Source organism: Staphylococcus kloosii, assembly GCF_003019255.1.
GTDB classification, from domain to species: domain Bacteria; phylum Bacillota; class Bacilli; order Staphylococcales; family Staphylococcaceae; genus Staphylococcus; species Staphylococcus kloosii.
Window position 1 is genome coordinate 230687 of record NZ_CP027846.1, and the last position, 115343, is coordinate 346029.

General features: G+C 32.8%; 98 protein-coding genes, 2 tRNA genes, 8 pseudogenes, 1 riboswitch and 2 other annotated features (1 of these 111 cut by a window edge). Of the genes and pseudogenes, 59 read left to right on the plus strand and 49 right to left on the minus strand.

Features of this window, described 5'->3' with window-relative positions:
• Nucleotides 1–206 precede the first annotated feature (206 nt).
• Nucleotides 207–583, plus strand: a binding site (T-box leader).
• Between the two features lie 62 nt (nt 584–645).
• The 6 genes from C7J89_RS01235 (at nt 646) to C7J89_RS01260 (ending at nt 8190) form a co-directional block, all read left to right on the plus strand.
• On the plus strand, nt 646–1749 hold the full coding sequence (locus C7J89_RS01235) for a PLP-dependent transferase (RefSeq protein ID WP_103295229.1): 1104 nt from the start codon (nt 646–648) through the stop codon (nt 1747–1749).
• Nucleotides 1746–2924 (plus strand): cystathionine beta-lyase MetC, encoded by a 1179-nt coding sequence (gene metC / locus C7J89_RS01240; RefSeq protein ID WP_103295157.1) that lies wholly within the window; start codon nt 1746–1748, stop codon nt 2922–2924. The genes C7J89_RS01235 and metC overlap by 4 nt, the downstream gene beginning before the upstream one ends.
• Nucleotides 2875–4719 carry a bifunctional homocysteine S-methyltransferase/methylenetetrahydrofolate reductase gene (locus C7J89_RS01245; RefSeq protein ID WP_103295156.1) on the plus strand — a complete coding sequence of 615 codons (1845 nt, stop codon included), beginning with the start codon at nt 2875–2877 and terminating at the stop codon, nt 4717–4719. The genes metC and C7J89_RS01245 overlap by 50 nt, the downstream gene beginning before the upstream one ends.
• Nucleotides 4713–6956: a 5-methyltetrahydropteroyltriglutamate--homocysteine S-methyltransferase gene (gene metE, locus C7J89_RS01250; RefSeq protein WP_103295155.1), complete on the plus strand. Its 2244-nt coding sequence runs from the start codon at nt 4713–4715 to the stop codon at nt 6954–6956. Before C7J89_RS01245 ends, metE begins: the two co-directional genes overlap by 7 nt.
• Nucleotides 6957–6982: 26 nt before the next feature.
• A complete protein-coding gene (locus tag C7J89_RS01255) occupies nt 6983–7726 on the plus strand; it encodes a cyclase family protein (RefSeq protein ID WP_103295154.1) in 744 nt (247 codons plus the stop codon).
• Nucleotides 7727–7935: 209 nt separating this feature from the next.
• Nucleotides 7936–8190, plus strand: coding sequence for a TM2 domain-containing protein (locus C7J89_RS01260; protein WP_103295153.1), 255 nt, complete (start codon nt 7936–7938; stop codon nt 8188–8190).
• Between the two features lie 93 nt (nt 8191–8283).
• On the opposite strand, the gene C7J89_RS01265 is transcribed toward C7J89_RS01260, so the two are convergent.
• Together C7J89_RS01265 and C7J89_RS01270 are read right to left on the minus strand one after the other, a co-directional pair.
• Nucleotides 8284–9738 carry a carbon starvation CstA family protein gene (locus C7J89_RS01265; RefSeq protein WP_103295152.1) on the minus strand — a complete coding sequence of 485 codons (1455 nt, stop codon included), beginning with the start codon at nt 9736–9738 and terminating at the stop codon, nt 8284–8286.
• A 230-nt stretch (nt 9739–9968) separates the two neighbouring features.
• Nucleotides 9969–11156 carry a CynX/NimT family MFS transporter gene (locus C7J89_RS01270; protein WP_103295151.1) on the minus strand — a complete coding sequence of 396 codons (1188 nt, stop codon included), beginning with the start codon at nt 11154–11156 and terminating at the stop codon, nt 9969–9971.
• Between the two features lie 78 nt (nt 11157–11234).
• Here C7J89_RS01270 and C7J89_RS01275 point away from each other — a divergent pair, with 78 nt between their 5' ends.
• Nucleotides 11235–11780, plus strand: a complete 546-nt coding sequence (locus tag C7J89_RS01275; RefSeq protein ID WP_103295150.1) for a helix-turn-helix domain-containing protein — start codon at nt 11235–11237, stop codon at nt 11778–11780.
• 113 nt (nt 11781–11893) lie between these two features.
• Here the strand turns inward: C7J89_RS01275 and C7J89_RS01280 are convergent, their stop codons facing one another.
• Nucleotides 11894–12751 (minus strand): ABC transporter substrate-binding protein, encoded by an 858-nt coding sequence (locus C7J89_RS01280; RefSeq protein WP_103295149.1) that lies wholly within the window; start codon nt 12749–12751, stop codon nt 11894–11896.
• Nucleotides 12752–13104: 353 nt separating this feature from the next.
• Between C7J89_RS01280 and C7J89_RS01285 the strand changes: the two genes are divergently transcribed.
• Nucleotides 13105–13953: a patatin-like phospholipase family protein gene (locus tag C7J89_RS01285; protein WP_103295148.1), complete on the plus strand. Its 849-nt coding sequence runs from the start codon at nt 13105–13107 to the stop codon at nt 13951–13953.
• A 263-nt stretch (nt 13954–14216) separates the two neighbouring features.
• On the opposite strand, the gene C7J89_RS01290 is transcribed toward C7J89_RS01285, so the two are convergent.
• Nucleotides 14217–15101 (minus strand): LysR family transcriptional regulator, encoded by an 885-nt coding sequence (locus C7J89_RS01290; protein ID WP_103295147.1) that lies wholly within the window; start codon nt 15099–15101, stop codon nt 14217–14219.
• A 92-nt stretch (nt 15102–15193) separates the two neighbouring features.
• Here C7J89_RS01290 and C7J89_RS01295 point away from each other — a divergent pair, with 92 nt between their 5' ends.
• Together C7J89_RS01295 and C7J89_RS01300 are read left to right on the plus strand one after the other, a co-directional pair.
• Nucleotides 15194–15757, plus strand: a complete 564-nt coding sequence (locus tag C7J89_RS01295) for a LysE family translocator (RefSeq protein WP_103295146.1) — start codon at nt 15194–15196, stop codon at nt 15755–15757.
• 424 nt (nt 15758–16181) lie between these two features.
• On the plus strand, nt 16182–17126 hold the full coding sequence (locus C7J89_RS01300; RefSeq protein ID WP_103295145.1) for a CorA family divalent cation transporter: 945 nt from the start codon (nt 16182–16184) through the stop codon (nt 17124–17126).
• 44 nt (nt 17127–17170) lie between these two features.
• Here C7J89_RS01300 and C7J89_RS01305 read toward each other — a convergent pair whose 3' ends face one another.
• Together C7J89_RS01305 and C7J89_RS01310 are read right to left on the minus strand one after the other, a co-directional pair.
• A complete protein-coding gene (locus tag C7J89_RS01305) occupies nt 17171–17452 on the minus strand; it encodes a YrhK family protein (protein WP_103295144.1) in 282 nt (93 codons plus the stop codon).
• A 107-nt stretch (nt 17453–17559) separates the two neighbouring features.
• A pseudogene (locus C7J89_RS01310) lies at nt 17560–17832 on the minus strand (peptidoglycan bridge formation glycyltransferase FemA/FemB family protein); the annotation flags it as partial.
• 319 nt (nt 17833–18151) lie between these two features.
• Here C7J89_RS01310 and C7J89_RS01315 point away from each other — a divergent pair.
• A complete protein-coding gene (locus C7J89_RS01315; RefSeq protein WP_106884369.1) occupies nt 18152–19765 on the plus strand; it encodes an SNIPE associated domain-containing protein in 1614 nt (537 codons plus the stop codon).
• A gap of 60 nt (nt 19766–19825) precedes the next feature.
• On the opposite strand, the gene C7J89_RS01320 is transcribed toward C7J89_RS01315, so the two are convergent.
• Genes C7J89_RS01320 through C7J89_RS01335 form a run of 4 tightly spaced genes read right to left on the minus strand, consistent with a single transcriptional unit; the run spans nt 19826 to nt 24340 of the window.
• The gene (locus C7J89_RS01320) at nt 19826–20671 is read right to left on the minus strand and encodes a ketose-bisphosphate aldolase (RefSeq protein WP_103296121.1); all 846 of its coding nucleotides are present in this window, start codon (nt 20669–20671) and stop codon (nt 19826–19828) included.
• 29 nt (nt 20672–20700) lie between these two features.
• Nucleotides 20701–22062, minus strand: a complete 1362-nt coding sequence (locus C7J89_RS01325) for a gluconate:H+ symporter (RefSeq protein ID WP_103296120.1) — start codon at nt 22060–22062, stop codon at nt 20701–20703.
• 26 nt (nt 22063–22088) lie between these two features.
• Nucleotides 22089–23456 (minus strand): four-carbon acid sugar kinase family protein, encoded by a 1368-nt coding sequence (locus C7J89_RS01330; protein WP_103296119.1) that lies wholly within the window; start codon nt 23454–23456, stop codon nt 22089–22091.
• Nucleotides 23457–23464: 8 nt separating this feature from the next.
• Nucleotides 23465–24340 (minus strand): NAD(P)-binding domain-containing protein, encoded by an 876-nt coding sequence (locus C7J89_RS01335; RefSeq protein ID WP_103296118.1) that lies wholly within the window; start codon nt 24338–24340, stop codon nt 23465–23467.
• Nucleotides 24341–24454: 114 nt separating this feature from the next.
• Between C7J89_RS01335 and C7J89_RS01340 the strand changes: the two genes are divergently transcribed.
• Nucleotides 24455–25069: a GntR family transcriptional regulator gene (locus tag C7J89_RS01340; protein ID WP_103296073.1), complete on the plus strand. Its 615-nt coding sequence runs from the start codon at nt 24455–24457 to the stop codon at nt 25067–25069.
• An 81-nt stretch (nt 25070–25150) separates the two neighbouring features.
• Here C7J89_RS01340 and C7J89_RS01345 read toward each other — a convergent pair whose 3' ends face one another.
• Together C7J89_RS01345 and C7J89_RS01350 are read right to left on the minus strand one after the other, a co-directional pair.
• Nucleotides 25151–26320: an ArgE/DapE family deacylase gene (locus C7J89_RS01345; RefSeq protein WP_103296074.1), complete on the minus strand. Its 1170-nt coding sequence runs from the start codon at nt 26318–26320 to the stop codon at nt 25151–25153.
• A gap of 109 nt (nt 26321–26429) precedes the next feature.
• Nucleotides 26430–26939 (minus strand): DNA topology modulation protein, encoded by a 510-nt coding sequence (locus C7J89_RS01350; RefSeq protein ID WP_103296075.1) that lies wholly within the window; start codon nt 26937–26939, stop codon nt 26430–26432.
• A gap of 220 nt (nt 26940–27159) precedes the next feature.
• On the opposite strand from C7J89_RS01350, the gene C7J89_RS01355 reads away from it, so the two are divergent.
• Nucleotides 27160–28407, plus strand: coding sequence for an aminoacyltransferase (locus tag C7J89_RS01355; RefSeq protein WP_103296076.1), 1248 nt, complete (start codon nt 27160–27162; stop codon nt 28405–28407).
• Between the two features lie 624 nt (nt 28408–29031).
• On the opposite strand, the gene C7J89_RS01365 is transcribed toward C7J89_RS01355, so the two are convergent.
• The 5 genes and pseudogenes from C7J89_RS01365 to C7J89_RS01385 form a co-directional block, all read right to left on the minus strand.
• Nucleotides 29032–30228 (minus strand): ABC transporter permease, encoded by a 1197-nt coding sequence (locus C7J89_RS01365; RefSeq protein ID WP_103296078.1) that lies wholly within the window; start codon nt 30226–30228, stop codon nt 29032–29034.
• Nucleotides 30225–30905 (minus strand): ABC transporter ATP-binding protein, encoded by a 681-nt coding sequence (locus C7J89_RS01370; RefSeq protein WP_061854157.1) that lies wholly within the window; start codon nt 30903–30905, stop codon nt 30225–30227. The genes C7J89_RS01365 and C7J89_RS01370 overlap by 4 nt, the downstream gene beginning before the upstream one ends.
• A complete protein-coding gene (locus C7J89_RS01375; RefSeq protein WP_103296079.1) occupies nt 30902–32014 on the minus strand; it encodes an efflux RND transporter periplasmic adaptor subunit in 1113 nt (370 codons plus the stop codon). The genes C7J89_RS01370 and C7J89_RS01375 overlap by 4 nt, the downstream gene beginning before the upstream one ends.
• A 1087-nt stretch (nt 32015–33101) precedes the next feature.
• A pseudogene (locus C7J89_RS01380) lies at nt 33102–33440 on the minus strand (LysR family transcriptional regulator); the annotation flags it as partial.
• A gap of 70 nt (nt 33441–33510) precedes the next feature.
• A complete protein-coding gene (locus tag C7J89_RS01385) occupies nt 33511–34182 on the minus strand; it encodes a type 1 glutamine amidotransferase (RefSeq protein ID WP_103296116.1) in 672 nt (223 codons plus the stop codon).
• A 339-nt stretch (nt 34183–34521) separates the two neighbouring features.
• Here C7J89_RS01385 and C7J89_RS01390 point away from each other — a divergent pair.
• Together C7J89_RS01390 and C7J89_RS01395 are read left to right on the plus strand one after the other, a co-directional pair.
• Nucleotides 34522–34805, plus strand: a pseudogene (locus tag C7J89_RS01390) (DMT family transporter); the annotation flags it as partial.
• A gap of 249 nt (nt 34806–35054) precedes the next feature.
• Complete coding sequence (locus C7J89_RS01395) at nt 35055–36554, plus strand: SLC13 family permease (RefSeq protein ID WP_106884370.1); 1500 nt, start codon at nt 35055–35057, stop codon at nt 36552–36554.
• 109 nt (nt 36555–36663) lie between these two features.
• On the opposite strand, the gene C7J89_RS13545 is transcribed toward C7J89_RS01395, so the two are convergent.
• Nucleotides 36664–36870, minus strand: coding sequence for an Hsp20 family protein (locus tag C7J89_RS13545; protein WP_103296179.1), 207 nt, complete (start codon nt 36868–36870; stop codon nt 36664–36666).
• 75 nt (nt 36871–36945) lie between these two features.
• On the opposite strand from C7J89_RS13545, the gene C7J89_RS01405 reads away from it, so the two are divergent.
• On the plus strand, nt 36946–37128 hold the full coding sequence (locus C7J89_RS01405; protein ID WP_103296178.1) for a YozE family protein: 183 nt from the start codon (nt 36946–36948) through the stop codon (nt 37126–37128).
• Nucleotides 37129–37189: 61 nt separating this feature from the next.
• Here C7J89_RS01405 and C7J89_RS01410 read toward each other — a convergent pair whose 3' ends face one another.
• On the minus strand, nt 37190–37450 hold the full coding sequence (locus C7J89_RS01410) for a hypothetical protein (RefSeq protein ID WP_103296177.1): 261 nt from the start codon (nt 37448–37450) through the stop codon (nt 37190–37192).
• A 1439-nt stretch (nt 37451–38889) separates the two neighbouring features.
• On the opposite strand from C7J89_RS01410, the gene C7J89_RS01415 reads away from it, so the two are divergent.
• Together C7J89_RS01415 and C7J89_RS01420 are read left to right on the plus strand one after the other, a co-directional pair.
• Complete coding sequence (locus C7J89_RS01415) at nt 38890–39501, plus strand: YIP1 family protein (RefSeq protein WP_103294564.1); 612 nt, start codon at nt 38890–38892, stop codon at nt 39499–39501.
• 119 nt (nt 39502–39620) lie between these two features.
• Nucleotides 39621–40571 (plus strand): nucleoside hydrolase, encoded by a 951-nt coding sequence (locus C7J89_RS01420; protein ID WP_103294563.1) that lies wholly within the window; start codon nt 39621–39623, stop codon nt 40569–40571.
• A 42-nt stretch (nt 40572–40613) separates the two neighbouring features.
• Here C7J89_RS01420 and C7J89_RS01425 read toward each other — a convergent pair whose 3' ends face one another.
• The 9 genes from C7J89_RS01425 to rpmH form a co-directional block, all read right to left on the minus strand.
• Nucleotides 40614–41057, minus strand: a complete 444-nt coding sequence (locus tag C7J89_RS01425) for a DUF6841 family protein (protein ID WP_106884371.1) — start codon at nt 41055–41057, stop codon at nt 40614–40616.
• Between the two features lie 389 nt (nt 41058–41446).
• Nucleotides 41447–42142, minus strand: a complete 696-nt coding sequence (locus tag C7J89_RS01430; protein WP_233432437.1) for a WD40/YVTN/BNR-like repeat-containing protein — start codon at nt 42140–42142, stop codon at nt 41447–41449.
• A 118-nt stretch (nt 42143–42260) separates the two neighbouring features.
• Nucleotides 42261–42779 (minus strand): hypothetical protein, encoded by a 519-nt coding sequence (locus C7J89_RS01435; protein WP_103294561.1) that lies wholly within the window; start codon nt 42777–42779, stop codon nt 42261–42263.
• Between the two features lie 177 nt (nt 42780–42956).
• Nucleotides 42957–43793, minus strand: coding sequence for a nucleoid occlusion protein (noc, locus tag C7J89_RS01440; RefSeq protein WP_103294560.1), 837 nt, complete (start codon nt 43791–43793; stop codon nt 42957–42959).
• 37 nt (nt 43794–43830) lie between these two features.
• Nucleotides 43831–44547 (minus strand): 16S rRNA (guanine(527)-N(7))-methyltransferase RsmG, encoded by a 717-nt coding sequence (gene rsmG / locus C7J89_RS01445; RefSeq protein WP_103294559.1) that lies wholly within the window; start codon nt 44545–44547, stop codon nt 43831–43833.
• A 1-nt stretch (nt 44548) separates the two neighbouring features.
• Nucleotides 44549–46426: a tRNA uridine-5-carboxymethylaminomethyl(34) synthesis enzyme MnmG gene (mnmG, locus tag C7J89_RS01450; protein WP_061854147.1), complete on the minus strand. Its 1878-nt coding sequence runs from the start codon at nt 46424–46426 to the stop codon at nt 44549–44551.
• 16 nt (nt 46427–46442) lie between these two features.
• Nucleotides 46443–47822: a tRNA uridine-5-carboxymethylaminomethyl(34) synthesis GTPase MnmE gene (gene mnmE / locus C7J89_RS01455; protein WP_103294567.1), complete on the minus strand. Its 1380-nt coding sequence runs from the start codon at nt 47820–47822 to the stop codon at nt 46443–46445.
• Nucleotides 47823–47960: 138 nt separating this feature from the next.
• Nucleotides 47961–48308, minus strand: a complete 348-nt coding sequence (gene rnpA / locus C7J89_RS01460; protein WP_103294558.1) for a ribonuclease P protein component — start codon at nt 48306–48308, stop codon at nt 47961–47963.
• Between the two features lie 162 nt (nt 48309–48470).
• Nucleotides 48471–48608 carry a 50S ribosomal protein L34 gene (gene rpmH / locus C7J89_RS01465; RefSeq protein WP_000240855.1) on the minus strand — a complete coding sequence of 46 codons (138 nt, stop codon included), beginning with the start codon at nt 48606–48608 and terminating at the stop codon, nt 48471–48473.
• Nucleotides 48609–49294: 686 nt separating this feature from the next.
• Between rpmH and dnaA the strand changes: the two genes are divergently transcribed.
• The 7 genes from dnaA to gyrA all read left to right on the plus strand — a co-directional run bounded on the left by dnaA (nt 49295) and on the right by gyrA (nt 59006).
• Nucleotides 49295–50650 (plus strand): chromosomal replication initiator protein DnaA, encoded by a 1356-nt coding sequence (gene dnaA / locus C7J89_RS01470; RefSeq protein ID WP_103294557.1) that lies wholly within the window; start codon nt 49295–49297, stop codon nt 50648–50650.
• A 248-nt stretch (nt 50651–50898) separates the two neighbouring features.
• Entirely contained in the window at nt 50899–52029 is a 1131-nt protein-coding gene (gene dnaN, locus C7J89_RS01475; protein WP_103294556.1) for a DNA polymerase III subunit beta, read from the plus strand.
• A 153-nt stretch (nt 52030–52182) separates the two neighbouring features.
• Nucleotides 52183–52851, plus strand: coding sequence for a DsbA family protein (locus C7J89_RS01480; RefSeq protein ID WP_159031762.1), 669 nt, complete (start codon nt 52183–52185; stop codon nt 52849–52851).
• Nucleotides 52852–52996: 145 nt separating this feature from the next.
• Nucleotides 52997–53230, plus strand: a complete 234-nt coding sequence (gene yaaA / locus C7J89_RS01485; protein ID WP_172458996.1) for a S4 domain-containing protein YaaA — start codon at nt 52997–52999, stop codon at nt 53228–53230.
• Nucleotides 53227–54342, plus strand: coding sequence for a DNA replication/repair protein RecF (gene recF, locus C7J89_RS01490; RefSeq protein ID WP_103294554.1), 1116 nt, complete (start codon nt 53227–53229; stop codon nt 54340–54342). The genes yaaA and recF overlap by 4 nt, the downstream gene beginning before the upstream one ends.
• Before the next feature lie 12 nt (nt 54343–54354).
• Nucleotides 54355–56307 carry a DNA topoisomerase (ATP-hydrolyzing) subunit B gene (gyrB, locus tag C7J89_RS01495; protein ID WP_371860694.1) on the plus strand — a complete coding sequence of 651 codons (1953 nt, stop codon included), beginning with the start codon at nt 54355–54357 and terminating at the stop codon, nt 56305–56307.
• A 35-nt stretch (nt 56308–56342) separates the two neighbouring features.
• Nucleotides 56343–59006: a DNA gyrase subunit A gene (gene gyrA, locus C7J89_RS01500; RefSeq protein ID WP_103294553.1), complete on the plus strand. Its 2664-nt coding sequence runs from the start codon at nt 56343–56345 to the stop codon at nt 59004–59006.
• A 159-nt stretch (nt 59007–59165) separates the two neighbouring features.
• Here gyrA and C7J89_RS01505 read toward each other — a convergent pair whose 3' ends face one another.
• A complete protein-coding gene (locus C7J89_RS01505; protein ID WP_061854138.1) occupies nt 59166–59978 on the minus strand; it encodes an NAD(P)H-hydrate dehydratase in 813 nt (270 codons plus the stop codon).
• A 293-nt stretch (nt 59979–60271) separates the two neighbouring features.
• On the opposite strand from C7J89_RS01505, the gene hutH reads away from it, so the two are divergent.
• The 10 genes from hutH to C7J89_RS01555 all read left to right on the plus strand — a co-directional run bounded on the left by hutH (nt 60272) and on the right by C7J89_RS01555 (nt 72368).
• Complete coding sequence (gene hutH / locus C7J89_RS01510; protein WP_103294552.1) at nt 60272–61774, plus strand: histidine ammonia-lyase; 1503 nt, start codon at nt 60272–60274, stop codon at nt 61772–61774.
• 61 nt (nt 61775–61835) lie between these two features.
• Nucleotides 61836–62028, plus strand: a binding site (T-box leader).
• 58 nt (nt 62029–62086) lie between these two features.
• Complete coding sequence (gene serS, locus C7J89_RS01515; protein WP_061854136.1) at nt 62087–63373, plus strand: serine--tRNA ligase; 1287 nt, start codon at nt 62087–62089, stop codon at nt 63371–63373.
• A 198-nt stretch (nt 63374–63571) separates the two neighbouring features.
• Complete coding sequence (locus tag C7J89_RS01520; RefSeq protein ID WP_061854135.1) at nt 63572–64267, plus strand: AzlC family ABC transporter permease; 696 nt, start codon at nt 63572–63574, stop codon at nt 64265–64267.
• Nucleotides 64264–64593, plus strand: a complete 330-nt coding sequence (locus tag C7J89_RS01525; RefSeq protein ID WP_103294551.1) for an AzlD domain-containing protein — start codon at nt 64264–64266, stop codon at nt 64591–64593. The genes C7J89_RS01520 and C7J89_RS01525 overlap by 4 nt, the downstream gene beginning before the upstream one ends.
• Before the next feature lie 108 nt (nt 64594–64701).
• Nucleotides 64702–64801: riboswitch (SAM riboswitch) on the plus strand.
• Between the two features lie 60 nt (nt 64802–64861).
• Complete coding sequence (metX, locus tag C7J89_RS01530; RefSeq protein ID WP_061854133.1) at nt 64862–65830, plus strand: homoserine O-acetyltransferase MetX; 969 nt, start codon at nt 64862–64864, stop codon at nt 65828–65830.
• Nucleotides 65831–66023: 193 nt separating this feature from the next.
• Nucleotides 66024–66935 (plus strand): DUF2232 domain-containing protein, encoded by a 912-nt coding sequence (locus C7J89_RS01535; RefSeq protein WP_061854132.1) that lies wholly within the window; start codon nt 66024–66026, stop codon nt 66933–66935.
• A gap of 15 nt (nt 66936–66950) precedes the next feature.
• Nucleotides 66951–68915, plus strand: coding sequence for a DHH family phosphoesterase (locus tag C7J89_RS01540; protein WP_061854131.1), 1965 nt, complete (start codon nt 66951–66953; stop codon nt 68913–68915).
• A complete protein-coding gene (rplI, locus tag C7J89_RS01545; RefSeq protein WP_048794391.1) occupies nt 68915–69361 on the plus strand; it encodes a 50S ribosomal protein L9 in 447 nt (148 codons plus the stop codon). The genes C7J89_RS01540 and rplI overlap by 1 nt, the downstream gene beginning before the upstream one ends.
• 30 nt (nt 69362–69391) lie before the next feature.
• Nucleotides 69392–70792, plus strand: coding sequence for a replicative DNA helicase (dnaB, locus tag C7J89_RS01550; protein WP_103294550.1), 1401 nt, complete (start codon nt 69392–69394; stop codon nt 70790–70792).
• Between the two features lie 286 nt (nt 70793–71078).
• Nucleotides 71079–72368 (plus strand): adenylosuccinate synthase, encoded by a 1290-nt coding sequence (locus C7J89_RS01555; RefSeq protein WP_103294549.1) that lies wholly within the window; start codon nt 71079–71081, stop codon nt 72366–72368.
• Nucleotides 72369–72433: 65 nt separating this feature from the next.
• Here C7J89_RS01555 and C7J89_RS01560 read toward each other — a convergent pair whose 3' ends face one another.
• Together C7J89_RS01560 and C7J89_RS01565 are read right to left on the minus strand one after the other, a co-directional pair.
• Nucleotides 72434–73642, minus strand: a complete 1209-nt coding sequence (locus tag C7J89_RS01560) for a macrolide family glycosyltransferase (protein WP_103294548.1) — start codon at nt 73640–73642, stop codon at nt 72434–72436.
• Nucleotides 73643–73814: 172 nt separating this feature from the next.
• Complete coding sequence (locus C7J89_RS01565; protein ID WP_103294547.1) at nt 73815–74159, minus strand: VOC family protein; 345 nt, start codon at nt 74157–74159, stop codon at nt 73815–73817.
• 259 nt (nt 74160–74418) lie between these two features.
• On the opposite strand from C7J89_RS01565, the gene isaB reads away from it, so the two are divergent.
• The 14 genes and pseudogenes from isaB (at nt 74419) to C7J89_RS01630 (ending at nt 88554) form a co-directional block, all read left to right on the plus strand.
• Nucleotides 74419–74937, plus strand: a complete 519-nt coding sequence (gene isaB, locus C7J89_RS01570) for an immunodominant staphylococcal antigen IsaB family protein (RefSeq protein WP_103294546.1) — start codon at nt 74419–74421, stop codon at nt 74935–74937.
• Nucleotides 74938–75170: 233 nt separating this feature from the next.
• Nucleotides 75171–75245 (plus strand) — tRNA-Glu (locus C7J89_RS01575).
• A 6-nt stretch (nt 75246–75251) separates the two neighbouring features.
• Nucleotides 75252–75324: transfer RNA gene (locus tag C7J89_RS01580), tRNA-Asp, on the plus strand.
• 275 nt (nt 75325–75599) lie between these two features.
• Complete coding sequence (gene yycF / locus C7J89_RS01585) at nt 75600–76301, plus strand: response regulator YycF (protein WP_061854124.1); 702 nt, start codon at nt 75600–75602, stop codon at nt 76299–76301.
• Nucleotides 76302–76314: 13 nt separating this feature from the next.
• Nucleotides 76315–78144 carry a cell wall metabolism sensor histidine kinase WalK gene (walK, locus tag C7J89_RS01590; RefSeq protein WP_061854123.1) on the plus strand — a complete coding sequence of 610 codons (1830 nt, stop codon included), beginning with the start codon at nt 76315–76317 and terminating at the stop codon, nt 78142–78144.
• Nucleotides 78134–79474 (plus strand): YycH family regulatory protein, encoded by a 1341-nt coding sequence (locus C7J89_RS01595; protein ID WP_103294545.1) that lies wholly within the window; start codon nt 78134–78136, stop codon nt 79472–79474. The genes walK and C7J89_RS01595 overlap by 11 nt, the downstream gene beginning before the upstream one ends.
• On the plus strand, nt 79475–80263 hold the full coding sequence (locus C7J89_RS01600; RefSeq protein ID WP_103294544.1) for a two-component system regulatory protein YycI: 789 nt from the start codon (nt 79475–79477) through the stop codon (nt 80261–80263). It abuts the gene before it with no gap.
• A gap of 63 nt (nt 80264–80326) precedes the next feature.
• Complete coding sequence (locus tag C7J89_RS13185) at nt 80327–80494, plus strand: hypothetical protein (RefSeq protein WP_159031763.1); 168 nt, start codon at nt 80327–80329, stop codon at nt 80492–80494.
• A gap of 15 nt (nt 80495–80509) precedes the next feature.
• Nucleotides 80510–82000, plus strand: a pseudogene (xylB, locus tag C7J89_RS01605) (xylulokinase).
• A 12-nt stretch (nt 82001–82012) separates the two neighbouring features.
• Nucleotides 82013–83086: an NAD(P)-dependent alcohol dehydrogenase gene (locus C7J89_RS01610; protein ID WP_061854118.1), complete on the plus strand. Its 1074-nt coding sequence runs from the start codon at nt 82013–82015 to the stop codon at nt 83084–83086.
• A 555-nt stretch (nt 83087–83641) separates the two neighbouring features.
• Nucleotides 83642–84424 (plus strand): MBL fold metallo-hydrolase, encoded by a 783-nt coding sequence (locus C7J89_RS01615; protein WP_103294566.1) that lies wholly within the window; start codon nt 83642–83644, stop codon nt 84422–84424.
• 509 nt (nt 84425–84933) lie between these two features.
• On the plus strand, nt 84934–85413 hold the full coding sequence (gene rlmH, locus C7J89_RS01620; protein ID WP_103294543.1) for a 23S rRNA (pseudouridine(1915)-N(3))-methyltransferase RlmH: 480 nt from the start codon (nt 84934–84936) through the stop codon (nt 85411–85413).
• 514 nt (nt 85414–85927) lie between these two features.
• The gene (locus tag C7J89_RS01625) at nt 85928–87991 is read left to right on the plus strand and encodes a heavy metal translocating P-type ATPase (RefSeq protein WP_170066436.1); all 2064 of its coding nucleotides are present in this window, start codon (nt 85928–85930) and stop codon (nt 87989–87991) included.
• Between the two features lie 17 nt (nt 87992–88008).
• Nucleotides 88009–88554 carry a YdhK family protein gene (locus C7J89_RS01630; protein ID WP_000592150.1) on the plus strand — a complete coding sequence of 182 codons (546 nt, stop codon included), beginning with the start codon at nt 88009–88011 and terminating at the stop codon, nt 88552–88554.
• A gap of 555 nt (nt 88555–89109) precedes the next feature.
• On the opposite strand, the gene C7J89_RS01635 is transcribed toward C7J89_RS01630, so the two are convergent.
• Both C7J89_RS01635 and cstR read right to left on the minus strand, forming a co-directional pair.
• Nucleotides 89110–89865, minus strand: coding sequence for a sulfite exporter TauE/SafE family protein (locus tag C7J89_RS01635; RefSeq protein ID WP_103294542.1), 756 nt, complete (start codon nt 89863–89865; stop codon nt 89110–89112).
• Nucleotides 89865–90125 (minus strand): persulfide-sensing transcriptional repressor CstR, encoded by a 261-nt coding sequence (cstR, locus tag C7J89_RS01640; protein ID WP_031869238.1) that lies wholly within the window; start codon nt 90123–90125, stop codon nt 89865–89867. Before cstR ends, C7J89_RS01635 begins: the two co-directional genes overlap by 1 nt.
• A 137-nt stretch (nt 90126–90262) precedes the next feature.
• On the opposite strand from cstR, the gene cstA reads away from it, so the two are divergent.
• Nucleotides 90263–91330, plus strand: a complete 1068-nt coding sequence (gene cstA / locus C7J89_RS01645) for a persulfide response sulfurtransferase CstA (RefSeq protein ID WP_103294541.1) — start codon at nt 90263–90265, stop codon at nt 91328–91330.
• Between the two features lie 28 nt (nt 91331–91358).
• Nucleotides 91359–92693 (plus strand): persulfide dioxygenase-sulfurtransferase CstB, encoded by a 1335-nt coding sequence (gene cstB, locus C7J89_RS01650; RefSeq protein ID WP_103294540.1) that lies wholly within the window; start codon nt 91359–91361, stop codon nt 92691–92693.
• 356 nt (nt 92694–93049) lie between these two features.
• Here cstB and chrA read toward each other — a convergent pair.
• From chrA to C7J89_RS01685, 7 genes and pseudogenes are all read right to left on the minus strand, one after another.
• A pseudogene (gene chrA, locus C7J89_RS01655) lies at nt 93050–94212 on the minus strand (chromate efflux transporter).
• A gap of 10 nt (nt 94213–94222) precedes the next feature.
• The gene (locus C7J89_RS01660; protein ID WP_058626057.1) at nt 94223–94525 is read right to left on the minus strand and encodes a PadR family transcriptional regulator; all 303 of its coding nucleotides are present in this window, start codon (nt 94523–94525) and stop codon (nt 94223–94225) included.
• A 125-nt stretch (nt 94526–94650) separates the two neighbouring features.
• Nucleotides 94651–95052, minus strand: coding sequence for an arsenate reductase (thioredoxin) (gene arsC / locus C7J89_RS01665; protein WP_106884372.1), 402 nt, complete (start codon nt 95050–95052; stop codon nt 94651–94653).
• A 17-nt stretch (nt 95053–95069) separates the two neighbouring features.
• Nucleotides 95070–96362: an arsenite efflux transporter membrane subunit ArsB gene (arsB, locus tag C7J89_RS01670; RefSeq protein WP_170066451.1), complete on the minus strand. Its 1293-nt coding sequence runs from the start codon at nt 96360–96362 to the stop codon at nt 95070–95072.
• Nucleotides 96362–96676 (minus strand): ArsR/SmtB family transcription factor, encoded by a 315-nt coding sequence (locus tag C7J89_RS01675; protein WP_013730040.1) that lies wholly within the window; start codon nt 96674–96676, stop codon nt 96362–96364. Before C7J89_RS01675 ends, arsB (C7J89_RS01670) begins: the two co-directional genes overlap by 1 nt.
• Entirely contained in the window at nt 96673–98337 is a 1665-nt protein-coding gene (locus C7J89_RS01680) for an FAD-dependent oxidoreductase (RefSeq protein WP_103296173.1), read from the minus strand. Before C7J89_RS01680 ends, C7J89_RS01675 begins: the two co-directional genes overlap by 4 nt.
• Nucleotides 98337–98864: pseudogene (locus C7J89_RS01685) on the minus strand (ArsA-related P-loop ATPase); the annotation flags it as partial. The pseudogene C7J89_RS01685 and the gene C7J89_RS01680, both read right to left, overlap by 1 nt.
• Nucleotides 98865–98907: 43 nt before the next feature.
• Here C7J89_RS01685 and arsR point away from each other — a divergent pair.
• Genes arsR through arsC (C7J89_RS01700) form a run of 3 tightly spaced genes read left to right on the plus strand, consistent with a single transcriptional unit; the run spans nt 98908 to nt 100930 of the window.
• On the plus strand, nt 98908–99222 hold the full coding sequence (gene arsR, locus C7J89_RS01690; protein ID WP_040030669.1) for an As(III)-sensing metalloregulatory transcriptional repressor ArsR: 315 nt from the start codon (nt 98908–98910) through the stop codon (nt 99220–99222).
• The gene (arsB, locus tag C7J89_RS01695) at nt 99219–100511 is read left to right on the plus strand and encodes an arsenite efflux transporter membrane subunit ArsB (protein ID WP_170066452.1); all 1293 of its coding nucleotides are present in this window, start codon (nt 99219–99221) and stop codon (nt 100509–100511) included. The genes arsR and arsB (C7J89_RS01695) overlap by 4 nt, the downstream gene beginning before the upstream one ends.
• Before the next feature lie 17 nt (nt 100512–100528).
• A complete protein-coding gene (gene arsC, locus C7J89_RS01700; RefSeq protein WP_106884375.1) occupies nt 100529–100930 on the plus strand; it encodes an arsenate reductase (thioredoxin) in 402 nt (133 codons plus the stop codon).
• Between the two features lie 19 nt (nt 100931–100949).
• On the opposite strand, the gene C7J89_RS01705 is transcribed toward arsC (C7J89_RS01700), so the two are convergent.
• The 4 genes and pseudogenes from C7J89_RS01705 to C7J89_RS01720 form a co-directional block, all read right to left on the minus strand.
• Entirely contained in the window at nt 100950–101291 is a 342-nt protein-coding gene (locus C7J89_RS01705; protein ID WP_025907459.1) for an ArsR/SmtB family transcription factor, read from the minus strand.
• Between the two features lie 18 nt (nt 101292–101309).
• On the minus strand, nt 101310–101927 hold the full coding sequence (locus tag C7J89_RS01710) for a CadD family cadmium resistance transporter (protein WP_103296022.1): 618 nt from the start codon (nt 101925–101927) through the stop codon (nt 101310–101312).
• 463 nt (nt 101928–102390) lie between these two features.
• Nucleotides 102391–102888, minus strand: coding sequence for a phage tail protein (locus C7J89_RS01715; RefSeq protein WP_103296109.1), 498 nt, complete (start codon nt 102886–102888; stop codon nt 102391–102393).
• Nucleotide 102889: 1 nt separating this feature from the next.
• A pseudogene (locus C7J89_RS01720) lies at nt 102890–103055 on the minus strand (toxin C-terminal domain-containing protein); the annotation flags it as partial.
• Nucleotides 103056–103197: 142 nt separating this feature from the next.
• Between C7J89_RS01720 and C7J89_RS13365 the strand changes: the two are divergent.
• From C7J89_RS13365 to C7J89_RS01740, 5 genes and pseudogenes are all read left to right on the plus strand, one after another.
• Nucleotides 103198–103416, plus strand: coding sequence for a helix-turn-helix domain-containing protein (locus C7J89_RS13365; protein ID WP_233432438.1), 219 nt, complete (start codon nt 103198–103200; stop codon nt 103414–103416).
• On the plus strand, nt 103380–104240 hold the full coding sequence (locus C7J89_RS01725) for an IS30 family transposase (RefSeq protein ID WP_233432448.1): 861 nt from the start codon (nt 103380–103382) through the stop codon (nt 104238–104240). The genes C7J89_RS13365 and C7J89_RS01725 overlap by 37 nt, the downstream gene beginning before the upstream one ends.
• 44 nt (nt 104241–104284) lie before the next feature.
• On the plus strand, nt 104285–106918 hold the full coding sequence (locus C7J89_RS01730) for a fibrinogen-binding adhesin SdrG C-terminal domain-containing protein (protein WP_103296110.1): 2634 nt from the start codon (nt 104285–104287) through the stop codon (nt 106916–106918).
• A 72-nt stretch (nt 106919–106990) separates the two neighbouring features.
• Nucleotides 106991–108610 carry a poly(glycerol-phosphate) alpha-glucosyltransferase gene (locus C7J89_RS01735; RefSeq protein ID WP_103296111.1) on the plus strand — a complete coding sequence of 540 codons (1620 nt, stop codon included), beginning with the start codon at nt 106991–106993 and terminating at the stop codon, nt 108608–108610.
• Nucleotides 108611–108861: 251 nt separating this feature from the next.
• Nucleotides 108862–108990, plus strand: a pseudogene (locus tag C7J89_RS01740) (transposase); the annotation flags it as partial.
• A gap of 490 nt (nt 108991–109480) precedes the next feature.
• Here the strand turns inward: C7J89_RS01740 and C7J89_RS01745 are convergent.
• From C7J89_RS01745 to C7J89_RS13380, 5 genes are all read right to left on the minus strand, one after another.
• Nucleotides 109481–110566 (minus strand): acyltransferase, encoded by a 1086-nt coding sequence (locus C7J89_RS01745; protein ID WP_211295549.1) that lies wholly within the window; start codon nt 110564–110566, stop codon nt 109481–109483.
• A 453-nt stretch (nt 110567–111019) separates the two neighbouring features.
• Nucleotides 111020–111718 (minus strand): M15 family metallopeptidase, encoded by a 699-nt coding sequence (locus C7J89_RS01750; protein WP_103296114.1) that lies wholly within the window; start codon nt 111716–111718, stop codon nt 111020–111022.
• Between the two features lie 460 nt (nt 111719–112178).
• The gene (locus tag C7J89_RS01755; protein WP_211295550.1) at nt 112179–112967 is read right to left on the minus strand and encodes an EcsC family protein; all 789 of its coding nucleotides are present in this window, start codon (nt 112965–112967) and stop codon (nt 112179–112181) included.
• Between the two features lie 1168 nt (nt 112968–114135).
• Nucleotides 114136–114963: a VanW family protein gene (locus tag C7J89_RS13375; protein WP_103296180.1), complete on the minus strand. Its 828-nt coding sequence runs from the start codon at nt 114961–114963 to the stop codon at nt 114136–114138.
• Nucleotides 114956–115343: the 3' portion of a YqeG family HAD IIIA-type phosphatase gene (locus C7J89_RS13380; RefSeq protein ID WP_106884376.1), read on the minus strand. Its footprint extends 161 nt past the window's final position; only the last 388 of its 549 coding nucleotides appear in the window; its start codon lies beyond the right edge, outside the window; the stop codon is at nt 114956–114958. Before C7J89_RS13380 ends, C7J89_RS13375 begins: the two co-directional genes overlap by 8 nt.

Consider the following 115343-nt stretch of genomic DNA (forward strand, 5'->3'; position numbering starts at 1 on the left):
TCATCACCTACTTTATAAAATGTCTTCATTTTATTTTAAGTAAATTATAACTGTAGAACAAGTAATATAAGTATCGCCAATAAAGAGTTCTCTCACGTTTTAATATAGTTAGATTATTTTGTTTAATCATAATTTTCAGAAAAGTTATTGACAAAGCTTTTTATTATGTGTAACCTATGAAATATCAATTAAGAAATTCATACGAAACAAACACAGTAATAAGGAAAGTAGAACTTACACTGCTGACACAGAGAGTCTTCAGATGCTGAAAGAAGACACAGAAAGAAAGTTTGAAAATGGCCTTTGAGTGTTGATGCCAATATGAGGTGTCACCGGGCGCGCCCGTTATAGCGCTACAGTATTAACATTTGTTAAATGCCGTACTGGAATCATTCGATACGTCGTCAATTTCGTTAATACTCATTTTATATATTATAAGGTGAGCTTTTTTTATACGATTTTTGCTTGTCGCAGGCATTCCAATTCAAATTTTCTATTTAACAGATCGCGTACTGGATAAGGTTATTTTAGCAATAAAATAACAAATTAAGGTGGTACCACGAAGCAAGCTTTCGTCCTTTACATCCGATTTATTCGGGTTTAAAGGACGGAAGCTTTTTTATTTTTACAAGGAGGTTATCGATGATGAAAAATACAGAACTTGCTCAAATCGCATTAACGGAAGATCACACTGGCGCGTTAGCTAATCCTATCTATTTAGCGACGGCTTATCAACATCCACACTTAGGACAATCAACAGGCTATGATTACACACGTACTAAAAACCCAACACGTTCAGCCTTTGAAGAATCATTTGCCAAATTAGAAAGAGGTCTTGCTTCATTTGCTACATCAAGTGGCATGGCGGCCATTCAACTCGTTTGTAATATTTTCAAACCAGGCGATGAGGTTTTAGTGTCATTCGATTTATACGGTGGCACATTCAGATTGTTTGATTTTTATGAACAACAATATGGCATTCGCTTTAAATACGTTGATTTTCTAAATTATGAAGAAGTAGTTAAAAACATTAACGACAAGACACGCGCCCTATTTATTGAACCTATATCTAACCCGCTAATGATTGAAGTTGATGTCGAACCTTACTACGTATTAAGTAAAAAGCATGATTTGTTAACAATAATCGATAATACTTTCTTAACACCTTATTTATCTACACCATTAGTAGATGGAGCTGACATCGTTTTACATTCTGGAACTAAATATATTGGTGGTCATAACGATGTACTCGGCGGCGTGGTAACTGTTAAAGACGAAGGCTTGGCTGAAGAATTAGCCGCATTGCATAACATGACTGGCGCAACATTATCACCAATCGATAGTTATTTATTACAACGTGGCTTAAAGACATTGCATTTACGTCTTGATCGTTCCGAATATAATGCTAAATTACTCGCTGAACGATGTAGTAGCTTAGAGGCAATAGACGAAGTTTTATACAGTGGTCGCACAGGCATGTTGAGTTTAAGACTTAACAAAGCATTTAGCGTTGAAAAACTTTTAGAAAATATTAAAGTTTGTATCTTTGCCGAAAGTTTAGGCGGTACTGAAACATTAATCACTTTCCCATATACACAAACCCATGTTGATATGCCAGACGAAGAAAAAGATAAACGTGGTATTGATGCACATTTAATTAGATTATCAATAGGCGTTGAAGACTATGAAGATATTGAAGCAGACCTTATTCAAGCATTAGATAAAGCGAAAGTAGGAGTGATTTCATGAGTTTATCCAAAAATACAGAAGTGATTTTCGATTCACATAGAGGACACGATTACGATTCAGCAAACCCACCATTATACGATTCTTCAACGTTCCACCAAAAGGTTTTAGGTGGTGGCGCAGAATACGACTATGCAAGAAGTGGTAACCCCAACCGTAAATTATTAGAAGAAAAATTAGCCAAACTTGAAGGTGGGAGTTATGCATTTGCCTATGCATCAGGCATCGCAGCTATTTCAGCAGTGTTACTCACGCTTAACGCTGACGACCACGTCATTTTACCTGACGATGTTTACGGAGGTACTTTCCGATTAACAGAACAAATATTAACACGTTTTAATATTCGTTTTACAACTGTAGACACAACGGATATTTCACAAATCGAACAAGCTATCGAAGATAACACTAAATTAGTATATATAGAAACGCCATCCAATCCTTTGTTTAAAATCACAGATGTTCGTGCTGCTGCAAAAGTTGCACATGATCATGATTTACTTTTAGCCGTAGATAATACGTTTATGACGCCACTTGGTCAATCTCCATTAGAACTTGGCGCAGACGTCGTTGTACATAGCGCTACCAAATTTTTAGGTGGTCATAGCGATATTATTGCTGGCGCTGCAATTACTAACGATAAAACATTAGCCGATGCACTCTATCTATTACAAAACGGTACAGGTACTGCCCTTTCCGCTCAAGATAGTTGGACATTAGCAAAACATTTAAAAACATTACCAGTAAGATTTAAGCAATCTGTAGATAACGCACAAAAACTTGAAGCATTTTTACAACAACGTGATGAAATTGCTGAAGTTTATTACCCAGGAAATGACAAATTACATTTATCTCAAGCACAACATGGCGGCGCAGTTTTAGGCTTTCGCTTAAAAGATGAAACGAAAGCTCAAGCTTTCGTTGACGCCTTATCATTACCTTTAGTATCAGTAAGTCTTGGTGGCGTAGAAACGATTCTGTCACACCCAGCAACAATGTCACACGCCGCTGTACCTAAAGAAGTTCGAGATGAACGTAATATCACTTTTGGTCTATTTAGATTAAGTGTTGGTTTAGAAGATCCTGATGAACTGATTGCTGACTTGAATTATGCATTGAAGGAGGCTTTTAATGACTCAACAACTATTGGACAAACTGAAGAACAACATACTAGTCGCTGATGGTGCTATGGGCACGATACTCTACTCTGAAGGATTAGACACGTGTCCCGAGGCTTACAATCTAAGTCATCCAGAAAGAGTGGAACGTATTCATCGCACATATATTGAAGCTGGTGCAGACGTGATACAAACCAATACTTACGGCGCAAACTTCGAAAAGTTAAAAGCTTTTGGTTTAGAACATAAAGTTAAAGACATTCACCAAGCGGCAGTAAAAATTGCTAAAAAGGCCGCTTCACAAGATACGTATATCTTAGGTACTGTTGGGGGTTTCCGTGGTCTTAGACAAGAAGAATTAAGTCTATCGGCGATACTGTATCACACAGAAATTCAAGTAGACACTTTAATAGAAGAAGGCGTCGACGGCTTACTGTTCGAAACATATTACGACTTAGAAGAATTAACCAACATTATACAAGCAACACGTAACAAATATGATATCCCTATTATTGCCCAGTTAACGGCATCTAATACTAACTATTTACGTGATGGTTCGAAGATTAATGATGCTTTACAACAAGTTATCGACAGTGGCGCAGATGTCGTCGGACTGAATTGTCATCATGGTCCGCACCATATGCAACAAACATTTTCACATATTGAATTACCAGAACATGCATACCTTTCATGTTATCCAAATGCTAGCTTACTGGATTTAAACAACAGTGAGTTCAAGTATAGCGATAATGCCGAATACTTTGGAAAAGTTGCCGAAAAGTTAATAAACGAAGGCGTACGACTCATCGGAGGTTGTTGTGGCACAACCCCAGAACATATTCATTACATTAAATCTTCTATTAAAGATTTAACACCTATTCACAATAAAAAAGTCGTACCTATTACCAAACAAAGTACCGCAACAAAATCCACGTCTGCAAAAGAAAATTTAACAGCTAAAGTTAAACGTGACGCTACAATCATTGTTGAGTTAGATACACCAAAGCATTTAGATACCGACAAGTTTTTCGAGAATATCCAAAAGCTAGACAATGCCGAAATAGATGCAGTCACACTTGCCGATAATTCATTAGCTACTGTACGTATTAGTAATGTTGCTGCGGCAAGTATTATTAAACAAAACTATAATATCGAACCGCTCGTGCATATCACATGTCGAGATCGTAATTTAATCGGCTTGCAATCACATCTTTTGGGATTATCACTCATAGGCGTTAACGAAATTTTAACGATTACCGGTGACCCTTCAAAAGTAGGTAATCTACCAGGTGCCATGAACGTATTCGATGTAAATTCAAAAGGTTTAACAGAAATTGCTAAACGTTTTAACCAAGGTATCAACACTGATGGTGATGCGCTGAAGAAAAAGACAAACTTCAACATCGCAGGAGCATTTGATCCAAATGTAAGAAAGTTAGACGGTGCAATTAGACGTCTGGAAAAGAAAATAGACAGCGGAATGGATTATTTCATTACCCAGCCTGTTTATAGTAAAGAAAAAATTAAAACTGTTTATGAAGCAACCAAGCATTTAGGTGTCCCATTCTTTATTGGCATTATGCCGATTACTAGTTATAACAATGCATTATTTTTACACAACGAAGTACCTGGCATTAAGCTTTCCGAAGACATACTTACACGCTTCGAAGCAGTTAAAGACGATAGAGATAAAACAAGAGAGTTGAGCATTGAAATATGTAAAGAGCTTATCGATACGGTTCATGAATATTTTAACGGCTTGTACCTCATCACACCTTTCCAACGTGCAGACTTATCTCTGGAACTTGCAGCATACTCTAAATCGATCACTTCAAATTCACAGGAGGCAATATTATGACAATTAAAACATCAAATTTAGGTTTCCCAAGATTAGGTAGAAAAAGAGAATGGAAAAAAACAATCGAAAGTTACTGGTCAAATAAAATCAATGCTGATGAATTAAACCAACAGCTTACTGATTTACACAAAGAGAACTTATTACTACAAAAAAATTACAATTTAGACAGTATTCCAGTTGGTGATTTTTCTCTTTACGACCATATTCTTGATACATCATTATTATTCAATATCATTCCAGAACGATTCCAAGGTCGTGAAGTAAATAACGACTTATTATTTGATATCGCAAGAGGTAACAAAGAACACGTAGCTAGTGCGTTAATCAAATGGTTTAACACAAACTATCACTATATCGTTCCAGAATGGGATAATGCAGAACCAAAATTAAATCACAATGTTTTATTAGAGCGCTTTAACTATGCACAGTCATTAAATGTTAATGCTCATCCTGTAATTGTAGGACCGATTACTTTCGTTCAACTTTCTAAAGGTGGTAATCAAACTTTTGAAGAAAAAGTAGAAACGCTATTACCATTATATAAAGAAGTTTTACAATCGCTTGTAGACGCTGGTGCAGAATATATTCAAATCGATGAGCCCGTATTAGTTACTGATACAAGTGCAGACTTTGAAGATATTACACGTCAAGCTTACGATTACTTCGCACAAGCTGGCGTAGCTGACAAACTAGTCATCCAAACATACTTTGAACGTGTGAACTTAAAATTCTTAAACAGCTTACCTGTAAAAGGATTAGGTTTAGACTTTGTACACGATAACGGCTACAATTTATCACAAATTGAAGCAGGTGACTTAGATAAAGATAAAGTATTATATGCTGGTATTATTGATGGACGTAACGTTTGGGCAGCTGACATAGAAGCAAAACAATCATTAATCGAAAAACTTCAAGACTACGCTACTGAATTAGTGATCCAACCATCATCATCATTATTACATGTTCCAGTTTCACTAGATGATGAAACGTTAGACGAATCAATCGCAGAGGGGTTAAGCTTTGCGACAGAAAAATTAGATGAATTAGATGCCTTAAGACGTCTATTTAATGACAATGACAGTGCTAAATTTGATGATCTAAAAGCGCGTTATGAACGTTTCCAAAATCAATCATTCAAAAATCTTGAATATGACTTTGATAGCGTACGTTCTTCTCGTAAATCACCATTTGCTGAACGTCGTAAAGAACAAGATGCACAATTAAATTTACCTGATTTACCAACAACAACAATCGGTTCTTTCCCTCAATCACAAGAAGTACGTAAACAACGTGCTGCATGGAAAAACAACCGTATTACAGATGCTGAATACAATGAGTTCTTAGAAAGTGAAATCGCACGTTGGATTAAAATTCAAGAAGACATTGGTTTAGACGTACTTGTTCACGGTGAATTCGAACGTAACGACATGGTTGAATTCTTCGGCGAAAAATTACAAGGCTTCTTAGTGACTAAATTCGGTTGGGTTCAATCATACGGTTCTCGTGCCGTTAAGCCACCAATCATTTACGGAGACGTTAAATGGAACGAACCTTTAACAGTGAAAGAAACATTATATGCGCAAGGCTTAACTGACAAACCTGTAAAAGGTATGTTAACTGGCCCTGTTACAATCTTGAACTGGTCATTCGAACGCGTAGACTTACCTCGCGAAGAAGTTCAAAACCAAATCGCTTTAGCCATTAACGAAGAAGTATTAGCTTTGGAAGACGCTGGCATCAAAATTATCCAAGTAGACGAACCAGCATTACGAGAAGGTTTACCTTTACGTTCTGAATACCACGCTGATTACTTAGATAAAGCAGTACATTCATTCAAACTTGCTACGTCTTCAGTGGCAGATGCAACACAAATTCATACGCATATGTGTTATTCTCAATTTGGACAAATCATCCATGCTATCTATGATTTAGATGCTGATGTTATTTCAATCGAAACATCACGTAGTCATGGTGATTTAATTCAAGACTTTGAAGACATTACGTATGATTTAGGTATTGGACTTGGTGTCTATGATATCCATAGTCCACGTATCCCTACTGAAGAAGAAATTACGACTGCAATCGACCGTGCTTTACAACAAATCGATCGTTCATTATTCTGGGTTAACCCAGATTGCGGTTTAAAAACGCGTAAAGAAGACGAAGTTCGTGAAGCATTAACTGTATTAGTTAACTCAGTAGATAAATTACGTAAAACAAAGTCAGCTACTGTTTAAAAAATAAAATGTAGGTGATGTTATCAATGAGTTATCCATTATGGAACCAACTTGAACAACTAAAAAGTTCAGAATGGGTCGATCTTACACACAAGTTTGACGACACCATTCCATGCTTTAACGAAGACGAGCGTGCAAGCGTAAAACCATTAGCAACTGTAAAAGATGATGGTTACTATGTTCAACGTTGGAATCTCGTTACTCAATACGGTACACATCTTGATGCACCGAATCATTTTGTTAATCATGCCCGCAGTCTAAATGACTTTGAATTAACAGAATTTGCGTTACCGTTGATTGTTTTAGATTATTCGTCAGAAGTCGCACGAGATGCAGACTTTATAGTAACCAAAGAACATTTAACTCAATGGGAACGTATTAACGGTAAAATCGAGCCACACACATTTGTCGCGTTAAGAACAGATTGGTCTAAACGGTGGCCCGATACTACGCAATTTGAAAATAAAGATACGCATGGCCAACCTCATACCCCGGGTTGGAGCCGGGATGCATTACAGTTCTTAATCGAAGAACGCCAAGTAAAAGCAATCGGTCACGAAACTTTCGATACAGATGCTGCTATAGATGCAACACGTAACGAAGACTTCGTCAGCCAGCGTTATGTCCTTGAGCAAGACATTTTTCAAATTGAATTGCTGACTAATTTAGACCAATTACCAGCCCGTGGTGCTATTATTTTTACGATATGCCCAAAAGCAAATGACGCTCCTGGTTTTCCGGTACGCGCGTTTGCTATCAAGCCTAAATAGATTTACAAAAACAAGTGAGATGTACTCTAGCCATTATGTACATCAGTAATAATCTTGGTATTAAGCAATTTGAGCCCCTGCTTAATACCAAGCTCTCCTTTTCAGTTATGATATATTACAAACAAGTAGGTCGCCGCCTACTTGTTTTTTGATTTTAATTTAAGTTAAGATTACTGTAACGCATTAAATAGATACAAGGAGTGAATGCAATGCCTTCGAACGACTATGCACCACAGCAACGTAATATCGTCATCGCTTATGTTTTATGGTTCTTTTTAGGCCAACTCGGCATACACCGTTTCTATTGTGGTAAAACTGCTTCGGGTATTTTCCAAGTTATTCTAGCAGTTATTGGTTGGGCCACAGCAGCTATTTTTATTGGTTACCTATTCTTATTTATATTAGGTTTTTGGTTATTTATAGATATTTTCTTAATTCCTAGTATGTGTAAGCACCCAAATTAATACAATATAAGCTAATGTTTAACGTGAAACATTATACAAATCATAAAAAGAGACACCTTTGTCGAGGTGTCTCTTTTGCTATTACATATAGTCTTAAGTGAGTTGTTGTTTTCCAGTAATTGGATAATCAAGTTCGAATGATTTGGCTGAAACCATCTTTTTATATTGATATCCGAAATAAGCAATCCATAGTAACGTTAATACAAATCCAATATAATAGCTAAGCGTTAAGTCTAAACCTAAACCGATCTTCTGGCTTAATATATAAACAAAGATATTCCATGTCATAAAGACTGCCGGTATTGCAGCAACCCAGAAGTTCTTTTTAGCGATTAACAGATACATAGCTCCTACCCATAAGGCTACGACGGCGGTCGTTTGGTTAGCCCAAGAGAAGTAACGCCATAATACAGTGAAATCAACTTGAGTTAAACCAAAGCTAATCACAAATAATGGTGCTGCTACGATAATTCTTTTCATCATGCTACGTTGTTCAACGTTTAAATAATCGGCAATAATCATACGTGCACTTCTAAATGAAGTATCACCACTCGTAATTGGTAAAATGATTACACCTATAACGGCAATCGTACCAATTACTGAGCCTAATAATAAATTAGAAGCCTTACTTACTACTAATGCAGCTTCACCACGATTTAAAACATCTTGTAAACCACTATAACCGTGGAACAAACTCATACCAGCTGCCGCCCAAATCATAGCGATAATACCTTCAGCAATCATCATGCCATAGAAAATAAAGCGCGCATTTTTCTCTTTATTCGTAGTTCTAGAAATAATAGGCGTTTGCGTCGCATGGAACCCTGATAAGGCACCACATGTAATCGTAAAGAATAATAATGGGAATATTGGTGCACCAGCAGGATGCATGTTTTTAAGACTTAATTCAGGAATCGGCGCTCCTGTTTGAATTAATCTAAAACCGATACCTACCGCACTAACTAATAATAGCGCGCCAAAAATTGGGTAAACACGTCCAATTATTTTGTCTATTGGTAAGATCGTAGATAAAATATAGTACACAAAAATTACGAAAATAATTATACCTAATGCGATACGGCCATCCATTAAATTATATAGTAATAAAGCTGGACTTGTAACGAAGACCGTACCAGTAAGTAATAATAATAAGATAGAGAAAATATTAACGAAATGCTTCATCACATTACCTAAAAATTTTCCTGCTAATTCAGGTAAGTGTGCCCCTTTGTTACGAATTGAAATCATACCAGTTAAATAGTCATGAACTGCACCAGCAAAAATACAGCCGACAACGATCCATATAAATGCAACCGGGCCATATAATGCACCCATAATCGGACCAAAAATAGGTCCTACACCGGCGATATTTAACAACTGTATTAACGAGTTAGACGATGTCTTCATCGGCAGATAGTCTACGTTATCACGTTGATTGTATGCAGGCGTTGGTCGGTCCTCTTTAGGGCCAAACATTTTATCAATATATTTTCCATATGTAAAATAACCAACGACAAGTAAGATAATCGATACAATAAAAGTAATCATTTAACAAATCCCCCTAATGTCATGATAATGTAAGCGTTTTCTTAATTTAACCATAACTTTTTCTTTATCACAATATGCCTAAGCATATTTCATGCTATTTTATATAAAAAAACTGTATTTTTATTAGCTTGAACGTGATGATTACGTAAGGATAATGTATGAGAATTTCATTTAATAACAAAAAAGCTTATCTCACATGTCGTGAAATAAGCTACTTAAAATCGTCTATATTATTTTATATTTAACGTCTGTTCTATCGTTTTATTTTTACCTGCGCCAGCTCCAAATATCATAATAGCAACTGCAGTAATTAATAATATGCTTAATGAAAGTATCCAATTGCCTGAAATATCATGTAAGATACCGAAGAACAATGGCCCTATTGCCGCAAATAAATAGCCGACCGACTGAGACATGCCTGATAGCTTAGCAGCAGTCGTACCTTGCTCTGCTCTTAAACTGAAAAATGTATTCACGAGACCGAAGGCTAACCCACTAGCAACACCAATTAGAATTGCCGCTAATAACGCCCAAGTGGGTTCAAACATCATAATGATAACACCAATAACGAACAATGCGCCCGTGCCGAATGTTAATGCATATTGAGACTTCATTTTGGTAGCGATAATTGGCGTTATAAATGTTAGTGGTATAATGGCCAATTGTAAGATTGATAAATATAGACCTGCCTTATCAAGTGAGAATCCTTGGCTTTTTAAATATTCAGGTAACCAGTTAACTAACGAGTAGAATAATAATGATTGTCCACCCATAACGAGCGTAATTTGCCAAGATAAAGGTGATTTCCATACATTTACATCTGTTGAAGCAACTTGTGATGTTTCTTCTGGTTTATTTTTTAATTGAAATGCCCAAACAATCAATGCTATTAATGTAACTATGCTAATGAAGCCTATAGCTATATTATAGTGGAAATGCTTTACAAGGGGCGCAGTCGTATAAGTCGACGCACTTCCAAAAACGTTCATAACTACTGTATAATAACCCGTCATAATTCCGATACGTAATGGGAACTTAGCTTTAATAAAGGCCGGTGCCAAAACATTACCAAATGCGATACCAATGCCTAGCAATACCGTGCCGATATACAACCATGAAACATGCGTAATTGATCTAACAACGACGCCGATAAAGATTAGAATCAACGCGATGAATATCGTCTTCTCTAATCCTAAATGGCGACTCGTTTTAGCCGCAAATAATGAAATGACGGAAAACGCTAATAACGGTACAATAGTAATAAAGCTGACTGCCGTATTAGATAACATCAATTCATCTTTTATATGGGGTAATGCTATGCCTATTGACGTAATAGGCGCCCTTAAATTAGCTGCTACAAGTAATATACCTATAAATAACAACCAATTCATTTTAGTGTGAGTTGTGTCTTGTTTCATAAAAAATCCTCCTAGTAGTTCAAAAACAACACACTAAATGGTACAATATGTTCGATATAAAGTAAAGGAATGATTTTTATGAGTAATATACAAAACGTTATCGCATGTAATTTAATGACTTATCGCAAGAAGAATCAACTGAGTTTAGATAAAATGTCTAAGCTCACAAATGTGAGCAAAAACATGTTAAGTCAAATTGAAAGAGGCGAATCTAACCCAACCATTACAACTTTGTGGAAAATTGCTAACGGGTTGCATTTATCGTTGTCAGAATTAACAACACAACAACAAGATAATGTTAACTTTATTGATAGCACGGATATTTTGTCGATTAAAGATGATAATGTCGTAGTATATCCCTATTTTCCATATGATAAATCTAGACAGTTTGAAATGTTTAAAATGGAAATCCAACCCGGTTGCGAATCGTCTTCGGAAGGGCATCATCTAAACTCTGAAGAATTCATTATTGTAAACAAAGGCGTGTTAACAATTAACGTAAATGACGAAATTTATAATATTGATGAAACACAGGCGCTACGTTTTAATAGTGATATCGCCCATACTTATCAAAATAATACCGATGACTTAATCACCTTTACTGCAACAATTTATTATCAATAACTATAATAAGCACCCTTTCAACTATGAAATAGGTGCTTATTTGCTAGTCACATAAAAATGGTTGATTAGCATATTCTGCAACTAATCAACCACTTTATTGTTTATATTAAAAATTATTCTTTAAGGTTTGCTAATGTTTCAATAATATCTTCAGAAGCTACTAAACCACGTAATTTAGCCCATTCGTCTCTGTTTACAAAGTGAACTCTATTATTTTTCACAGCATCAATGTCGTCCCATTGATTACTATTTTGAAGTTTATTTAAGTCATCGTCATCACTATCTTCAACCATTACAATTAATCTTTCTGGATTAACTTCGGCTAATTGTTCGTATGACATTTCTAAATAGTCCGCTTCTCTATATGCAGGCAATTTATCTGCAATTTTTTCATTAAGTGCATTTTCAAAACCTAATTTGCCTAAAAATTCACCGACATACGTTTTTGCTGAATGCGCAGTTACACCTTGTTCAGATACTACGGCAGCTAACGTTTTTTTGTTCTTATCGATAGAAATTTGATTATTATAGTTATTAACTAAATCTTTATGGCTGTCTAAACGTTCTTTCGCTTCTTTAGATTTAGAAACAGCAGTACCTATACGTTGGAAGACTTCTAACGTTTCTTGATAACCTGCGTCAAAACTACTAAATAAAATCGTAGGTGCAATTTCACTTAATTCATCATATATATCTTTATGACGATCAGCATCTCCGATAATTACTTGTGGAGCTGCAGAACGAATTGATTCAAAGTCTGGATCGATACGTGTACCAACTGAAACATAGTCACCAACTTCTTCTTTGATTGGTGATATTAAGTTCGTACTGTCATTATCATCAGCAATACCTTTAACGTCTATATCTAAAGCAACTAATGCGTCAACGAATGAAAATTCTAAAGCGACTGCTGAATTAATATTCTCTGGTAATTCAGTAGTTCCTGCATCATGCTTAAATTCAAAAGTCATTGTATTACCTCCTTAGATTGCTTGCAATATTATTATTCCACGATGTGCGTAAATCAAACATAGGGGAAGGTTATAAAATACTGTTGAACTGCATGTTTTAACGTTTGTTATTCGTTAGCTTTTAGAAAAGTATAATTAAAACGTTACATAAACGTACAACACTTTCACATTAATATCTGAAACTATTGAAAATCTAGAACGTGAAAATATAAAAACTAAGGTCATTTTAATTTAAATAATTAAATTGAACATTACCTTTAATAGTGAAGTGTTTTATTAGTAATGTTATTATTACAAGACTTAAAGCAACACCAATATTGTTAAATTCACATTAACTAGATGGAGATGTTTAAATGATTAATGAAAAAGCCCTTGTATTAGGCGGAGGCGGTATTACAGGTATAGCGTGGGAATCTGGTGTTTTGGCTGGATTAATTGATTCTGGCATTCTAGTGAACCATGCAGATAAGATACTAGGAAGTTCAGCAGGATCTTACGTCGGTTCAATTTTAGCAAATGGACAAAATATGAAGACTTATTATGAACAACTCGCAAATAACCGTGATAATGCAGATAACGCACAACTGGATCCATCTTTATTTGAATTATGGCGTGAAGCGTTTGTGCAAGGGAAAACAGATGAACAAGTCATTGGTAAATACCTAGGAGATATTATTAATAAAAGTCCTTCAACAGTATCGTTTGAAGAGCGAGAGCGTTCAGTACGTAAAAGAATTGGCAATGTGGATTGGACACCTCAACTGGAAATTACAGCTATTAATTCTAAGACCGGCACGCTTGAATCCTTTAATGAAACGAGCGACATAAGCTTAATTGAAGCAGTTATGGCAAGTGGTGCAGTCCCAGGTATATGGCCACATGTTGATATGCTGGGCGCTTCATGGATAGACGGTGGCATGATTTCTTCCACCAATGCACGACTAATGGCAAATTATAAAGATATTATAATCTTGGCACCATTAGATCAAAAACAAGGTTTAGTTCCTTCAGTTTATGAAGATGTTGAAACCCTGAAGACAAATAGCAACGTAACATTAATAACACCTGATCAAGATAGTAGAAATATAATAGGAACAAATATTTATTCATCACAACATATAAAAGAAATTGGTGATGCTGGTTATCAACAAGGAAAATTAATAGGACGCGACGCTTTAGATGAATTAAAGCATTGGCAATAAAAATTTTAGATAGTGAATGATTATATAAGATTTGGAAAAAAGGCATTACTTCAGCTATAATTTTTCAAAATGGAACTTAATAAAGCACTATTTTCTAGGCTAAATATCTTCTAAACTCTATAGGGAATATTTAGCCTAGTTTTTGATGTTCAATTCTAAACACATACACTCCTAATACTTTTACCATAAAAATTTATCGAATTTAATATTATAGGTATCCAAAGTCAGATGCTGAAAATAAATAATCATAAGATAAATTTATTCTAAAAATCATGTATTTTCATAAACTTTTGAGCTTCCTCTACAAATAAATTAACTATATCATTTTGCCAATTTTTCTTTTTCGTTAAAGCAAAGGAATAAAATAAAGGGAAATCATTGCGCTTACTAATGACTTTCAATGTATTATCCCTAATTTCATCCTCAACTGTTCTGAGTGGTAATACACTGAATCCCATATTATCTGTAAGAAAAGTCTTTATTGCATTAATACTCCATAATTCAGTTTCTTTACCTACTCCAAGATTATTGTCGTTTAAAAATTCTTCAAACATTTTACGATAAGTACTATCTTTTTCATTAATTACTAAATGGTTATATGGCTTATTCTTTAATAAATCTTCTAATGAGTCGGGGGCTTTATTATGAGCTACAATAACTATTTCTTCACTACTTAATAGATGCTTCGTTATATGATTGTTTGAAATCGCACTATTAACAACAAAAGCTATATCTACTTCTCCATTAGTGAGTAAAGTTTGATTATAGCTACAAGTATTGTTAAATAAATCTATATCAATATTCGGGTATTTTTCTAGAAAATTTTTGATTAATTCACTGAGACCTGTTGTTACTAATGATTCAGGAGCTGCTATTTTTAATTTTCTATTATTTGATTTATTAGAGACATCCAGTATTTGATCATGCGTAGAAATATAATCATTTATTAAGGGTAAGATTTGCTTAAGAAACTCAGTTTGAGTTAATTGCTTATTAGAATAAATAAATAACTCATTTTGTAACTCAGCTTCTAAATGCTTAATTTGTTGCGAAATATTAGATTGAGTATAATTTAGTATTTCTGCAGTTTTTGTATAACTCTCTGTAGCTATAAGTGTTTTTAAAATCCTTAATTGTTTAATATCCATTTAATCACCTATTAATATAATTAATAAATACATAATAACATTAATTTTACTTATAGATTATAACAACATAGAATTTTATTGAGGTGATTAATATGTCAGCATTTTTAATTTATGTTTTTGTTACATCTATTACTCCAGGACCGAGCAACTTATTTATTCTTAGTGCTACTAAAGAATATGGATTATCTGGCGCTAAAAAATTTATTACTGGTGTCTTATCGGGGTTTTTACTTTTAGCAATAATCTCTATATTTTGTCTTTTCATATTAGAAGATTTCATTATTCAAATAGAAAATTTTTTAAAGATTTTTGGTTTTCTATACTTAATATATTTAGCATTTAAGACACTTACTTCAGGGAAATATAGCGCAAATAACAAAATACATTCTTCATTTAAGGCAGGTTTTTTACTACAAATATTAAATATGAAATCATTGCTATTCTTTATAACTTTAATCGGAGCTTTTATAATACCTAGTACAAACGTACAACCATTAATATACATTGTTATAACTGTTATCATTGGATGGGCTTGTTTGATTATTTGGGGGCTGTTAGGTTATTACTTAAAAGAATTTCTTAACAAATACAATTATATTTTTAAAATAACTATGTCATTATTACTATTGTATTCAGCACTTAGTATATTCATTTAACCTAGTTAACTAGCTAAAATAACGCCTGGGCATATTAGATACTATTTTCCAAGTCATTCAGAATTATTACAAGCTGTTATATCTATAGTAAAAATGCAAGTAAGAAGAAAAATTAAAGGCAGATTGAAGCAATATTTATATTCATAATTAGATCATAAACAAAACTTAATTCTTTCATTTTTCAATGCTATTGAAACCATAAAGATAAATAGTAGACTTATTAAAGAATGTTTTATAGTAAGAAAAATTATAGAATTAACTTGATTATAGGATTTTTTGTCCCGCTTCCTATTACTTATAATATCTATCAAACATTGTGTGCACACCCCCCTTACTACCTTGCTAATTTTTCAATTTATGATTAATGCTAATAAATTTCAGGTAAATAGGTATTAATATCCTATTATTATTGGAGGGCCTAACAATGCGTTTTATATTTAAAAACGACCAGCAACAAGTCGTAGTCACCGACAATAACGCTAGTGTGCCTACTGACGGACGTTTTATATGGTATGACACTAGTCATCCAACTAATGATGATAAAGATTTTCTCGCACATTATTTTAATCTAGATGCACATAAAATTGAGGAGTCTATTTATACCATTTCGCGACCTCAAATTGATGTCGATGCGCATCAAAAAAATAAATATTTTGTATTGCATACCATTACAAATAGCGACTTTTCAGCCAATCCTTTAAGTATTACAGCATTTGAAAATTCGATGGTGACTGTACACGAAAATAACATCTCTTTAGTTGATCAAGTTATAGATAAATTGAAAAATAATAAACTTGATTTTAATAATGAGCGTATTACATTGGACCTATTAGATGCTATCACGCAAAGTTATTTTGAGTATGTCAATGATGTTGAAGACACCGTGTTTTCCTTTGAATATAAGAACGTGAATGCGACCAAAAACAATAAATTAATGGATGATGTATTCGATATACGCTCTGAAATCATTAAATTAAAACGCGTCTTATTACCAATGCAACAAATGATAGACGACGTTACAGAGAATAATGTGCTTGCTTCAAGCCCTAAAAATCGCAGACTTATTAAACATATCCAAAATAGACTAAAAAGACAAAATGATACTTTAGCTGCCAGTGAAAGTATTACCGAGGAAATTAAAGATAATAACGAATCTTATCGTTCAAATAAAATTAACAACGTTATGAACGTCCTTACGATGATTACATCTATTTTCTTCCCTCTATCCTTATTAACTGGATGGTATGGTATGAACTTTTCATTTATGCCAGAGCTACAATGGAAGTATAGCTATTTCGTCTTTATTGCCATAATGGCCATAATTACAATTTGGTTAATCTTGTTATTTAAAAAGAAAAAATGGTTTTAAAAAACTCCCCAACTCATGATTAATTGGGGAGTTTATATATACTTTTATTTATTAAGCTTTTGTTGTTTTTGATAATAACGAGCAAGATGTACTTCGTGTAAAAAAGCGATTAGTGGTCTGATAGTCATTTGAATACTACCAATAACGAATAATACAGTGCCTGAAAAGACCGTATCACTGCCAAAAAATAGAAAACTGCCGATTAGAAATACCAAGCCTAATACTACATCATTTAGTTGGTATAACGCTTTATAATACATCGTTATGGGGTTTTCATGTCCACTTTTTTGAAAATTTAAGTCGACATGTTTGTTAGTCTTTTTCATGAATATTCCTCCTATAACTTAATTCATTTGTTATAGTCATTCCCATACCCATATAGAAAAAACCTGTACAACTAACATTAATTAAAATTTTTGCCTACAACAAATTGTTATTTATTTATACGTTGATAAATTTTATAAAACAATGGATGGATAGGTTTAATAAAATCTCCAATATACTCTTCAACATGCGCATTGAAACTTTTTTTAAGTTGTTTCACACTATAATCATGAGCCACTTCTACATCTCCTTTTAAACTACTACTAATATCTCTGATACCAATTTGATAAATATTAATAATATGAGCTATTTTAGAAAGTCTTCTAATAGAACTACCGTGACCATATCTTTGTCCAGAACGATGGTCTGACCAATCTAAGTGTAGAAAACTATCTACATTAAAATGAGCTCAATAGATCTTTAATTTATATTCAACTAAGAACATTATGAAAATCGAAAAATTAATTTTTAAGTATTTTAATTTTATTCAAAAAGTAATAGTAATTTTATAAATTCCTCCATGTTTATGCGAAATTTTACATTGTTCAACTGAAAAATAGTCTTTTTGTTATTAAAACAAATTTTTTTTATATTTATCAATTCATTATTATTTATTTTCATTAATGTGAAAAACTATATATAACTTTTCTCTTTAATCAGGTATACTTAAATAAATTACATAGTAAAGGGGCTAATATGCTATGAGTTATTACAAAAATGATTTCAATGTATTAACTACGAAATTAGGGGAAAATATAGAAATATTATTTTCATCAAAAGGTACTTTCAATTGTGATAGTAAAGACAGAAATGGTAGCTATTTTTTTAGCAAAACGCATTTGTACTTTATTCGTGGAAAAGATAATTTTGCATACAGAATACCATTTAATGATATTTTATCAATTGAGCGACATAAAAAAACTTTATCGGATTATTTATTAATAACATATGGCAAAAATAAAACAGCGAAAATAGTTATTTATAATTCTGAATCTCTAGAAATCATTAATTATTTAATAAATTTAGTTAACTCAGTAGAAAATCAGAAATCAGAAATCACTGAAGAAAAAAATAATATTAAACTCTTGCATAAACAAACAAAAGAAGAATTAGCATCATATAAAAATGCTACTTTAAATAAAATAGAAGAGCGTGCAAACACATTAAAAATTAATGTTAAAAATAAAGAATCCACAATTTGTGATTTAAATCAAACAATTAACGATAAAAAAATTGAACTCCAAGAATTATCAAACAAATTATATGATACAAAATTAGAAAATGATTTTAATGATATATTTGTTCGTCATTTTGAAGAGAATATTACATCTTCTGAAATTAACGATAAAATTAGCTTATTAAATTTAAAAGAAAAGCAATTCATTAAGGATAATTTGTCTGTTTTACATTATGGTTATGAAGATAAAAAGACTATTATTAATTCACAAATCAAACAAATACTAAGATCTTTTGATACTGAATGTAATTACTTTTACTCAAATTTAACTTTTAAAAATTATCAAAGTTACCACAATAAATTGGTAAAATCATTTGAAACTTTAAACAGAATATATAAAGTTGATAATGTTAAAATTACAACAGAATACTTACAACTCAAGCTAGAAAAACTAAATTTAATTTATGAAAAAGCGAAAAAAATTGAAGAGGAACGTGAAATTCAAAAAGAGATTAAAGAACAAATGAAAGAAGAAGAACGCGTAAGAAGAGAGCTTGAAAATGAACGTAAAAAATTAGAAAAAGAAGAAAGACAATTTAATAATGAAGTTAATAGTCTATTTAAACGTTTAGAAAAAGCGAATAATGACATTGAAAAAGAATTATACGCCGAAAAAATAAAGCAGCTAGAAGATAAAATAAATGAATTGCAAGAAGATAAAAAAGATGTAATCAATCGCGAAACAAATACTAGAGCTGGTTATGTGTACGTAATTTCCAATATTGGATCGTTTGGTGAAGATATTTTTAAAATTGGAATGACAAGAAGATTAGAGCCATATGACAGAATTAAAGAGTTAGGAGATGCTTCTGTTCCTTTTTCATTTGATGTTCATGCAATGATCTTTAGTGATGATGCACCTAAATTAGAAAACATCTTACATAAACATTTTAGAGATAGAGAAATTAATAAAGTAAATCATAGAAAAGAATTTTTTAGAGTTAGTATTGATGAAATAGAATCTGTTGTAAAAACAAACCATAATAATACTGTTGAATTCATTAAAATACCACAAGCAGAACAGTATTGGGAAAGTCAAAATTTAAGTAACAATGAAACGTTAATTGATTCTTTATAACTAATAAAGCTCTATTAAAATAATCCCTTAACAACGTATTATTGTTAAGGGATTATTCTACTAAGCGTGATTTGAAGCATTACATTTAATAATAAGTGATTTAACCGCTTCCTCGATAGCATCTTTACTAGGGCCGATAATCTTTTGAGGGTCGTATAACTGTTTATCATTTTCTAAAGTTTGTCTTAGCTGTTTAGCCCATGCAATTTTAACTTCAGTATTAAAGTTTATCTTCGCATGACCTAGTTCAATCGCTTTTAGTAGCTCTTCATCTGAAATTCCAGAAGCACCATGTAAGACTAACGGAATGTCTAACTGCGCTTCAATCTCTTCCATTTCTTTAAATCCAAGATTAGGTTCCCCTTTATATTCTCCGTGTACCGAACCTAATGCAGGTGCCAAACTATCCAAATTTGTTTGCGTAACTAATTGGTAACAATCGTCTAAACTAGCGTATTTTACATTACCGCTAATGCCATCTTCTGTCCCACCGACGCCACCAACTTCTCCTTCGACTAACACATCACCTTGATGCGCATAATCTACAACTTGTTTAGTGTAGGCAATATTGGAGTCAATTGGTAATTTTGAACCATCATACATAATCGAGTCGTAGCCAATGTCTATCGCATGGCGACAATTTTCTACTGATGTACTATGGTCTAAATGAATAATGACAGGGACTGTAATTTCCATAGCTTGTACCTTATTTTTTATCGTTTTATAAATAAATTCATATCCCCCTAATTCAGGGATTAAATTATCCGAAGTAGCTATTATAATTGGTGATTTCATAGACTCTGCTGCTTTTAATACTGGTTCTATCCAAATAAGTTCATTAATATTTATTTGTGGAATAGCAAATTTTTCATATTTTGCATGCTGTAAAATCTCTCTATTTTTCATACTTTAATCCTCACTTTATAGCATTTATTTTAAATAATTACATTTACGAGTAATATAAAACCTAACCCTAAAACAGATAATATGGATTCAAGTAACGTCCAAGTTAAAAATGTTTCTTTAATAGTCAGACCAAAATATTCTTTGAACATCCAAAATCCAGCATCATTTACGTGTGAACAAAAGATACTTCCTGCACCGATAGCTAACACTACAAGTGAAATATTTACATCTACTGATTGAATAAGTGGTAAAACAATACCCACAGATGATAATGCTGCTACTGTTGTAGAACCTAACGCTACTCGTAGAATAGCTGCAGCTAACCATGCTAAAATTATTGGTGACATTTCTGTACCGTGGAACATTTTAGAAATTGTATCTCCGACTCCACCATCAATAAGTATTTGCTTGAATACACCGCCGCCACCAATAATTAGTAGTAACATCGCAATTGGTGTAATCGCATCTGAAACCGTTTGCATAATTTGGTTCATTGAATGCTTTCTTCTAATACCCATCGTGTACATTGCAAATAATACAGCGATAAGCATTGCAGTCGTTGATGATCCTATAAAGTATATAAATCCTTCAAAACCAGTCGCCTTACCGTCTTCATGCCCTGTAATTAATTGAACTACAGTGGCTAATAGCATTAAAATAACTGGGCTTAATGCAGTTAATAAACTAATACCAAAACTAGGTAAAGTTTTATTTTCAATCTTTTGCGTATCTGCAATCGTTCCTTGATTACCTTCTCGTGTAAACGCAACTGGAGCAATTTTGTATGCTAATTTCGGGAATACCACTCCCACAATAATTGCCAATGGAATACCTATAATAAAACCATACATAAGTACGTGTCCGATATTAGCATGAAGCGCTTGTGAAATTGCTACAGGTCCAGGGTGCGGTGGTAAAAATCCATGCGTAATAGCTATAGAAGTAGCCATTGGTAGACCGACTTTAAGATTTGATATCTTCATTCTTTTAGCTAACGTGAATACTAATGGAATAAGTAAAACAAATGCAACTTCTAAAAATAGCGATATACCAATAATAAACGAAGCAACAATCATCGCTAAGGTTACATATTTTTCACCGAATTTCTCAATCAATTTATCCGCAATTTTTGTTGCGCCTCCACCTTCTGATAATAACTTACCTAAAATGGAACCCAGTCCAAAGATTATAGCGATACTACCTAACGTATCTCCCATACCTTTTTCTACAACCTCAACGATTTTATCTATTGGCATTCCTAAAATAATACCCGTAAACATCGATGTCACAATTAAAGCAATAAATGTATTCATTTTAAGTAACATAATTAATGCAAGTAACACTAATACCCCAATAACAACACTGATCAGTGGCCAAATTTCTCCAAACATTTCCATCCCTACTTTCTATAGACCTTTTAACTATTTAATTTGTATACTTCTGTTAAAGTTTCAACGTCACCAACATTACCCGGGAAAATCACATATGCCATTTTTGGATATTTCGCTTCACTGTCTGTTAACCAAACGGGTACACCTTTAGTTACTTGTCCAATAACATCTGCTTTATGAATGTTTAGCCCTTTTGTGGCCACATCACTTGAAGTAATGCCACCTTTGGCAATAATAAATTTAGGCTGTACTTGTAACCCTCTGATAATTTCAACTAAACTATTTGAAATATTTGTTGAAATACTTAAATTATTTGTTAAGTCTTCTGTTTTTATAACGTCGCGAGAAGTGTAAATAACAATATCTTCTCCGTCTTTAATAATTTGTTCTACTTGAGTAATTTGTTCTGCTATATATTCATTTAAATTAGACTCTGTTACTTTTTTAATGTCAAACTCACTTTGTTTAATATTTGTATTATTTAATAAATGCTGTAGTTGATCAGACGTTTTCTTCACATGAGAGCCTACTATGATAATGCCACCATTATTATTCTGCTTATAATTTTTTAAGTTAATAATTTCTCCAGGTGTTTGACACATTGCTTTTACAAATGAAGCAGCTGTTCTAAACATAAACTTCTTCTCATGATTGGCTAAAAATTCTGTTAAACATGCCACAAAGTAGTCCATATCTTCGTCATTCAAAGCGTCTACAACGACTGCATCAAAATTATTTATTGATTCGAAAGTCTTAAATATTGCTGTCTTATCACGATTTCTAATTTGTTCTAATGTAATATGATAAACTTCGTTAGATGTAATAGCGCCATGACTTTTTTCTTCAATAAAATCTGCCATTGTTTCAGAATTAAAACCAAATGTTGTATCATTAGAAAATTCACTTTCTGCAACAGGCATATACGTATCATTTTCTTTTAAATAATGAATGCCATTATAAGTAAAACGATTACCTTCAAAAAATTCCGGCACATAAAATACCGCATCAAAGCCCGAAGTGGAAGCATCATTTAGTACTTTGGGCTCTAAATAAAAGTGTCCTCTTAAAGTTGAATCGCCTCTGCTTATAATTAAATATGGATGGTTTAATCGTTGTGAAACCCTTTCAATATTACTGCTTATTTCTTTATGTAAAGCAGTAGTTTCTTCTTCATTTAGAGCGCGCGAATTAGTTAAAATATAGAACATGTTATTCGATTGCTTGAAACCATCTTCCAATAACTCTTCAGTCCATTGTGTATATACCGGTAAATCCTTAACTGTTTGAGTACCAGTAGGATCATCATCTAATACGATTATTTTATAATTGAAAGAACTTAAATTTTTATTAAATTCGTCATTTTTTTGTTCATTTATCAACTTTTCATTTAACATTTTGTCACCTACATATTATTTATATTTTCGAAATATTTAATAATTCCAGAATGATCATTTAGTCCATTGCCTTGCGCAACTTCTGATTTATATATTTCTTTAACTTGGTTTGAAACAGGTAATGTTAAGCCGACAGTATCAGCAGTAGAAGTAACATTTTTTAAATCTTTTAAATTAATATTTAAAGTACCGCCAGGTTGATAATCTTCAGCAATCATTTTAGGAAATTTCGCATCCATAACCGTAGATCCTGCTAGACCACCTTTGATAGCTTGATACATTGCTTCTAAATCAATATTAAATTTTTTAGCTAATACTACTGCTTCGGATAAAGCTGCAATATTCGTATTAACAATAATTTGATTTGCCAACTTAACGACACTGCCAGAACCAACTTCACCTACGCGTATAACTGATTGCGCTATTGGTTCGCATACTTTCTTAATGTCTTCATAATCATTTTCATTGCAACCTACCATGATTGATAATTCACCTGTAATTGCCAATGGCTCCCCACCACTTACCGGCGCATCAATATATGATACTGAGTTTTCTTCTAAAACCTTACTAATTTCTAAAGATTCATTTGGTGTTAGTGAGCTTGTATCTATTACACTTTTTACATTGACTTGAGGTTGATTCAATATCGACTCTTGACCGCTATATAAAACGGACTTCACAATTGCTCCGTTCGGTAATGATAAGAATAAATAATCAACTTCTTGGGCCATTTCAGTAATTGATACTGCTTGAGCACCTTCTTTAACCATTTCTAGTTCTGTATCTTTATTCACATCATTTACTAGCACTGTATTTTGTTCTTTTAGAAAATTTTTAACCATGGGTTTACCCATAATTCCTAAACCTATAAATCCAATTTTCATAATATTACCTCCGTTGAAAACGTTTACTTTTTATAATTGTATACCTTTTCATAATAAATGTATACATTTTAACTTATAATTTTTTGTAGTAATATAAAAGAAAGAGGTGAAATTATGCATAGCAATAATGAATTAACGCTATATCAAAAAATTCGAAATGATATTATTTCAGGAGAATTAAAGCAATCTGAAAAAATTACAGAGGTTAAATTAGCTAAAAAATATAACGTCAGTAGAACGCCTATCAGAGAGGTTATTAAACAGTTAGAATTAGAATATTTTATAAAAGATTCTTATATTTTCATTCCAACCACTGAGGAATATAGAAATATATTTGAAATGCGCATTTTATTTGAAACTTATGCGCTAGAAAAAGCTGGTGTTATTTTCACGGACTCTGATATAGCAGAATTAAGAAGTTATACCGAAATTGATATAAATAGTGAAGATGAAGATCATATTTTAGAAATTAATGATAAGTTTCACCAAAAAATAATGAGTGCTACGAATAATCCATTCATTCAAGAATCCTATCAAAAGCTAAAAAGCTTTATCTATTTGTTTAGTAAAACCGTTATTACAAAGCGTCGCCCGGGTTTAATAGAAGAGCATGCTGAAATTGTGGAAGCATTAAATAATAGAAACATTAAAGAAGCACTAGCTTTACTAGAATCACACCTCAAAAAAGACTTAGAATTTAGCCTTTACTATTTATCATTTAAAAATTAAATCTTTCTGTCTTATTTTAGATATAAAAAAAGAGATCTAAATACTTATTTAAAAGTATTTAGACCTCTTTATTTTTTAATATTAACTTTCTTGATTAAGATAATCAGTAAGTAAGTTAGTGTATAAATCGATAAAAGTTAAATAAACGTCTTTATAGACATATTCGTCTACTTGGTGTGCTTGTCCTGTTTCACCGGGACCATACATCACGAATGGAAAGGCGTCATCTTTACCTTTCATTAAAAATGAAGCATCGGTCGTAGCTGTAGATGCTGTTAATTCTAAGTCGCGATTAAAGTATTTGTCGCCATATTGTTTAGTTAATTTTAAAAATGAATTTTCTCCCGTAGTATATACCGGCTCACGGTTAACATAAGGATTAACTTCAAGCGAAGCATTAGATTCTTGCTCAACTTTATTTTTAATTTTTTCAAATAAATCTATAAATCTCTTATTATCAAATTCTGGAATTGTACGCATATTAAATAAAGAAGAAGCATACTCTGGTATTGAGTTAACTTGATCACCGCCCTGAATAACAGTTGAATTCATCGTTGGCGTACCAAGCAATTCACTAGAAGTATCCACCTTACTATATTCAGCATTTAAATAATGAATAAAGTCTGTTAGCGGATTAATAGCATTATAACCCAATTCTGGCATAGAACTGTGCGCAGACTTACCTTTAGATGTTACTTCAATATCCATCGTACCTTTATGTGTATAGACGATGCCGTCTTGGGAAGGTTCAGCAATAAGTAATGCATCTACATCATTCATATAACCTTCATCGTATAATTTAGCTGCACCTGAACTTGTAATTTCTTCTCCAGCTGTAGCCATAAATCGGATAGTACCTTTTTTCAACGTGCCTGCCTTCTTAATTTCAATAAGGCTTAATGCTAACGCAACGAGACCTGATTTCATATCGGCAGAGCCTCTACCATGCAAACGCCCTTGCTCGTCTTCCGTTAATTTGAATGGATCGTAGTTCCAATTATTGACATCACCCGTCGTAACAACATCCATATGGCCTGAAACGCCTAATATAGGTTTTCCTTCACCAATTTCCGCAACTAAATCAGCTCTCGTATCAGAGTCATCCAATTTAACAATATCGGATTTAATGTCGTACGAAGAAAATAACTTTTGTAAATATTGAGCAACTTCAAGTTCCTTATCATTTACAGATTGAATTTCTATAATGTCGGACAATATTTTAATACGTTCTTCTTGAGATAAAACTCCCATATAACCACTCCTTCATAGTGAAAAGTTATTATTACACTTTAATATCTACCACTTTCTCGCGAATTCATAACATGGGCTAAATTAAAGCTCTGCGTAAATACGGTTGGTTTTATGTAGTATGTTGTTGAATAAATGCATTTATATCTTGTCGTTTGTGTAAATGATAAATGTTTTTGTCATCTTTTAATTTAGAGAATTTATTTAATAAAAATGGTTTTTTATGTTTAGGATATTTCCAAATATACGTTAAGAAAGTAAATGATATACGTTCCTTACAGCCGCTTCCCATATCGATTCTCGTTTTCCCTAAATTTTTAAATAATCGCGTAAATACTCTGTAATAGCAAATTATTCTCGGTAAGTCTAAAAATATAACTGTGTCTGCACACTTTAATCTATCATCCAATATATCCGTGTAATTCCCATCTATAATCCACTTTTCTTGTTTTAGTATTGCTTCTTGAATGTCTATCTTTTCAGCTAGATTTCGCATATTCCAATTGGGTTTCCAAAATAATGCATCTAAATGATAAACAGGTATATTCATCGCTCTTGATAACTTTCTAGAAAACGTAGACTTACCAGAGCCTGACGAACCAATTAATATAATTTTTTGCATAAGTTATCCCTCTCAGTTTAACGAGTAGTATTAGGAAAATTTGAATAATGTAAATAACAATATATAACGTAAATGCCATCATACATTACAACATTTAAAATTGAATACTCAGTTATTTTAAATGTGATTATACAACAAAAGTTCTATTTTTCTAAATTATTTGAATTTTTATATAAATAGTGTAAAATATATTACAATTTTAGATTAGGTGGTGTGTTTTATGTTTTTTACTAGATTAACTGAAAAAGAATATGGAAATTTTATTCGTCATTATCCAGTTCATTTTACGCAATCAGTAGATCAATATAATTATAGGGAACAAAATAAAGGGGATGTACATTTAGTAGGTGTAAAAAACAATAATAATAATATTGTTGCAGCTTGTTTATTATCAGAAGCAAGAGCAATGAAATTTTTCAAATACTTCTATTCACATAAGGGACCTGTACTAGATTATCAAAATAAAGAAGTAGTTCAATGCTTTTTTAAGGGATTAACTAAATATTTAAAAAAACAAAAAACTTTGTTTGTTTCGGTAGACCCATACATAATTGAAAATATGAGAGATGCAGATGGGGAAGTATTAAAATCTCATGATAATACGAAATTAATTCATCAACTTCGAAAATTGGGTTTTAAACATCAAGGGTATACAGTAGGTTATTCTCAAAAAAGTCAAATTCGCTGGTTATCTGTATTAGATTTAAAAGATAAAAGTGAACAAGATTTAATGAAAAATATGGATTATCAAACTCGTCGAAATATTAAAAAGTCGATAGAAATGGGAGTAGAAACAACAACTTTAGATATATCTGAAACAGATCGCTTTTATAAGCTATTTAAAAAAGCAGAAGATAGACATAATTTTAAGTATAGAGAAAATCCTTATGAGTTTTTTATAGAAGCTCAAAAAATGTACGCTGATCACTCAATGTTAAAACTAGCTTACATAGATTTAAATAAATATATACAAAAATTAAATAAAAAAGGCGACCAATTAGATGAGCAATTACAACAAATACAAGAAAAACTCTCTGACAATCCAAATTCAAAAAAAAGTAAATCTAAAGTAGAACAACTACAACAACAAATAAAGAGTAACGATAAAAAATTAGTTGAAGCACAGCAATTACTTGAAGAAGAAGGAGAAATACTAGATTTAGCTGCCGCATTGTATATATACAATAAAGACGAAGTATATTATTTATCTAGTGGTTCAGACCCTAAATTTTATCAATTTAATGGTGCTTATTGTCTCCAATGGGATATGATTCAGTTTGCTAAAAATCAAAATATTCCACGTTATAATTTTTACGGTATTACAGGCGACTTTAGTGATAATGCTGAAGATTATGGAGTTCAACAATTTAAAAAAGGATTCAATGCACATGTCGAGGAATATATTGGTGATTTTGTTAAAGCAATTCATCCAATTTTTTATAAAATATATCAAATCATTAATAAATAACGTTACCTTGATTAATTAAATTTTTACTATATTATAGAACAAACCCCTTAACAATCTATTGCTAAGGGGTTTGTTAATTGTTCTTATATCATGAATGTACTAACTCAATTTAAGATGAACTTTAAGTACTTTGGACTTACTAGCAACTATATACAAAACTAATAAAATCGTATTATTTAAATAATAATGAAATATATCAATAAACAAAGACCGGTACTTGTAACTATGCTTAACACTATCGTAGTGATAATTTTTTCTAACCAAGAGACGTGTGATAAAGCTATAAATACATATACTCCAAAAAGAAATATGCTTAGTAACAAATACATAATGAATTGAATCCCGATAAATGCAAAAGGATGACGAATCAATTGTTCTAAAAACTCCATAAGCAAACCATTCCTTTTTTAAATAAATCTATAAGTGATGAGAGCAAGACAGAAATCTTCTTTGTTTAAAAAGTTTTGTAGTCCCGACCCAACAGGGATGACTAGCGTCGTAAAAAGCTTTATACAAACGCATTTTCAATTCAGCCATCTACTGTAATTATAAAAATAGAGTCTGGAGATAATATTTTGTTCCAGACTCTTAATAATAATTTTACGCAATCATAAAACATTTATACTACTTAATAATATCAATAAGCTCTTTCTTAGATGCTGCACGTGCCGGAATCCAGCCGAATATAATACCGATTAATGTAGAGACACCTACGGCTATAATTATTGAGCTTAGACTGACCGCACTCTTAATCATTTTCGGAGTTAATGCATCGACACATGTCGCAATCAAAATGCCTAAGATCAATCCGATAATACCACCTATGAGACATAGTACGACACTTTCCACTAGAAATTGTATTTCAATATCGCGCCCTTTGGCACCGAAGGCACGTCGAATAGCGATTTCCTCGGTACGTTCAGCGACTGAAATATACATAACATTCATAACACCAATTCCTGCGATAAATAAAGAGATACCTGCTACGGCAGCTACGAAGTATGTGATGGAATCAAATACAGTATTAATATTTTTCATCATGGATTCCATATCGGAATACATATAACTGCCATCACTCGTACCCGAACCTTTTTTATTAAGTTGCTTTTCAACTTTCTTGGCTACGTCTTTCTTGTTGGCATCTTTATCAAGATTCAACTGCAACGTAGGCACATCTTGTGAGAGGTTGCCCATGTATTGTGAGAAAGTTTTACTTGGCATTTTGACGCTATTATCATTTTGTAATGACATCATACTCTGACCACTACTATTAGCTATACCAACGACTTTAAAACCTTGTCCTTCAATATAAAGTGACTTACCTAATGCATGATTGTTGAAAACGTCTTTGGCAAGTTTATGGTCAATCACGACAACTTTTTCTTGGGTATCGTTGGCATCTTCATTAAAACCTTGTCCTTTATCGACAGATTCAGCACTTTTTACTTTTGAGATATTAACGTCACCTTGTTTTTGAGAGTTAGTTAGTTTAGCTGAATATGAACTATCTTCACTTTCTTTAATTTTAGCGCTATTCACGCCGTTCACTTGTTTGGCAATATCGATATCTTGACGACTAAAAGGATTTTTCTTCGGTGCCTTCATATCTTCTGTCTGATAGGTGATAGAAGCTTGATGTTTCCCGGCACCTGCATCGGAAAATTGATCGCTAGCTGTTTTCTTAAATCCATTTCCTAACGACATAATCGTTATAACGGCCGCGATACCGATAATAATACCTATCATCGTAAATATGTTACGACGCTTATTTTTCATAATTGAACGAAACGAAACGGCAATAACATTTGCTAAGTTGCTCATTCAATCACCTCTTCTCTTTGTACACGGCCATCGAGAATATGAATAACCCTATCTGCCTTTTCGGCAACTTGACGGTCATGCGTCACCATAATCATCGTCGTTTGCTTTTCTTTATTCAGTTTCACAAACAACTCCATAATATCTTGAGACGTCTTAGAATCAAGCGCTCCTGTAGGTTCGTCGGCAATAATAAACTTTGGATCATTGATAATCGAACGTGCTATCGCGACACGTTGTTGTTGTCCACCCGATAATTTATTTGGCAACAAATTTTCTTTGTCATATAAACCGACATCATGCAAAGTAGCTAACACTTTATCTTTACGTTCTTGTGACTTCATCCCATTATAAATGAGTGGCACACTGACATTTTCCAAAATGGTATTATTTTGAATCAATTTAAAGTTTTGGAACACAAAGCCGACGGTCTTATTTCGAATATCTGCAAGATTGTTGTCGGAGCTTTTCTTATAGTTGTGATTATTAAATAAATACTCGCCTTCATATCCTCTATCTATAAAGCCAAGTATATTAATAAGCGTACTTTTACCTGAACCTGAGGGTCCCATAATAGCGATAAATTCACCTTCATTGATATGAATATTAATGTCTTTTAAAATGTGATTCGTTTCATTCCCATTTTTAAAATGACGATTGATATTTTTTAAGTCTATCATGAAGACACCTCAACTTTAGCGCCATCATTTAAAGTTTTCTTCGGATGTTTAATCACTTTGTCTCCTGCTTTCAGACCTTCTTTGACGATAATTTGACCGTTATTACGTTCGATTTTAATGTTTCGTTTATGTGCTTTATGATAACTGTCTACGACAAACACTTTGTCATCTTTTGTTAGGACGCTGTCTGGTAATTTCATCGTGTTAAGTGGAATACTCGCATCCATAGATAGACCTGAACGTACAGGAATGTCTAAATCACCTATAATAACTGTGTATTTAGAAGTATCTCCTTCTTTACCTCCTGATGGATCGTTTTGAACAGGGTTTGATGCTTGGCTAGCCCCACTATCTTGGCTATCTTCGCCTTGTGTACTCCCGGCAGACTGACCGCTTGTACTATCGTCATAACTTGTTGGTAATTCATTAATTTTGTTAATTTTACCGTGCCCTTTTTTACCATTACTCGTTACCGAAACATTTACTTTATCTCCTGTGTGAATCTTGTCTAAATCATATTCGGAAACCGTTGATTTAATTTGTGGATCATTTGAAATCAATTGTAAGATAGGTTCGCCATCGCCGACTTCGCCATCATTTTTAATGTTTACTTTACCATCAAAAGAAGCATACATACTGTCGTTGAGTTGTTTATCGTGTTGAGAAAGTTGTTGTTGTGCTTCATTTAGACTACTTTGGTCTTGCGTTAATTTACTCTGCACGTCTCTATCATTAGGACGTTGATTTGCTTGTTCTTGGTCATCATTCACTTGATTTTGTGCTTGATCAACCTTATTTGCTAGCTCTTGGCGTTTACTGCTATTCGTATCATAATTAATTAATTTGTCGCCTTGTTTAACCTTTTGGCCATCTTTAACTAACGTATTTTGAAAATCACCAACTTGGCTATTGTTGTTATATGTTTTTACTGCATTAGGTGAAGCTTTACCTTCTATGTTTATCGGGTTTTCCTTTTTTACTTCATATGTATCGTAGCCTTTATCCTTTTTTGAAGAGCTGCTATTGACTTGTTTTAAAGTGAATGCAATCGCTACTAAAGCAATAATTGCAACGAGGCCAATAACAATCCATAACCATTTCTTTTTCAATTGCTGTGCACTCCTTATTTTCATAGTTAACACAAGCCTATCATAATTACACAACAAAAAATATATTACATAATAATTTTTTGTGATTAATAAGGATTAATGAACTTTTCTTTGTTTTATTTATTGTGTTTTAGTTTTATTTTAATTTAATACAAAATATTGTTAATTAAGTATTTTTTTATAAATTATCTTGTGTTATGCTTTGTTACGAAAAATAATACATATGGAGACGTTAGTGCTCTATTATTTATCTAGTATTATGCTTAATTTTTTAGTTCTTATTCTTCGAAGAAAACTATATTACTAAGCTTTTAAAACTTCTGATAATCATCGATTATGTAAATTATTTTCATATAACAGTCAAATAAAATTCAATTATTATAGATAACTATATAGTGGAAATATTCAACATATTTAAATAATCTTAATTTATCTGATAAAGTAGCCTCACTGTATTTTTTACAGCATAAAAAATTCATAGAAATGATTTCTAAAATTTTTGTGTAGATTATAGACAGTCCATTTATTTTTATTGGTTAATTTTTCAAAAATCATTTTCATTGCCTCTTTACCAGTTCCATTATTTGTTCATTTTGAAAAATGAACATTTTATATATGAACATTAAAAAACTCTTTATTTAAAAAAGCCTTTTAATGTTATTATTTACATACAATGATATATTTGAACAATTTAACATTATTAGCAAAAATTATGAGGGCCAAATTTATGGATATAGTGACAAAAGTAATTTCATCTATAACTAGTTTTATAGCTGTAATATCAACAATTTCTTACGGTGTTAGTCGTGTCGTAATTCACTTTAAAAATCATCCAGAAAGTAAGTTTAAAATTTTGATTAGAAGTATAGCTATTAGTATTTTAATGTTTATTTTTGTGAATTTTCCTGCATTAATGATATTTATGATAATTAATAACAAAAATAGTGTTTTCTATAAATACCAAAATATTATTGTACTAATAACAATGCTTGTATTATTTATTACTATCATTTTCACATTTGTATGTTTTTTTGTTAAAGAATGGCATAAAATCAAATATGCGTTTTTTATAGCAGCTGATTATAAAAAATTTAACAGCTGTAGGTGCTAAGAGATGGTCGATAACTGTTAAAATTGAACCAATTTTTAATTGTCCCCTTTTTAAATTTTGCAATTTATTAATTTCTAACCTTACCTTAGACAATTCACTAAATATATTATAGCTGTGCTCCAGTAATATTTGTCCCGTTTCTGTTAAAATATTTCTTTTCCCTGTGCGTTCAAACAATACTGCTCCTATCTCATGTATCAATAAATTTATTTGTTGACTAAGCGAAGGTTGAGCTATGTTCAATTTTTCCGCCGCACGAGCAAAGTGTATTTTCTCACACAAAGCGACAAAGTATTCTAATTGTTTCAATTCCATTTGATAGCCTCCTTAAATTAAATGCTTATAAGTAAAATTAAAAAACAAGGATTAGGAGATGAATAATCTCCTAATCCTTAGTTATGTAGTCTAATAATTTAAACATTACTTCTTTGTTTTCTTCTGGAACTTTATAATCAATGATTTCTTTGGGAGATTGATTTAATACAGAATCTACTGCGTAAGTAAAATCATTAGTAACAATTTCTTTAACATCAAAAGGTCCTGGCTCAAAATGGAATTGTAAACCAATAACATTATTATTTAGTAAAAAACCTTGGTTTGTTAAATACTCACTTGAAAACAATAATTCCGCATTTTTAGGTATTTGGAACATTTCTTCATGCCAATGTAATGCTATTAATTCTTTAGGCAAATCTGGAATAGTATTAGTTTCTAGATAAACCTGATCCCAACCCACTTCTTTTACTGGTGACTTACTTACTGTATAACCAATAGCTTTTGTTATTTGTTGAGCACCATAACAAGCCCCAAACATTGGTTTATTATCTTTCAACAGCTCTCTAATCAAATCTCTTTCTTTAAAAATCCAGTCATTTGAATCATTTGGGCTCATTGGACCACCTAAAATTATAAGCAAGTCTGTTTCTTCTGCAATTGGCAAAACCCCATTATAGAAATAGGGATGGTAAATGTATAAATCATGACCTCTTTCTTTAGCCCACTCTCCAATAGACCCGACACCTTCATTTGGTGTGTGTTGTAAAACATTAATTCTCATTCAGACCCTCCTATTTTATAATCATATAAATATAATTATTTGAAATATAATAAGTAAAGTTAATATTGAATATTATAATAACTTTTCTCATATAATCGTAATCAGTATATTACAACTTTTGTAAAAAGCAAGTTGCTTTTTTAATAATATTTTTATAGTTGATAAAATTAATCATACAAATTTAAGGAAGGTGAACATCATCAATAAACAGCGCTCGAATTATACAATTATAGAAAAAATTAAAAGATACATAATTGATACAAATTTAGAAATTGGCGATAAGCTATCAACAGAAAAAGGAACTCTGTAATATTTTGAATGTCAGTAGATCTACATTGATTACTTTGTTTATTTTTTGGTAAAGGGAAAATTTCATACGCAGTTGAGGCTCCTAAATGGAAATTACTTGGTGGAGTTTTATGAGTTGTCTATTTAACAGTTATTGTAATTAGCGTTCCATTTGTTGGTGTTGGTATAACAATGGTTTCTGTAATTATAGGTCAACTAATAATTAGTATGATTGTAGAGCATTTTGGTTGGCTTGGTAGTAAAAAATCTGAAATCAATAAGGAAAAATATTTGCAATTATTTCAATGGTAATTGCACTCATTTTAATCAACTAGGAGGACTAAAAATGGGAATAATTATTGTTTTTTTAACTTTATTGAGTGGTGTGGCATTGGGAATGCAATCAGCTATTAGTGCTACATTTTTATTTAAATGATTTAACTAACTTTATATAAAATAAAATAAATTAGAAAAAATTTTTTAAACGTTTTTGTAAGCGATTTCATTAAGTTTATATGTGTAGTATAATGCTCTATTAAATACATAAGTATTTAACCTTATTGACAAAGGAGCATTAAGAGAATATGAAAAAACAATCTTCTTACACAATGAGTCAAACTGTGGGTCTAATTTTAGGGCCTCTATTATTCGCTGTAGTTTTAATATTCTTTCAACCTGAACATTTATCAGGTAAAGGGCTATTTGTCCTAGCTCTTACATTGTGGATTGCGGTTTGGTGGATTACAGAAGCAATCCCTATCGCTGCTACAAGTTTAATACCTTTAATATTATTGCCTATGGGACACGTACTTAAACCCGAGGAAGTTTCTGCACAATATGGTAATGATATTATTTTCTTATTTCTAGGTGGCTTTATTCTAGCAACTGCTATGGAAAGATGGAATTTACATACACGCATAGCTTTAGTTATTATTAATTATTTAGGGACAAGTGTTGGAAAAATATTGCTAGGATTTATGATAGCTACAGGCATATTATCTATGTTCGTTTCAAACACAGCTGCTGTTATGATCATGATCCCCATTGGTTTAGCGATTATTAAAGAAGCTCGTGATCTCAAAAATCAAGACATAAAACTCGAAAGCATAAGTAAATTTGAACAATCCCTCGTATTAGCAATTGGTTATGCGGGGACTATAGGCGGCTTAGGCACTTTAATCGGAACACCACCGTTAATCATTTTGAAGGGCCAGTATCAGTCAGCATTTGGCGAAGAAATTAGTTTTGGCAAATGGATGATTATTGGCGTACCAACGGTTATTATTTTATTACTTTTGGTATGGGTATATATACGCTTTATAGCATTTAAACATGATATGAAAGACTTACCTGGCGGAAAAAAAATAATTCAAAAAAAATTAGCTGAATTAGGTACTATTAAATATGAAGAAAAAATGGTATTAATTATTTTCATACTGGCAAGTTTCCTATGGATAAGTAGAGAATTTTTATTAAAACATTGGCAAATCACCTCCGAATTCGAAGATGGGACCGTGGCCATGTTAATTTCAGTATTATTATTTTTAATTCCTGCAAAAGACAAGTCCCAGTATAAACGCATAATAGATTGGGACATTGCTAAAAACTTGCCATGGGGCGTTTTAATTCTATTTGGTGGTGGCCTAGCGTTAGCTAAAGGTATTTCTGAAAGTGGATTAGACCAATGGTTAGGTCAACAATTAAAATTAATTAATGGGGTCAGTCCACTCATCATTGTGATTGTTATAACTATATTTGTGTTATTTTTAACTGAGATTACATCAAATACGGCAACTGCGACTATGATTTTACCTATTTTAGCGACGTTATCAGTAGCAATTCATGTGCATCCGCTATTATTAATGGTTCCGGCTGCTATGGCAGCGAATTGTGCTTATATGTTACCTGTGGGTACACCTCCCAATGCTATCGTTTTTGGTACAGGAAAAATTACGATTAAGAAAATGGCTACTGTTGGTTTTTGGGTTAACATGGTCAGTGTCGTAATCATTGTGCTTGTGGTTTATTTCTTAGTTCCTCCTGTATTAGGTATTGATATAACACAGCCATTAAAATTAAAATAAGCCGAACTTTATTTTTTAGCATCTCTCATTTACTTGGAGAGGCTTTTAAATTTTAAAAGTTATTCAAAATACATTTTCATCATAATTGCATTCTATTGTTATAATATTTCTATATAGAATTAAGACAAGAAGATACTCGTTTCTTAAAACCATAAAAAAGAGAAGTGAAAATATTTTCACTTCTCTTTTTTATATCAATATATATTACTTTTCTTTGACTATTTTCTGTTTTTGGTAAATCTACAGATAAAATACCATCTTCAAATTTCGCCTCAATATTATCTTCATCATCTTTTTTTCTTACTTTAATAAAAATTTATCACAATAAACTTTCGTATGAATTAATGTAAATGCTACAATTAATTGTATACATTGAAATTGGAGTGCGATTATGACCTTCTATGATTTTATTCAAACATTTCGTGATGATAACACCCCTTTAGGAAAATTAGCTCATTGGATAGAAAAAGATGATTTTTTTCCTAAAGATGAAACTGCTGGCCATAATATATTAGAATACTTTCAAAGTTTGCATAACTTAGAACATGAAATAATACAGCTAAAAGGTCGATAGCAGTATTTGAACAATTTTTTTGACAATTAGAAATCTTCAATTAAAAAGTCATGGATTAAAATTAATCCACGACTTTATCATCATGTTTCATATTATTTTGGTTTAAAACATGATAAACAGTGAGTTTAAAAACATCTTTAGTATAAAAATGTCTTTTACCACCTTGTTCAGAAAATGGTTTTAATTGATTATTAGTTATCCACTCTTCTAATAATAAAGAGGGGTAACCAGCCTCCACTAATTCGTACTCATCAGTTATAAGCTGTCCCCAATCAACATTGATTTCTTCAGGATTAATAAAAAATTCATTTTCCACGTTCATCGTATCAAACTCCTTTTTAAGTATAGGGAGCTCAAATAGAGAACGCCTGCTTGAATACCATTTTCTATCGTTTTATTACCCTTATGTTAATAGAATAAACTAAATTTCCATACTAAATATCTAAGATTATATATATTTAAATTATTTTAATATCTACTTACTTTTGACTCTTTTTACTTATTTAAAAGTTGATAAATTTTATAATTGTGGAATTTTAACAAAACAATTCTATTGTAATTTTCAAACTATAGCTGAAAGTAATCATTCTAGAAATCCCCAAAAACTAGAATCTACAATTTGATTGAACTGATATATAATTTATGAACGTATAGCAATCACATTTTAGGTTACATAGGTTTATAACTTTGAAATTAGTGGTTAGCAATTTTCTTCATATATTTTTACTGCTATATAATCATTTTCGTTTTTCTATAAGCAAATATAAGCCAAATAAGAGGTTTTTATGAAAATAAACTTTGAATTTTTTCATTATTTGATAAAACATTCTTGGCACTTGCAGAACGATGTAACATGCCGAATGACCAAATCATTACAGAAGCTATTCAAATTATGAAAACAAACATATCTTCAATAATGATTTTTATTTTCCAGATCATCTAGAAATGAACTTTTAGTAAAGGTAGAAGTCATTTTTAGACATTGCTTAGTTAAACGCTATAATTTTCGCAGAGACAAAAAGAATTGAAACATTGGTATTTTGACTAACGTTCCAATTCTTTGAAATTAATTATCTTCTTGCTACTAATAAAAATATTATCCATAATTTTACTACGCATGTAGGTTGAATGCATTTCCTCTAATTCAGATAAAATGGTTTTCATTAAATAGCCTTGCAAAGAAGTAACCGTCTCATTTTGACACTTCATTTGCGTAATACCTTTTAAAACTTTTTAGAGATACGAGAATTTCACGATCAACTTGTTCAAGCATGTAAAAAGATTATTTATGATTTGAGTTAAAAGATTCTTTGGTTATTGGTTATTGAATTTTATTATTTCCATGTCTTTTAATCGAAATTCAATTAATAGATTTTCAATTCCTCTGAGAAATTTGTAAGTGAATACTTTTCATATCATCGTATGTGTTTAAAATAATATGATCGAAGGTTATTAGTAATCATCGCATTGTAAATATTATTCATATCATTATTATTTAATTCAGTATCTATTTCTTTTTCAACTATTGGACACTCCTTATTTTCATAGTTAACATAAGCCTGTCATAATTACACAACAAAAAATATATTACATAATAATTTTTTATGATTAATAAGTATTAATGAATTTTTCTTTGTTTTATTTATTGTGTTTTAGTTTTATTTTAAGTTAATACAAAATATTGTTATTTAAGTATTTTTTTATAAATTAACTTGTGTTATGCTTTGTTACGAAAAAATAATACATATGGAGGCGTTACTTATGGAAGAATCGAATTTGCTTTTCGCAAAACATTTTGCTTCATTAAGAAATAAGCCAAAATGGGGTTTAAAACTTATTTTAGCTATCGTGGTAGCAGTATTAACGGCAGTCATTTCTACATTTACAATGGATTATTCTAAAATTTCCCAAGGCACTGATATGTCTGGTGCTCAATCACAACAATTGGAGTCAATGACTAAAATTATTGGTCTTATTGGTGGTTCAATTGGTGCTGTTATTATGATTGGTGTTATGTTCTTAATTTTCTTAGTTATTGCTAAAATTATGAAATCTGATGCGTCTGCAAAATCAATTTTCTCTGCAACGTTAAGTTATACTTTAATTACTACTATTGTTGCTTTAGTCGTAATCTTAATACAATGGATTGCTGGATTATCAATTAACGATTATAGTCTGACAAGTTTAAATATTTTTGACAAAGGTAACCCATGGCTTGGCGTATTTGATTTACAAACTGTGCTAGGTGCATACGTTTTTGGCATCATGTTATATGCAACAAACCACTTCTCTAAAAAAGCATCATGGATATGGGCGATTGCTTATTTAGTTATATCTGTTGGTTTCGGTTTAATCGGGGCGTCAATGCAATAATTAAATTACTTTAAAAAGGAAACTCATGTGAGTTTCTTTTTTTATAACTACTAGATTGAATGTTTTTCTCTGCTAATCTAATAACCTTGATTTATAATATAAGAAAACGACTAAATCAGATGACAAAGGGGGAGGTCTCGTTGCGTAAAAAAATAATAATGGATTGTGATCCGGGACATGATGATGCTATAGCTATTATTTTAGCGGCAGTACAACCGCAACTTGAAATTTTAGGGATTAGCACAGTTTCAGGAAATGCTGAAATTGAAAAAACGACTGAAAATGCATTAAAAATCTATGATCTTGTGGGATTAAATAATATAGAAGTAGCTAAAGGCGCAAGTGAACCTTTAGTACGCTTGCGTGAAACTGCACCGTCAATACATGGCGAGTCGGGATTAGATGGACCTGAATTTCCTGAACCTTCTCGTTCATGGAGCGATAAACATGGTTCGGATATGATTATAAATAAGGTTAAACAAAGCGAGAAACCTGTAACTATTGTGGCTACAGGACCGTTAACGAATGTAGCTTTGGCACTCACTAAGAGACCTGAAATCAAAGAAAATATTGCAGAAATTGTCATTATGGGTGGCGGTACATTTGGTAATTGGACACCGATTGCTGAATTTAATATATGGGCAGATCCTGAAGCAGCTAAAAAGGTTTTGGATAGTGAATTACCTATTACTGTTATGGGTCTAGACATTACGCATCAGGCAATAGCTACACAAGAAGTTATAAAACAAATAGACAGCATCGACAATCCAGTAGCTAATATTGTTAGCGACTTATTGGCATTTTTTGCTCACACATATAAAGAAAGTTTTAATTTTAACGATGGACCACCGCTTCACGACGTATTAACTATTGCTTATTGTATTGCACCTGATTTATTTACATTGAAAGACGTTAATATATCTATAGAAACAAAAGGAGAATACACACTTGGCACTACTTGTGTAGATTTACTTGGTGTTACTAAAAAGCCGATTAATGCTAAGTTTGGTGTAGAACTAGATGTTGAAGGTTTTTGGAAATTAATGATAGAGGCTATATCAAAATATTAAAAATAAAAAAAGGAGGGAGTTCAAATGAGTTCCCCCTCTTTTTTATATAATGCCGTATTCTTGTAATAGTTGCTGTTCATCTCCAGTTATCCATCCAAATATAACTGGTTTATTTTGCCGTATTTGTAGTAAGTAATGTGCGTTAAATGGGATTGTTATTTCTTGATCATCTTTAAGATAAGTTGCCTGCCATGTCGTATGGGCTATAACGTGTAATTCATCTATTTTAGCCACCGAGACGTCTAAAAATTTCATTTCTTGTGTGCCTATCGCTCGATAATATTTATAGCCTTCATACATCATTTGTTGGAACGTTTCATTGTTGTCGCCAGTATTTACCCCATTAGGATTAGCAGCAATAAATGATTCTGCATAAAATTGACTTAAAGTTTCTCTGTCACTTTGTTGTTTTATTGCCCGATTAAACTGCCGTTCATATGCTTGAAAAAATGTAGTTACCTGTTTTTCACAAGTAAATTTATCGATAAATAATGACCACCTTTATCCTTCAAATTTTAAACTATCGGGATTATTTGATGTGCATGTTGGTTAGTAAATTCATGTGGCCAATTAACGTTTAGTTGTTGCCATTGTTGGCCACCATTTTCTGAATAAAAGATGCCTTTATTATTAGCTGCATAGAATACACCTTCATATTCAGTTAACGCTGAAATAATAGTTCCTTGTTGCTCAGGTAAGCCTTCCGTTGCCTCAATCCACTTATCATTTTGTCGATAATAAATAGTTGATTCAGTATCATCTGTATAGCTATGTGCCTGATATGGGAACTTTGCCGTTGCAATAACAAGTTGATTATCTTTATTTACTGCTAAACTATAGCCATATTTGTCTTCAATGCCCTCGTTTATATCTTGTCAAGTTGCACCATAATCATCACTTTCAATCACAGTGCCATGACCAGTATTTAAAAAGGCATCTCCACATACGCCATACAATTTATTAGGCAGATTTGGATGCGTACGTAGAACGTGAATATCTACAGGCGCATAACTAGCTTTATTTGACTGCCAACTTTGTCCATAATCTTCTGAATATAGCATGCCACCCGCTTCTATTGTGACAAATATATTTTGTGGTTGCTGTGGGTTACTGGCTTGCCATTTTACATGATGTGTATACGGTCTAGGTGGAAAGAACCACTTATCCTTCCCTTCAATGTGTGAAAAATCAGTTACTATTTCAAAACTTGCGCCTTGATCATAAGAAACGAATAGCGCACTTGGTTCAGTTCCAACGAGTAACATAGATGATGTTCCATCTTCATTTTTATATGCTTTCACTGAAGTGACACGCGTCATGTGTATATCTTCTTGTTTGAACGCATCATTATTTTTAAAACGTGTGCCTATCGGTATCCATGTTTCACCACTGTCGTCACTTTTCCATAATCCACGATCAAAAGTACCACAATAAATTATATTCGTATCAATCGGATCTTGTGTTACGGCAATTGGATTCGCACCTTTAAATTTAGATTCAATGCGATAACCATCATGCTCCTGTGTAAATAAAAGTAGTGCATTATCATAAGTTACTACGAATTGTTTCATACAAACATCACTCTACTCTCAATAATTTTGCAATCTATAAAGACTTTATTATAGTCCAAACATATTACTCTTTTTTATTGGAAGCAATGAAAGCAACTTGTTTCTTATAATCTTAATTTTAGAAGTATATAAAAGTTAAACTACTGAATACTATATTTACAAATAATAATACAGATAAAAGAATGTACATTTGTTTCTTAGCTATTAAATCAAAGCACAATAATAATATACAGTAAATTAACGCACTCGTTATACTCGTGATATAAGTAATCCAAATATTTGATTGATCAGTTATATTATTAAAAATCATAACCATAACGAACATCATAATAGTACCTGGTAAGACTGACAGCATGATTAAATATAGATTAACTCCTAAAGTGAACTTTCTCTTTTCACCAATTACTTTTACTATAAATTTATAAATCACTGCTTGGACTATTATGAAGACCGCGGCAATAATTATTACGATTATGGCTATAATATCAATAATTAGCTCAGTAGTTATGTCTTCTCCTAATAATTTATTAATTTCATCGGTTATCATCTTCTTAGTTATAAAATATGTAATTACTAAATCACTGATATACATAATAATAAAATATATCAATTGCTGCCTAGTAAGCCTAATTCTCATTTCAATCATCCCTCATTTTCTGTTCATTCAGTGCTGTTGTCAGTTTCTTAAATTAAATTTAATGGCTTACATATAACAAGTCAATAATAATAAAAAATTATTTTATACCATAACAAATATTTCTAAAATAAAAGAACTCTAATTCTCGCATACGGAAAATTAGAGCTCTTAAAATGCCTATTTATATAATTTAATTTTAATTTCATAATAATCATCGTATTCTTTGCCTTTATGTTCAACTTGAATACCTGATTTTTCTATTGCTTCTATACTTTTACCTACTTCGTCACGTGCCTGTGTTAAATCCTTAGAAAATTGAAATTTCTGTGCTTTAACTTTTTCAGGGCCAACCTTTTGTTTTACACGTGCCTCTGTTTGCTTAACGTTTAACTTTTGGCTTATTATTTGTTCTACCATCTCAGCTTGATCTTCTTCAGATAAGCTTAGTAACGCACGTGCATGTCGTTCTGTAATTTTATTTTCACGTAATCGCTCTATCACTTTAGGCGCAAGTTTTAATAATCTTAATTTGTTGGCGATAAAACTTTGACTCTTCCCAACACTTTTAGCCAACTCGTGTTGCGTAGTATCACCAATATCTAGTAATTTCTTGTACGCTTCCGCTTCTTCAATCACAGATAAATTTTCACGTTGTATATTTTCAATCAAAGCTACGACTGCAGTCTCTTCGTCATCTAGCGAACGAATAATCACATCGGCATGCGTATGTTGCAATGATTGTAACGCTCTAAAACGACGTTCACCAGCAATAATTTCAAACATATCTTCTTCAATTGGACGCACAACAATAGGTTGAAGTAAGCCATGTTCAGCTATTGATTCTGCAAGTTCTTTTATTTTATTTGGCTCAAATACTTGTCTTGGTTGATAACGGTTAGGGACGATGCGTTCAATGTGTATAGACTCAACATTATTATTGTACTCTTCTTCGATATAACCAACGATGTCATCTTTATTTTTTAAACCAAATAATTTAGAAAAAGGTTTTTTCATAATTAATGCGCTCCCTCTAAATTAGTTGTTATTGCTACTATTTTGTTAATGGTGATTTATTCGGCATACCTGGTTTTCTAGGATATTTTTTAGGTGTTAGACTTCGTTTTTCGAAAATCATCATTTGTCGTTCACCAGCATCTTCTGGTAATTCATACGAAATCATTTGTTCTAGCTTACCACCGAAAATGCCAATACCAAATTTAGCATCATCTAATTCTTCATCACCTTTGGTCGATTTTAATGCTATAAATCGACCGCCTTTTTTAACAAGTGGTAAACATAACTCGCTTAACACTGAAAGTCGTGCAACGGCCCTCGCTGTCACAATATCATAAGACTCCCTGCAGTCTCCTTTACCGAATGTTTCAGCACGATCATGCACAAAGCTTACCTGCTCTAATTCTAGTTCAGCTGCTAAATGATTTAAAAATTGAATACGCTTGTTTAAAGAATCAACAATTGTAACTTTCAACTCAGGGTAAACGATTTTTAATGGAATACTAGGAAAACCTGCACCAGCACCAACATCACAAACACTATAATCTTTATCCATATCAGTATAAAAACTCGGCGCTATTGAATCATAAAAATGTTTTAAATAAACGTCATGTTCGTCTGTGATACTCGTAAGATTCATTTTTTCATTCCATTCAACTAGCAGTTCATAATACTTTTGAAATTGCTGTTGCTGTTGTTCAGATAAAATTATATCTTGCTTTGCCAACTGGTCAGTTAACCATTGTATACTCATGTTAATTATCCACCTTTTGGATTTTTCCTTGTTCTAAATACACTAATAAAATAGAAATATCTGCAGGATTAACACCAGAAATACGTGATGCTTGGGCAATGTTTAATGGCTTAACTTCTTTAAGTTTTTCACGTGCTTCTGTCGCTAGGCTTTCTACTTTAGAATAATCGATGTTTTCAGGAATTTTCTTCTCTTCCATGCGTTTTACTTTTTCAACTTGTTGTAATGATTTGTTGATATAACCTTCGTATTTAGTTTGAATTTCAACTTGTTCCTCAACGTCTGCTGGTAACTTATGACTTTCTTCTAAAATATCTAAAATAATATCATAAGTCATTTCAGGACGACGTAATAATTCAATAGCTAAAATACCATCTTTTAGAATTGAACCACCGTGAGATTCAATTATTTCTTGTACGCGTTCATGTGGTTTAACACGGATTGACGCTAAACGATCTTGTTCGGCTTTAATTAAATCACGTTTTTCATTAAAACGTGCATAACGTTCTTCTGAAATCATGCCTAACTCATAACCTAAATCTGTTAAACGTAAATCTGCATTATCATGACGTAATAGTAAACGATATTCGGCACGAGAAGTTAATAGACGATAAGGTTCGTTCGTACCTTTAGTTACTAAGTCATCGATAAGTACACCGATATATGCATCAGAACGACTTAAGATTGTTTCTTCTTTACCAAGTACTCTGCCTGCTGCATTAATACCAGCCATAATACCTTGTCCAGCCGCTTCTTCATAACCAGACGTACCGTTAATTTGACCAGCAGTATATAAGTTTTTAATTTTCTTAGTTTCTAATGTAGGCCATAGTTGTGTTGGTACAATCGCATCGTATTCGATAGCGTAACCTACACGCATCATATCAGCACGTTCTAAACCAGGAATTGTAGCTAACATTTGTCTTTGTACATGTTCAGGTAAACTTGTAGATAGTCCTTGGACATATACTTCATTAGTTGAACGACCTTCTGGTTCTAAGAATAATTGGTGGCGTGGTTTATCATTGAAACGTACAAATTTATCTTCAATTGACGGACAGTATCTAGGACCCGTACCTTTAACCATGCCTGAATACATTGCTGAAAGATGTAAATTATCATCAATAACTTTATGCGTTTCTTCATTTGTGTAAGTTAACCAACATGGTAATTGATCTAATATATATTCAGTCGTCTCGAAACTAAACGCTCTACCTACATCATCACCTGGTTGAATTTCCGTTTTATCGTAATCGATTGTTTTAGCATTAACACGTGGTGGCGTACCCGTTTTAAATCTAACAACTTCAAAACCTAAACCTCTTAAATTATCAGCTAATGTTACTGAAGGTAATTGGTGGTTTGGACCACTTGAATATTTCATATTACCAAGAATAATTTCACCGCGTAAAAATGTACCTGTTGTTACGATAACTGCTTCTGCATAGTATTCTGAACCAATATTTGTGCGCACACCTTTGATTACTTCGTCTTCAATAATTAAATCGTCGACCATACCTTGCATTACTTCAAGATTATCTTCTTCTTCAATCACGCGTTTCATTTCTTGTTGATATAATACTTTATCCGCTTGTGCACGTAACGCACGTACTGCTGGACCTTTACCTGTGTTGAGCATACGCATTTGAATATGTGTACGGTCAATAGCTTTTGCCATTTGGCCACCTAATGCATCGATTTCACGAACAACAATACCTTTAGCCGGTCCACCAACTGATGGATTACAAGGCATAAACGCAATATTGTCTAAATTAATCGTTAACATTAACGTTTTTGCACCACGTCTAGCTGATGCTAAACCTGCTTCTATTCCAGCATGACCGGCTCCAATTACAATGACATCATATTTTTGAGCCATAAGTTATTTCCTCCTTTTATTTTCCTAAGCAGAACTGACTAAATAATTGATCGATAAGTTCATCACTAGCCGATTCTCCAATAATTTCACCTAAAATTTCCCAAGTTCTCGTCAGATCAATTTGTACCATATCCATAGGCACTCCTGATTCTGCTGCATCAATTGCATCTTGTATCGCATTACGTGCTTGCTTTAGTAACGAAATGTGGCGTGAATTTGAAACGTAAGTCATATCTTGGTTTTGCACGTCTCCACCAAAGAACAAGTCTCTAATTTGTATTTCTAATTCATCTATACCTTCTTGTTTTAACATTGAGGTTTCTATAAGAGGTGTCTCCCCTATCATCTCATGTACTTCATCTAAATCTAGATTTTGTTCTAAATCCATCTTATTAATAATGACTATGGCGTCTTCATTTTTTATTACTTCATATAATTGTTTATCTTCATGTGTTAATGGTTCGTTATAATTTAAGACAAATAAGATTAAATCTGCTTCGCTAAGTGCTTTCCTAGAACGTTCTACGCCGATACGTTCAACAATATCTTCAGTATCTCTTATACCAGCTGTATCTACTAAACGAAGCGGAACGCCACGAACATTAACATATTCTTCTAAAGTATCTCGCGTCGTACCTGCCACTTCAGTTACGATAGCTTTATTATCTTGAATTAAGTTATTTAACATCGAAGACTTACCTACATTAGGCTTTCCTACTATTACTGTAGATAGACCTTCACGCATTATCTTACCTTGCGTACCTGTATCTAGTAATTTATTAATCTCACCTTTAATTTGTTGAGACTGATTAAGTAAAAATTCTGTCGTTGCGTCTTCGACATCGTCATATTCAGGATAATCAATATTCACTTCAACTTGTGCAAGGATCTCGAGAATGGATTGACGCTGTCGCTTAATCATATCACTTAAACGGCCTTCAATTTGATTCATAGCGACTTTAGAAGCACGATCCGTCTTAGAACGTATAAAATCCATAACCGCTTCAGCTTGAGATAAATCAATACGGCCATTTAAAAATGCTCTTTTCGTAAATTCACCAGGTTCTGCCATGCGTGCACCATGAGTCATTGTTAATTCTAGTACGCGGTTAATAGTTAATATGCCGCCGTGACAGTTAATTTCTATTATATTCTCTCTCGTAAAAGTTTTCGGAGCACGTAATACAGAAACCATTACTTCTTCTACAACCTCATCTGTTTCTGGATCAATGATATGACCATAGTTAATCGTATGTGTTTGTGCATCAGCTAACTTTTGCTTACCACGGTACAATTTATCTGCTATTTCAATTGCGTTTACGCCTGATAAACGTACAATACCTATAGCACCCTCCCCCATCGGTGTAGAGATACTAGTAATCGTGTCTAATTCCATCATCCTTCTCGCCTCCTTATCACATAATTTATTACTGTAATATTGTAAAGATTTTCTTTAGAAAAAGCTAACATATTGACTGTTAATTAATCAGTTAGTCTTCGGTTTGTCTGAAGTAAGACATGCGACAGTCTAAAATCACTTAATCTTTTTGTTGAATACTTTAGCTATTTTAAGCACGTGTTCTAAGCTTGATTGCATTTCTAATGTAGTCATATTTTTAGCTGGCTGCCTTGCAATAACTATTATGTCTACAGGAATAATATCGTCTTTATGTATTTTAAAGTTCTCTCTTATTCCCCTCTTTATTCTATTTCTCACAACAGCATTACCTAACTTCTTAGATACACTTATACCTAGCCTAAAATGTTCCAACTCTTGTTTGTGTTTAATATATACAACAAACTGCTTATTTGCGACAGATTTTCCATTTTTATAAATAAACTGGAAATCCTTATTTCTTTTAATACGATAAGCTTTTTCCACTCACAATCACTCGCCCGTCCATATCTTCAATTAAAAATTATATATCAAATATTAACTACTCGTTATATTTAATCTTCATTATATAGTCGTATAATAACAAAATTCTAATCACTGAAACAGCTAATTAAAACCAAAAAAAAGACCACTGATGAGTCAGTGATCTTATGCAGATAAAACTTTACGGCCTTTACGACGACGACGTGCTAAGACTTTACGTCCGTTTTTAGTGCTCATGCGTTTTCTGAAACCATGAACTTTACTATGTTTACGTTTATTTGGTTGATAAGTACGTTTTACCATGCAAAAACACCTCCATCTTTATTCAGTTATCTAACTATTATATAGATAAATTAAGTATACGTTTCTGCTAATTAGTCTTGATTTAACTCTACTAATTTCTAGTCATAATTCAAGCAACTACTAAAATATAACAAATTCTAATTTATAAAGCAAGCACAATTTTAATTGATCAATTGAGTCACTATGGCTCAAATACTCTCTATTAAATGTTGCATTGCAGAAAAACCGAACGTTCAAACCTCGAATTAACAGCATTTTTAAATACACGAACATTATTATTCATTTTCCATACAAATAATATACTTTATTTCCCAAACTGTAGTAAACAGTAAAATAGGGTTTATTTTGATTTATCCACTTATACACAATTCTAAATGGAAAAACTGTGGATAATATGTTACATTTTCACAAGTTATTCGGATATTTACTAACATATTCACAGCCATTTGACAGGTTACGCTGTTAAAAAGTATAATTATGTGGATAAGTCATCAAATATTGATAGATATAGGGTTTATTTTATTAGATTATGTACAAAAAGCTGTGTATAAATCATGATATGTGAAAAGTTATCCACTGATTGTTATTAACTTGTGGATAATTATCAACATGTTGTGATTATTTTTATCCACGTATGTGTTTTCTGTGTATAAGTCGAAAATTTATGGAATATGGAGTTAGTTATTATGTCAGAACAAGAAATCTGGGAGAAAGTACTTTCATTAGCTCGAGAAGAAATTAGTGAAACAAGTTACACTACATTTTTAAAAGATACTGAAATTCACGCTTTACGTGATAATGAAGCTATTATCGTGACAGACGAGGATTTCGTAGCTAATTGGTTAAATACGAAATATGCTGAAATAGTCCAATCATTACTATATAAAACGATTGGAGAAGAAGTTACACCAAAATTCTATTCAAAAAATCAACTTGAATCGATGGACGACAAACCAACTGTTGTCGATAAAGAGGAAAAAAAGCAGCCACAAAGTGTTGATATAGCAACGGTGAGTGGAGAACAATTTAACACACATAATACGTTTGATACTTTCGTAATTGGACCTGGGAACAGATTCCCGCATGCTGCAAGTTTGGCAGTAGCCGAAGCACCAGCTCAAGCATATAATCCATTATTTATTTATGGGGGCGTTGGACTAGGTAAAACCCATCTAATGCATGCCATTGGACATTATGTTTTGGCCAACAATCCAAATGCAAAAGTAATCTATACATCAAGCGAAAAATTTACGAACGAGTTCATTAAATCTATTCGTGATAACGAAACAGAACGATTTAGAGAAAAGTATAGAAACATTGATGTATTGCTAATAGATGATATTCAATTTATTCAAAATAAAGAACAAACTCAAGAAGAATTTTTCCATACTTTTAATGAACTTCATCAAGCTAATAAACAAATTGTTATTTCTAGTGATCGACCACCTAAAGAAATTTCAAAACTTGAAGATCGTTTACGTTCACGTTTCGAATGGGGACTAATTGTTGATATTACGCCTCCTGATTACGAAACAAGAATGGCAATATTGCAAAAGAAAATAGAGGAAGAGAACTTAAATATACCGACAGAAGCATTAACTTATATTGCAAATCAAATTCAATCAAATATTCGTGAGCTTGAAGGGGCGTTAACACGTGTACTCGCATTTTCAAAACTACACGGCCAATCAATAACTACTGAATTAACTGCTGAAGCACTTAAAGATATTATTCAAGCACCTAAATCTAAAAAGATTACGATTCAGGATATTCAAAAAGTTGTCGGTGACTATTATAGCGTACGTATCGAAGACTTTAGTGCCAAAAAACGTACTAAATCTATCGCCTATCCACGACAAATAGCAATGTATTTATCACGCGAATTAACCGATTTTTCACTCCCTAAAATTGGGGAAGAATTTGGCGGCCGTGACCACACAACTGTTATTCACGCTCATGAAAAAATTAGCAACGACACAAAAAATGATCCAACTTTTAAACAAGAAGTAGAAAATCTTGAAAAAGAAATAAGAAATCAATAAAAAACTGTACTAATACAGATTAAAAATACCTGTTATGAGGAATAAAAATAGCGTATTATTAATTTTGTTATCTGTGGGTAATGTGAATAAGTCATACACAGTGTACACAGTTTATCCACACAAGCTAAACTTTGTCACCAAAAAGATTATTAGACTTATCCACTAATTCACAGGCCCTACTACTATTACTACGGTTTTAAAACCTATATAATTTATATATAAACGACTGGAAGGAGTTTAAATTAAAGATGGAATTCACTATTAGAAGAGACTATTTCATAAACCAACTTAATGATGCACTAAAAGCCATCTCACCAAGAACAACATTACCAATATTAACTGGTATTAAAATTGACACTAAAGAAAACGACGTAATACTTACAGGTTCTGATTCAGAAATATCTATCGAAATTACAATACCTAAACAAGTTGATGGAGGAGATATTGTTACTATTGCTGAAACAGGTTCAGTCGTATTACCAGGCCGCTTCTTCGTTGATATCATTAAAAAACTTCCAGGCAAAGAAGTAAAATTATCAACAAATGACCAATTCCAAACGTTAATTACTTCAGGTCATTCTGAATTTAATTTAAGTGGTTTAGATCCAGATCAATATCCTTTACTACCGGAAGTATCACGCGAAGATGCTATCCAATTATCAGTAAAAGTCTTAAAAAACATCATTGCACAAACAAATTTCGCAGTGTCCACCTCAGAAACACGCCCAGTACTAACTGGTGTGAACTGGCTTATACAAGATAATGAATTAATATGCACTGCTACTGACTCACACCGCTTGGCAGTAAGAAAAGTGGGCTTAGAAGAAGATAGCGAAAATAAAAATGTCATCATTCCAGGTAAGGCATTATCTGAATTAAATAAAATTATGAGTGACAGCGATGATGATATAGATATATTCTTCGCATCCAACCAAGTATTATTCAAAGTTGGTAATGTGAACTTTATTTCACGCTTATTAGAAGGTCATTATCCAGATACTTCTCGCTTATTCCCAGAGAACTTTGAAATCAAATTAGGCGTAAACAACGGTGAATTTTATCATGCTATTGATCGTGCTTCTTTATTAGCAAGAGAAGGCGGCAATAACGTTATTAAATTAAGTACTGGTAATGAATTAGTCGAATTATCATCAACTTCACCAGAAATAGGTACCGTAAAAGAAGAAGTAGAGGCAAGTAATGTAGATGGTGGCAACTTAAAAATTTCTTTCAACTCTAAATACATGATGGATGCACTAAAAGCCATCGATAATGACGAGGTTGAAGTTGAATTTTTCGGCACAATGAAACCATTTATTTTAAAACCTAAAGACGATGATTCAGTAACACAATTGATTTTACCAATCAGAACTTATTAATTTGAAATAAATCATAGCGCTTCGAAGTTAACACTTTGGAGTGCTATTTTTTTGCGTTTTTTAGAGTAAATCGGGGCACTATAACGTGTAACTAGTAAAATAAGTTATTAAAGTTGGTGATTTTAATTGTATTCTAGAAAACGAGTTACTTTTTTGTTGAGTTTTATAGCCGTCATTTTAGCAGCGGTTGTCATCTTTCAATCCAAACAGCATTTAAATTTAAACAAAGAAGGTAAACGCTTGGCCCAAGCGATTAATACGACAAAGCAGGTAATTCCATCATGGGGACATAACAAAGCAAGTGTGACAATAACGCAATTTGGTAATTATTTATGCTCGCACTGTAAACAATTTGATCGTGATATCGTTTTGCGATTAGAAAAAGATTTTAAAAATAATCCACAGGTACAATTTCAATACATAGACGTACCATTCTCCAATGAAATATCAAATATTAATTCTAACGTGTCTCAGAAGCTATATACGCTTAATAAATATAAATATTGGGATTTACATCACAAAATATTTACTGCTTCTCCAAAAGCCTCTGAATTAAATAAAACAACTACAGCTCATTATCAACAACATTTATTACCACTCATAGATCAACTGAAATTAGATCACGAAGCTGCTCAAACATTGCAAGAGTTAATTAAAAAACCGAAAGCACTGAATCATCGTCAAGGGTTAGCACATCAACTTAATATAGACCATGTACCGGTGTTATATATTAACCAAAAACGTATCGAAAATATTACAGACTACAAAGCAATTAAAAGAGAGATAATTACCGCATTGAACAATACGACAAAAAATCGTTGAAATACAGTAAAAATTAATGTTTTCAGCGCATATTTAGCACACTAAATTAAAATTCAAAATAACTATTCATTTTAGCCTTGTTTTACATGAAATTTTGCTTAAAAAAAGGTATAATAAGTAGATGACCTTAAAGAAATGAAATGGAGTGATTGATTTGGTTGAAGAAATAGTTGTTGATGGTGACATCACTTTAGGACAATTTCTCAAAACTGAAGGTATTATCGAATCTGGAGGCCAAGCTAAATGGTTTTTAAATGAATTCGAAGTATTTCTTAACGACGAGCTAGAGACACGTCGTGGTAAAAAGCTGAACCACCAAGATAGAATAGATATACCGGAAGTAGGTTCATTTCTCATTTTACATCAAGGTGCAGAATGAAATTAACCTCACTCCAACTAGAAAACTATCGTAACTACGAGCAGATTGAGTTAGATTGCCACTCAGAAGTTAATATTTTAATTGGGGAAAATGCGCAAGGTAAAACCAATTTACTCGAATCCATTTATACTTTGGCGCTCGCTAAAAGTCATCGTACATCTAATGACAGAGAACTCATACGTTTTGACAAGGAGTATGCTAAAATAGAGGGAGAGTTAAGTTACAGATATGGTGAAATGCCACTTACGATGTTTATCACCAAAAAAGGTAAACAAGTTAAAATCAATCACTTAGAACAAAGTAGACTAACACAATATGTTGGTCATTTAAATGTGGTGTTATTTGCGCCTGAAGATTTAAATATCGTCAAAGGATCTCCACAAATCAGACGACGCTTTATCGATATGGAATTAGGGCAAATATCAGCCGTTTATTTAAATGATTTAGCGCAATATCAACGTATTCTCAAACAAAAGAATAATTACTTAAAGCAATTACAACATGGGCAAAAGACAGATAGCACTATGCTAGAAGTATTAAATCAACAATTTGCTACATATGCGTTGAAAGTCACTTTGCGTCGTGAAAAGTTTATTGAAGAATTAGAATCACTTGCGCAACCTATTCATGCTGGTATAACTGATGATCGAGAACGCTTAGGTTTACGCTATTTACCGAGTTTAAAGCTATCCGATGTTAATAAAAGTGAGACTGACCTGACCGAGGAAGTCTTAACCATGCTTAACGATAATATGGAGCGTGAGAAGGACCGAGGCGTATGCCTATTTGGGCCGCATAGAGATGATTTAGCGTTTGATGTTAATGGCATGGACGCTCAAACATATGGTTCACAAGGTCAACAGCGGACGACTGCTTTATCAATTAAGCTAGCAGAAATAGAGTTAATGCGTATTGAAGTGGGTGAATACCCTATATTATTACTTGATGATGTATTGAGTGAATTAGATAATTCACGTCAATCACATTTGTTAAGTACAATACAGCACAAAGTACAAACATTCGTTACTACGACATCAATAGATGGCATAGACCACGAAATCATGTCGAATGCGAAAACATATCGTATTAATCAAGGCGAAATTATTAAGTAACAGAAAGTGAAGGTGAACACATTGTCAGATGTGAACAACACGGAAAATTATGATGCTGGGCAAATTCAAGTATTAGAAGGTCTAGAAGCGGTACGTAAAAGACCAGGGATGTATATTGGTTCTACTGCAGAAAAAGGACTTCACCACTTAGTGTGGGAAATCGTCGACAACAGTATTGACGAAGCATTGGCTGGTTACGCAGACCAAATTGAAGTTGTGATTGAAGAAGATAATTGGATTAAAGTAACAGATAACGGACGTGGTATTCCAGTAGGTATCCAAGAAAAAATGGGACGTCCAGCAGTCGAAGTTATTTTAACTGTACTTCACGCCGGCGGTAAATTCGGTGGTGGCGGATATAAAGTATCAGGTGGTTTACATGGTGTAGGTTCATCTGTAGTAAATGCTTTATCCGAAGATTTAGAAGTTTATGTACACATAGACAATAAAATATATCACCAAGCTTATAAAAAAGGTATTCCGCAGTTTGACTTAAAAGTCGTTGGAGAAACAGACGATGATAATACAGGTACTGTTATTCGTTTTAAAGCAGACCCTACAATCTTTACAGAAACGACTGTTTATAACTACGAAACATTACAACAACGTATTAGAGAACTAGCGTTTTTAAATAAAGGTATTTCAATTACGTTAAGAGATGAACGTGAATCAGAGAAAGACGAAGACGGCAATCAACGTGAAGATACTTATTTCTACGAAGGTGGTATTAAATCATACGTAGAAATGCTTAACGAAAACAAAGAGCCTATTCATCCAGAGCCTATATATGTGCATGAATCAAAAGATGATATCGAAGTAGAGATAGCTTTACAATATAATAACGGCTTCGCAACGAACTTATTAACTTATGCCAATAATATCCACACGTATGAAGGTGGAACGCACGAAGATGGATTTAAACGCTCGTTATCTCGTGTTTTAAATAGTTATGGCATTAAAAGTAAAATTATCAAAGAGGACAAGGATAGACTTTCAGGTGAAGATACACGAGAAGGTTTAACTGCCGTTGTATCAATTAAACACGGTGATCCTCAATTCGAAGGACAAACAAAAACGAAATTAGGTAACTCTGAGGTACGTCAAGTTGTCGATAAATTATTCTCTGAACTATTCGAACGTTTCCTTTACGAAAATCCTAATGTAGCACGCATTATTGTTGAAAAAGGCATTATGGCATCTCGAGCAAGAATTGCTGCTAAAAAAGCGCGTGAAGTTACACGTCGTAAGACTGCCTTAGAAGTTTCAAGCTTACCAGGTAAACTTGCAGACTGTTCAAGTAAAGATCCTAACCGTAGTGAAATCTTTATCGTAGAGGGTGACTCTGCCGGGGGGTCTACTAAATCAGGTCGTGACTCTGAAACACAAGCGATTTTACCGTTACGTGGTAAAATTCTTAACGTTGAAAAAGCACGTCTCGATAGAATTTTAAACAACAATGAAATTCGTTCAATGATTACTGCATTTGGTACTGGCATTGGCGGCGAGTTTGATTTAAGTAAAGCACGCTATCACAAGATTATTATTATGACAGATGCCGATGTCGATGGTGCGCATATTCGAACGCTATTATTAACATTCTTCTATCGTTTCATGCGTCCGTTAATTGAAGCGGGCTATGTATATATCGCGCAACCACCATTGTTCAAATTAACGCAAGGTAAACAAAAATATTATGTCTTTAATGAGCGTGAATTAGATAAGCTTAAAGCTGAATTAGACCCATCACCTAAATGGTCTATAGCACGTTATAAAGGTTTAGGTGAGATGAATGCGGACCAATTGTGGGAAACTACAATGAATCCAGAAAATCGTTCAATGTTACAAGTGACATTGGAAGATGCAATTAACGCCGATCAAACATTTGAAATGTTAATGGGTGACGTCGTGGAAAACCGTAGACAGTTTATTGAAGACAATGCAGTCTATGCTAACTTAGATTTCTAAAACAATGAACTGATTTTTTGAAGGAGGATATCTTGATGGCTGAAGTACCTGAATCAAGAATAAATGAACGAAATATTACTAGTGAGATGCGAGAGTCGTTTTTAGACTACGCAATGAGTGTTATCGTATCTCGTGCCCTACCAGACGTTAGAGATGGTTTGAAACCAGTACATCGTCGTATCTTATATGGGTTAAACGAACAAGGTATGACACCTGATAAATCATATAAAAAGTCAGCACGTATCGTTGGTGACGTAATGGGTAAATATCACCCTCACGGTGACTCATCTATTTACGAAGCTATGGTAAGAATGGCTCAGGATTTCAGCTATCGATATCCTTTAGTTGATGGCCAAGGTAACTTTGGCTCAATGGATGGTGATGGCGCTGCGGCTATGCGTTATACAGAGGCGCGTATGTCTAAAATAACGCTTGAATTATTACGTGATATCAATAAAGATACTATTGATTTTATAGATAACTATGATGGTAATGAAAGGGAGCCGTCAGTCTTACCTGCACGTTTCCCTAACTTACTTGTTAACGGTGCCTCAGGTATCGCAGTAGGTATGGCGACAAATATCCCACCTCATAACTTAACTGAAGTTATCAATGGTGTCTTAAAAGTAAGTCACAATCCTGATGTAACGATTGCCGAGTTAATGGAAGATATTCAAGGTCCAGATTTCCCAACTGGCGCGTTAATCATGGGTAAAAGTGGCATCCGCAGAGCTTACGAAACAGGCCGTGGCTCAATCCAAATGCGTTCTCGTGCTGAAATAGAAGAACGCGGTGGTGGACGTCAACGAATCGTCGTTACAGAGATTCCATACCAAGTTAACAAAGCACGTATGATTGAAAAAATTGCGGAATTAGCTAGAGATAAAAAAGTCGATGGTATAACTGATTTACGTGATGAAACAAGTTTACGTACAGGTGTAAGAGTCGTAATTGACGTTAGAAAAGACGCCAATGCGAACGTTATTCTTAACAACTTATATAAACAAACACCATTACAAACATCATTTGGTGTAAATATGATTGCGCTTGTTAATGGTAGACCTAAACTTATTAACTTAAAAGAAGCACTTGTAGAATATTTAGAACATCAAAAAATTGTCGTAAGACGTCGTACTGAATACAACCTGAAAAAAGCACAAGATCGTGCGCATATTCTTGAAGGTTTAAGAATCGCATTAGATCACATCGATGAAATCATCACGACAATTCGTGAATCAGAAACTGACAAAGTAGCAATGGACAGCTTGCAAGAACGTTTCAAATTAACTGAACGCCAAGCCCAAGCTATTTTGGATATGCGTTTAAGACGTCTAACAGGATTAGAACGCGATAAAATTGAAAATGAATATAATGAGTTAGTAGCTTATATTAAAGAATTAGAAGAAATTCTTGCAGATGAAGAAAAATTATTACAAATCGTAAGAGATGAACTTATAGATATTCGCGAACGCTATGGAGACGATCGTCTAACAGAAATACAATTAGGCGGCTTCGACAATATCGAAGACGAAGATTTAATACCTGAAGAACAAATCGTTATTACGTTAAGTCATAATAACTATATTAAACGATTACCAGTTTCTACATATCGTGCTCAACACCGAGGTGGTCGTGGTGTTCAAGGTATGAATACGTTAGAAGAAGACTTCGTAAGCCAACTTGTAACGTTAAGTACTCACGATAACGTCCTATTCTTTACGAATAAAGGTCGCGTGTATAAATTGAAAGGTTATGAAGTGCCAGAGCTTTCACGTCAATCTAAAGGTATACCAGTCGTTAATGCTATTGAATTAGATAACGATGAAAGCATCAGTACGATGATAGCCGTTAAAGATTTAGAGCGTGAAGATAACTTCTTAATCTTTGCAACGAAGAAAGGTATTATCAAACGTTCAAGATTAAATAACTTCTCTCACATTAATAAGAACGGTAAAATTGCGATTGGTTTCAAAGATGAGGACGAACTAATTGCGGTACGTCTCACAGATGGTTCTCAAGATGTGCTTATTGGTACTGCGCACGCATCATTAATACGTTTCCAAGAACAGTCATTAAGACCACTTGGTAGAACGGCAGCAGGTGTGAAAGGTATTACAATACGTGAAGGCGACCAAGTCGTTGGCTTAGACGTTGCGCACTCTGAAAGTGAAGATGAAGTACTTGTTGTAACTAAAAATGGTTATGGTAAACGTACGCCAGTAAGTGAATATAGATTATCAAATCGTGGTGGTAAAGGTATCAAGACAGCCACAATAACAGAACGTAACGGTGATATCGTTTGTATCACAACTGTATCTGGTAGTGAAGACTTGATGGTTGTAACTAATTCTGGTGTAATTATTAGAATTGATGTTCATGATATTTCACAAAACGGTAGAGCGGCACAAGGTGTTCGTCTAATACGTCTTGGAGACAATCAATTTGTTTCTACTGTTGCTAAAGTTGACGAAGAAGAAGAAACAGCTAAAGCAGAAGAAAGCATAGAAACTACAGACGCTGATGAAACTCAAGCATTAAATGAAACTGAAACTGTAGTTGAAGACGACACACCTGGTAACGCAATTCATACAGAAGGTGAAGAAGAAGACAACGAACCTAAAGAGTTAAGACAAGACTTTATGGATCGCGTTAATGAAGATATCGACAATGCAGATAACGACGATGACACAGAAGAATAAATAACATAATAAATTTAAAAAAGCCTAGCAGATTATCTTAATTTGCTAGGTTTTTTCATATAAAGATGATTGCTATATGATCTATTTTAGAGGACCTACCCTCTTGATATACTATAAATAAAACGCCTCTAATCACTAAATTAGAGGCGTTACTTTATATTATTGTTCTAATCTTTTCATAGCATGTGGAATTTCACTGATTAATCTTGATGGTGGTACAACATACATAGATTCAGCTAATGAATCGCCAATATAACTATGTGTGTACGTAGCACTTGTAACAGCTTCTTCGATATTATCGAATTGTCCAACGAAGCTTGTAATCATACCAGCAAGCGTGTCGCCCATACCGCCTGTAGCCATTGCAGGTGTACCAATTGGTAATTTATAATCACTGTTTCTGAAATAAATTTCGGTACCATGCATTTTAAGTACAATCGTTGCGCCTATATCGTCTGCAGCTTGACGGTTACGTTCGTATTCTTGTTCATCAATAGGAATACCGCTTAAACGTTCCCATTCTTTTTGGTGTGGCGTAAAAATAACACGACACGTAGGGATTTGTGGTTTTAATTTACTAAAGATTGTAATCGCATCACCATCAACAATAAGTGTTTGATGAGATTGGATGTTTTGCAATAGGAAAGTAATCGCATTATTTCCTTTGAAATCACAACCAAGTCCAGGTCCGATTAAAATACAATCTGTATTTTCAATCATTTTAGTAAGCATTTTAGTATCGTTAATATCGATTACCATTGCCTCCGGACAACGGGAATGAAGTGCTGCATGGTTGTTAGGGTGTGTAGCTACTGTAATTAAGCCACTTCCACTATAAACACACGCACGAGCCGCTAAAATAATTGCGCCACCTAAACTAGCATTCCCACCAATTAATAAGATTCTACCGTAGTCCCCTTTATGAGTATCATCTTTACGTTTAGGAATACTAACTGATGATAAAGTTTCCATTACGAAACCTCCTTTTTTAGTTAATGATTTTATATAATATCGTTGTTTTAGTCATTATTTGTCGTTACTTTATTTTAAATACAATAGAAAATAATATACCTGCAAGTACGTTAAGTCAATAGTTAAAATCTAATAATAAGTACAATAAATTTACATATATGTGAATAACCTGCTTTAGCCTGTTAAATCAGTAATTTGATAACACGTTACGACTATTGCTATAACTATTGTTACGCAAAAAATGAAAGCGTATACTTTGAGTTGCATGCTAATTATTGAGAGGAGATGGGATAATGGTATTACAATTAACAGGAAATGATTTAACGATTGCACAAATTAAAAACTTTTTAAACGAGAACGAAACTGTAGAGATTACAGATGAAGCACTACAACGTGTTAAGCAAAGTCGTGCAATAGTTGAAGATATTATCGCTAATAAAAAAACAATATACGGTATTACGACTGGATTTGGTTTATTTAGTGATATTAGAATCGACCAAGGGGAATATGAACAATTACAAACAAACTTAATCCGCTCACATGCTTGTGGTGTAGGTAAACCATTTGGAGAAGAAGTATCATTAGTAATGATGGTATTACGTTTAAATACATTATTAAAAGGACATTCAGGAACGACTGTCGAACTTATCGACCAACTTGTTTACTTTATTAACCAACGTATTATTCCGGTCATTCCACAACAAGGCTCATTGGGAGCTTCGGGAGACTTAGCGCCATTAGCACATTTAGCTTTAGCATTAATTGGAGAAGGTAATGTTTTCTATCAAGGAGAAGAAGTTGATAGTAGACACGTCTTAAGTAATTTAAATAGACAGCCGTTACAGTTACAAGCTAAAGAAGGACTAGCATTAATTAATGGAACACAAGCAATGACTGCACAAGGCGTCATTAATTACATTGAAGCGGAAGATTTAGCACTACAAGCTGAATGGATTGCTGCTTTAACGCATCAGGCTTTAAATGGTATTACAGACGCATATAATGAAAATGTACATAAAGTTAGAAACTTTGACGAACAAACTGCTGTAGCGGCACGTATGTTGGACTGGTTAGAAGGATCGCAATTAACAACGAGACAGGGTGAAATTCGAGTGCAAGATGCTTACTCTTTACGTTGTATTCCTCAAATTCACGGTGCTAGTTTCCAAGTATTTAACTATGTTAAAGAGAAATTAGAATTTGAAATGAATGCAGCAAACGATAACCCACTTATTTTTGATGAAGATGACGAAACACTCGTTATTTCTGGTGGGAATTTCCATGGGCAACCTATCGCCTTTGCTTTAGACTTCTTAAAGATAGGAGTAAGTGAATTAGGTAACGTCGCTGAACGTCGTTTAGAACGTCTTGTTAACCCACAATTGAATAATGGACTACCAGCATTTTTAAGTCCACAACCAGGTTTACAAAGTGGCGCAATGATTATGCAATATGCCGCAGCAAGTTTAGTATCAGAAAATAAAACATTAGCCCATCCTGCTAGTGTTGATTCTATACCATCTTCGGCGAACCAAGAAGATCACGTTTCAATGGGGACGATAGCCTCACGTCATGGTTATAATATAATTGAAAATACAAGAAGTGTAATTGCGATTGAATGTATTATTGCGCTACAAGCAGTAGAGCATAAAGACATTGAAAAATTATCACCAAAAACACGTGCGAAATATGATGAATTAAGACATATCATTCCAACGATTACTGAAGATAGACAATTCCATAAAGACATTGCAGCGGTTGCTCAACATTTACGTGATAGAGCTTATAATGCTTAATCAGAGTAACAATGTTGCTTGAAAATAACATTTGAATTTGCTATATTTAATTTAAGTAAATAAAGCATTGTTCATAGGCTAAGTAGTTTTAAGATGCTTGATATCAGAGAACTTGTGGTTGGTGCGAACAAGTAATCAGCATTAAAATGAATCTACCTATATTTGAGAACAATCGGTTTAACCGTTATTTTAGTGAGAGCGCAGTCTTAATTAGGCTGTTAAATAGGGTGGCAACGCGTGACCACGTCCCTTGTGTTAGGGATGTGGTCTTTTTTTGTTCCACTCAAATAAACATCGAAAGGAATGAACGATATGTTAGATATTAGAATGTTTCGTACAGAACCTCAATTAGTTAAAGACAAAGTAGCTAAGCGTGGTATGAGCGAAAGTGTTGTTGATGAGGTACTTAATTTAGATGAACAACGTCGTCAATTAATTAGTCAATCTGAAGAAATGAAGGCAGAACGTAATAAAGTAAGTGGCGAGATTGCTCAGAAAAAACGTAATAAAGAAAATGCGGATGATGCGATCACTGCAATGAGAGAATTAGGAGATAAGATTAAACAACTTGATGAACAATTAAATGATGTCGATGAACAATTAACGAATCATTTAGCTACTATTCCTAACTTAATTCATGATGATGTGCCAGTTGGCGATTCAGATGAAGATAATGTTGAATTAAAACGATGGGGTACACCAAGAACATTTGATTTTGAAGCTCAACCTCACTGGGATATAGTAGAAAACTTAAAAATGGTTAATTTTGAACGTGCTGCAAAAGTTTCAGGTGCACGCTTCGTATTTTTAACTGGTGAAGGTGCACAATTAGAACGTGCATTAATGAACTATATGGTTACGAAACATACGACTCAACATGGTTATACTGAAATGATGGTACCACAATTAGTTAATGCAGAATCAATGTACGGTACTGGTCAATTACCTAAGTTTGAAGAAGACTTATTTAAAGTCGAAAAAGAAGGTCTATACACTATTCCAACAGCTGAGGTACCATTAACTAACTATTATAGAAATGAAATTATTGGTCCTGATGTCTTACCTGAAAAATTCACAGCGCAATCTGCTTGTTATAGAAGTGAAGCGGGTTCAGCTGGTAGAGATACAAGAGGTTTAATTCGTTTACACCAATTCGATAAAGTAGAAATGGTACGTTATGAAAAGCCTGAAGATTCATGGGATGCATTAGAAGAAATGACGCTTCATGCGGAAGCTATTTTAGAAGAATTAGGATTACCTTATCGCCGTGTGATTTTATGTACAGGAGATATCGGTTTCGGTGCAAGTAAAACTTATGATTTAGAAGTTTGGTTACCAAGCTATGATGATTATAAAGAAATAAGTTCTTGTTCAAACGTTACTGATTTCCAAGCACGTCGTGCAAATATCCGCTTCAAAAGAGATAAAGCATCTAAGCCAGAATTAGTTCACACATTAAATGGTAGTGGGTTAGCGGTAGGTCGTACTTTCGCAGCTATCGTTGAAAATTATCAAAATGAAGATGGCTCAATTACAATTCCTGAAGCACTTGTACCATTTATGGGTGGCAAAACTAAAATAGGTCCAGTAGTTAAATAATAATATATTATAGCTATTACAAGCGTTCTGTCTACGAGATGGAACGCTTTTTAATAGGGTAGGGGAGGCTAAAATATAGTAGGTTTTAGTCTACCGTTTGTCTTACATCAGACAAACGGTAGACTTACCTTATTGCTCGCTTAAATATTCTGTATTAGACTATCAATAATATGCTTACAGGCAGGGGAGGGGTAGTATATGGCTTCGCATTTAACATTTAGGCAAGGTGTTAAAGAATGCGTACCTACATTATTAGGTTATGCAGGTGTGGGACTTTCTTTTGGCATCGTTGCGGTAGCATCTAAGTTTAGTCTTATAGAAATAATTTTATTATGCTTACTCGTTTATGCCGGTGCAGCACAATTTATTATTTGTAGTTTAGTGATTGCTGGAACACCTATAACTGCAATTGTATTAACGACTTTTATAGTTAATTCAAGGATGTTTTTATTAAGTATGACCTTAGCTCCCCAATATAAAAATTACGGTTGGCTTAATCGTTTAGGGTTAGCAACGTTAGTTACTGACGAAACATTTGGAGTTGCTATAACACCTCACTTAAAAGGTGAACAGATAAATGATCGTTGGTTACATGGACTTAATTTAACGGCATATTTATTTTGGACTGTATCGTGTATTGTTGGCGCTATTTTCGGTAAATATATCCACAACCCAGATGCACTCGGTTTAGATTTTGCTATTACTGGTATGTTTATCTTTTTAGCAATTTCACAATTTGAAACGGTACAACGTTCTCAAATTATGACTTATATCGTATTGATTGTTTGTGTCATTGTAATGATGTTTTTATTTAGTTTATTTATGCCTACATACGTAGCAATTATTTTATCTTCGGTACTTGCGGCTACATTAGGGGTGGTGATGACCAAATGAGTATGACGATACATATGCTAAGCATCATCGTGTTATGTGGTGTGGTCACGTGGTTAACTAGGGTAGTACCATTTATGTTGATTACACGTGTTCATTTATCAGAAAAAGTCGTAAAATGGTTATCGTTTATCCCAATTACATTGTTTACTGCACTGATTATCGATGGCGTTATCGAACAACACAGTGGTAAATTTGGTTATACTATTAATATTCCATTTTTAGTAACAATCATTCCAACTGTATTAGTGGCATTTATATCTAAAAGTCTCACAATAACTATAGTTGCCGGTATTTTTATAATGGCGCTTATACGTTTACTATTTTAATGTTAAGCATTGAAGTAGTAAGCGTTATTCGTTAGAATGAAATTAATAGAAAATTTCGACATCTATAGTATGGGTGTTTCGAAAAATAAATCTAATAAATTAAATCAAATCTTATTTTGAGAAGCTAAGGGACTTGGCCCATAGATGCTTCAGCAACCGGCTATAGAGTACGGTGCTAAAACCAACGAAGATATTCGAATGATAAGTAACCAGTAACCTTCTTACTTATATCGAGTAAGAAGGTTTTTAAGTTAGTAGGAGGTCGAACATGACAAATTATACTGTGGACACGTTAGAATTAGGACCGTTTGAAACAGAATCAGGGGAAACAATATCAAATTTAAAATTACGTTATGAACATGTAGGCTTCAAAGGTCAACCGCTCGTGTTAGTATGTCATGCTCTGACAGGTAACCATGTGACGTATGGAACGGACGAGGATCATGGCTGGTGGCGCGAAATTATTGATGGAGGTTATATGCCAATTAATGATTACCAATTTCTAACTTTTAATGTTATCGGTAGTCCATTTGGTTCAAGTTCTGCATTAATAGATGATGATTTTCCTTCAAAACTAACTTTAAGAGACGTTGTACGAGCATTAGAAGTTGGGATTAAAGCATTGGGTTTTTCCCACATTGATATCTTAATCGGTGGCTCACTTGGTGGCATGCAAGCTATGGAATTGCTATATAATAGACAATTTGATGTGAAGAAGGCAGTCATACTTGCCGCTACAGATAAGACTTCCTCTTATAGTCGTGCATTTAATGAAATTGCACGTCAATCAATTCAGTTAGCTGGTAAAGAAGGCATGAGTATTGCACGACAATTAGGCTTTTTAACGTATCGTTCATCTAAAAGTTATGATAAACGATTTTCACCAGACCAAGTCGTAGCATATCAACGACATCAAGGTAATAAATTTAAAGAAAACTTTAATCTTAACTGTTATTTAACACTCCTGGACGTCTTAGATAGTCATGATATCGACAGAGATCGTACGGACGTTACCGAAGTATTTAAATCTTTAGATACTAAAGTTTTAACGATGGGCTTTACGGATGATTTATTGTATCCCGATGATCTAGTACGTGCAGTAGGGGAGCGGTTTAAATATCACCGTCACTTCTTCGTACCTGACAATGTAGGCCATGATGGATTTTTACTTAACTTTAACGATTGGGCACCTAATTTGTATCATTTCTTAAAAGTTTCTAAATTTAAGCGTAAATAAAATACAGCAAAGCTCTGAGTTTACTGTTATAAGTAGACTTAGAGCTTTTTTTGTTTGACCGATGATTCGCGAATAAAGCTAGTCACGTTATGAATGAAATTTGACCTGCTCATTCGAAATTATCAATAATTGTATAAAATTTCTAAAGAGGTTAGAATAGTAATACAGTCAAAAAGTATGGGAGTGGCAAAATTTGTTTTCAAAAATTGAACCTAAAGCTACTATTTTGAGTATTATCTCACTCATCATCGTTGCTTTAGTCTTACATATATTACCGCCACTTGGTTTTGTATTATGCTTGTTTGCGACAATACCAGGCATTGTACTATGGCACAAATCTAAAGAATCTTTTGGATTGGCCGCTGTAATTACAGTAATTTTAACCACTTTGTTAGGTAATATATTCGTATTAAGTACGATGGTCTTAATATTAATTGTTAGTTTTTTAGTAGGCCAATTATTAAAAGAACGTACATCAAAAGAACGTATTCTATACGTAACTACAACATTTATCAGTATCATCTCATTGGTCGCTTTTATGATTTTACAAGCGCTTAATAAAATACCAACAGTAGATACGCTAATAAAACCACTAAGAACTCAAATGCTACAAGCAATTGAAGAGAGTGGTGTGCAGAATGGCTACGAAAATACGATAGGGGAAGGTCTCCGTCAATTTGCAGTTCAACTACCTAGCTACGTTATTATAACGATATTTCTACTTATCTTAATTAACCTAATTATTACATTTCCAATATTACGCAAATTTAAAGTAGCAACACCAGTATTTAAACCGTTATTTGCATGGCAAATGAATAAAGTTTTACTTATTTTATACGTTATTACACTGCTCTGTGTTATGTTTGCGTCTAAAGCGGGTACTTTCCAAAGTATCGTATTGAATTTTGAAATTGTGTTATCATTATGTATGTATTTGCAAGGTTTAAGTTTAATACATTTCTTTGGCAAAGCGAAAGGCATGCCAACAGCTTTAACAGTAGTGTTAATGGTCATTGGGACAATTTTAACGCCATTTACACATATTGTCGTTTTAATAGGGTTTATTGATTTAGCATTTAACTTAAAAGGTATCATTAAAAAATAATGTGAGGTGGACAAAATGAACCGTCAATCCACTAAAAAAGCATTAGTTTTACCATTTATCATTATGGCAATTACGGCATTAGTTTTAGTCGCAGTATGGTTTATTTTTAACCAACTCATTGCCGGCATCGCTACTGCGATTTTGATAGTCGTAATTATTATTGCTGCTTTAATGGTAAGGCAAGCTTTACAAAAGATGGACAACTACGTCGATAATTTAAGTGGACACATATCAGCCGGTAGTAATCGAGCAATTAAAAATTTACCAATTGGTATGGTAGTTATTGATGAAAACGAAAATATTGAGTGGATGAACCAATTTATGTCAGAACGTTTGGATCGCAATGTAATCTCTGATCCAGTAAATGAAGTTTATCCAAATATATTAAAGCAATTAGAAAAAACTGAAGAAATTGATATAGAAGATAGAAATTATCACTATCGCGTAAGATATTCTGAAAAAGAGCATATTTTATATTTCTTCGATATTACAGAAGAAGTCCGTATTAATGAATTATATAATGATTCGAAACCAATTATTGCAACGTTATTTTTAGATAACTATGATGAAATCACACAAAACATGAACGATACGCAACGTTCAGAAATTAACTCAATGGTAACCCGAGTTATCAGTCGTTGGGCATCTGAATATGACATTTACTTTAAGCGTTATAGTACAGATCAATTCGTCGCGTATTTAAACCAACATATATTAGATGAAATTGAAGATGCAAACTTTGATATTTTAAGTCAGTTAAGAGAAAAAAGTGTTGGTTACAGAGCACAACTTACATTAAGTATAGGTGTAGGTGAAGGTTCTGATAGTTTAATTGATCTTGGTGAATTATCACAATCAGGACTAGATTTAGCCTTAGGTCGTGGTGGTGACCAAGTTGCGATTAAAAACCAAAATGGTAATGTACGTTTCTATGGCGGTAAGACTGACCCAATGGAAAAACGTACACGTGTAAGAGCGCGCGTAATTTCTCACGCATTAAAAGATATACTTATGGAAGGCGATAAAGTTATTATCATGGGACATAAACGTCCTGATTTAGATGCCATTGGTGCAGCAATCGGGGTTTCTCGTTTTGCAATGATGAATAACTTAGATGCGCATATCGTGTTAAATGATTCAGACATCGACCCAACATTACGTCGTGTAATGGATTCTATCGATGAAAAACCTGAATTAAAAGAACGTTTTATTAGTTCCGAAGAGGCATGGGACAATATGACATCAAGAACGACTGTCGTTATTGTCGATACGCATAAGCCTGAAATGGTTATAGATGAAGATATTTTAAACAAAGCCAATAGAAAAGTAGTCATTGACCACCATAGACGTGGTGAAAGCTTTATCTCTAGCCCGTTACTTGTTTATATGGAACCATATGCTAGTTCAACGGCTGAACTTGTGACAGAATTACTAGAATATCAACCAACAGAACAACGTTTAACACGTTTAGAATCTACAGTAATGTTCGCAGGTATTATCGTTGATACACGTAACTTTACTTTACGTACGGGTTCAAGAACATTTGATGCCGCAAGTTATTTACGTGCACACGGTGCCGACACAATTTTAACGCAACACTTCTTGAAAGATGATATCGATACGTATATTAACCGTACAGAATTAATCCGTACGGTAGAATTACAAGATAACGGTGTTGCCATAGCTCATGGTCCAGACGACAAAATATACCATCCTGTTACAGTTGCACAAGCTGCAGATGAGCTGTTAAGTTTAGATGGTGTAGAGGCATCTTACGTTGTCGCTAGAAGAGAAGATTCACTTGTTGGTATGTCTGCCCGCTCACTAGGAGCAGTTAACGTGCAACTAACTATGGAAGCACTCGGTGGCGGTGGCCATTTAACAAATGCTGCCACACAACTTAAAGATGTTACGGTCGAAGAAGCGATCGAACAATTACAACAAGCAATAACAGAACAAATGAGTAGGAGTGAAAATTGATGAAAGTAATATTCACACAAAACGTTAAAGGTAAAGGTAATAAAGGTGAAGTCAAAGACGTACCAGTAGGTTATGCTAATAACTACCTTTTAAAAAATAAATTAGCTGTCGAAGCGACACCAGGAAATCTTAAACAATTAGAACAACAAGAAAAAGCAGCTAAAGCAGAACGTCAAAAAGAAATCGATGAAGCGAAACAACTTAAATCAAAATTAGCCGACCTTGAAGTAGAAGTTTCAGCTAAAACTGGTGAAGGTGGCAAATTATTTGGTTCAGTAAGTACGAAACAAATTGCACAAGCTCTACAAGAGCAACATGATATTAAAATTGATAAACGTAAAATGGATTTACCAAGCGGTATCCATGCATTGGGTTATACAAATGTACCGGTCAAACTAGATAAAGAAGTCGAAGGTACTATTCGTGTACACACAATTGAACAATAATTATGGATTGAAATATGAGGTGTAATCGACATGGATGGAATGTATGAACAAAATCAAATGCCCCATAGTAATGAGGCTGAACAATCTGTCTTAGGTGCCATTATCATTGATCCAGAATTAGTAAACTCAACTCAGGAAGTATTACTTCCTGAGTCATTTTATAGGGGTGCACATCAACATATCTTCCGTGCGATGATGAATCTCAACGAAGATAATAAAGAAATCGATGTTGTCACTATAATGGATCAATTGTCACAAGAAGGTCGCTTGAGTGAAGCGGGTGGACCACAATACTTAGCAGAGCTATCTAATAATGTACCGACAACGCGAAACGTACAATATTATACGGACATTGTTTTTAAACATGCTTTAAAACGTAAATTAATCCAAGCTGCAGATAGTATTGCAAATGATGGTTACAATGATGAACTTGAATTAGATACAATACTTAACGATGCTGAACGTCGTATTCTTGAACTATCTTCCACACGTGAAAGCGATGGCTTTAAAGATATTAGAGACGTCTTAGGTGATGTTTACGAAAATGCAGAATTACTTGACCAAAATAGCGGACAAACCCCAGGTATACCTACTGGGTACCGAGATTTAGACCAAATGACGGCAGGATTTAACCGTAATGATTTAATCATTTTAGCGGCACGTCCTTCTGTTGGTAAGACTGCCTTCGCTCTTAATATTGCGCAAAAAGTAGCGACACATGAAGATCATTTTTCAGTTGGTATCTTCTCTCTCGAGATGGGTGCAGACCAACTAGCGACACGTATGATTTGTAGTTCGGGTAATGTGGATTCTAACCGTCTACGTACAGGTACAATGACGGAAGAAGATTGGAATAGATTTACGATTGCAGTAGGTAAATTATCACGTACCAAAATATTTATTGATGATACGCCGGGTATACGAATTACTGATATTCGTTCTAAATGTCGTCGCTTAAAACAAGAACACGGATTAGATATGATTGTTATTGACTATCTACAACTTATTCAAGGTAGTGGTTCACGTTTTTCAGATAACCGTCAACAAGAAGTATCTGAAATATCACGTACGCTAAAAGCGATTGCTAGAGAACTAGAATGTCCTGTTATTGCATTGAGTCAGTTATCGCGTGGCGTGGAACAACGTCAAGATAAGCGACCAATGATGAGTGATATTCGTGAATCTGGTTCAATCGAGCAAGATGCTGATATCGTTGCTTTCTTATATCGTGATGACTATTACAATCGCGGTGAAGAAGATGAAGACGACGATGATGCAGGATTTGAACCTCAAATGAACGATGAGAACGGTGAAATTGAAATTATAATTGCAAAACAACGTAACGGCCCGACAGGTACAGTAAAATTACATTTCATGAAACAATACAATAAATTCACTGATATAGATTATGCCCATGCAGATTTTGGATAATTAAATAAAAAATATTTTTCCGTACAATAAAGATGTTCTACGTTTTATTGTACGGTTTTTAATTACATTTGGAGATACGTTTGATATGGAAGTATGTATCGAAGATTTCACTTATATTGTGTCTGAACACTGATAAATCAACGCTTTTGGTTAATGAATTGATGTTATAACTTTCAGTAATTTTTTAAAATGTGTGCAATTTTAATGTTCGATTTTTGTTTGCATTATCATCATTCTATTGGTAGAATACTTAATGGTTAAACGAGAAAAACTTGGAGGTGCTCATATGTCATCAATCGTAGTCGTTGGGACACAATGGGGAGACGAAGGTAAAGGTAAAATTACAGATTTCTTAGCAGAACAAGCAGATGTTATTGCACGATTTTCAGGTGGAAATAACGCAGGTCACACAATTAAGTTCGATGGAGAAACTTATAAATTACACTTAGTACCGTCTGGTATTTTTTACAAAGACAAATTAGCAGTTATCGGTAACGGTGTAGTAGTGGATCCAGTTGCATTATTGAAAGAATTAGATGGCCTTAATGACAGAGGAGTTTCTACTGATAATTTACGTATTTCAAATCGTGCGCAAGTTATTTTACCTTATCATTTAAAACAAGATGAGTATGAAGAGGAGCGCCGTGGAGATAACAAAATAGGCACAACTAAAAAAGGTATCGGTCCAGCTTATGTAGATAAAGCGCAACGTATTGGTATCCGTGTCGCAGATTTATTAAATAAAGAAACGTTTGAAGCACGTTTGAAAGAAAATATTGAATATAAAGATGCATATTTCAAAGGTATGTTCGGTAAAGAATGCCCATCATTTGATGAAATCTTTGAAGAATATTATGCAGCAGGTCAACGTTTAGCGCCTTACGTTACTGACACAGCTAAAGTGTTAGACGATGCATTCGTAGCTGACGAAAAAGTGTTGTTCGAAGGTGCACAAGGTGTAATGTTAGATATCGACCATGGTACATACCCATTCGTAACTTCTAGTAACCCAGTTGCTGGTAACGTTACTGTTGGTGGCGGTGTTGGCCCTACATTCGTATCTAAAGTTATTGGTGTATGTAAAGCATATACTTCTCGTGTAGGCGATGGTCCATTCCCTACAGAATTATTTGATGCTGATGGTGAACATATCCGTGAAGTTGGTCGTGAATATGGTACGACTACAGGACGTCCTCGTCGTGTAGGCTGGTTTGACTCAGTAGTATTACGTCATTCTCGTCGTGCAAGTGGTATTACTGACCTTTCAATTAACTCAATCGATGTCTTAACAGGTTTAGATACAGTTAAGATTTGTACAGCTTATGAATTAGATGGTAAAGAAATCACTGAATATCCAGCTAATTTAAATGAGTTACAACGTTGCAAACCAATTTTTGAAGAATTGCCAGGTTGGACTGAAGACGTTACAAGCTGTCGTACTTTAGACGAACTCCCTGATAATGCACGTAACTATTTAGAACGTATTTCTGAATTATGTAACGTACGCATTTCAATTTTCTCTGTTGGCCCAGACCGTAATCAAACAAACTTAATTCAACCACTTTGGGAAAAATAAGTTTTAATTAATAAAAAGAACCCTGTAAATGACGTTTAACGACGCATCTACAGGGTTTTATTATGTTATTGGTATTGTTTGTCACGGAAGTCTAAAATAGCTTGTGCGCCTACCTCATAGCCAGGTTGTGTATGAGTTTGCACATTTTTTACTTGTTCAATGTTTTGTTGATAAGTTTGTCGATGCGCTAACATGTCTTTGACAGTGTTTGCTAACTGTTCGGCTGTAATTACATTTGCATCTAGTTGCTGTCCTATTTTTAAATGTTCTATTTGATGCGCGACGACTGGTTGATCAGCACTTTGTGGGAAAGCGAGTAACGGTACATTTAACATAATTGCTTCGTTTGTACTGTTCATACCTGCGTGTGTTAAGAAAAGGTCGGCATGCTGTAACACTTCAACTTGAGGTACATAGTCTTTAATAATAACGTTGTCCGGTATGGTATCGAAATCTTCGGCTTTATTTGTTTTGCCAATAGACACAATTACCGTCGCATCAATGTTTGCTAGCGCAGAGAAACATTTGTTGAAAAAGGCTACATTCTGATTGAATACTGTGCCTAAAGAGACGTAAATAAGTGGACGGTTTGTATTCACATTATCCATAAAACCTGAAGGCTTAGGTGGTAATACTGAAGGTCCTACAAAATTAAATTTAGTACTGTCGAAGGCGTCATATTCGAGTTGGAAACCTTTTGTGACGAATGAAATATTAAAATCGCCAGGGTTATTCATAACTTCATGTCGTGACGGAACTTTTACGTCGTATGTTTGTTCGACATGTTCTTTTAATGTATCGAAGACAAGATTGGCAGATTCTAGTTCATCTTGTTCTAATTGTGAAGCCATGAAATTAGCAAAACTATCAAACATAGGTTTAGTTTTAGCAAACGAAGTAATTGCTGACACAGTAGGGATATTGAATTTTTGAGCGATTAAATAGCCACAACTGAACATTGAATCATAAATTAAATAATCGTAATGCTCGTCTTTAGTTTCTTCTAAAATTTGAGGGATAATGACATCTGCAGTTTTTAATAAACCATTGATAACATGAAATAAATGAGTTAAGCCAAAAGAAGTGAAAGCCGAAACTAATTTATCAGTGGAGATAGTACGAATTTCGACGCCTGTATCTTTGAATTTATCTACGTATTGATCCCCCATATAATAGACTACTTCTTCGCCTCGTTCTACTAACGCCTTACATAACGCAATAGTGGGATTAATGTGACCTTCTGAACCGGTATTTATGAATAAAACTTTTGCCATTGATAATGCCTCCTATGATGTAATATTAGATAATTTTATCAAATGTCATTGAAAACAAAAAAGATTTTAATTTTATTAATTTCTATTTCAAAGTTAAATTTACTAAACACATAAAATAAACCTCTGCCATTAGGTCAGTCAGAAGTTTGTCGGTAGGGAGACTACCGTACGTTTAATGTGATAGCACTTCAATCATAAAATTACCAGGTGCTTTAATGTAAAAAATATAGCCATGAGGTGTTTGTTTAGGAGATGGTACTTTATAACCATCTGCTTTAATACGATCATGTATACGGTCAACATCTGACGTGGTAGGTTGAGGGAAACCAATATGGAAGGTTTTAGGATATGTGACATCCTTGCCTTGCATTAATGTTAAGATAAAACCTTCTGGGCTTACTAAAACCTCTGGATTGCCGCCTTTTTCTGTTTTCATCTCAAAATCAAAATAAGTTATAAAGAAATCGCGCGTCGTTGCTACTACTTCGACTGTTAAGTTTAAATGTTTTAATTCCACAATTTACCTCCTATAAATATGTATATGGATATTTTAAGCGAGACTAATTTCATGAACAATTCGTAAATAGATGGAGTTATTTAGAAAATAAAATAACTCATTAAGCGAAATAAAAACTTTAAATATATGATTTATTAGGTAAGTATATCTTATACTACTAAAGATGTATCTTTTGTTGTTTAGCACAATATTAATTGATATTTATATAAAGTAAACGTAATATAATGGAGTAACTACTTAACTTAAAGGAGATATACCCATGAATAAACTATCAAAAATTAGCATTGCGACAGGATTAGTAGCAACAACACTTTTTAGTACCGCAGTAAGTTCACAATTACCAAACAATGAAATTCACGCAGCAACAAAACCTTACTATCATTACACAGGTACAATAGGTAAGCACAGTAATTTCATTTTAGATAAAAACTTCATAAATGCAGTAAAAGCACACAACGTTACAATTAATGGTTATCATATTTATGCTGACACACCAAGTGCCGAGAAATATCAAAAAATAGCAAAACAAAAAACGGTTTATGATCAAAAAATTAATACTTTTGAAAAACATAAAGCAATACAAGTAACATTCCCAGTAGCTAAAAAATCTGTTTCAGAAAAAGCTTTAATGAAACATTACGGTAACGGTAAAGTTGTAAAATTAAAAAATGGCAGTCGTCAAATCGACTATTCATTAAAAGGTAATAATATACGTTTTATCGTTAAAGATGGCTATGTAACGCAAACTCAATTAGGTACACATATAGGTACTAATTAATATATCTGCTTAGGCTAGAACATTATAAAGTGTTTTAGCCTAAAATATTTTATGGGTAAAAGCAAGGACAAAGTCGTAAAGCATTATTTTTTCATTTTAACGGGTTTAAATAGTAGTTAAAAATTGTACTATGTTACACCATTTATGATTATGAAAAATTTAAAGAAAAAAATTAAAAAAATAGCTTGTCATCATTCATGAGAGTTGCTATAATTATTTTTGTGCTTACGACAGGCTCCTTGGTCAAGCGGTTAAGACACCGCCCTTTCACGGCGGTAACACGGGTTCGAGTCCCGTAGGAGTCACCATTTTTTGGTCTCGTAGTGTAGCGGTTAACACGCCTGCCTGTCACGCAGGAGATCGCGGGTTCGATTCCCGTCGAGACCGTATATGCCCATCCAATAGGATGGGCATTTTTTTATACTTTTTTAATAAACAAGCATATTTATAACACGATTAAGCATAAATATGTATGGTAAATTTGCAATAATTTACAAAATAGTTTAGAAATGAAACATGTAATGCTATTATTATATAATCTATAAATTTACTTTTTTGTTTGTATAAATAGAATTAGCACGTCATAAATGGTAAATTATATAATAGAGTAATGTGTAGACAAAGAAAAATAATTACACAATTGAGAAATGAGGTCTATATATATGGCTAGAAAAGTTGTTGTAGTCGATGATGAAAAACCAATTGCTGATATTCTAGAATTCAACTTAAAAAAAGAAGGTTACGAAGTATATTGCGCTTACGATGGTAATGATGCGGTAGACTTAATATATGATGAAGAACCAGATATTGTACTGTTAGACATTATGTTACCAGGCCGTGATGGTATGGAAGTTTGTCGTGAAGTACGTAAAAAATTCGAAATGCCAATCATTATGTTAACTGCGAAAGACTCTGAAATTGATAAAGTTTTAGGTCTAGAGTTGGGTGCAGATGACTACGTGACGAAACCGTTTAGTACACGTGAATTAATTGCACGTGTGAAAGCAAACTTACGTCGTCATTATTCACAACCTGCGCAAGAGGTTAATGATGAAACAAATGAAATTGTTATCAAAGATATTACGATATATCCAGATGCGTATTCAATTAAAAAACGTGGTGAAGACATCGAGTTAACACACCGTGAATTTGAATTATTCCATTATTTATCAAAACATATGGGTCAAGTAATGACACGTGAACATTTATTACAAACTGTTTGGGGCTATGACTATTTTGGTGACGTACGTACAGTAGACGTAACAATCCGTCGTTTACGTGAAAAAATCGAGGACGATCCATCACATCCAGAGTACATTGTGACACGTCGTGGCGTTGGATATTTCCTCCAACAACACGAATAGAGGCCTATAATTAATGAAATGGCTGAAACATTTTCAATCCTTACACACGAAGCTTGTTATTGTCTATGTATTGTTAATCGTTATCGGTATGCAAATCATCGGTTTGTATTTTACCAATAGTCTAGAAAAAGAATTAACACAAACATTTAAAAATAATATTTCACAATATGCGAAACAAATCGAAATTAATATAGAAAAAGTCTACGATGATGATGATTCTGTCAATGCACAGAAAGAAGTCCAAAACTTGTTAAATGAGTATGCCAACCGTCAAGAAATTGGAGAAATTCGGTTCATTGATAAGGATCAAATCATTATGGCTACGTCTAAGCAGTCTACCCGTAGTCTAATAAATCAAAAAGTGAACGATAACTCTATTCAAAAAGCGTTATCACTCGGTGAAGCAAACAGCCATACGATGTTGAAAGACTATGGAAATGGTAAGCAACGTATGTGGGTGTATAATTTGCCGGTCAAAACGTCTAAAGGCACTATCGGTGTCATTTACATAGAAGCAGACATTAACGACGTTTATAATCAATTAAGTAACATTAACCAAATCTTTATCATTGGTACAGGTATATCGTTATTAATTACGGTTATTCTTGGTTTCTTTATTGCCCGAACAATTACGAAGCCAATTACGGATATGCGTAACCAAACGGTAGAGATGTCTAAAGGTAACTATACACAACGTGTGAAAATATATGGTAATGACGAAATCGGTGAACTCGCCTTAGCGTTTAATAACTTATCCAAGCGAGTGCAAGAGGCACAAGCTAATACCGAAAGTGAAAAAAGGCGATTGGACTCCGTTATTACGCATATGAGTGATGGTATTATTGCCACAGATAGACGTGGTCGTATACGTATCGTCAATGACATGGCATTAAAAATGATGGGTACGACTAAAGAAGATATTACAGGTTACTTTATGTTGAACGTTTTAGGGTTAGAAGAAGATTTCTCACTCGACGAAATTCAAGAAAGTAACGATAGCTTCTTATTAGATATTAACGAAGCGGAAGGCATCATTGCCCGAGTGAGCTTTAGTACGATCGTCCAAGAAACGGGCTTCGTGACAGGTTATATTGCCGTGCTTCATGACGTAACTGAACAACAACAAGTTGAACGTGAACGTCGTGAATTCGTAGCCAATGTATCTCACGAATTACGTACACCATTAACTTCTATGAATAGTTATATCGAAGCATTAGAAGAAGGCGCATGGAAAGACGATGATCTCGCACCTCAATTCTTAAACGTAACGAGAGAAGAAACAGAACGTATGATTCGACTCGTTAATGACTTGTTACAACTGTCTAAAATGGACAATGAATCTGACCAAATTACGAAAGAAATCGTCGACTTTAACATGTTTATTAATAAGATAATTAATCGACATGAGATGGCAGCAAAAGATACTTCATTTGTACGTGAAATTCCAAATGAAACAATCTTTACTGAAATCGATCCAGATAAGATGACACAAGTATTTGATAACGTTATTACCAATGCAATGAAATATTCTCGTGGTGATAAACGTGTCGAGTTCCACGTGAAACAAAACGCACTTTATAATCGTATGACGATTCGTATTAAAGATAACGGTATCGGTATTCCTATTAATAAAGTAGATAAAATATTCGATCGTTTCTATCGTGTAGACAAAGCGCGTACACGTAAAATGGGTGGTACTGGTTTAGGTCTTGCGATTTCAAAAGAAATTGTCGAGGCACATAATGGTCGTATATGGGCGAACAGTGTTGAAGGCCAAGGTACGTCAATCTTTATTACACTTCCTTGTGAAGTAATCGAAGATGGTGATTGGGATGCGGAGTAAAGAGTTATTTAAAACGATTATCCTGACACTACTTGTCCTAATGAGTGCTGTTCTAACATATATGACGTGGAACTTTTCACCTGATTTAGCAAACGTTAATAGTCATGACAATAAAGATAAACATACGAATACGATTGGTAAGCCTTTAAAAGGTGGCATGCCACAAGTAATTACGCCATATCAAATTATCCATTCTAATGGGGATAAGACGGAAGGTATGGATGCGACGAAAAGCAATGTAAAAGCATTGACTAAACCGTTAAAAGACCAACGTGTAACTCATTCTGAACGTATGCACAGTCAGCATAACTTAATTATTCCTGATTTAAGCAATGATTTTGTTGTGCTTGATTTTACGTATCAAATGCCTTTAGCGACATATTTAGGCCAAGTATTAAATATTAACGCGAAAGTACCCAATCATTTTAATTTCAACCGCTTACTGATTGATAAAGATCATAACGGCAAATTAAAATTATATGCGATTAGTAAAGATAGACACGAAGTCGTTCGTATGACAACGACGGCTAAAAGCTCTAAGATGGCACAAGCATTAGAAGAAAGTGATAAGGCGATGCGCCCATATTCAGACATTATCACGAATAAAGACACTATCGATAAAGCTACGCATATTTTTGCGCCAGAAAAGCCTAAAAAATTAAAAACGTATCGTACGATTTATAACCGTATTAGTGTAGATGCAATGAACTCAATTTTATTTAATGATTCTGTCGTTGTACGAAGCGCTAATAACGGCACGACGACTTACAACAACAACACTGGTGTAGCAAACTATAATGATCAATCAGAAAAGTACCGTTACACTAACTTGTCTGAAGATGAAGACAAGACGAAAAACATGAAAGAAACAATACCGAGTACATTTAATTATATCAATGGTCATGGCGGATTTACTGATGACTTTAGATTGTTCAGTACCGACAACGACACAGGAGAATTAACATATCAATTATTCTTAAATGGACGCCCAACATTCAACACAGATAATTTAAACCAAATAAAAGTAGCTTGGGGTAAAAAAGGCATATTCGGTTACGCAAGAGCGTTATTAAAAACAAACGTTACAATTGATAGTGGTGGCGATAGTGAAACTTCACTACCAGGTGCCGAAGAAGTTCGTGCTTCCTTAGCCAATAATCCACAACTGGATTTTGAAAAAGTAACGAATATCGCGCTCGGTTATACGATGAACGATAAACCAGATAATAAAGACATCGAAATTCAACGTAACAGTGAGTTTAAACCACAATGGTATGTTGAATATAACGGCAAATGGCATCCATACTCTAAAAATGGGGGGCTAGAATAAATGAACTGGAAACGTGCAAAAACATTATTTATCTTCGTATTTATTCTAGTAAATATTAGCTTAATCATTATTTATATCGATAAAGTTAATAAATCCCACATTAGCGAAAGTGATAGCGACAACAAAGTGAATTTTAAACAAGAAGAGATCACTATACCTAATAATCTTCAGAGTGTGAAAGGCGTTAAAATGCAACTTATAACCGCTCGTACAAAAGACTTCACAGACTATGCCAAAAATAAAAAAGGCGTAGAGAGTGATGCAAATGGTGATATCGCTAAGTCTGACTTAGACCATCATATTAGCGTGAGTAAAGACAGTTTCACTAACTTGAAAAATTATATTAAAGATAACGTATATAAAGGTGATAGTTACGCGATGAGCGATGTAACAGATGACAAAGTTATCCTTGAACAAACGTATAACGCTTTTCCAATTATGAATAATAATAAGGCGCAGCTGACGTTTGATTTAAACAAACATAAACAAGCAACAAAATATAAACAAACAGCCATGGAGACTATCAAACCATCCAAAGGCGAAAACAACGAAAAGAAACAAGTCATCAGCGCAAGATCAGCCATCGAATCTTTATATTATAACCGTTATCTGAAACATAAAGACGAAGTGACCCAAGTAAGACTCGGATACTACACGGTCGTAAAAGAACCGAACGTCCAAGTATTAGAAGGTAACTGGGAAATTAAAGTGAAACATAAAGGTCAAAACAAGACGAAAACATATTACGTCGAAGCGGTTAGCCAAAGCCCTAAAATCATCGAAGAATAGTTTGTAATAAGAGCGAAGCATAGGAATTATGCTTCGCTTTTTTTGTTAGGTGAATGTTTTAATTTGAGAAATATTAATGGGTTAAATGACATAACTATATGCACAATATGTTACTTTATAGGTGCAATCATTACGTACTTCATTAAAGTTTATCAACCAAGTATTGATAAACAACGCGGAGAATTGTCTCATATCCGTCACGATGAACGTACACAGCAAATTAATAGTTAAGATAAGAGGGATATAATGGAAAACGTCGTATTAGGTATCGATTTAGGAACGAGTTCAGTTAAAACTATAGCAGTCAATAAACAAGGTGAAGTTATTACTACCGTAAGTGAACCGTTAGAACTTATACAAAATTTCCCGGGATATAATGAACAAGATCCAGAGGCATGGTTTGAAGCTACTAAAAAAACCATCACAGCAATTACTCAAGATTCAGCGATGCAAGATAAACGCATCGAAGGCATATCATTTTCAGGACAAATGCATGGTCTTGTACCACTAGATAAATCACGCAACCTCATTCGTAATGCTATTTTATGAAATGACACACGTACAACAGAACAATGCGAGCAACTAGCACAACGTTATGGTGATACATTATTAAAAAATCCTATTTTAGAAGGATTTACTTTACCAAAATTATTATGGCTAAAACAACATGAACCAGATAACTGGAACAAGTTAGACGTCTTTGTCTTACCTAAAGATTACGTCAGGTATCGTTTAACTGGTGAACTGCATATGGAATATAGCGATGCAGCGGGAACGTTACTATTAGACCCTGAGACGAACGAATGGGCGGAAGACATCGCGAGCGACCTTGAACTAGGCGATATCTTTCCACCGCTTGTAACTTCTCATTGTCGAGTTGGCGAAGTTACTGATGCGTTATTGACCGAATTAGGTTTGGAAGAAGAAATAGCCGTCTTTGCTGGAGGCGCAGATAATGCATGTGGCGCGTTAGGTGCAGGTGTCATCAATGAAGATCAAACACTATGTAGCATTGGGACATCGGGCGTAATATTAGCACCTGAAAATAGTGAAGGGTTGAATTACGGTCATAACATTCATTATTTTAAACACGTTTTACCCGATACTGCATACGCAATGGGTGTGACGTTAAGTGCAGGTTACAGTTTAAATTGGTTCAAAGAAACTGTATTCCCAGAAACTTCATTTGAAGACATGATAGAAGCGGCGTCAAAAACAAATATCGGTGCCAATGGATTAATTTATGCACCCTATATACAAGGAGAACGTACACCACACGGCGATGCTACAGTTCGAGGTAGCTTTATCGGCTTAAGTGGTTCAACGACAGCAGGACAAATGGCACGTGCAACAATTGAAGGTATTACTTACGCACTTTATGAAGCGATTGTCTTTATGCGTCAAGCAGGTAAATCAATCGACCATATCATTTCTATTGGCGGAGGTGCTAAAAGTGAATTTTGGCTACAACTCCAAGCAGACGTCTTTAATACCAAAGTAAGTAAATTAAATTATGAAGAAGGGCCAGGCATGGGCGCCGCAATGTTGGCAGCAGTAGGGCTAGAATGGTTCGATTCATTCGAAGATTGCGCGAAGCAGTTTATAAAAACAAGTAACACTTATACGCCTAACGAAGATAATCATCAGCGCTATATACAGTATTTTGAAATTTATCGTCAAGTTTATGCACAAACAAAAGATTTATCACGCCAACTTTTAGCAATTGAACAAAATTAGGAGGAATTTATAATGGCACAACAAATACCACAAAAAATGAACATTTCATTACTTAATAAACCTTTCGATATGGAATTAAAAGAAGTAGACGTACCAGAAATTGGACCACATGATGTCTTAGTCAAAGTTATGGCTGTAGGCGTTTGTGGTTCAGACGTTCACTATTATGAACACGGCAGAGTAGGAGAATTCGTCGTAGAAAAACCACTTATTTTAGGCCATGAATGTGCAGGCATCGTTGCAGACGTCGGATCAGCAGTAACTAAATTTAAAGTAGGTGACCGAGTAGCAATCGAACCAGGAGTAACATGTGGGGAATGTGAATACTGTAAAGCAGGACAATATAATCTTTGCCCACACGTAGAATTTTTAGCAACACCACCAATCGATGGCGCATTCAGTCAATATATTAGCCATCCGGAAGGCTTTTTATTCCACATTCCTGATTCAATGACATACGAACAAGCAACATTGAATGAACCATTTTCAGTAGGCATTCAAGCATGTAAACGTGCAAACGTTCAGCCAGGTTCAACGGTAGTCATTATGGGTATGGGACCAGTTGGCTTAATGGCTGTCGTTGCAGCTAAAGCCTTTGGTGCGACTAATATTATCGTGTCTGACCTAGAACAAATCCGTTTAGACGAAGCATTAAAACTCGGTGCGACACACGCAATTGATATTAAAAAAGAAGACGTTAACGAACGCATTAAAGAAATCACAGATGGTGACGGCGTAAACTACGCCATTGAAACTGCAGGTAATCCGACAGCACTAAAAAATGCATTAGGTTCATTAAAAAATGGCGGTACACTTGCTATCGTTGGTTTACCACAACAAGAAACAAACGACCTAAATATCCCATTTATTGCTAACCATGAAATTAACATCGTAGGTATTTTCAGATATGCCAACACATATCAAATGGGTGTAGAAATGTTAAATTCAACAGCTGCAGATCTAGATTCAATGTTTACAGATGAATACAATTTAGAAGATGCACAACAAGCTATGGAACAAGCACGTACAAACAAAAGCGGTTCATTGAAAGTGATGGTTTATCCAAATGGCAAACCTGTAGAGTAAGATTTGAGGTTTGAGGTTGATAGAGATGAAACTTTTGCAGAATTCGTGAGTGAGATTTAGATATGAATCATTAGCAATAAGTCTGGAGCATAATATTAGCTTCAGGCTTATTTTTATATTGGTAGTAGATGACTGAATTGAAGTTGCACTTGTATCAAGCTTTTTGAACTTTAGTCATTGTGGACGATGCGGGGATACAATCTTATTTATTCCAATAAGATTTTTGAGCCGCTCTTTTTTATGTATATGTGGATAAGTAGTGCAGTTTTGAACAAACAATAATTACAAAATTGTAGTTGTTGTATAGGCATAAAGTAACTTGTTATAGTATAATATAATAGTGTTTTTACGAACGGAGTAATATTAATACTGACAACTCATAGATATACATGAATCACATACGACAGTCGTGGAATGTGAACAGTCGAAGCGGTTGTACGATATGTAAGTTTTAAAGGGAAGACTACAGGAACAGTGCAGTAAGAATGCACGTAGTGTAGATATTAAAAATTGTAGTAGTTTAAAGATTAGAAAGGGTGAAATCGCTTGATACGAATGAGTGTATTAGCGAGTGGTAGTACGGGAAATGCCACTTATGTGGAAAGTGATAAAGGCAGTTTACTCGTAGACGTAGGTCTAACTGGTAAAAAAATGGAAGAACTATTTGGACAAATAGACAAAAAAATAGAAGATTTAAACGGCATACTTGTTACACATGAACACATAGACCACATCAAAGGTCTAGGCGTGCTAGCACGTAAATATAAATTACCAATTTATGCCAACGAAAAAACTTGGACAGCAATAGATAAAAAGGATGGCAAAATACCTATGGATCAGAAATTTATTTTTAATCCATACGATACTCAATCTATTGCAGGATTTGATATAGAGTCATTTAATGTATCTCACGATGCGATTGACCCTCAATTTTACATTTTCCATAACAATTATAAGAAATTCACTATCTTAACAGATACAGGCTACGTATCAGACCGCATGAAAGGCATGATTCAAGGCAGTGATGCGTTTATGTTCGAAAGCAATCACGATGTCGATATGTTACGCATGTGCCGTTATCCTTGGAAAACGAAACAACGTATATTAGGCGATATGGGCCACGTATCGAACGAAGATGCTGGACATGCCATGACAGACGTAATCACTGGTAGTACGAAACGCATCTATTTATCACATTTATCACAAGATAATAATATGAAAGATTTAGCACGTATGAGCGTTGCCCAAGTATTGAATGAAAATGATATCGATACAGATCGTGAAGTCATACTATGCGATACAGATAAGGCAGAAGCGACACCTATTTATACATTGTAGAAGATTAGTTGGTGGGTGCTGTTATAGAGGAGCTGAGACATGATAAGATGTCTCAGCTTTTTTATATCAAAATTCAGATTATAGATATGGTACAATATAATAAAAATAAAGCATTATAATATTTGAGAGATAGAACTATTTTAGTATGAAAATGATAAGTTAGTCATAATTTTAAGGTGAAATAACTTAATTTTTCTAAATTGCTTTGTAATAGTATATTAAGCCATTGTAAATCAATGTGTATAACTATGTAAGACAACCACGAAGTTATCCACTGTTTTGTGCATAGTTATCCAGAGTTGTGCACAATTCACAGAGAAATACCCACATTATACACAGAGTTATCCACAAATACACAAGTTATCCCCGGAATTTGTAGTACAAAATTGTAAAAAGTGTAAAGTATGTTTATTCAATAATGGTATAATTAGAGGGAAATGTGTGAATAAGTGTATAACTTGTGGATAAGTCTAATAACTTATGATTATTCAAGATATTTGGAGGATAATATGAAAATAACAATACTGACCGTAGGCAAACTTAAAGAGAAATATTGGAAACAAGCTATCGCAGAATACGAAAAACGCCTCGGAGTCTACACCAAAATAGAAGTCATTGAAGTGGCAGACGAAAAAGCACCCGAAAACATGAGCGATAAAGAAATAGAACAAGTAAAAGCGAAAGAAGGCCAACGCTTACTAAGCAAAATCAAAGATCAAGCCACCGTCATCACACTAGAAATCAAAGGCAATATGCTGACATCAGAAGGTTTAGCGAAAGAGATAGAACGCCGCATGACCCAAGGCCAAAGCGACTTCGTATTTATTATCGGCGGCTCTCACGGCCTACACCAAGACGTCCTAAACAGAAGCAACTACAGCCTGTCATTCAGCAAGATGACCTTCCCCCACCAAATGATGCGTGTCGTACTAATCGAACAAATCTACAGAGCATTTAAGATAATGCGGGGAGAGACATATCACAAATAAAACTAAAAAATAGGTTGTATGTAACTCACTTTGAAATTGATTGAATATATAGTATCTTTAATAAAATGCAGCTATTGTGGCGTAGAATTTGAGAATCAAAAAAGGATTAATATAGTTTGAAGAGACTGAGCATAAATACTAGAAAAATGGCCAGTAAATGAGTTTATTATAAATTCATTTACTGGCTTCTTTAAATAATTATCTAGACAATTTGCTTTTCTAGACATACTCTGAAATGCGTTATTTTCTTTAAGAATATTAATATATGACTTGTTTTGGTAATGATAACCTTGGTCAGAGTGTATTGTCATGCGATAGTTAAGATTAGATCTTTTAATTAAAACATTGTTTTAAATATCGATGACAAGGTCTAATGTAGGACGTGTAGACATAAGTTTCGGAATTATATAAATCCATAAAAGTAGATAAATCGAAAACATTTATACCCCTAAGGGGTATGTGTTATAGTATAAGTATAGCTAATATAATATTTTCATAAATAGGAGGAGTTAATTTGAAGAATAATGGTGAAGAGCTTAAGCATCAAAATCACATGAATCATTCCAATCAAATGCATCATGATAACCATGAATCACATAATCATCATAGTGGCCATGCACATCATCATGGGAATTTTAAAGCTAAGTTTTTTGTTTCATTAATTTTTGCAATACCTATCATTTTTTTATCGCCAATGATGGGCGTTAAATTACCTTTTCAATTCACATTTCCAGGTTCTGAATGGGTAGTGTTAATATTAGGTACAATTTTATTCTTTTATGGTGGTAAACCGTTCTTGTCTGGTGGTAAAGATGAAATTGCTGCAAAAAAACCAGGCATGATGACCTTAGTTGCCCTAGGCATTTCGGTAGCTTATATTTATAGCTTGTATGCTTTTTATATGAATAACTTTAGTAGTGCAACTGGTCATACAATGGACTTTTTTTGGGAATTAGCTACCTTAATTTTAATTATGTTATTAGGACATTGGATAGAAATGAATGCTGTCGGAAATGCTGGAGATGCCTTAAAGAAAATGGCAGAACTTTTACCTAATAGTGCTATTAAAGTTATGGACAATGGTCAACGCGAAGAAGTTAAAATATCAGAGATCATGACTGATGATGTCGTCGAAGTAAAAGCCGGAGAAAGCATTCCAACAGATGGTATTATTGTTCAAGGACAAACATCCATAGATGAATCCCTAGTCACTGGAGAATCAAAAAAAGTACAAAAAAATCAAAATGACAACGTCATCGGGGGTTCTATTAATGGGTCTGGAACAATACAACTCAAGGTTACAGCTGTGGGAGAAGATGGATATCTTTCTCAAGTTATGGGACTTGTTAATCAAGCACAAAGTGATAAATCTAGTGCTGAATTGTTATCTGATAAAGTAGCGGGTTATTTATTCTACTTTGCTGTAAGTGTTGGCGTGATTTCTTTTATTGTCTGGATGCTCATTCAAAATGATGTTGATTTTGCATTAGAACGTCTTGTAACTGTGTTAGTCATTGCTTGTCCACATGCTTTAGGCCTGGCAATACCTTTAGTCACTGCACGTTCTACTTCAATTGGTGCACATAATGGTTTAATTATTAAAAATAGAGAGTCTGTAGAAATAGCTCAACATATCGATTATGTAATGATGGATAAAACTGGTACTTTAACTGAGGGTAACTTTTCTGTGAATCATTATGAGAGCTTTAAAAATGATTTGAGTAATGATACAATATTAAGCCTTTTCGCCTCATTAGAAAGTCAATCTAATCACCCATTAGCTATAAGTATTGTTGATTTTGCGAAAAGTAAAAATGTTTCATTTACTAATCCACAAGACGTTAATAATATTCCAGGTGTCGGATTAGAAGGTCTAATTGATAATAAAACATATAAAATAACAAATGTCTCTTATCTTGATAAACATAAACTTAATTATGACGATGACTTGTTTACTAAATTAGCTCAACAAGGTAATTCAATCAGCTATTTAATTGAGGATCAACAAGTCATTGGCATGATTGCTCAAGGAGATCAAATTAAAGAAAGCTCAAAACAAATGGTAGCTGATTTACTATCAAGAAATATTACACCAGTCATGCTTACAGGTGACAATAATGAAGTGGCACACGCTGTCGCAAAAGAATTAGGTATTAGTGATGTCCACGCACAACTCATGCCAGAAGATAAGGAAAGCATTATAAAAGATTATCAAAGTGACGGTAATAAAGTCATGATGGTCGGAGACGGTATCAACGATGCGCCGAGTCTTATAAGAGCCGATATTGGTATAGCAATTGGTGCAGGCACAGATGTTGCAGTGGATTCAGGTGATATCATACTTGTTAAAAGTAATCCATCAGATATTATTCATTTCTTGACCCTTTCAAATAATACTATGAGAAAAATGGTGCAAAACTTATGGTGGGGTGCAGGTTATAATATTGTTGCTGTACCTTTAGCAGCTGGTATTTTAGCATTTATCGGCTTGATTTTATCACCTGCAATAGGTGCTATTTTAATGTCACTAAGTACGGTTATTGTTGCAATTAATGCCTTTACATTAAAATTAAAATAAAAGATAGGAGTTTTATTATGATTAAAAAATTATTTTTTATGATATTAGGATCATTACTAATATTATCAGCTTGCTCCAATAATGATGAAAAAGATAAAGACACTAATGACCAAAAAAGTGAGAGCCATATGAAGCATAATGATGAAAGTAAAGTTCCAGAAGATATGAAATCGACTAATGAGGGTGAATTTAAAGTGGGAGATAAAGTAACGATTACAGCAGGGCATATGCCAGGTATGAAAGGTGCAGAAGCTACTGTAAAAGGTGCGTATAAAACATATGCCTATGTTGTAAGTTATAAACCCACAAATGGAAATGAAAAAGTAAACAATCATAAATGGGTCGTAAACGAAGAGATTAAAGATGCACCTAAAGATGGATTTAGTAAGGGCGATACTGTTAAATTAGAAGCAAGTCATATGTCTGGTATGAAAGGTGCTACAGCCAATATAGATAACGTGAAAAAGACTACTGTTTACGTAGTTGATTACAAATCCAAAGATAATGGTAAAATCATTAAAAATCATAAATGGATGACAGGAAATGAGCTGAAAGCACGATAAAAATCTAGTTCTAAATTGAGAAATAAATAGATATAAAAATATCCTCCTTAATCAATAATTTAAATAACTTATTATTGTTAAGGAGGATATTTTTTAGTGTGTAAATTAAAAAGAATTTTAGAAGAATAACATTTATCAAAAAATTGTTCATTACCTTATTAATTGAAATTATATAATTAAAAACCGCATCATTAGCCAATACGCAGAGCCATATAATAAATAATCCTGAAAATCCACCCAATTTAAAGATTAATTGGGTGGATTTTCAGTTTAGGTTAAATAATATAAAGATAATAAACATGACACTTGTAAAGCGATTTAATTCTTGTACTTTATCACTAAGATTTAAATAGATAATGATAGGCTTTTTGTTTTTTTGATACAATGTCACAAAGGTCTTTTGAATAATCGAATTCTTTATTATTGATTTTATGTTTCTCTTTTCTAATCCCTTTACGATATCCATAGTTATTGAATGCTATTTTGTGATACTAATACTTAATTTTTGGTGTGTATAATTATAAATATCAGGAGTTGCCTGACAAATTTCATTGATTAAAAGATAAGTTGAATAATTGCAACAATGATTAAAATACTTATAATCCATTTTTGTATGAAGTTAGGGATCTTTTTACTTAATTTTAAACCTAAGGGAGCAAAGAGAATACTCCCTATTATTAGAAATAATGCGTCTTCAAAAGGAACAAATCCCTGTATAAGTTTAATGATAAAGGCACCAATTGAAGATATAAAAGCAATTACTATACTATTAGCAACTACCGTATTCATTGGTAATTTGAATAAAACTAGCAATATAGGAATAATAATAAAAGCGCCGCCTGCGCCAACTATACCTGAAATGATACCAACGAAAAGACCAACCATAACTAATAATGGTTTGTTAAAGGAAGACTGATTTAAATTCGGTTTTACGTTAATAAACATTAAAATTAATGCGAGTAAAGCAATGATAATATATATCGTATTTACAAATGCAGCATTAAATAAATTTGCTAGGAGTGCGCCTAACATGCTCCCTGTAATCATACCTCCACTTATATAAATAACTAATGGCGGGGAGAATTCTGTTTTTTTTCGCGCTTTTAATGACCCACTTAAAGTACTGAAAAAGACTTGACTGGAAGTAAGTCCTGAAGCGATGTATGCACTGTATGGAGGAACACCAAATAGTGGCGGTAATAATAAAATAGCTGGATAAATAATGATAGCACCACCGATACCTACTAGACCGGAAATAAAGCCTCCGAACACTCCAATAAGTAACATCATAATAACAGTTGAAATATCCATTATTTACTTTTTACCAATAAGTTAACGGCTTCATTAATCAATTCTTCTGAATTTTCACCATTATCCTCTGCTGCTTTTACACATTCTATTAAATTTTCACTAACGATAATTCCCATCAAACGTTGGATTGAACTTTTTGATGCACTGATTTGAGTAATGACATCTTTACAATCTTTTTCTTCTTCCATCATTTTAATAACGCCATTGAGTTGCCCTTGTATTCTATTAATACGATTAATCATTTTTTTATCATAATGCATAGTTATTTCCTCCACTTTTAATTGATTAAAATCATAATAATAGATAGAATCGAAAATGTCAAATACCCCATACGGTATTTGACGCGGCGTAAACAAACTGTTAATATACCCCTGCAGGTATTTATTAGGAGGATATTATGAAACAATATAACGAAAACCATATCAACAATTTTAGTAAACAAGAATTAGAAAAATTGGGTGCACAAGGTCAACTGATTGACGTTAGAACACAAGAAGAATATGAGCTTGCACACATAAATGGTGCGACATTACATCCTGTAGATAAGATTGAATCGTTCAATAAAGATAAAAACACAACCTATTTTGTACACTGTAAAAGTGGTACCAGAAGTGCTAAAGCGAGCGAATATTTAACTGAACAAGGCTACGACATTGTTAATTTAGACGGTGGCTATAAAGCGTATGAAGCAAAAAACGACGATGATAATACATTAGAAGAAAATACTAATGTAGCAATTAAAGCAGAGCGTAAACAATTTAACTATAGTGGTCTTCAATGTCCAGGTCCAATTGTAAACATCAGTAAAGAAGTGAAAAATATCGAAGTAGGCGAGCAAATCGAGGTTACAGTTACAGATCCTGGGTTCTTTAGTGACATTAAAAGCTGGGTCAAACAAACAGGACATACGTTAGTTAAACTGGATGAAAGTAATAATGGAATTAATGCCATTATTCAAAAAGAAAAACCAAAAGACATGGAAGTGAACCATACTGCCAAAGGTACGACAATTGTACTATTTAGTGGTGAGTTAGATAAAGCAGTGGCAGCAATGATTATTGCGAATGGCGCTAAGGCTGCAGGCAGAGACGTAACTATTTTCTTTACTTTTTGGGGACTCAACGCGTTGAAAAAGAACCAATCCGTTCATGTTAAAAAGCAAGGCATTGCAAAAATGTTTGATTTGATGTTGCCCAAAACACCTGTACGTATGCCACTTTCTAAAATGAATATGTTTGGTTTAGGTAATATCATGATGCGCTACGTAATGAAAAAGAAAAATGTTGATTCATTACCATCGCTTATCAATCAAGCTATTGATCAAGATATCAAATTAATCGCTTGCACGATGAGTATGGATGTTATGGGCATTCAGAAAGAAGAGCTCAGAGACGAAGTTGAGTACGGGGGCGTAGGTACTTATATTGGTGATACAGAAAATGCGAATCATAATTTATTCATCTAATTAAATCTATTAAAAAAGGAGTTTTATCATGTTTTTTAAACAATTTTACGATAATCATTTATCTCAAGCATCTTATTTAGTTGGCTGTCAACGTACAGGAGAGGCGATAGTAATTGATCCTGTTCGTGATTTAACAAAATATATGGAAGTTGCAGATAGCGAAGGATTTAAAATTACACAAGCTGCAGAAACACATATTCACGCTGATTTTGCTTCTGGAATTCGGGACGTGCAAGAACGTTTAAACGCCAATATATATGTATCTGGCGAAGGTGATGATCAATTAAGTTATAAAAATATGCCGGAACATACAAATTTTGTTAAAAATCAAGATATTATTCAAGTAGGTAATATTAAATTAGAAGTCTTGCATACACCTGGTCATACCCCGGAGAGTATTAGTTTCTTACTCACGGATGAAGGTGGCGACTCAAGTGTTCCAATGGGTTTATTTAGTGGTGACTTTATTTTTGTTGGTGATATCGGTAGACCTGATTTACTAGAAAAATCAGTACAAATGGAAGGTACTACAGAGATTGGTGCAAAACAGATGTACCAATCTATAGAATGTGTTAAAAATTTACCAGATTATATTCAAATATGGCCTGGACACGGTGCTGGAAGTCCTTGTGGTAAAGCATTAGGTGCCATACCAATGTCTACACTAGGTTACGAAAAAATTAATAACTGGGCATTTAATGTGACAGATGAATCTAAATTTGTTGAAACGTTAACATCAAATCAACCAGCGCCACCCCATCACTTTGCACAGATGAAAAAAATTAATCAGTTTGGTATGAACATGTATCAACCATACAACGTTTTTCCTAGTTTAGATAATGTAAGAATAGCCTTTGATCTTCGTAGTAAAGAAGCCTTTCATGGCGGTCATACTGAAGGTACAATCAATATTCCTTACAACAAAAACTTCATTAACCAAATCGGTTGGTATTTAGACTATGAAAACAGTATAGATTTAATTGGTGATAAATCTACCGTTGAGCAAGCAACACATACTTTACAATTAATTGGCTTTGATAATGTAGCAGGTTATCGTTTACCAAAATCAGAAATTTTAACCCAATCCATCCATAGCGTTGATATGACTGGTAAAGAAGAATATATACTTGACGTACGTAATGATGAAGAGTGGAATAATGGGCACTTAGATCAAGCAGTCAATATTCCGCATGGTAAATTATTAAATGAAAATATTCCATTTAATAAAGAAGATAAAATATATGTACATTGTCAGTCAGGTGTTAGAAGTTCAATCGCAGTGGGTATATTAGAAAACAAAGGCTATGAAAATGTCGTGAATATTAGAGAAGGCTATCAAGATTTCCCAAAATCATTAAAATAATTTAAAGATGTGGAAAAGTGAGTAATCCTATCAAATTGTTATTGTAAGACAATCAGATATTATAATACCACCAAGATTATTTAGAATAAATAGAAGTTTAAAAGAAATATAGATATGATTCCTAATTAGTCATAATAGCAATAGATTTATAAATTAATATAAAACCTTTTCTAGTGGAAATGTAGTGAGCCCAAAAAGTTTTACTTTTTGGGCTCACTACATAATAAATGGTTTTTTACTATCTTTTACATTGAGATAAAGTACTATAATTACACGAAATCAATTATTTTAATTTATAATGGTTACTTTAATAACTATACTTATAAAATTTATTCTTTGATTATGAACGAGAAAGATTAGTAACACATTATACCTATTATAATGCCTATTAGTACAATAGACCAGGAAGGTAATTTATAATACACCAGGAATACGAATAATGAGCTAGCTAGAACAAAGTCTAATTCTGATTTAATAGTTGAAGCCCAAATCGGATTATAAAATGCAGCGATAAGAATACCGACTACACCCGCGCTTATACCTTTTAAAAAACCTTCAGCATAAGTGTTAGATTTAATATTATCCCAAAATGGTAACACTCCAAATAATAATAGAAATGCTGGTAGGAATATAGCGACAGTAGCCAAAACTCCTCCTCCAATACCTTCTATAGACATGCCAATATATGAAGCGAACGTAAATAATGGTCCAGGTACAGCTTGAGCAGTAGCATAACCCGTTATGAAGCTATCAGGTGATATTAAACCTTGTGGTACAAACTCATTTTCTAATAAAGGTAATACGACATGACCACCTCCAAACACTAAAGAACCAGATCTATAAAAACTATCGAACATTCTAAGCCATAAATTATTCGTCATAGAACTAACTATAGGCAATACAGTTAATAGTAAAAAAAATAATGAAATTGAAATAAAACCTAACATTTTAGGTAATTTAAATGTCTTCACTCTTAAATAATTTTTATCTGTAGAGGTTTCTTTTAAAAAGATAAGACCATATATACCAGTAATAGATAATGCGATTACTTGAATATAAAGATTATCGATTGTTAGAGATAATATAAGAACAAATAATGCCAATGTAATGGTACTTTTAGTATTAGTTAATTTTTTACCCATACCTATTACGGCTTGGGCAACAATGGCAACAGCTACTAGTTTTAAACCTTGCATCCAAGTTAAACTAGAATCATTGTTAATAAATAATGCTGAAAAAACCATAAGTATAATCACAGAAGGAAGTGTAAAACCAATAAAAGAAATAATTCCTCCCAGAATTCCTCCTCTAATAGTTCCTATACCAATACCTACTTGGCTACTTGCAGGACCAGGTAAAAACTGGCATAATGCTACCAAATCAGAGTACTCTTTTTCATCAAGCCATTTTCTTTTTTTACATATTCATCATAAAAATAGCCTAAATGGGCAGTAGGTCCACCGAATGATAATAAACCAAGTTTTAATGCAACAAAAAAAATATTTATATATTTATACATAAAGTGCTCCTTATATTTCGTTGGTTAACTCTTTTAATTTTTCTCTAGATTCTTCTAAAAACTTTTCACCTTCTGGAGTTATTGAATAGTATTTTCTATTTTTTCCATTTACAGTTTTCGTTGTACTTTTTAAAAGGTTCTCGTTTTCTAGTGTATGGAATATTGGATAAAGGGTACCAGGACTCATATTATAACCATGTTCTTCTAATTCTTTAATCATCCAAGCCCCATATATTTTATCTTCACTTGCATGATGTAATATATGGATATAGATAAATCCTAAAAATAGTTTTCGTTGTATTTTACTTTTCACTATATCTCTCCTTAGTTAAAATCGAATTACGATATCGTGACTCGATTTTAATATGTATAAATATTCTTGTCAATTAATTTATTAAGTTTGAAATCAGTAAACTAGCAGTAAAAAACATCAAGTATTTACTTGATGTTTTTAATAAAATCTTTAATTTTATTACCTATTTCATTTCTAACACGTTGAAATTCTGACCAATCTTTACCTGCTGGGTCATCAACCCCCCAGTGTTCTTTTTTAACATTAGGTGGTAATATAGGGCAATTATCGTCTGCATCACTACATAATGTTACGACCAAATCTGACTGTTCTAAGATATCACTATCAATCAAATCTGATGTATGGTTTGAGATATCAATATCCACTTCTTTCATAGCTTCAATTGCTTTAGGATTTACTCCATGCGTTTCAATACCTGCAGAATAGACATTCCAATCTTCACCCAATATTTCCCTTCCCCAACCTTCAGCCATTTGGCTACGACAAGAGTTTCCTGTGCATATAAAATAAATTGTTTTCTTATCCATAATTAAAGCCTCTTTTCTTAAAATATGATTAGTGTAAGGTATAAACCTAAGAGTGTTACAAATAGGACTGGAATAGTAATGATAATTCCAGTTTTAAAGTATGTTCCCCATGAAATCTTCACACCTTTTTGTGTTAAGACATGTAGCCACAATAATGTTGCTAAAGAACCAATTGGCGTAATTTTAGGTCCTAAATCAGAACCTATGACATTCGCATAAACCATACCTTCTTTTAATATTCCTGTAGCACTGGATTGACCAATCGCTATTGCATCTATTAAAACAGTTGGCATGTTGTTCATAATGGATGAAAGGAATGCAGCTATAAAGCCCATGCCCATGATACTACTAAATAAGCCGTAATTTGAAATATTTGTTAGGACATCACCAAGAAGCGTTGTGATGCCCACATTTTTTAGACCAAATACCACAAGATACATACCAATAGAGAATACAACAATATTCCATGGTGCGCCTTTAATTACTTGTTTTGTATGAACTGCTTTAGATTTACGAGCTAATATTACAAAGATAAGAGCAATGATACCAGCAATGATTGATACAGGTATTTGTATAAACTCACTAACAAGATATCCCACAAGTAGTATTGCTAATACAATCCATGAAAGCTTAAATAATTTAGGATCTTTGATTACATTTTTAGGGTCTGAAAGATTTTCTGTATTGAACGTTTTAGGTATAGATTTTCTGAAATATAACCATAAAACGAGAATACTAGCAATCAGAGAGAATATGTTGGGAATAATCATGCGACTGAAATATTCAATAAATCCAATATCGAAGTAATCTGCAGAAACGATATTAACTAAGTTACTTACGATTAAAGGTAGTGATGTAGTATCAGCAATAAAACCACTAGCAATAATAAAAGGAAAAATCACTTTTTTATTAAAACCTAGATTTCTTACCATTGCTAATACAATAGGAGTTAAGATTAAAGCTGCACCATCATTTGCGAAAAATGCTGCTACAATTGCCCCTAATATCATGATGAAAACAAACATTTTTAATCCATTACCGTTTGAAGCCTTGACCATATGTATCGCAGACCATTCAAAAAATCCAATCTCATCTAATATTAATGAAATAAGAATAACAGCTACAAATGTTAAGGTAGCATTCCAAACAATACCTGTTACTTCTAATACATCGGAAAAACTTACGACTCCCGTAATGATAGCAACAACAGCTCCAATTAAAGCTGTAATACCAATATCTAAACCTTTCGGTTGCCATATAACAAAAATTAACGTTAATACAAATATTGTGATTGCTAATATCATCATAATTAACACTCACCTTTCTCTACTGTTTCACATATACATGGGACTGTACTGGAACCCAATAGAGTCAGTCGTGATGTAACGTCATCTAATACGTCATGATTCAATTTGTATAAATTTTTATTACCATCTTTTCTGGATGTAATTAAATTATTGTCTTTTAATACTTTCATATGATGACTTAATGTGGGTTGAGAAAAAGAAAAATGCTCTAATAAATCACAAGCGCATAATTCACCACAAGATAACAAATCTAATATTTCAAGACGGCTACTATCAGCAATCACTTTTAAGTATTGTGATATTTCTTTATAATTCAATTTTTCTTCTTCCTTTCTACTTGAAACCTTTTATAACGTTGATAATTTTTATTACCACCTGACAAATTAAACACTTGTTTAAAACCTAAATTAATAAGTACGTTTTGTGCAGCATTCCCAGTAGTACCTTTATTACAATAAGTCACTATCTTTTGATTTTCATCTAATGTTTTTGCATAACTTCTCAACGTTTTCAATGGGACGTTAATCGCTCCATCAACATGATCAACTTCAAATTGCTTTGGAGAACGTACATCTAAAATCAATAAATCATTATTTTGTTTTATAACTTCTTCAGGCGTTATAATTTTGCGTCCTCGAGTAATATTGTGTCCAATCATCCCTGTATAAATAATAGGATCTTTAGTTGTAGAAAAAGGAGGTGCATATGCTAAATCTAAATGAAATAAATCTTCTGCATTGGCACCAAACGTTATAGCAGTAGCTAGTACATCTATTCTCTTATCTACACCTTCATACCCAATAATTTGGGCACCAAGTAATTTAGAATTGTTTTTATCAAATATAGCTTTAATTACCATTTCTTGGCCTTGCATATATTCTGGACGATTCGGTTTCACATTGTGTAATACATCAATATCAATATCTAAATCAATAGCTTCTTTTTCAGTTAAGCCTGTTTGGGCAATTGCCATATCAAATATACGAACAATGCCTGTTCCTAAAATACCTTTATGTTCTAGATTTCCACCAGTTAATCGATCTCCTAAAATACGTCCCATTTTATTTGCTGTAGAACCTAGCGGTCTATATATAGGGTTACCAGTAATTAAATTATAACTTTCTGCTACATCACCAATTGCATATATGTGAGGAATATTTGTTTCAAAATACTTATTGGTTTGTATTGCTCCAGATTTTCCAATATTAATACCAATTTCTTTAGCTAATTTAGTATTTGGTGTGACACCAATCCCAATAATGATTAAATCTGTATCAATTAATTCGCCAGTTTTTAAGCTCACTCTATTTATTGTATGATTTTCATCATAATCAATAATATCTATTTCATTATAGGTATATACGTTAGCTTTATCTTCAATATATTCTTGAATCATAAAACTGATATCGTAGTCTAAATGAGGCATAAAAGTACTACGTTGAACAATTGAAGTATTGTAATTAGATAATTGTTCTAACATCTCTAGACCAATAAATCCACCACCAATGATTGTTATATTCTGAACATCATTGCCCTCAATATAATCATAAATTGCTTTCGCATCATTAATATTTTTAACTTTAAACACATTGTTATATTCTTCGCTATTTAATTGAGGAAGTTCTTTAGGCGATGAACCTGTTGCTAATACTAATTCGTCATATTCTTGAATCATCTTTTCATCATTTACTAAATTGGTAACTGTTATTGTTTGATCAGTATCATTTATCTGATTCACTTCATATTTTGTATAAATATCTATATTAAAGCGCTCTTTAAACCATTTAGCATTTCGTGGCGTGAGTTCATCAATATCAGATACATTACCGCCTATATAGTAGGGAATACCACATACTGAATACGAAATATCACTATCTTTATCAAAAACGGTAATTTCCACATCTTCACTATTTCTTCTTGCTTTAGCCGCGACACTTGTACCGGCAGCAACTGAACCAATGATTACAATTTTTTTCATTATGATAACCCTCCATAAGGTATGACAAAATAATTATCAAGACTTTCATTTTTAATCTTGTTTATCCAAATTGATTCATCTTCTTTTTTGTTACTAAAAAGGTCATCACGTTGATTTAGCGTAACTAACGATTGATTAACAACCCACCAATTATGGCCTATATTAGCTCTATTTAAATCTTCTACTAAACGTTTAGATTCTAAATAAGGTGTTTTTTCTGCTAGTGTTACGATTATCATCTGTGTTAAATTTTTATTTTGAATTTTGGGTAATAATGTTTCAACATTACTGGTAGTTTGAGTTGATTTTTTCTTTAGTTCTTTATGATGATTTTCACTAGAATCAAGTAACAGCAAGGTATGGCCTGTAGGAGCTGTATCTACAATTACGTAATCCATGTCTTCTTGATTCTCCATAATGTCACTAAAGGCTTTGAAAAATGCTATTTCTTCTGTACAAGGTGATTTTAAATCTTCCACAATATAATCAATATCGTCTTGTGGTGTATCATCATTCACTGACACAATGCTATATAGATGTTAATCTATGTAATGAATAGGAGGTATATTTATGTCTTATAAAGAATTATCAGCAATATTAAAAGTTTTATCAGATTCAAGCAGGTTAGAAATATTAGATTTACTTTCTTGTGGTGAGCTATGCGCTTGTGACTTATTAGAACACTTTCAATTCTCACAACCTACACTAAGTCATCATATGAAGTCATTAGTAGATAACGAATTAGTTACAACACGAAAAGACGGCAACAAACATTGGTATCAACTTAATCATGCTATTTTAGATGATATTATCCAAAACTTAAACATCATTAATACATCTAACCAAAGATGTGTATGTAAAAATGTGAAATCAGGTGATTGTTGATGACCATTTTAGCAATTGTAATTTTTCTTTTAACTTTAATCTTTGTAATATGGCAACCGAAAGGTTTAGATATTGGTATTACAGCTTTAATTGGAGCTGTTGTTGCTATCATTACGGGAGTCGTAAGTTTTTCCGATGTATTAGAAGTAACAGGTATTGTTTGGAATGCTACCTTAACATTTGTAGCTGTTATTCTTATTTCATTAATATTAGATGAGATTGGATTTTTTGAATGGTCTGCGATACATATGGTCAAGGCTTCAAACGGTAATGGATTAAAAATGTTTGTTTTCATCATGATATTAGGGGCAATTGTAGCAGCATTTTTCGCAAATGATGGTGCAGCTTTAATCTTAACTCCTATTGTATTAGCAATGGTAAGAAATCTAGGTTTTAATAAAAAAGTGATTTTTCCTTTTATTATTGCTAGTGGTTTTATTGCTGATACTACATCACTACCTTTAATCGTAAGTAACTTAGTTAATATCGTTTCTGCAGATTACTTCGATATTGGATTTATTGAATATTTCAGTCGCATGATTATTCCCAACATATTCTCTCTGATTGCTAGTATTCTCGTTTTATGGTTATATTTCAGAAAATCTATACCTAAAACGTTCAATACAGAAAATCTTTCAGACCCTAAAAATGTAATCAAAGATCCTAAATTATTTAAGCTTTCATGGATTGTATTAGCAATACTACTTGTGGGATATCTTGTTAGTGAGTTTATACAAATACCTGTATCAATCATTGCTGGTATCATTGCTCTTATCTTTGTAATATTAGCTCGTAAATCTAAAGCAGTTCATACAAAACAAGTAATTAAAGGCGCACCATGGAATATTGTTGTATTCTCTATTGGTATGTATCTTGTGGTATTTGGTCTAAAAAATGTGGGCATCACAACGCTTCTTGGTGATGTCCTAACAAATATTTCAAATTACGGCTTATTTAGTAGTATCATGGGCATGGGCTTTATAGCTGCATTCCTTTCATCCATTATGAACAACATGCCAACTGTTTTAATAGATGCAATAGCGATTGGTCAATCCAGTGCTACAGGAATATTAAAAGAAGGTATGGTTTATGCGAATGTCATAGGTTCTGATTTAGGACCTAAAATTACGCCAATTGGTTCTTTAGCAACATTATTGTGGCTACATGTCTTAACACAAAAAGGTGTGAAGATTTCATGGGGAACATACTTTAAAACTGGAATTATCATTACTATTCCAGTCCTATTTGTAACACTCTTAGGTTTATACCTTACACTAATCATATTTTAAGAAAAGAGGCTTTAATTATGGATAAGAAAACAATTTATTTTATATGCACAGGAAACTCTTGTCGTAGCCAAATGGCTGAAGGTTGGGGAAGGGAAATATTGGGTGAAGATTGGAATGTCTATTCTGCAGGTATTGAAACGCATGGAGTAAATCCTAAAGCAATTGAAGCTATGAAAGAAGTGGATATTGATATCTCAAACCATACATCAGATTTGATTGATAGTGATATCTTAGAACAGTCAGATTTGGTCGTAACATTATGTAGTGATGCAGACGATAATTGCCCTATATTACCACCTAATGTTAAAAAAGAACACTGGGGCTTTGATGATCCAGCAGGAAAAGAATGGCCAGAATTTCAACGTGTTAGAGATGAAATTGGAAAAAGAATACAAGAATTCGAAGAAACGCTCGTTTAATGTGAGCGTTTCTTTATATTTAAGTCATACATTTTATTAATAATGATTTCATTTCTATATCTTTGATATAATAGTATGCCATTTTCCCATCCTTGTAAAAATTCAGCACGTCTCTTTTATACAGGGCTCTCAAATGATGTGATGTTGAAGCTATACTCAAACCTAATGTTATAGATAAGTCACAAACACATAATTCTTTCTCTTTAATTAGAGCTAATATAATTTTCAGCTTATTCTCATCACTTATCTTTAATAATGTATTGATAAGCCGTTGAGTTTTTTCTTCTTTTAAAAATCTTAAAGCATAATTCACTTTTTCCTCATGAACACAAATGACGTCACAAATTTTATTGTTACTCATATTAAGTCACACCTTAATTTATAATATAAATCCTAATATTGTTTGTATGGTTTCATTTTCAATAATAATAAATAAGCCCAATGCTATGTAGATAACAGCCATAATCCAACGACTGAACTTCTCAACAATTTCACCCACACCAGGAATTCTAGCTAGTTTTTGTGCTGTGAATACTAAAAAGAAAATTAAAACTAAAAATACAATTAAGGTAGTCAGTAATTCAACAATATCCAATGTTACAAAATAAGGGACAAATAAACCAAGATTATCTGCACCACAACTTGCAATTGTCACTAAAGAAACAGTCCCTACTAATTTGGACAAACCTTTTTCGTTTAATTCTTTTTTTGCTCTTTTTTCGCCTTCACAATCATCATAAATAGCAACTTTTATACCTAAGTAGATGGGGATCAAACCTAATAAACCTAATATCCATTTCTCTGGAACATAATTTAACACAAAAGCTAAAAATAAACTGACTAATATGAGGATAATCGATCCTAAATATTGACCTATATAAATATCCCTATATTCTTTTCTAGTCTTTGCTCTTGCAAAAAATATTAATAGTATTACTAATAAGTCTACTGCAGTAGCAATGTAAAGTATTGCCGCAGTTACAATAGTCTGAACCATAGAGCACCTCATTCAAATATATATTTGAATGAATTGTATCATATATTGTATACTTTATGAATAATTATTACGAATCGAAAAGCGAAACTTAACTGATTATAGGGATTGTATGTGCAAAACGAGTTATTTATATATTTATTGATAATAAGATTTAAAATAATTTTAGTTTGTCAGTTCCTTGCAATTTGTTTTTTAGCAATATCACTAACAAGGGGAAGTGTATCATAAGTGATAGGAGTTTTTATGAAATTATTACACAATTAAATGGGGTACTGCATGTATGGATTTATGCATATGTAATAAATATTTTAGTATTATTAAAGCTTATTCAATGTTTAAAAGTAACATATGATTTAATTATCAACTTAAATAATACAGGAAAACATGAAAATTTTATAAAATAAAAATAGATAGACATAGATTATTTAATAATCTATGTCTATCTTAAAAATTATTATATGACTTAATAAAAAGTATCTATAAAATCATTAAATGCTGTTTTAACATAATCAAGTGAGTCTTTAGATAAACTAATAATATCTATAACAGAATTGCTAATATAGAGCATATTTTCTTGATTATAGAATACAATAAATGGTTCAACTAAACCTCTTTGAATATATAAAGAATAATTAATTATTTCTATATTTTTTATATTTTCAATAGTTGCAAAAACATACTTTTCATCCGCAGAATGGATTTCTTCATGCCAGTTAGTAATAGTTAAAAAACGACCAATTCTTGTTTTTTCTCTAAATCTAACGGGGTATAAATATTCAGATAAAAAGGTGCATTTTGTATTTGATTGATTGCTAAATAATGTATTAATAATATTAGAAAATTGCTTATTATTGAGAACGTTAATATCTATGCGCACCCTATTTTCATCTGATGTCTGAAAATAGGGTGTTTCATGTTCTAAGTCAAAATATATTTGTTGTTCATTGAGGTTAATAATCATTTTAATCTCCAATTCTATTTAGGTTAGCATCGTATGTGCCACTTCTTGTTTTCTTACTACCTAAATTCTTAATACTGCTTGCACTCTTCATTATGTCCATCTTTATCAACAGTTACATATTTAGGATTCCCTTTACTATTTTGCTTGAAAACTTTTGCCCCTAAACTAAACATGGCTGATATCAAAAACAAGTCCTGTTTTTGATACGACGAATTGTAATATTAAGTGCAACACTAATAAAATTTCATAAAAAGGCCCATGATTGGCACTTTATTGTAAGATGTTAAAAACACATACAAGGGTGCCAATATGAGCTATATTCATCTTACAATAACTGAACGAGCAAGTATAGAGATTCTTAGAAAAGAAATTTATTCTTTGAGAGCTATTGCCAATCGGTTAAACCGTTCGGTTTCTAATGTCTCTCGTGAAATTAAACAAATAAATCAAAACATAATTATGTTGCTCAAAAAGCTCAAACCAATTATGAAATTCGTAAAAAGAATTGTGGACGTCCTTCTAAATTGACTAGTGACCTAATGAATACAATTATTAAATATTTGAAATTAAATTGGTCACCTGAACTGCTTGTTGGAAGATTACTTCAAAACAATGTTTGCTTTAAAACTATTTATAGATGGATTAGTTCTAATTCTTTTAGTTTAAATCTATTTCCCTATTTAAGACAAAAGGGTAAAAGACAAAATCCTAAAGAAACACGAAGCTGTTTTAATGTTGGCAAATTAATATCTCAACGTTCTAAGAGTATTAAAGCGAGTAACTTTTTTGTCATTGGGAAGCTGATACTGTTATTTCAAGCAAAGGAAAAAGCAAAGGTTGTCTTGCTACTTTCGAAGAAAGAAAATCTCGTTACTACATTTGTTTCCTCATACCCTCAATCAATGGAATGCGCTATAAAACAACTCATTTCATCACTACCGAATAATGCAGTAAAAACCATTAGCGTAGATCGTGGTAAAGAATTTTGCTGTTATAAAAATATTGAATCTCAATTTGATTTTGATATTTATTTTGCTGAACCGTACTCTGCTTGCCAACAGGGAACTAATGAAAATTCCAACGGCTTACTCAGAGAATTCTTTCCTAAGAAAATTAATTTAGCTACGGTCACTCAAGTTGAGTTGGATTATGCGTTAAATTCTATTAATCATCGACCTAGAAAATGTCTTAATTGGAAGTCGTCTTATGAGATTTTAACTTATGAAAAGGTAATAATTTTAATGCAATGTAAATTAAATTTTAATATTTCATTAACTTCGTTGATTTTAAAACAATATAATTTTAAATTTATTAAAGTTTGCGATACTATATTGACCTACACAAAAATATAATATACATTTAATTGTAAAGACATATATTTAAAGGAGGATGTTATTTGAAAAATAAATATTTAAATAGCAAAATTGAGGGAATGAAGCAATCACAAAATAAGACTAATAAACACTCGATACGTAAATATTCAATTGGGACAGCATCGATTGTAATTGGAGCGATTTTATTATTTGGGGTAGAAAATGATGCTCAAGCAGATGAAATTAAAAATGATGCTCAAGATAAAAACGAAGTTAATGAAAGCCAAGGAGATTCTAAAGGTAAAATATCATCAAATAGGAATATAACTTCAGAGGTTAATCAGCAAAATGATGCTCAAAAGAATACGAATCAATTAAAATCGCCTCAAGAAAGTAATCTGGATGAAAATTTAAAAAATAATGATGCACAACAAAGTGAAGATAATTTACAAGTAGGAACTGAAGCAAACAAGATCAACCAACAAAAGCAGAATTCAGAACTAAATCAAAAACAAAGTGAAAAAATAGAAAATGAAAAAAATGTTATTAATGATAAAAGTGAAGAAGCAACTAAAGATTCTAAAGAAGATAATAAACAATTAGAATCAACGAATTTGAAAATTCAGTCAAATGAACCAAAAGAGTCAAATGATATTGTAGCACAAGGACATAATGACTCACAGCCACAAAATGAACTTCAATCAAATGTGTCATCTCAAACTAATTCTAAAGAAACAAATAATAATTTGAGTAATGAGAGTAATCATCAAGAAGCAACTAATGTTCAAAGTGATCAATTGCCAAAAGAAAAAAATACAAAAATTAATGATAACAGTTTTAATACAATAAATAATTCAAAGGTAAATGATGCACGAGTGACATCAAAAACAACAAGTGAGGATCAAACATTGTCTACACAGCCACGACAAAATAGTGTAGACAACAAAAGAAATATAGTATCTAGAGTGGCTGCAGGAAATGCCACTAATCAAAATGTAAACGATAAAATTTCTGTAGATAACTTCAAATTCGATAGCAAAACTATGGACCCAAACCAAAGTGGATATACTCAAATGAGTGCAAATTTCAAAGTGAATGGTTCAGTAAACAAAGGTGACTATTTTACTTTCGATATACCAGATAATTTAACAATCGATGGTGATATTGACTACAGTAAAGTAGGTAATACAATGAACCTTGCTGATCTTAAAAATGCTGAAGGTCAAGTCGTAGCTACTGGTACTTATGATACTATTTCGAAAAGAGGTACATATACTTTCACGGATTATGTAAATGACAAGAAAAATGTGACAGGTCAGTTTAGTTCTCCAATTTGGACAGATAGAAAGAAAACACCTAATAGTGGAGCTTATCCGCTAACGTTTGATATGGCTGGGAAAAAGTTCAATTCAAGCATAAATATTCAATATAGTAGTCCTTTCCAAGGTCAAAGCGGAGATAGTGGAGCCAATATCTCTTCTTTTATTACTAAAATTGATAAAGATTCTGGAAATCGTAGTTATAAACAAACGATATATGTCAACTCGCTTTCAAAAAATTTATATAATAGTAACGTAAGAATCCAAGGTTATCATAACGATCCTGGGACAAGCAGTACATTAGTTAATTTAGAAAACACTAACTTAAAAATATACGAGGTTAGTGATCCTACTAAACTAAATGAGAGTTATTATGTAGATACAAATAACAATAATTTGAAAGATGTCACTAATCAATTTAGTAATCGTATGTGGGACAATGGAGATAACAGTGTAAGTATTAATTTTGGTTCAACTAATAAAACTTATGTGATAATGGTTGATGGTCAATATGATGATAGTGGTAATGATGTTAAAACAAGAGTGACTGAGAATAACAAGGATTACTACGGTAATAGTAATTCATATTATTGGGATAATCAAAATATATTAAGACACGGTAATGGTACTGCTGATGGGGATGAAAGTGATGCCGACGCCGATGCAGATGCCGATGCAGACGCTGATTCAGACGCTGATGCAGACGCAGACGCCGATGCGGACGCAGATGCCGATGCGGACGCTGATTCAGATGCGGATGCAGATGCTGATGCGGATGCCGACGCCGATGCAGACGCGGACGCTGATGCCGACGCCGATTCAGATGCCGATGCGGACGCTGATGCGGACGCCGATGCCGATGCGGATGCAGACGCCGATTCAGATGCCGACGCAGACGCGGACGCTGATTCAGACGCCGATGCCGATGCCGATGCAGACGCGGACGCTGATGCAGACGCCGATTCAGATGCCGATGCGGACGCTGATGCCGACGCCGATGCAGATGCCGATGCGGACGCTGATGCGGACGCCGATGCCGATGCGGATGCAGACGCTGATGCAGACGCCGATGCGGATTCAGACGCTGATGCGGACGCCGATGCGGATTCAGACGCCGATGCAGATGCAGATGCGGATGCAGATGCAGATGCCGATGCGGATGCAGACGCTGATGCAGATGCAGATGCAGATGCCGATGCGGATGCCGATGCAGATGCCGACACCGATAACAATTCATATAATCATAGTGATAAAAATCATTCACAACCTCAAGATAAAAATTTACCTGAGACTGGTGAAAATGATACGAAAAATAACACTTTATTAGGTGGACTTTTAGCGGGTCTAGGTTCATTATTGTTGTTTAGACGTAGAAAGAGTCAAAAATCTAATCAATAAGTTTTAATATAAATATAATTATTCGTTAAGAAGGGGGCATAACGCCCCCTTTTTATTTAATGTAAGAGGAGAATGTTATTGGAAAAGCAAATATATGAGTTATTAAAAAAAATTGATAATAATCATGAAAATGTTGAGAAGATATTTATTAGTATTGGTGCTCCAAATGTTAAAGCACAGGTCATATTAATAAAAAATACAATAAAACTTAAATATCAATTATTCAAACTTTTAAAAAAATATAATAAAAGGTTTGGTTATTACCCTAGTTGGGTTAAGGTAGACGTGGTTACAAATGAACAACATGTTTTATTTGACGATGTAACAAAGGAATTGATAAATACTAGAAGAAACTATGTGACATTTGGCTTTGCATTAGATGAGAGATGGTCTTTATCATTTTTGCCAGAGGAAATAAATGCTAATGCTTTCGTTAGACCATCAAAAAGTGATAAAAATAATAGAGAAATTGCAGAAAACAATATTACTCATTTTTTAAAACATTACAAAAACTTGAATATAAACTTTTCTTTAAATGACTATTTTGGAAAAAAAGTTACAACTTTTTTAACTCAAGGATATTTTATTGCTCATAATGAGTTATATGATTTGTATGGAACAGGTTATATGAAAGGGATTAGAAGAGTTAATAACTTAACTAACGAATTAGATAAGTTAATTGAAACTAGTACAAATTATTTAAAGAATGAAATACAAGAAAATGGGAAATTTGTTTATGGTTATTTTCCTCATTTTGATCGAAAAATTAATTATTACAATGTATTGAGACATTCCTCTTCAGCATATGCTTTGACCGAGGGATTAAATTATTTAAATGAAGATACAACAATAATTGAAAAGACGTTAACTTACATTATAAATTATCATTATTATGAAGACGGTAATAATGCGTATATTTTTGATGATACAAATAATATTAATGAGATTAAATTAGGACAAAATGCATCATTTATTTTTGCAGTATGTGAATATTTAAATACTACAAAAAATGCTGATAACTATTTGGTATATGCTCAGAAAGTTGCTAACGGTATTTTAACTATGATTGATTTTAATAATATGAAGACAAAGCACGTATTAAATTATCCTGACTTATCTGTAAAAGAAGATTTTAGAGTGATTTATTATGATGGTGAAGCAGCTTTAGCCTTATTAAGGTTATATGAAATCGACGGTAACAAAAAATGGTTAGAAACTGTAGAAAATTTATTTGAGCAATTTATATTTAATAAGTATTGGGAATACAATGATCATTGGTTAGGGTATTGTACCAATGAATTAGTTAAGTATTTGCCGAAAGAAAAGTACTATAGATTTGGAATGCTTAATGTATCTAATAAATTAAATTATATTTATCATAGAGAAACTACGTTCCCTACTTTTCTGGAAATGCTAATGTCTACCTATCATTTAGTTCAATCAGCTAAAAATAATGGTTATAGTAAAGTAGTTGAGGAGATGATAGATGAAGAAAAACTTTTATCTACTATACATAAACGTGCTGATTACGAAAGAACTGGTTATTTTTATCCAGAGGTGGCTATGTATTTTAAAAATCCACAACGTATTTTAGGGAGCTTTTTTATAAAACACCATGGTTACCGTGTGAGAATTGATGATATTGAGCACTATCTTTCTGGATATGTCCAATATCAATTAGTATTTAAATAAAATGGTTAAGTTATATTAACAACTCATAGAATAGTAACCCCAAATATATTTTATTTGTTAAAAATTAAAAAATGGCAAAAGATTTATACCTTAATCTTAAAAATAAGATTGAGGTTTTTTGTGTAATTAAAACCATACGCTATGCGTATGGTACAGTATGGGTTCACCGTTGTATTAAAAAATGCATCTCTACATGTTAGAATAATATTTGGTCAGCCAACCAAAATTAACAACACGAGGAGATGCATTAAATGTCATCAGACACAAACAGTTTAGCACATACAAAATGGAATTGTAAGTACCACATTGTGTTTGCGCTAAAATATCGTAGACAAATTATTTATGGAAAAATAAAAAGAGATATCGGCGTCATTTTAAGGCTGGATAATAATAGAAGTTTATAGCTGCAGAATAAACCACCCGTTATGCGGGTGGTTTTGATTTATATAAAGTGAAATAGTTATATCAATTCAAGTCACTTATGATTAGGACATTGAATTCCTAAAGATTCTTTAAACTAGTTTCTTTGATTAATGTTTAGGTGGTCTTTAACAGATAAGAATCCTTATGATCTTTTTGTCTAATGTTTTTAGATTTGTATAATAATATTATCTCTGGGGCTCAATATGGCAGACCTGTATTAGCGAATAATAAAACTAATTTTAATGAATACCAACTTCGAGAGTCTCGTCTGAATATCCAATTTTCATGATGATATTCGTTTAAAAAGAAACTCTAAGGCATTCTCGCTCTGAATATAGAAATAAGTTTAGCAAACTAAAAAGATATTTAAGAGGCTACTAAATAACCGTAAATACTGGTTTTTAGTAGCCTCTTTCTTAGAATAAAAAGTTATGAAAATTGGTTAAACTAAAGTGTTGCCCTACGATTAAGGTAATTAGTTTGTTTACTTACAATTAATGATTTTTTAGGTACTGGTACTATATAGTTTCCGTTCGGAATTCTAATAAGCAGATTAATGATTATTACAGATATCATAACGATAACAATAAATAAAATACCGTATAATAATAAGCTATCTCTATTATCAAAAACGGGTATTTTCATTACAAGCCATTTTACTAAAGGATGAACTAAATAAATTCCCATAGAGTAATTACCGATTAAAGTTAGTATTTGCATGATTGGTTTAACTTTTCTAATAAGCAAATAAAAATAAATTAAAAATGCTAAGAAAAAAGGTGTATATAATAAAAATATTGGATGGGATGAAGTTACAAAATGATCTAAATCAATGAATATTAAAAATGAGATGAAAATGACTGCAATAGAAGGTAATAATAAATTTTTATACTTTCTAATACCGTTGTTTATCTCCTTATAATATTTAGCAAAAATTATCCCTAAAATAAAATAAGAAAGCCAATTGAAAATAAATGCTCTACTCGTAACAAATGCCCCTATAACAGGTATATCGATTGTAAATTTTTCGTAGTTTAATTGCCAAAAAATAGTGAGTATTGTTGAAAAAGCGTATGTAAATAATAAGGGTGGCCCTTTTTTAATTTTTTGTAAAATTGGAAATAAAATATAAAACTGAAGAACGGTTAATATAAAATATAAATGGTAATTTCCAGTACCATATAAATAATACTCAATAAAATTTTTATCACTATCTAAAGTCACTTCAACAACACCTAAGTAATATAAATAAACAGTAGTCCAAATTATATAGGGTACAAATATTTTAGTGAAGCGTGATTTTATAAAATAGTTTAAATCAAAACCACGTTTTAAGACAGAATGAGTTAATAAAAAAGCACTAATAACTGCGAAAACAGGAGTGCCAAGTCGACCAATTTGACTAAGGTATCCTGCAATGATTGCCATACTATGATTGTTTTCGTTGCCCGTGTATGAAACAGATAAATGAACACACACGATAAACAGAGTTGCGACAGACCTAATGATAGGTATTTCTTCAATATACTTCAAAACGTGTTCCCCCAAAAAAGATTGAAATAACATACTAAATAATTATATCATAATAATTATTTAATTTAGATTTGAAAAATATAATTATTTAGATAAAAAAATTAGCGAAACCAAATAAATATATTATCTAAATTTGTGATTAAGTGAAAAATATAGAGTACTTATCTACGAATGGTTAAAAAGAGTTGCTGAGAATATGATATGAGATCATTATTAAGGTTCACTTTATATTTTTGTAGCAAAAACACTAATAAGGGAAAAGCATGTCATAAATAATGCTTATTAATAAAAGTGTTATTAATATCTGTTAGGTATGTAAAACTAAATTGCCAATATGAAGCAAGGGCGTGATGTAATTTGCTTTTATTATATTTTGAGGTACAACGTTTGAGAGAATAAAGACGAAATGCTGGACAGCACTTCGTCTTTATTTTAGTTCGAGTAGAAGGGGGTTTATGATTTTATTTTTTTTAAACCTACGTATTCTTCTAATGTTTTGCCAGATTTATGTACTTTTGTAGCTTTATCTTTTCCTAAATAGCGTATGTGCCAAGGCTCATATTGATATCCTGTGATTTTTTCTTTGCCTTTAGGGTATCTCACAATAAATCCATACTTATATGCGTTATTCGCGATCCATTGACCTTCTTTGGTTTTACCAAAACTAGTGTATAGATTGTTATTTGAATTTTTTCCACCTAGATCAAATGTAAGACCTGTTTGATGTTCAGAATAGCCTGGGCGTGCGCTATACTTATCAGCTGCTTTTTTACCGTCACGCTTCGCATAACTATCATAAAGCTTAACTTGCGTTTGATAGCTTCTATAGCCACTAATTTTATATAAGTTAATACCATCTTTTTGAGCATCATCTAATAATTGTTGTAACGCTTTTTGTGCTTCTGGATTTTCACCTGGATTATAAGAGGAAGGTAAAGTGTGCTCTTTATTTACAATTAAAATTCCATCTGCATACGTACGACCATCTTTAACGACCTTTTTATGTTTCTTTTGATTATTATCACTGCTTTTTGATTGATTAGCATGCTTCGTTTTATTTCCGGTATCATTATGTTTGTCGGACTCATGTGAACAAGATGAAAGTAATAAAGCACATGCGATTAATACTATAGAAATAGAAAATTTCTTCATGCCGATACCCCCCTTGTCTTTTCTTAAAATTAAATGTCTTAAGAATTAGGACGAGTGTAACATATGTATAAATCAAATCATACGTAGCTTGTGTGAAAAGTGAGCTTGTTTATATAAATGTAAATTAATGATAAAAGTATGATGAATTATAAATGTTAATAAGTTATTTTTCTTTTACTTAATTTTTAATTTCATCACTCAAAAAAATAACGATTGATGAGATTAACTCACCAACCGTAAAAGTGTACAATCTTAAAGACACTCCATTACCTAGTTACTAATAATAAGCAATACAATTAACAAATATATTTACATTAAAGCAAATATTTTTAATGAATTTAAAAATACGGTTTAAAAAATTAAGAATAAATCGCTTATTTAAGTATACTCATTTTATTATATAAGTGCTTGACTAATCGTTGGGAACACATTGATTTTTTACTTTGAAACAATTAATTCATTAGTTACTAAGGTTAATGCCCTCACCTTCTATAATCTTGATATCTTTTTCAATATCTTTAGAGGTATAATTGATAGCGCTACTAAGTTCATTTTTTAATTTTTTACCCATGGGTTTTAGTGATGCGTAGTTCATGCCACCAGATACAACACCACCGATAAGTGGAATTGCTTTAGAAACACCTTTTGCGAATGTATCTTTTGTTAATTTCACACCAAATGTTTTAAGCACTTTTTTCAATATTGGATAATAAATTGTCTTGGTAAGAGCTTTGCCTGGAATTGATTTTAGTGCTTGTGTGGATGCTTGTTTCGATAAAAGTCTGACTGTAGAACCAGCTGCAGTCACTCCTAACATGACTCCTAAATAAATAATTAACATATTCTTCGATGATTCAGATAGCTCATTATTTTCATCAAATAGATCTTGAAGTCCATAAATATAAGATAACTCTTGTGATAATTTTAAAGCAAAACCATAAAATTGAGCCATATCGGCTGGAATAGTCGCTGCGAGAGCAATACCGCCTGGTAAACCAGCCATAAATGATGCGCTTGTAGATTTAGCTAATGCATTATTAATAGCCTTATCAGCAACTTTATCAAGATCTTTTTTTGAAACAAGTTGAATAGGGCCTTGTTCTATTAATTGATTCATATCAATATTATAATTAGAAAACGACTTAAGTAAAAAATCTTTTCTATCAACTTTTACAAAAGGTAACTTCATTGCCTGTTCTATAACTACTAAAGCCTTGCTTTCTTCATTTTTTTTCTCCCATGCTATCACTCCATTAATATTTATTTTGTAATTTCTTACTGTAAAAGAATGGTATAATCTTCATCATTTTAAGATAAGGATTATTAGGTTTGTATATTTTTTAATCAGTTTTATTCTTGCATATAATTATATTAATCAATTTTCCACTACTTTTCTACTATTATTTTAAAAAACAATATTAAATTATTATATGATTTTATTTGATTTGTACATTTTACTTTCCATTTTCTCTTATGTTCACAAAATAATTATAATTCTTAAAGTTATTATTAAAAAATCACTTCCGATAATACATAAGAAATTTCATAAAAATCAAATTCAAAATATTAAAATATAGTTTAACGTATGTTGTATAGTAATATTAAATAAATTATTAGCTAAGAGAAATCTTTCAAATATCATAACAGCTATTGGTCTAACTACTGATAAATATTTAGTTGTTAGTTAGAAACAAAGAAGATATCAGTTGCATTGGATGTCAGGTATTTTATAATAAGTACATGGATTTTAAAAACTAAGAACATTCTGTAAATTGATGGAAAATCATGATGTAAAAAAAGAAAATACTATAAGGTTCTGGGTTAATAGAAGACATTTCAATTATATGTTTAAACTCTAATATGGGTTCTCATGATTTTATTAAACTAGATTATTGGATTAATAATCTAGATACAGTTAAAAATGATTCCGTGTTCAACAATTTATGTATATTATATTGGTAATCAACTAGTTGGATTTGTTGGTTTATATGAGAGTTATATTGTTGGTTGTTTTATTAAAGATATTTATCGCTATAGAGGAATAGGAAAAGATTACTTCAAAGGTTAAAAAATGATTATAATATACTTAAGTTGCATGTATATAAGAAAAACAAGAGAGTTATTTATTTTTATAAAAAAATCAATTTGAAATAATAGCTAAGGAATTTGAAGAAGAAACTCAAGAATTTGTGTATCTTTTGAAATGGAATAATAGAAAATCACATAAGTAAAACTAATTAACTTACTAAAAAGTTAACAAATTAAATGCTCTTTCATGCCTAAAAAGCTGAAAGAGCATTTAGTAGTGAGTAAATGAATGTTAGTTATATATGATGAATTGTATTTTAAAGATAATAAAATATTATACTTTCAAGTTTGTGCGTGATTGGATACTTCGCTTCGTGTGTATTTATATTTTATGGGGTTATTTGCTCTTTTGGTATCAAGTCATAATCAAACATAACTTTTGATTTATTATCTAATATTAGCTCTTTATTTAATACTTTAGCTGATTCTTTAGCTTCAGTAACTTTATATATTTTAGATTTTCTGTAATATATGCCATTTTCTTCCACAAAGTGATGGTTTTCTTCAACTATTTTATAATTATAGGATATAGGTTTCTCACTATTCAATGTAGCTAGTAATTCTTTATCTCGGCAGTTTAAATTTATTTGGAAGCTTTGATTTGTTGTGTTTTTAAAGCGATAGTCTACATAATTATAAGCAACAGAAGTACCATTGGCTAACGGAATACGCTTACCAATATCTGAAGCAAGTGCATCAGAGTGAAAATGAACTTCAGTAATTTTTAAAGGGCTATGTATAATCAATAAATTAATCGTGTTGGCTAAATTACACAATCCTCCCCCCATACCTGCTTCCACTTTATCATTTATGATAACGCGTCCATCTTTGTATCCATTTTTTTGAGTCACTTTACCTACTAATTTCCAAAATGAAAATTCTTCGTTAGGTTTTATTAGTATGCCGTTTATTTTTGAAGAAGATAAATCAATGTTAAAAGCTTTATTTTCCTGTAAGACTGGATCAATATCTTTACCAGTTTTAATTATTTTAGATTTATGTCTATAAACTTCATTAGGTAAAGAATCATTTAAATAACTATTCGAAAAACTGTTTTTTCTTATGAAATCTTTCATATGTCTTCGTATAATTTCTTTTTTTTCAGCTACTTTGTACCATATTGGTAAAATTTCGCTTAAACTTTTACGCTTAGTCATTATAATGCACCTCCAATTTCTCAATTTTCGCGTTTCTTTTGAAAATCCGTTTTGTTATGAAGAAAACACACAAAATAGCTTTTTCAACTCTTCTTTTTTTTCCTATTTTTATTTCATTCTCATGTAATAAATATTTAACTAGTATATTATCAATTTTTGTTAAATTAGCTCCGAGTATATCAGTGAATATTTGATCTCCTATTAATAAAACTTCAGTTTTTTCAACTTCTAATCTTTCAACAGCTTTAATATATCCATTTTTATTTGGCTTATTTGCTTCATCTATAAATGCAGTTTTTATATTTTTATTAAAACTTTCAATTCGGCTTGCACTATTATTTGATAAAAATATTGTTCTAAATCCAATGTTATGTATTTTT

Coding starts and splice junctions, on each gene's coding strand:
- C7J89_RS01235 (WP_103295229.1), top strand. CDS start 646: ATGAAAAATACAGAACTTGCTCAAATCGCATTAACGGAAGATCACACT.
- metC (WP_103295157.1), top strand. CDS start 1,746: ATGAGTTTATCCAAAAATACAGAAGTGATTTTCGATTCACATAGAGGA.
- C7J89_RS01245 (WP_103295156.1), top strand. CDS start 2,875: ATGACTCAACAACTATTGGACAAACTGAAGAACAACATACTAGTCGCT.
- C7J89_RS01255 (WP_103295154.1), top strand. CDS start 6,983: ATGAGTTATCCATTATGGAACCAACTTGAACAACTAAAAAGTTCAGAA.
- C7J89_RS01260 (WP_103295153.1), top strand. CDS start 7,936: ATGCCTTCGAACGACTATGCACCACAGCAACGTAATATCGTCATCGCT.
- C7J89_RS01265 (WP_103295152.1), bottom strand. CDS start 9,738: ATGATTACTTTTATTGTATCGATTATCTTACTTGTCGTTGGTTATTTT.
- C7J89_RS01270 (WP_103295151.1), bottom strand. CDS start 11,156: ATGAAACAAGACACAACTCACACTAAAATGAATTGGTTGTTATTTATA.
- C7J89_RS01275 (WP_103295150.1), top strand. CDS start 11,235: ATGAGTAATATACAAAACGTTATCGCATGTAATTTAATGACTTATCGC.
- C7J89_RS01280 (WP_103295149.1), bottom strand. CDS start 12,751: ATGACTTTTGAATTTAAGCATGATGCAGGAACTACTGAATTACCAGAG.
- C7J89_RS01285 (WP_103295148.1), top strand. CDS start 13,105: ATGATTAATGAAAAAGCCCTTGTATTAGGCGGAGGCGGTATTACAGGT.
- C7J89_RS01290 (WP_103295147.1), bottom strand. CDS start 15,101: ATGGATATTAAACAATTAAGGATTTTAAAAACACTTATAGCTACAGAG.
- C7J89_RS01295 (WP_103295146.1), top strand. CDS start 15,194: ATGTCAGCATTTTTAATTTATGTTTTTGTTACATCTATTACTCCAGGA.
- C7J89_RS01300 (WP_103295145.1), top strand. CDS start 16,182: ATGCGTTTTATATTTAAAAACGACCAGCAACAAGTCGTAGTCACCGAC.
- C7J89_RS01305 (WP_103295144.1), bottom strand. CDS start 17,452: ATGAAAAAGACTAACAAACATGTCGACTTAAATTTTCAAAAAAGTGGA.
- C7J89_RS01315 (WP_106884369.1), top strand. CDS start 18,152: ATGAGTTATTACAAAAATGATTTCAATGTATTAACTACGAAATTAGGG.
- C7J89_RS01320 (WP_103296121.1), bottom strand. CDS start 20,671: ATGAAAAATAGAGAGATTTTACAGCATGCAAAATATGAAAAATTTGCT.
- C7J89_RS01325 (WP_103296120.1), bottom strand. CDS start 22,062: ATGTTTGGAGAAATTTGGCCACTGATCAGTGTTGTTATTGGGGTATTA.
- C7J89_RS01330 (WP_103296119.1), bottom strand. CDS start 23,456: ATGTTAAATGAAAAGTTGATAAATGAACAAAAAAATGACGAATTTAAT.
- C7J89_RS01335 (WP_103296118.1), bottom strand. CDS start 24,340: ATGAAAATTGGATTTATAGGTTTAGGAATTATGGGTAAACCCATGGTT.
- C7J89_RS01340 (WP_103296073.1), top strand. CDS start 24,455: ATGCATAGCAATAATGAATTAACGCTATATCAAAAAATTCGAAATGAT.
- C7J89_RS01345 (WP_103296074.1), bottom strand. CDS start 26,320: ATGGGAGTTTTATCTCAAGAAGAACGTATTAAAATATTGTCCGACATT.
- C7J89_RS01350 (WP_103296075.1), bottom strand. CDS start 26,939: ATGCAAAAAATTATATTAATTGGTTCGTCAGGCTCTGGTAAGTCTACG.
- C7J89_RS01355 (WP_103296076.1), top strand. CDS start 27,160: ATGTTTTTTACTAGATTAACTGAAAAAGAATATGGAAATTTTATTCGT.
- C7J89_RS01365 (WP_103296078.1), bottom strand. CDS start 30,228: ATGAGCAACTTAGCAAATGTTATTGCCGTTTCGTTTCGTTCAATTATG.
- C7J89_RS01370 (WP_061854157.1), bottom strand. CDS start 30,905: ATGATAGACTTAAAAAATATCAATCGTCATTTTAAAAATGGGAATGAA.
- C7J89_RS01385 (WP_103296116.1), bottom strand. CDS start 34,182: ATGAGAATTAATGTTTTACAACACACACCAAATGAAGGTGTCGGGTCT.
- C7J89_RS01395 (WP_106884370.1), top strand. CDS start 35,055: ATGAAAAAACAATCTTCTTACACAATGAGTCAAACTGTGGGTCTAATT.
- C7J89_RS01405 (WP_103296178.1), top strand. CDS start 36,946: ATGACCTTCTATGATTTTATTCAAACATTTCGTGATGATAACACCCCT.
- C7J89_RS01410 (WP_103296177.1), bottom strand. CDS start 37,450: ATGAACGTGGAAAATGAATTTTTTATTAATCCTGAAGAAATCAATGTT.
- C7J89_RS01415 (WP_103294564.1), top strand. CDS start 38,890: ATGGAAGAATCGAATTTGCTTTTCGCAAAACATTTTGCTTCATTAAGA.
- C7J89_RS01420 (WP_103294563.1), top strand. CDS start 39,621: ATGACAAAGGGGGAGGTCTCGTTGCGTAAAAAAATAATAATGGATTGT.
- C7J89_RS01430 (WP_233432437.1), bottom strand. CDS start 42,142: ATGAAACAATTCGTAGTAACTTATGATAATGCACTACTTTTATTTACA.
- C7J89_RS01435 (WP_103294561.1), bottom strand. CDS start 42,779: ATGAGAATTAGGCTTACTAGGCAGCAATTGATATATTTTATTATTATG.
- noc (WP_103294560.1), bottom strand. CDS start 43,793: ATGAAAAAACCTTTTTCTAAATTATTTGGTTTAAAAAATAAAGATGAC.
- rsmG (WP_103294559.1), bottom strand. CDS start 44,547: ATGAGTATACAATGGTTAACTGACCAGTTGGCAAAGCAAGATATAATT.
- mnmG (WP_061854147.1), bottom strand. CDS start 46,426: ATGGCTCAAAAATATGATGTCATTGTAATTGGAGCCGGTCATGCTGGA.
- mnmE (WP_103294567.1), bottom strand. CDS start 47,822: ATGGAATTAGACACGATTACTAGTATCTCTACACCGATGGGGGAGGGT.
- rpmH (WP_000240855.1), bottom strand. CDS start 48,608: ATGGTAAAACGTACTTATCAACCAAATAAACGTAAACATAGTAAAGTT.
- dnaA (WP_103294557.1), top strand. CDS start 49,295: ATGTCAGAACAAGAAATCTGGGAGAAAGTACTTTCATTAGCTCGAGAA.
- dnaN (WP_103294556.1), top strand. CDS start 50,899: ATGGAATTCACTATTAGAAGAGACTATTTCATAAACCAACTTAATGAT.
- recF (WP_103294554.1), top strand. CDS start 53,227: ATGAAATTAACCTCACTCCAACTAGAAAACTATCGTAACTACGAGCAG.
- gyrA (WP_103294553.1), top strand. CDS start 56,343: ATGGCTGAAGTACCTGAATCAAGAATAAATGAACGAAATATTACTAGT.
- C7J89_RS01505 (WP_061854138.1), bottom strand. CDS start 59,978: ATGGAAACTTTATCATCAGTTAGTATTCCTAAACGTAAAGATGATACT.
- hutH (WP_103294552.1), top strand. CDS start 60,272: ATGGTATTACAATTAACAGGAAATGATTTAACGATTGCACAAATTAAA.
- serS (WP_061854136.1), top strand. CDS start 62,087: ATGTTAGATATTAGAATGTTTCGTACAGAACCTCAATTAGTTAAAGAC.
- C7J89_RS01520 (WP_061854135.1), top strand. CDS start 63,572: ATGGCTTCGCATTTAACATTTAGGCAAGGTGTTAAAGAATGCGTACCT.
- C7J89_RS01525 (WP_103294551.1), top strand. CDS start 64,264: ATGAGTATGACGATACATATGCTAAGCATCATCGTGTTATGTGGTGTG.
- metX (WP_061854133.1), top strand. CDS start 64,862: ATGACAAATTATACTGTGGACACGTTAGAATTAGGACCGTTTGAAACA.
- C7J89_RS01540 (WP_061854131.1), top strand. CDS start 66,951: ATGAACCGTCAATCCACTAAAAAAGCATTAGTTTTACCATTTATCATT.
- rplI (WP_048794391.1), top strand. CDS start 68,915: ATGAAAGTAATATTCACACAAAACGTTAAAGGTAAAGGTAATAAAGGT.
- dnaB (WP_103294550.1), top strand. CDS start 69,392: ATGGATGGAATGTATGAACAAAATCAAATGCCCCATAGTAATGAGGCT.
- C7J89_RS01555 (WP_103294549.1), top strand. CDS start 71,079: ATGTCATCAATCGTAGTCGTTGGGACACAATGGGGAGACGAAGGTAAA.
- C7J89_RS01560 (WP_103294548.1), bottom strand. CDS start 73,642: ATGGCAAAAGTTTTATTCATAAATACCGGTTCAGAAGGTCACATTAAT.
- isaB (WP_103294546.1), top strand. CDS start 74,419: ATGAATAAACTATCAAAAATTAGCATTGCGACAGGATTAGTAGCAACA.
- yycF (WP_061854124.1), top strand. CDS start 75,600: ATGGCTAGAAAAGTTGTTGTAGTCGATGATGAAAAACCAATTGCTGAT.
- walK (WP_061854123.1), top strand. CDS start 76,315: ATGAAATGGCTGAAACATTTTCAATCCTTACACACGAAGCTTGTTATT.
- C7J89_RS01595 (WP_103294545.1), top strand. CDS start 78,134: ATGCGGAGTAAAGAGTTATTTAAAACGATTATCCTGACACTACTTGTC.
- C7J89_RS01600 (WP_103294544.1), top strand. CDS start 79,475: ATGAACTGGAAACGTGCAAAAACATTATTTATCTTCGTATTTATTCTA.
- C7J89_RS01610 (WP_061854118.1), top strand. CDS start 82,013: ATGGCACAACAAATACCACAAAAAATGAACATTTCATTACTTAATAAA.
- C7J89_RS01615 (WP_103294566.1), top strand. CDS start 83,642: ATGAGTGTATTAGCGAGTGGTAGTACGGGAAATGCCACTTATGTGGAA.
- rlmH (WP_103294543.1), top strand. CDS start 84,934: ATGAAAATAACAATACTGACCGTAGGCAAACTTAAAGAGAAATATTGG.
- C7J89_RS01630 (WP_000592150.1), top strand. CDS start 88,009: ATGATTAAAAAATTATTTTTTATGATATTAGGATCATTACTAATATTA.
- C7J89_RS01635 (WP_103294542.1), bottom strand. CDS start 89,865: ATGGATATTTCAACTGTTATTATGATGTTACTTATTGGAGTGTTCGGA.
- cstR (WP_031869238.1), bottom strand. CDS start 90,125: ATGCATTATGATAAAAAAATGATTAATCGTATTAATAGAATACAAGGG.
- cstA (WP_103294541.1), top strand. CDS start 90,263: ATGAAACAATATAACGAAAACCATATCAACAATTTTAGTAAACAAGAA.
- cstB (WP_103294540.1), top strand. CDS start 91,359: ATGTTTTTTAAACAATTTTACGATAATCATTTATCTCAAGCATCTTAT.
- arsC (WP_106884372.1), bottom strand. CDS start 95,052: ATGGATAAGAAAACAATTTATTTTATATGCACAGGAAACTCTTGTCGT.
- C7J89_RS01680 (WP_103296173.1), bottom strand. CDS start 98,337: ATGAAAAAAATTGTAATCATTGGTTCAGTTGCTGCCGGTACAAGTGTC.
- arsR (WP_040030669.1), top strand. CDS start 98,908: ATGTCTTATAAAGAATTATCAGCAATATTAAAAGTTTTATCAGATTCA.
- arsC (WP_106884375.1), top strand. CDS start 100,529: ATGGATAAGAAAACAATTTATTTTATATGCACAGGAAACTCTTGTCGT.
- C7J89_RS01705 (WP_025907459.1), bottom strand. CDS start 101,291: ATGAGTAACAATAAAATTTGTGACGTCATTTGTGTTCATGAGGAAAAA.
- C7J89_RS01710 (WP_103296022.1), bottom strand. CDS start 101,927: ATGGTTCAGACTATTGTAACTGCGGCAATACTTTACATTGCTACTGCA.
- C7J89_RS01715 (WP_103296109.1), bottom strand. CDS start 102,888: ATGATTATTAACCTCAATGAACAACAAATATATTTTGACTTAGAACAT.
- C7J89_RS13365 (WP_233432438.1), top strand. CDS start 103,198: ATGAGCTATATTCATCTTACAATAACTGAACGAGCAAGTATAGAGATT.
- C7J89_RS01735 (WP_103296111.1), top strand. CDS start 106,991: ATGTTATTGGAAAAGCAAATATATGAGTTATTAAAAAAAATTGATAAT.
- C7J89_RS01750 (WP_103296114.1), bottom strand. CDS start 111,718: ATGAAGAAATTTTCTATTTCTATAGTATTAATCGCATGTGCTTTATTA.
- C7J89_RS13375 (WP_103296180.1), bottom strand. CDS start 114,963: ATGACTAAGCGTAAAAGTTTAAGCGAAATTTTACCAATATGGTACAAA.